Source organism: Roseomonas fluvialis (assembly GCF_022846615.1).
In the GTDB taxonomy this organism is placed as follows: Bacteria; Pseudomonadota; Alphaproteobacteria; order Acetobacterales; family Acetobacteraceae; genus Neoroseomonas; species Neoroseomonas fluvialis.
In genome coordinates this window covers 4,975,674-5,086,278 of record NZ_AP025637.1, presented here as the reverse complement: position 1 = coordinate 5,086,278, position 110,605 = coordinate 4,975,674, and the positions used below count along the sequence as shown (strand labels likewise).

Annotated in this window: 109 protein-coding genes (2 of these 109 only partly in view); 38 read left to right on the top strand and 71 right to left on the bottom strand. The window is 71.2% G+C overall.

What is annotated here, in order from left to right; genetic code table 11:
- The 7 genes from MWM08_RS24400 to MWM08_RS24370 form a co-directional block, all read right to left on the bottom strand.
- Window positions 1-14, bottom strand: the 5' portion of a protein-coding gene (locus tag MWM08_RS24400; protein ID WP_244457060.1) for an exodeoxyribonuclease VII small subunit. 244 nt of this gene lie to the left of the window's left edge; the window shows 14 of its 258 coding nt (coding positions 1-14); it begins with the start codon at window positions 12-14; its stop codon lies beyond the left edge, outside the window.
- Window positions 15-48: 34 nt separating this feature from the next.
- Window positions 49-1,017 (bottom strand): Bug family tripartite tricarboxylate transporter substrate binding protein, encoded by a 969-nt coding sequence (locus MWM08_RS24395; protein ID WP_244457059.1) that lies wholly within the window; start codon window positions 1,015-1,017, stop codon window positions 49-51.
- An 87-nt stretch (window positions 1,018-1,104) separates the two neighbouring features.
- The gene (locus MWM08_RS24390; protein ID WP_244457058.1) at window positions 1,105-1,422 is read right to left on the bottom strand and encodes a hypothetical protein; all 318 of its coding nucleotides are present in this window, start codon (window positions 1,420-1,422) and stop codon (window positions 1,105-1,107) included.
- 29 nt (window positions 1,423-1,451) lie between these two features.
- The gene (locus tag MWM08_RS24385) at window positions 1,452-3,029 is read right to left on the bottom strand and encodes a GMC family oxidoreductase (RefSeq protein ID WP_244457057.1); all 1,578 of its coding nucleotides are present in this window, start codon (window positions 3,027-3,029) and stop codon (window positions 1,452-1,454) included.
- A gap of 4 nt (window positions 3,030-3,033) precedes the next feature.
- The gene (locus MWM08_RS24380) at window positions 3,034-4,599 is read right to left on the bottom strand and encodes an ABC transporter substrate-binding protein (protein WP_244457056.1); all 1,566 of its coding nucleotides are present in this window, start codon (window positions 4,597-4,599) and stop codon (window positions 3,034-3,036) included.
- A gap of 72 nt (window positions 4,600-4,671) precedes the next feature.
- On the bottom strand, window positions 4,672-5,601 hold the full coding sequence (locus MWM08_RS24375) for a histone deacetylase family protein (protein ID WP_244457055.1): 930 nt from the start codon (window positions 5,599-5,601) through the stop codon (window positions 4,672-4,674).
- A complete protein-coding gene (locus MWM08_RS24370) occupies window positions 5,598-5,837 on the bottom strand; it encodes a sulfurtransferase TusA family protein (protein WP_198371637.1) in 240 nt (79 codons plus the stop codon). Before MWM08_RS24370 ends, MWM08_RS24375 begins: the two co-directional genes overlap by 4 nt.
- 186 nt (window positions 5,838-6,023) lie before the next feature.
- On the opposite strand from MWM08_RS24370, the gene MWM08_RS24365 reads away from it, so the two are divergent.
- The 4 genes from MWM08_RS24365 to MWM08_RS24350 all read left to right on the top strand — a co-directional run bounded on the left by MWM08_RS24365 (window position 6,024) and on the right by MWM08_RS24350 (window position 10,043).
- Window positions 6,024-6,914, top strand: coding sequence for an ROK family protein (locus MWM08_RS24365; protein WP_244457054.1), 891 nt, complete (start codon window positions 6,024-6,026; stop codon window positions 6,912-6,914).
- Complete coding sequence (locus tag MWM08_RS24360) at window positions 6,911-7,348, top strand: hypothetical protein (RefSeq protein ID WP_244457053.1); 438 nt, start codon at window positions 6,911-6,913, stop codon at window positions 7,346-7,348. The genes MWM08_RS24365 and MWM08_RS24360 overlap by 4 nt, the downstream gene beginning before the upstream one ends.
- Window positions 7,349-7,486: 138 nt before the next feature.
- Window positions 7,487-8,755, top strand: coding sequence for a DNA polymerase IV (locus tag MWM08_RS24355; RefSeq protein WP_244457052.1), 1,269 nt, complete (start codon window positions 7,487-7,489; stop codon window positions 8,753-8,755).
- A 43-nt stretch (window positions 8,756-8,798) separates the two neighbouring features.
- Window positions 8,799-10,043, top strand: a complete 1,245-nt coding sequence (locus MWM08_RS24350; RefSeq protein ID WP_244457051.1) for an MFS transporter — start codon at window positions 8,799-8,801, stop codon at window positions 10,041-10,043.
- A gap of 183 nt (window positions 10,044-10,226) precedes the next feature.
- Here MWM08_RS24350 and MWM08_RS24345 read toward each other — a convergent pair whose 3' ends face one another.
- From MWM08_RS24345 to MWM08_RS24325, 5 genes are read right to left on the bottom strand one after another with little or no spacing between them, the layout of a single operon-like run.
- Window positions 10,227-11,837, bottom strand: coding sequence for a long-chain-fatty-acid--CoA ligase (locus MWM08_RS24345; RefSeq protein ID WP_423815996.1), 1,611 nt, complete (start codon window positions 11,835-11,837; stop codon window positions 10,227-10,229).
- Window positions 11,834-12,169 (bottom strand): DUF6285 domain-containing protein, encoded by a 336-nt coding sequence (locus MWM08_RS24340; RefSeq protein WP_244457050.1) that lies wholly within the window; start codon window positions 12,167-12,169, stop codon window positions 11,834-11,836. Before MWM08_RS24340 ends, MWM08_RS24345 begins: the two co-directional genes overlap by 4 nt.
- Window positions 12,159-13,136 (bottom strand): phosphotransferase family protein, encoded by a 978-nt coding sequence (locus tag MWM08_RS24335; RefSeq protein WP_244457049.1) that lies wholly within the window; start codon window positions 13,134-13,136, stop codon window positions 12,159-12,161. The genes MWM08_RS24340 and MWM08_RS24335 overlap by 11 nt, the downstream gene beginning before the upstream one ends.
- On the bottom strand, window positions 13,129-14,340 hold the full coding sequence (locus tag MWM08_RS24330; RefSeq protein ID WP_244457048.1) for an acyl-CoA dehydrogenase family protein: 1,212 nt from the start codon (window positions 14,338-14,340) through the stop codon (window positions 13,129-13,131). The genes MWM08_RS24335 and MWM08_RS24330 overlap by 8 nt, the downstream gene beginning before the upstream one ends.
- Window positions 14,341-14,352: 12 nt before the next feature.
- A complete protein-coding gene (locus MWM08_RS24325) occupies window positions 14,353-15,129 on the bottom strand; it encodes an SDR family NAD(P)-dependent oxidoreductase (protein WP_244457047.1) in 777 nt (258 codons plus the stop codon).
- Window positions 15,130-15,208: 79 nt separating this feature from the next.
- Here MWM08_RS24325 and MWM08_RS24320 point away from each other — a divergent pair, with 79 nt between their 5' ends.
- From MWM08_RS24320 to MWM08_RS24305, 4 genes are all read left to right on the top strand, one after another.
- Complete coding sequence (locus tag MWM08_RS24320) at window positions 15,209-15,952, top strand: SDR family NAD(P)-dependent oxidoreductase (RefSeq protein ID WP_244457046.1); 744 nt, start codon at window positions 15,209-15,211, stop codon at window positions 15,950-15,952.
- Between the two features lie 57 nt (window positions 15,953-16,009).
- Window positions 16,010-16,327, top strand: coding sequence for a c-type cytochrome (locus MWM08_RS24315; protein WP_244457045.1), 318 nt, complete (start codon window positions 16,010-16,012; stop codon window positions 16,325-16,327).
- Between the two features lie 67 nt (window positions 16,328-16,394).
- Window positions 16,395-17,456, top strand: a complete 1,062-nt coding sequence (locus tag MWM08_RS24310) for an NAD(P)-dependent oxidoreductase (RefSeq protein WP_244457044.1) — start codon at window positions 16,395-16,397, stop codon at window positions 17,454-17,456.
- 47 nt (window positions 17,457-17,503) lie between these two features.
- Entirely contained in the window at window positions 17,504-18,658 is a 1,155-nt protein-coding gene (locus MWM08_RS24305) for an MFS transporter (RefSeq protein WP_244457043.1), read from the top strand.
- Window positions 18,659-18,859: 201 nt separating this feature from the next.
- Here the strand turns inward: MWM08_RS24305 and MWM08_RS24300 are convergent, their stop codons facing one another.
- The 4 genes from MWM08_RS24300 to MWM08_RS24285 all read right to left on the bottom strand — a co-directional run bounded on the left by MWM08_RS24300 (window position 18,860) and on the right by MWM08_RS24285 (window position 22,941).
- Window positions 18,860-19,528, bottom strand: coding sequence for a M35 family metalloendopeptidase (locus MWM08_RS24300; RefSeq protein ID WP_244457042.1), 669 nt, complete (start codon window positions 19,526-19,528; stop codon window positions 18,860-18,862).
- A 157-nt stretch (window positions 19,529-19,685) separates the two neighbouring features.
- A complete protein-coding gene (locus MWM08_RS24295) occupies window positions 19,686-20,507 on the bottom strand; it encodes a M35 family metallo-endopeptidase (protein ID WP_244457041.1) in 822 nt (273 codons plus the stop codon).
- Window positions 20,504-21,223 (bottom strand): Crp/Fnr family transcriptional regulator, encoded by a 720-nt coding sequence (locus tag MWM08_RS24290; protein WP_244457040.1) that lies wholly within the window; start codon window positions 21,221-21,223, stop codon window positions 20,504-20,506. Before MWM08_RS24290 ends, MWM08_RS24295 begins: the two co-directional genes overlap by 4 nt.
- Window positions 21,220-22,941 (bottom strand): tetratricopeptide repeat-containing protein, encoded by a 1,722-nt coding sequence (locus tag MWM08_RS24285; RefSeq protein ID WP_244457039.1) that lies wholly within the window; start codon window positions 22,939-22,941, stop codon window positions 21,220-21,222. The genes MWM08_RS24290 and MWM08_RS24285 overlap by 4 nt, the downstream gene beginning before the upstream one ends.
- A gap of 196 nt (window positions 22,942-23,137) precedes the next feature.
- Between MWM08_RS24285 and MWM08_RS24280 the strand changes: the two genes are divergently transcribed.
- Genes MWM08_RS24280 through ggt form a run of 3 tightly spaced genes read left to right on the top strand, consistent with a single transcriptional unit; the run spans window position 23,138 to window position 26,386 of the window.
- A complete protein-coding gene (locus MWM08_RS24280; protein WP_244457038.1) occupies window positions 23,138-24,394 on the top strand; it encodes a toll/interleukin-1 receptor domain-containing protein in 1,257 nt (418 codons plus the stop codon).
- A gap of 50 nt (window positions 24,395-24,444) precedes the next feature.
- Window positions 24,445-24,690: a hypothetical protein gene (locus tag MWM08_RS24275; protein WP_244457037.1), complete on the top strand. Its 246-nt coding sequence runs from the start codon at window positions 24,445-24,447 to the stop codon at window positions 24,688-24,690.
- 13 nt (window positions 24,691-24,703) lie between these two features.
- Window positions 24,704-26,386 (top strand): gamma-glutamyltransferase, encoded by a 1,683-nt coding sequence (gene ggt, locus MWM08_RS24270; protein ID WP_244457036.1) that lies wholly within the window; start codon window positions 24,704-24,706, stop codon window positions 26,384-26,386.
- A 42-nt stretch (window positions 26,387-26,428) separates the two neighbouring features.
- Here the strand turns inward: ggt and MWM08_RS24265 are convergent, their stop codons facing one another.
- The 3 genes from MWM08_RS24265 to MWM08_RS24255 form a co-directional block, all read right to left on the bottom strand.
- The gene (locus MWM08_RS24265; RefSeq protein ID WP_244457035.1) at window positions 26,429-27,748 is read right to left on the bottom strand and encodes a carbohydrate porin; all 1,320 of its coding nucleotides are present in this window, start codon (window positions 27,746-27,748) and stop codon (window positions 26,429-26,431) included.
- Between the two features lie 145 nt (window positions 27,749-27,893).
- Window positions 27,894-29,228, bottom strand: coding sequence for a sensor histidine kinase (locus tag MWM08_RS24260; protein ID WP_244457034.1), 1,335 nt, complete (start codon window positions 29,226-29,228; stop codon window positions 27,894-27,896).
- On the bottom strand, window positions 29,221-29,898 hold the full coding sequence (locus MWM08_RS24255) for a winged helix-turn-helix domain-containing protein (RefSeq protein ID WP_244457033.1): 678 nt from the start codon (window positions 29,896-29,898) through the stop codon (window positions 29,221-29,223). Before MWM08_RS24255 ends, MWM08_RS24260 begins: the two co-directional genes overlap by 8 nt.
- Before the next feature lie 184 nt (window positions 29,899-30,082).
- On the opposite strand from MWM08_RS24255, the gene MWM08_RS24250 reads away from it, so the two are divergent.
- Entirely contained in the window at window positions 30,083-31,504 is a 1,422-nt protein-coding gene (locus MWM08_RS24250) for a Do family serine endopeptidase (protein WP_244457032.1), read from the top strand.
- Window positions 31,505-31,954: 450 nt separating this feature from the next.
- On the opposite strand, the gene ilvE is transcribed toward MWM08_RS24250, so the two are convergent.
- Entirely contained in the window at window positions 31,955-32,869 is a 915-nt protein-coding gene (gene ilvE / locus MWM08_RS24245) for a branched-chain-amino-acid transaminase (protein WP_244457031.1), read from the bottom strand.
- Window positions 32,870-33,051: 182 nt separating this feature from the next.
- On the opposite strand from ilvE, the gene MWM08_RS24240 reads away from it, so the two are divergent.
- The 5 genes from MWM08_RS24240 (at window position 33,052) to MWM08_RS24220 (ending at window position 38,866) form a co-directional block, all read left to right on the top strand.
- Window positions 33,052-33,873, top strand: coding sequence for an enoyl-CoA hydratase (locus MWM08_RS24240; protein ID WP_244457030.1), 822 nt, complete (start codon window positions 33,052-33,054; stop codon window positions 33,871-33,873).
- Window positions 33,873-35,501: an acyl-CoA synthetase gene (locus MWM08_RS24235; protein ID WP_244457029.1), complete on the top strand. Its 1,629-nt coding sequence runs from the start codon at window positions 33,873-33,875 to the stop codon at window positions 35,499-35,501. The genes MWM08_RS24240 and MWM08_RS24235 overlap by 1 nt, the downstream gene beginning before the upstream one ends.
- Window positions 35,498-36,883, top strand: coding sequence for a dipeptidase (locus MWM08_RS24230; RefSeq protein WP_244457028.1), 1,386 nt, complete (start codon window positions 35,498-35,500; stop codon window positions 36,881-36,883). Before MWM08_RS24235 ends, MWM08_RS24230 begins: the two co-directional genes overlap by 4 nt.
- Before the next feature lie 238 nt (window positions 36,884-37,121).
- Window positions 37,122-38,306 carry a Bcr/CflA family multidrug efflux MFS transporter gene (locus tag MWM08_RS24225; RefSeq protein WP_244457027.1) on the top strand — a complete coding sequence of 395 codons (1,185 nt, stop codon included), beginning with the start codon at window positions 37,122-37,124 and terminating at the stop codon, window positions 38,304-38,306.
- On the top strand, window positions 38,303-38,866 hold the full coding sequence (locus tag MWM08_RS24220) for a GNAT family N-acetyltransferase (RefSeq protein WP_244457026.1): 564 nt from the start codon (window positions 38,303-38,305) through the stop codon (window positions 38,864-38,866). Before MWM08_RS24225 ends, MWM08_RS24220 begins: the two co-directional genes overlap by 4 nt.
- Before the next feature lie 12 nt (window positions 38,867-38,878).
- Here MWM08_RS24220 and MWM08_RS24215 read toward each other — a convergent pair whose 3' ends face one another.
- Window positions 38,879-40,555 (bottom strand): thiamine pyrophosphate-binding protein, encoded by a 1,677-nt coding sequence (locus MWM08_RS24215; protein ID WP_244457025.1) that lies wholly within the window; start codon window positions 40,553-40,555, stop codon window positions 38,879-38,881.
- 120 nt (window positions 40,556-40,675) lie between these two features.
- Here MWM08_RS24215 and MWM08_RS24210 point away from each other — a divergent pair, with 120 nt between their 5' ends.
- Window positions 40,676-42,334: an AMP-binding protein gene (locus MWM08_RS24210; protein ID WP_244457024.1), complete on the top strand. Its 1,659-nt coding sequence runs from the start codon at window positions 40,676-40,678 to the stop codon at window positions 42,332-42,334.
- On the opposite strand, the gene MWM08_RS24205 is transcribed toward MWM08_RS24210, so the two are convergent.
- Window positions 42,335-44,299, bottom strand: a complete 1,965-nt coding sequence (locus tag MWM08_RS24205) for an elongation factor G (RefSeq protein WP_244457023.1) — start codon at window positions 44,297-44,299, stop codon at window positions 42,335-42,337.
- A 322-nt stretch (window positions 44,300-44,621) separates the two neighbouring features.
- Between MWM08_RS24205 and MWM08_RS24200 the strand changes: the two genes are divergently transcribed.
- Window positions 44,622-45,752, top strand: a complete 1,131-nt coding sequence (locus MWM08_RS24200; RefSeq protein ID WP_244457022.1) for an OmpA family protein — start codon at window positions 44,622-44,624, stop codon at window positions 45,750-45,752.
- Window positions 45,753-45,811: 59 nt separating this feature from the next.
- On the opposite strand, the gene MWM08_RS24195 is transcribed toward MWM08_RS24200, so the two are convergent.
- The 9 genes from MWM08_RS24195 to MWM08_RS24155 form a co-directional block, all read right to left on the bottom strand.
- Window positions 45,812-46,657 (bottom strand): UPF0280 family protein, encoded by an 846-nt coding sequence (locus MWM08_RS24195; protein WP_244457021.1) that lies wholly within the window; start codon window positions 46,655-46,657, stop codon window positions 45,812-45,814.
- 237 nt (window positions 46,658-46,894) lie between these two features.
- Complete coding sequence (locus tag MWM08_RS24190; protein ID WP_244457020.1) at window positions 46,895-48,379, bottom strand: 6-hydroxynicotinate reductase; 1,485 nt, start codon at window positions 48,377-48,379, stop codon at window positions 46,895-46,897.
- Window positions 48,376-51,057, bottom strand: coding sequence for a molybdopterin-dependent oxidoreductase (locus tag MWM08_RS24185; RefSeq protein WP_244457019.1), 2,682 nt, complete (start codon window positions 51,055-51,057; stop codon window positions 48,376-48,378). Before MWM08_RS24185 ends, MWM08_RS24190 begins: the two co-directional genes overlap by 4 nt.
- On the bottom strand, window positions 51,054-51,896 hold the full coding sequence (locus MWM08_RS24180; RefSeq protein WP_244457018.1) for an FAD binding domain-containing protein: 843 nt from the start codon (window positions 51,894-51,896) through the stop codon (window positions 51,054-51,056). Before MWM08_RS24180 ends, MWM08_RS24185 begins: the two co-directional genes overlap by 4 nt.
- The gene (locus MWM08_RS24175; RefSeq protein WP_244457017.1) at window positions 51,893-53,629 is read right to left on the bottom strand and encodes a hydantoinase B/oxoprolinase family protein; all 1,737 of its coding nucleotides are present in this window, start codon (window positions 53,627-53,629) and stop codon (window positions 51,893-51,895) included. Before MWM08_RS24175 ends, MWM08_RS24180 begins: the two co-directional genes overlap by 4 nt.
- Complete coding sequence (locus MWM08_RS24170; protein ID WP_244457016.1) at window positions 53,629-55,653, bottom strand: hydantoinase/oxoprolinase family protein; 2,025 nt, start codon at window positions 55,651-55,653, stop codon at window positions 53,629-53,631. The genes MWM08_RS24175 and MWM08_RS24170 overlap by 1 nt, the downstream gene beginning before the upstream one ends.
- The gene (locus MWM08_RS24165) at window positions 55,638-56,351 is read right to left on the bottom strand and encodes an ABC transporter ATP-binding protein (protein WP_244457015.1); all 714 of its coding nucleotides are present in this window, start codon (window positions 56,349-56,351) and stop codon (window positions 55,638-55,640) included. Before MWM08_RS24165 ends, MWM08_RS24170 begins: the two co-directional genes overlap by 16 nt.
- The gene (locus tag MWM08_RS24160) at window positions 56,344-57,123 is read right to left on the bottom strand and encodes an ABC transporter ATP-binding protein (RefSeq protein ID WP_244457014.1); all 780 of its coding nucleotides are present in this window, start codon (window positions 57,121-57,123) and stop codon (window positions 56,344-56,346) included. Before MWM08_RS24160 ends, MWM08_RS24165 begins: the two co-directional genes overlap by 8 nt.
- Window positions 57,120-58,973 (bottom strand): ABC transporter permease, encoded by a 1,854-nt coding sequence (locus MWM08_RS24155; protein WP_244457013.1) that lies wholly within the window; start codon window positions 58,971-58,973, stop codon window positions 57,120-57,122. The genes MWM08_RS24160 and MWM08_RS24155 overlap by 4 nt, the downstream gene beginning before the upstream one ends.
- Window positions 58,974-59,062: 89 nt before the next feature.
- On the opposite strand from MWM08_RS24155, the gene MWM08_RS24150 reads away from it, so the two are divergent.
- Together MWM08_RS24150 and MWM08_RS24145 are read left to right on the top strand one after the other, a co-directional pair.
- Window positions 59,063-60,625 carry a peroxidase family protein gene (locus MWM08_RS24150; protein WP_244457012.1) on the top strand — a complete coding sequence of 521 codons (1,563 nt, stop codon included), beginning with the start codon at window positions 59,063-59,065 and terminating at the stop codon, window positions 60,623-60,625.
- Window positions 60,622-60,786, top strand: a complete 165-nt coding sequence (locus tag MWM08_RS24145) for a hypothetical protein (protein WP_244457011.1) — start codon at window positions 60,622-60,624, stop codon at window positions 60,784-60,786. Before MWM08_RS24150 ends, MWM08_RS24145 begins: the two co-directional genes overlap by 4 nt.
- 9 nt (window positions 60,787-60,795) lie before the next feature.
- Here MWM08_RS24145 and MWM08_RS24140 read toward each other — a convergent pair whose 3' ends face one another.
- A complete protein-coding gene (locus tag MWM08_RS24140; RefSeq protein ID WP_244457010.1) occupies window positions 60,796-62,010 on the bottom strand; it encodes an ABC transporter substrate-binding protein in 1,215 nt (404 codons plus the stop codon).
- Window positions 62,011-62,124: 114 nt separating this feature from the next.
- On the opposite strand from MWM08_RS24140, the gene MWM08_RS24135 reads away from it, so the two are divergent.
- On the top strand, window positions 62,125-62,664 hold the full coding sequence (locus MWM08_RS24135) for a sigma-70 family RNA polymerase sigma factor (RefSeq protein ID WP_244457009.1): 540 nt from the start codon (window positions 62,125-62,127) through the stop codon (window positions 62,662-62,664).
- Window positions 62,661-63,347 (top strand): anti-sigma factor, encoded by a 687-nt coding sequence (locus MWM08_RS24130; RefSeq protein WP_244457008.1) that lies wholly within the window; start codon window positions 62,661-62,663, stop codon window positions 63,345-63,347. Before MWM08_RS24135 ends, MWM08_RS24130 begins: the two co-directional genes overlap by 4 nt.
- Here MWM08_RS24130 and MWM08_RS24125 read toward each other — a convergent pair.
- Window positions 63,344-64,225 carry an S-methyl-5'-thioadenosine phosphorylase gene (locus MWM08_RS24125; protein WP_244457007.1) on the bottom strand — a complete coding sequence of 294 codons (882 nt, stop codon included), beginning with the start codon at window positions 64,223-64,225 and terminating at the stop codon, window positions 63,344-63,346. The two genes, MWM08_RS24130 and MWM08_RS24125, sit on opposite strands and share 4 nt — an antisense overlap.
- Before the next feature lie 83 nt (window positions 64,226-64,308).
- Between MWM08_RS24125 and MWM08_RS26370 the strand changes: the two genes are divergently transcribed.
- Window positions 64,309-64,440 (top strand): hypothetical protein, encoded by a 132-nt coding sequence (locus tag MWM08_RS26370; protein ID WP_255751374.1) that lies wholly within the window; start codon window positions 64,309-64,311, stop codon window positions 64,438-64,440.
- 40 nt (window positions 64,441-64,480) lie between these two features.
- Here the strand turns inward: MWM08_RS26370 and MWM08_RS24120 are convergent, their stop codons facing one another.
- The 6 genes from MWM08_RS24120 to MWM08_RS24095 form a co-directional block, all read right to left on the bottom strand.
- Window positions 64,481-65,779 (bottom strand): pentapeptide repeat-containing protein, encoded by a 1,299-nt coding sequence (locus MWM08_RS24120; RefSeq protein ID WP_244457006.1) that lies wholly within the window; start codon window positions 65,777-65,779, stop codon window positions 64,481-64,483.
- A 129-nt stretch (window positions 65,780-65,908) separates the two neighbouring features.
- A complete protein-coding gene (locus MWM08_RS24115) occupies window positions 65,909-66,394 on the bottom strand; it encodes an MgtC/SapB family protein (protein ID WP_244457005.1) in 486 nt (161 codons plus the stop codon).
- Window positions 66,391-67,485 (bottom strand): redox-regulated ATPase YchF, encoded by a 1,095-nt coding sequence (gene ychF, locus MWM08_RS24110; protein ID WP_244457004.1) that lies wholly within the window; start codon window positions 67,483-67,485, stop codon window positions 66,391-66,393. The genes MWM08_RS24115 and ychF overlap by 4 nt, the downstream gene beginning before the upstream one ends.
- Window positions 67,475-67,972 carry a hypothetical protein gene (locus MWM08_RS24105; protein WP_244457003.1) on the bottom strand — a complete coding sequence of 166 codons (498 nt, stop codon included), beginning with the start codon at window positions 67,970-67,972 and terminating at the stop codon, window positions 67,475-67,477. The genes ychF and MWM08_RS24105 overlap by 11 nt, the downstream gene beginning before the upstream one ends.
- Entirely contained in the window at window positions 67,972-68,556 is a 585-nt protein-coding gene (gene pth / locus MWM08_RS24100; RefSeq protein ID WP_244457002.1) for an aminoacyl-tRNA hydrolase, read from the bottom strand. The genes MWM08_RS24105 and pth overlap by 1 nt, the downstream gene beginning before the upstream one ends.
- Before the next feature lie 96 nt (window positions 68,557-68,652).
- The gene (locus MWM08_RS24095) at window positions 68,653-69,333 is read right to left on the bottom strand and encodes a 50S ribosomal protein L25/general stress protein Ctc (protein WP_244457001.1); all 681 of its coding nucleotides are present in this window, start codon (window positions 69,331-69,333) and stop codon (window positions 68,653-68,655) included.
- A gap of 166 nt (window positions 69,334-69,499) precedes the next feature.
- Here MWM08_RS24095 and MWM08_RS24090 point away from each other — a divergent pair, with 166 nt between their 5' ends.
- On the top strand, window positions 69,500-72,469 hold the full coding sequence (locus MWM08_RS24090) for a DUF2339 domain-containing protein (RefSeq protein WP_244457000.1): 2,970 nt from the start codon (window positions 69,500-69,502) through the stop codon (window positions 72,467-72,469).
- On the opposite strand, the gene MWM08_RS24085 is transcribed toward MWM08_RS24090, so the two are convergent.
- From MWM08_RS24085 to MWM08_RS24065, 5 genes are read right to left on the bottom strand one after another with little or no spacing between them, the layout of a single operon-like run.
- Window positions 72,435-73,016 (bottom strand): histidine phosphatase family protein, encoded by a 582-nt coding sequence (locus MWM08_RS24085; RefSeq protein ID WP_244456999.1) that lies wholly within the window; start codon window positions 73,014-73,016, stop codon window positions 72,435-72,437. The genes MWM08_RS24090 and MWM08_RS24085 overlap by 35 nt on opposite strands.
- On the bottom strand, window positions 73,013-73,660 hold the full coding sequence (locus MWM08_RS24080; protein ID WP_244456998.1) for a glutathione S-transferase family protein: 648 nt from the start codon (window positions 73,658-73,660) through the stop codon (window positions 73,013-73,015). Before MWM08_RS24080 ends, MWM08_RS24085 begins: the two co-directional genes overlap by 4 nt.
- Window positions 73,657-74,046 carry a RidA family protein gene (locus MWM08_RS24075; RefSeq protein ID WP_244456997.1) on the bottom strand — a complete coding sequence of 130 codons (390 nt, stop codon included), beginning with the start codon at window positions 74,044-74,046 and terminating at the stop codon, window positions 73,657-73,659. The genes MWM08_RS24080 and MWM08_RS24075 overlap by 4 nt, the downstream gene beginning before the upstream one ends.
- A complete protein-coding gene (locus MWM08_RS24070; RefSeq protein WP_244460024.1) occupies window positions 74,043-74,666 on the bottom strand; it encodes a glutathione S-transferase family protein in 624 nt (207 codons plus the stop codon). Before MWM08_RS24070 ends, MWM08_RS24075 begins: the two co-directional genes overlap by 4 nt.
- Entirely contained in the window at window positions 74,666-75,283 is a 618-nt protein-coding gene (locus MWM08_RS24065) for a glutathione S-transferase family protein (RefSeq protein WP_244456996.1), read from the bottom strand. The genes MWM08_RS24070 and MWM08_RS24065 overlap by 1 nt, the downstream gene beginning before the upstream one ends.
- A gap of 157 nt (window positions 75,284-75,440) precedes the next feature.
- Between MWM08_RS24065 and MWM08_RS24060 the strand changes: the two genes are divergently transcribed.
- A complete protein-coding gene (locus MWM08_RS24060; RefSeq protein WP_244456995.1) occupies window positions 75,441-75,626 on the top strand; it encodes a CsbD family protein in 186 nt (61 codons plus the stop codon).
- A 29-nt stretch (window positions 75,627-75,655) separates the two neighbouring features.
- Here the strand turns inward: MWM08_RS24060 and MWM08_RS24055 are convergent, their stop codons facing one another.
- The gene (locus tag MWM08_RS24055; protein WP_244456994.1) at window positions 75,656-76,315 is read right to left on the bottom strand and encodes a class I SAM-dependent DNA methyltransferase; all 660 of its coding nucleotides are present in this window, start codon (window positions 76,313-76,315) and stop codon (window positions 75,656-75,658) included.
- A gap of 112 nt (window positions 76,316-76,427) precedes the next feature.
- Complete coding sequence (locus MWM08_RS24050) at window positions 76,428-77,360, bottom strand: ribose-phosphate pyrophosphokinase (RefSeq protein WP_244456993.1); 933 nt, start codon at window positions 77,358-77,360, stop codon at window positions 76,428-76,430.
- A 159-nt stretch (window positions 77,361-77,519) separates the two neighbouring features.
- On the opposite strand from MWM08_RS24050, the gene MWM08_RS24045 reads away from it, so the two are divergent.
- Window positions 77,520-77,990 carry a hypothetical protein gene (locus MWM08_RS24045; protein WP_244456992.1) on the top strand — a complete coding sequence of 157 codons (471 nt, stop codon included), beginning with the start codon at window positions 77,520-77,522 and terminating at the stop codon, window positions 77,988-77,990.
- A gap of 67 nt (window positions 77,991-78,057) precedes the next feature.
- Here the strand turns inward: MWM08_RS24045 and MWM08_RS24040 are convergent, their stop codons facing one another.
- From MWM08_RS24040 to truB, 6 genes are all read right to left on the bottom strand, one after another.
- Window positions 78,058-78,501 (bottom strand): phasin family protein, encoded by a 444-nt coding sequence (locus MWM08_RS24040; protein ID WP_244456991.1) that lies wholly within the window; start codon window positions 78,499-78,501, stop codon window positions 78,058-78,060.
- The gene (locus MWM08_RS24035; RefSeq protein WP_244456990.1) at window positions 78,494-78,694 is read right to left on the bottom strand and encodes a hypothetical protein; all 201 of its coding nucleotides are present in this window, start codon (window positions 78,692-78,694) and stop codon (window positions 78,494-78,496) included. The genes MWM08_RS24040 and MWM08_RS24035 overlap by 8 nt, the downstream gene beginning before the upstream one ends.
- A gap of 31 nt (window positions 78,695-78,725) precedes the next feature.
- Window positions 78,726-79,337, bottom strand: a complete 612-nt coding sequence (locus tag MWM08_RS24030; RefSeq protein ID WP_244456989.1) for a TetR family transcriptional regulator — start codon at window positions 79,335-79,337, stop codon at window positions 78,726-78,728.
- A gap of 25 nt (window positions 79,338-79,362) precedes the next feature.
- Window positions 79,363-80,175, bottom strand: coding sequence for a pyrroline-5-carboxylate reductase (gene proC / locus MWM08_RS24025; protein WP_244456988.1), 813 nt, complete (start codon window positions 80,173-80,175; stop codon window positions 79,363-79,365).
- Window positions 80,176-80,349: 174 nt separating this feature from the next.
- Window positions 80,350-80,619 (bottom strand): 30S ribosomal protein S15, encoded by a 270-nt coding sequence (rpsO, locus tag MWM08_RS24020; RefSeq protein WP_244456987.1) that lies wholly within the window; start codon window positions 80,617-80,619, stop codon window positions 80,350-80,352.
- A gap of 4 nt (window positions 80,620-80,623) precedes the next feature.
- On the bottom strand, window positions 80,624-81,652 hold the full coding sequence (truB, locus tag MWM08_RS24015; protein WP_244456986.1) for a tRNA pseudouridine(55) synthase TruB: 1,029 nt from the start codon (window positions 81,650-81,652) through the stop codon (window positions 80,624-80,626).
- Window positions 81,653-81,862: 210 nt separating this feature from the next.
- Here truB and MWM08_RS24010 point away from each other — a divergent pair, with 210 nt between their 5' ends.
- Entirely contained in the window at window positions 81,863-82,096 is a 234-nt protein-coding gene (locus tag MWM08_RS24010) for a hypothetical protein (protein ID WP_244456985.1), read from the top strand.
- A 215-nt stretch (window positions 82,097-82,311) separates the two neighbouring features.
- Here the strand turns inward: MWM08_RS24010 and MWM08_RS24005 are convergent, their stop codons facing one another.
- The 6 genes from MWM08_RS24005 to rimP form a co-directional block, all read right to left on the bottom strand.
- Window positions 82,312-82,686, bottom strand: coding sequence for an acyl-CoA thioesterase (locus MWM08_RS24005; RefSeq protein ID WP_244456984.1), 375 nt, complete (start codon window positions 82,684-82,686; stop codon window positions 82,312-82,314).
- Entirely contained in the window at window positions 82,683-83,099 is a 417-nt protein-coding gene (rbfA, locus tag MWM08_RS24000) for a 30S ribosome-binding factor RbfA (protein WP_244456983.1), read from the bottom strand. The genes MWM08_RS24005 and rbfA overlap by 4 nt, the downstream gene beginning before the upstream one ends.
- Before the next feature lie 216 nt (window positions 83,100-83,315).
- Entirely contained in the window at window positions 83,316-86,066 is a 2,751-nt protein-coding gene (gene infB / locus MWM08_RS23995; protein WP_244456982.1) for a translation initiation factor IF-2, read from the bottom strand.
- A 61-nt stretch (window positions 86,067-86,127) separates the two neighbouring features.
- The gene (locus MWM08_RS23990) at window positions 86,128-86,748 is read right to left on the bottom strand and encodes an RNA-binding protein (RefSeq protein ID WP_244456981.1); all 621 of its coding nucleotides are present in this window, start codon (window positions 86,746-86,748) and stop codon (window positions 86,128-86,130) included.
- Between the two features lie 8 nt (window positions 86,749-86,756).
- Window positions 86,757-88,289, bottom strand: a complete 1,533-nt coding sequence (nusA, locus tag MWM08_RS23985; RefSeq protein WP_244456980.1) for a transcription termination factor NusA — start codon at window positions 88,287-88,289, stop codon at window positions 86,757-86,759.
- Between the two features lie 13 nt (window positions 88,290-88,302).
- A complete protein-coding gene (gene rimP / locus MWM08_RS23980; protein ID WP_244456979.1) occupies window positions 88,303-88,830 on the bottom strand; it encodes a ribosome maturation factor RimP in 528 nt (175 codons plus the stop codon).
- A gap of 151 nt (window positions 88,831-88,981) precedes the next feature.
- Between rimP and MWM08_RS23975 the strand changes: the two genes are divergently transcribed.
- The 3 genes from MWM08_RS23975 to MWM08_RS23965 all read left to right on the top strand — a co-directional run bounded on the left by MWM08_RS23975 (window position 88,982) and on the right by MWM08_RS23965 (window position 90,612).
- Window positions 88,982-89,569 (top strand): YceI family protein, encoded by a 588-nt coding sequence (locus MWM08_RS23975; protein ID WP_244456978.1) that lies wholly within the window; start codon window positions 88,982-88,984, stop codon window positions 89,567-89,569.
- A complete protein-coding gene (locus tag MWM08_RS23970; protein WP_244456977.1) occupies window positions 89,550-90,098 on the top strand; it encodes a cytochrome b in 549 nt (182 codons plus the stop codon). Before MWM08_RS23975 ends, MWM08_RS23970 begins: the two co-directional genes overlap by 20 nt.
- 121 nt (window positions 90,099-90,219) lie before the next feature.
- On the top strand, window positions 90,220-90,612 hold the full coding sequence (locus tag MWM08_RS23965; protein WP_244456976.1) for a DUF4087 domain-containing protein: 393 nt from the start codon (window positions 90,220-90,222) through the stop codon (window positions 90,610-90,612).
- A gap of 4 nt (window positions 90,613-90,616) precedes the next feature.
- Here MWM08_RS23965 and MWM08_RS23960 read toward each other — a convergent pair whose 3' ends face one another.
- From MWM08_RS23960 to dapB, 4 genes are all read right to left on the bottom strand, one after another.
- Window positions 90,617-91,375, bottom strand: a complete 759-nt coding sequence (locus MWM08_RS23960) for an SDR family NAD(P)-dependent oxidoreductase (RefSeq protein WP_244456975.1) — start codon at window positions 91,373-91,375, stop codon at window positions 90,617-90,619.
- The gene (gene trmB, locus MWM08_RS23955; protein ID WP_423815995.1) at window positions 91,366-91,992 is read right to left on the bottom strand and encodes a tRNA (guanine(46)-N(7))-methyltransferase TrmB; all 627 of its coding nucleotides are present in this window, start codon (window positions 91,990-91,992) and stop codon (window positions 91,366-91,368) included. The genes MWM08_RS23960 and trmB overlap by 10 nt, the downstream gene beginning before the upstream one ends.
- A gap of 128 nt (window positions 91,993-92,120) precedes the next feature.
- Entirely contained in the window at window positions 92,121-93,308 is a 1,188-nt protein-coding gene (gene metK, locus MWM08_RS23950) for a methionine adenosyltransferase (RefSeq protein ID WP_244456974.1), read from the bottom strand.
- A gap of 192 nt (window positions 93,309-93,500) precedes the next feature.
- Window positions 93,501-94,262 carry a 4-hydroxy-tetrahydrodipicolinate reductase gene (gene dapB / locus MWM08_RS23945; RefSeq protein WP_244460022.1) on the bottom strand — a complete coding sequence of 254 codons (762 nt, stop codon included), beginning with the start codon at window positions 94,260-94,262 and terminating at the stop codon, window positions 93,501-93,503.
- A gap of 129 nt (window positions 94,263-94,391) precedes the next feature.
- Here dapB and MWM08_RS23940 point away from each other — a divergent pair, with 129 nt between their 5' ends.
- Complete coding sequence (locus tag MWM08_RS23940; protein ID WP_244456973.1) at window positions 94,392-94,769, top strand: PRC-barrel domain-containing protein; 378 nt, start codon at window positions 94,392-94,394, stop codon at window positions 94,767-94,769.
- Between the two features lie 135 nt (window positions 94,770-94,904).
- Here the strand turns inward: MWM08_RS23940 and dnaJ are convergent, their stop codons facing one another.
- Window positions 94,905-96,056 (bottom strand): molecular chaperone DnaJ, encoded by a 1,152-nt coding sequence (dnaJ, locus tag MWM08_RS23935; RefSeq protein WP_244456972.1) that lies wholly within the window; start codon window positions 96,054-96,056, stop codon window positions 94,905-94,907.
- Between the two features lie 297 nt (window positions 96,057-96,353).
- Window positions 96,354-98,282: a molecular chaperone DnaK gene (dnaK, locus tag MWM08_RS23930; protein WP_244409025.1), complete on the bottom strand. Its 1,929-nt coding sequence runs from the start codon at window positions 98,280-98,282 to the stop codon at window positions 96,354-96,356.
- A 302-nt stretch (window positions 98,283-98,584) separates the two neighbouring features.
- On the opposite strand from dnaK, the gene MWM08_RS23925 reads away from it, so the two are divergent.
- Window positions 98,585-99,964, top strand: coding sequence for a flavin monoamine oxidase family protein (locus MWM08_RS23925; RefSeq protein WP_244409024.1), 1,380 nt, complete (start codon window positions 98,585-98,587; stop codon window positions 99,962-99,964).
- Window positions 99,965-99,971: 7 nt separating this feature from the next.
- Here MWM08_RS23925 and MWM08_RS23920 read toward each other — a convergent pair whose 3' ends face one another.
- The 3 genes from MWM08_RS23920 to MWM08_RS23910 all read right to left on the bottom strand — a co-directional run bounded on the left by MWM08_RS23920 (window position 99,972) and on the right by MWM08_RS23910 (window position 102,078).
- Complete coding sequence (locus tag MWM08_RS23920; RefSeq protein WP_244409023.1) at window positions 99,972-100,370, bottom strand: hypothetical protein; 399 nt, start codon at window positions 100,368-100,370, stop codon at window positions 99,972-99,974.
- 178 nt (window positions 100,371-100,548) lie between these two features.
- On the bottom strand, window positions 100,549-101,127 hold the full coding sequence (locus MWM08_RS23915) for a nucleotide exchange factor GrpE (protein ID WP_244409022.1): 579 nt from the start codon (window positions 101,125-101,127) through the stop codon (window positions 100,549-100,551).
- A gap of 201 nt (window positions 101,128-101,328) precedes the next feature.
- Window positions 101,329-102,078, bottom strand: a complete 750-nt coding sequence (locus MWM08_RS23910) for an aspartate/glutamate racemase family protein (RefSeq protein ID WP_244409021.1) — start codon at window positions 102,076-102,078, stop codon at window positions 101,329-101,331.
- Between the two features lie 234 nt (window positions 102,079-102,312).
- On the opposite strand from MWM08_RS23910, the gene MWM08_RS23905 reads away from it, so the two are divergent.
- The 3 genes from MWM08_RS23905 to MWM08_RS23895 all read left to right on the top strand — a co-directional run bounded on the left by MWM08_RS23905 (window position 102,313) and on the right by MWM08_RS23895 (window position 106,023).
- The gene (locus MWM08_RS23905; protein ID WP_244409020.1) at window positions 102,313-103,932 is read left to right on the top strand and encodes an ABC transporter substrate-binding protein; all 1,620 of its coding nucleotides are present in this window, start codon (window positions 102,313-102,315) and stop codon (window positions 103,930-103,932) included.
- A gap of 149 nt (window positions 103,933-104,081) precedes the next feature.
- On the top strand, window positions 104,082-105,035 hold the full coding sequence (locus MWM08_RS23900; protein ID WP_244409019.1) for an ABC transporter permease: 954 nt from the start codon (window positions 104,082-104,084) through the stop codon (window positions 105,033-105,035).
- Between the two features lie 76 nt (window positions 105,036-105,111).
- Window positions 105,112-106,023 carry an ABC transporter permease gene (locus MWM08_RS23895; protein ID WP_244409018.1) on the top strand — a complete coding sequence of 304 codons (912 nt, stop codon included), beginning with the start codon at window positions 105,112-105,114 and terminating at the stop codon, window positions 106,021-106,023.
- Between the two features lie 149 nt (window positions 106,024-106,172).
- On the opposite strand, the gene MWM08_RS23890 is transcribed toward MWM08_RS23895, so the two are convergent.
- Both MWM08_RS23890 and MWM08_RS23885 read right to left on the bottom strand, forming a co-directional pair.
- On the bottom strand, window positions 106,173-106,805 hold the full coding sequence (locus MWM08_RS23890) for a glutathione S-transferase family protein (protein WP_244409017.1): 633 nt from the start codon (window positions 106,803-106,805) through the stop codon (window positions 106,173-106,175).
- Window positions 106,806-106,871: 66 nt separating this feature from the next.
- A complete protein-coding gene (locus MWM08_RS23885; protein ID WP_244409016.1) occupies window positions 106,872-107,606 on the bottom strand; it encodes a Crp/Fnr family transcriptional regulator in 735 nt (244 codons plus the stop codon).
- Between the two features lie 76 nt (window positions 107,607-107,682).
- Here MWM08_RS23885 and MWM08_RS23880 point away from each other — a divergent pair, with 76 nt between their 5' ends.
- Complete coding sequence (locus tag MWM08_RS23880; RefSeq protein WP_255751373.1) at window positions 107,683-108,687, top strand: sensor histidine kinase; 1,005 nt, start codon at window positions 107,683-107,685, stop codon at window positions 108,685-108,687.
- A gap of 63 nt (window positions 108,688-108,750) precedes the next feature.
- Here the strand turns inward: MWM08_RS23880 and gshB are convergent, their stop codons facing one another.
- Window positions 108,751-109,698 (bottom strand): glutathione synthase, encoded by a 948-nt coding sequence (gene gshB / locus MWM08_RS23875; RefSeq protein ID WP_244409014.1) that lies wholly within the window; start codon window positions 109,696-109,698, stop codon window positions 108,751-108,753.
- 400 nt (window positions 109,699-110,098) lie between these two features.
- Here gshB and MWM08_RS23870 point away from each other — a divergent pair, with 400 nt between their 5' ends.
- On the top strand, window positions 110,099-110,578 hold the full coding sequence (locus tag MWM08_RS23870; protein ID WP_244409013.1) for a hypothetical protein: 480 nt from the start codon (window positions 110,099-110,101) through the stop codon (window positions 110,576-110,578).
- Here the strand turns inward: MWM08_RS23870 and MWM08_RS23865 are convergent.
- Window positions 110,511-110,605 carry the 3' end of a helix-turn-helix domain-containing protein gene (locus MWM08_RS23865; protein ID WP_244409012.1) on the bottom strand. The gene runs 1,375 nt beyond the window's last position, so only the last 95 of its 1,470 coding nucleotides appear in the window; the start codon falls outside the window, past its right edge — the gene reads right to left on this strand; it ends in the stop codon at window positions 110,511-110,513. The genes MWM08_RS23870 and MWM08_RS23865 overlap by 68 nt on opposite strands.

Below are 110,605 nucleotides of genomic sequence, written 5' to 3'. Positions count from 1 at the left end.
GGGGTCCTGGCCATGTCAGGCGAGGTTAACAGTCTGCCGGGGCGAAGGCTATTGCGGCTCGATCCCGGCCTGGCGGATGGCATTGGTCCACTTGGTGGTCTCGGCGCGGACGAAGGCGGCCGCCTGTTCGGGCGTGGAGCCGCGGATGGTCATGCCGAGAGCCCCGGCCAGGCGCGTGCGCATCTCCTCGGTCGCCAGGGCGGCCTGCACGGCGCGGTTGAGAAGCGCGATCCGGTCGGCGGGCGTGCCGGTGGGGGCGAAGAGGGTGAACCAGGCGATGACCTCGTAGTCGGGCAGGCCCCCGGCCTCGCGCACGGTCGGCACGTCCGGCACGGCGGCCGAGCGTTCGGCCGAGGTGACGGCCAGGATGCGCAGGGACCCGGCCTGGGCCTGCGGCAGGATTACCGCCTGGTCGGCGATGAACATGTCGACGCGCCCGGCGAGCATGTCCTGCACCGCGAGCGGCGAGGACCGGTAAGGCACTGCCAGCATGCGGACATTCGCCATGGCCGCGAGCGAGGCGGCCGCCACTTCCTGCGAGGAGGAGGCGGTGGCGTAGGTGATCGCCTCCGGCCGTGCGCGGGCCGCGGTGATCAGGTCGGCCAGCGTGCGATAGGGGCTGTCGGCTTTCACGGCCACCAGCAGCGGGACGGTGGCGATGGTCGAGATCGGCGCGAAGCCGGCCTCCATGTCGAAGGGCACGTTGCGGAACAGGGCGCGGGCGGCGGCGTTGGTGGAATTCGTGCCGACCAGGAGCGTGTTGCCGTCGGCGGTGGCGCGGGCGACGGCCTCGGCGCCGATCAGGCCATTGGCGCCGGCGCGGTTTTCGACCACGACAGGTTGCCCAAGGCTGGCGCGCATGCCTTCCGCCAGCAGGCGGCCGACCGTATCGGTGGCGGAACCGGGCGCGAAGGGGACGATGGCGCGGATGGGGGCGGTGGGCCAAGCGGCCTGAGCGTGGGCGGCGGCGGGCAGCAGGGCAGCGCCTGGAAGGGCCAGCAGGGTGCGGCGGTTCATCATTTGCGTTCTCCCGGAACGGCGCGCCATTAGAACGCCACCGGGCCGCGAGCAAGGCGGCTCCGCCGCTTTAGGCGCGACTCGACCCTAGGAGATTGAAACGGAGCCTTGCCAGCCGGTCACCGGGTCCTCGACCTCGAGGTTTCCTGTGGGGTGAGGAAGCCCGGCCAAGTCACCCGACGACACCCGGACCTGCACATACAGCCGGGCCGTATCCACCGAGATCTTCGCGGTGAGGGGTTGAAGTCCGGTCGCAGTCCGGATGAGTGCCTCGGCGGCACCGCCGGCGAACAGCGTGGTGCCGGTCTTGGGTCGAACAAGGACGTCACCGTGCTGCGGCATGATCGGTCGCGCCTCCCTATCGCCGTGCCCAGCGATCGGGCGCGGCCGGCGATAGGCGAACAAACTTGAGGGCATTGCGGCTGTGCGACGGATCACACCCCAGGCGAAATGCCCGCCCGCATCCTCCGCGCCGCCATCTCCCCAATCATCACGCAGGTGAAATGCAAGTTCGCCCGGCAGTCGGTCGGCATGATCGACGCATCCGCCACGCGCAGGCCGCTCGCGCCGCGCACGCGCAAATCCGGGTCCACCACGCCGCGCGGGTCTTCATGCGCGGTCATGCGGCAGGTACCGGCGGCGTGCTGAATGTCGGCGGCGTCGCGCAGCATGATCGCGTCCAGCGCGTCGTCGGCCAGGGCGGCGGCCTCGGCCATGGGCAGGCGGGTCTCGCCGAAGGTGACGGCGCCGAGCCGTGCGAGCGGATCAAGCGCCGTCAGCCGCGCCAATCGCCGGACGCCATCACGCATACGTTCGCGGTCGCGCGGGTCGGCGAGCATGTTCTCGTCCACCTCGGGCTGCGCTTCGGGATCGGCGGAGCTCAGCCGTAATTCCCCGCGCGAGAAGGCATCATACAACGCGATGCCGACGGCCCCGCCCGGCGCGGGTGCGCCATCCGCGGATAGGCCGCGGTGGTTGTAGGCGATCATGATCATGTCGCGCTCGCCGCCGCCCGCCAGGTTGCTGCTGTAGGTCAGGCAGCAATTCGTGTGGCGCGCATCGGCCCCCTGCGCGCGATGCGCCGGCGCCAGCGCGATCGACGCACGCAGGATCGGGTGGTCCATCAAATGCTGCCCGACCGCGGGCAGGTCGTGCAGCACGGTGATGCCCAGCGCGCGCAGCGCGGCCGCCGGGCCGATGCCGGAGCGCATCAGGATGCAGGGCGAATGGATCGCGCCGGCACACAGCACGACCTCGCGCGCCGCGATCTCCTCCCACGCCTCGCCGAAGCGCACGCGCACGCCGCGCGCGCGGGTGCCGTCGAACAGCACGCGATCGACCAGCGCGCCGCCACGGATGGTCAGGTTCGCCCGGCCGCGTGCCGGTTCGATGTAGCCGTCATTGGTGGTGATGCGCTTGCCGTCGCGCAGGTTGATCGGGTTGCAGGAAATGCCCTCGCCCTCGGGGGCGTTCAGGTCGCCCTTCCAGCGATAGCCGCCCGCCAGCGCCGCGTCGCGCAGCGCGAGGTCCACCGCGCCCCATTGGTCCAGCGGCATGCGGAAGACCGGCAGCGGGCCGCCGCGCCGCACGCCGGGTACGGTGCCCGTATCGGTATCGTCCTCGATGGCATCGTAGATGGGCAGGACATCGGCCGCCGACCAACCTTCGCAACCGGCCTCGGCCCAGGCGTCGAAGGCCGCCGGCACGCCGCGGATGGCGATCTGCGCATTCACCGCCGACGACCCGCCCATCGCCTTGCCGCGCCAGTAGAAGCGCGGTTCCTGGGCTGCCGTGCGCCGCGTCATCAGCCCCGGCCATTGCCACTCCGCCTGGTGTCGCGGGTCGTGCATGAAGGGGATGATGTTGGCGCTGCGCAGCGCGTGCGGCGCATCGGCCGAACGCCAGTCGCGCCCGGCTTCCAGCAGCAGCACGCGGCGCTGCGGGTCCTCTGACAGCCGGGCCGCCAGAGGTGCGCCGGCGGACCCGGCGCCGACCACGATCACGTCGTACATGGGATCAACGCTTCTCGACGTTCCAGAACAGCGGGATGGCAGACGGGATCAGGTTGTTGAGCTGCACGCGATGCACCGCCGGCTGTGCGAACTGCCCCCACGGCACCGCCATCGCCTGGCCATAGACGATCTGCTGCATCTGCGCCGCGAGCGCCTGGCGCGCTTCCAGCGTGGGCGCGGCGGCGAATTGCGCGAACAGCGGCGTCAGGCCTTCCTGGCAATGGAAGCCGCCGGTCAACGCATTGGTGCAGTTGAAGCCGATCACGGAATTGGTCAGCGGGTTGTGCAGGTCCACGCCCAGCGCATGCACGCCGAACACCGACCAGCCGTCGCGGCGCGTGCGGCGCGCCAGCACCGACGCCCAGTCCATCACCTGCATGTCCACGTTGAAGCCGGCGCGGCGCAGGCGGTCGGCCAGGATCTCGCTCGAGATCTTCGCCGCCTCGAGGTCATTCGCCACCAGCACCACCACGGGTTCACCGGCGTAGCGCGTCTGGCGCAGCGCCTCGCGCGCGGCCTCGATGGACGGGCGCTGCATGGGTTCCGTGCCAACCGCCGATTCATACGGCGACCCGCAGATGAAGAAGGCGTTGCAGGTGCGCGCATAGCGGTCCGACAGGCCGAAGCCGGCCATGACTTCCGCCTGGTCCACCAGGTGCAGCAGCACGCGGCGGATGGCCGGGTCTGCGAAGGGCCCCGACGCCGCATTGGTGCGATAGTGCCCGGTGAACTGATCGAGGCCGGTGAAGGACTGCACCCGCACGCGGCGGTCGCGTTCGAGCTGCCCGAGCAGGTCGAAGGGCGCGTACTGGATATAGTCGATCTCGCCCGCGCGCATCGCGGCCACCGCCGTCGCGCCGTCCGGGATCACACGGATGTCGAGCGCATCGATGCGCGCCACCTTGCCGCCCGCGAGGTAGTCCGAAGGCTCGGCGCGCGGCACGTAGGCGGCGTTGCGGCGCAGCAGCATCCTGTCGCCGGTACGGTGGTCGGCACGGCTGTAGGTGAAGGGACCGGAGCCGATGATCTCCGTGATGCGTTCCGTGCCCGGCGTGCGCGCCAGGCGCTCCGGCATCATGAACGGCACCGGCGATGACGTCGTGCCGAGCGTGTCCAGCACCAGCCCGAAGGGTTCCTTCAGCGTGAGGACGAAGGTCCGCGCATCGCGCGCTTCGATCGACGCCGTCGCCGCCAGCAGCCGGCTGCCGAGCGCGCTGCGCGCACCCCAGCGCCGCAGGGATGCCACGCAATCCGCTGCCGTCACGGGCGTGCCGTCGTGCCAGCGCAACCCCTCGCGCAGGGTGAAGGTCCAGGTCAGCCCGTCTGGGGAACTGGTCCAGTCCTGCACCATCTGCGGGCGCACCTGGCCCTGGCCGTTCATCGCGAACAGCGTGTCGAACACCATGTAGCCGAAGGTGCGGGTGATGTAGGCAGGCGTGAAATGCGGATCGAGCGTGACGATCTCGGCTTCCAGCACCGCGGTGACGGTCTGCGCGCGCGCTGCGGCCGGAAGCACCAGGCCGGCCAGGAGAAGGATGGCCAGTACCTGGCCCGCAAGACGCCGTCGCATCGTCGATCCCCTTCGCGCTGGTTCCTCGCGAAGGCTAGGCAGGGTTGATGCTGCGGCGCAACAGGGCGCGGGTCACGCCCGCATCAGCGCGCGCACATGCGCCGCGGCCGATCGTCCCAGCGCCTCGAGGTCATAGCCACCTTCCAGCAGGGACACGACGCGCCCGCCGCAATGGCGTTCCGCCACGCCGCACAGTGCCTCCGTCACCTGCGCGAAGTCGGCCTCGCGCACGCGCAGCTGCGCCAGCGGGTCGGCGGCATGCGCGTCGAAGCCGGCCGAGATCACCAGCAGGTCGGGCGCGAATTCCTCCAGCGCGGGAATGATCTGATCTGCCCAGGCGGCGCGGAACGCCGCGCCATCGGCGCCGGGCGGCAGCGTTACGTTCAGGATATTGCCGACGCCACGTTCGCTCACGTCGCCGGTGCCGGGATAGAGCGGCCATTGGTGGCTGCTTGCGTAGAACAGCGAGGGATCGGCCTCGAAGCAGGCCTGGGTGCCGTTGCCGTGGTGCACGTCGAAATCCACCACTGCGACGCGCGCCGCGCCGTGCGCCGCCTGCGCATGGCGCGCGGCGATGGCGGCGTTGGCGAACAGGCAGAATCCCATCGGCCGACCGGGTTCGCAATGGTGCCCCGGCGGGCGCGTGGCACAGAAGGCGCGCCGAACCTCGCCCTTCATCACGGCGTCCACCGCGGCCACGGCTGCGCCCGCGGCGCGCAACGCGGCCTCGGCACTGCCCCAGGACATCAGCGTGTCACCATCGAGCGGCACGCGTTCATCCGGTTCCGGGCGGATCCCGAGGATGGCGGAGACGTAGTTTTCCGGATGCACGCGGATCAGTTGTTCGATCGTGGCGAGCGGCGCCTGGTCGCGGATGAGGTCCGCGAATTCCCCCGCATCCAGCGCCTTGAGCACGGATCGCAACCGGTCGGGGCATTCCGGATGGTGCGGCCCCGGGTCGTGGTGCAGGCAGGCGCGGTGGGTCAGCAGCAGGACACTCACGCCGGTGGGTCCTCGCGCTTGCGGATCACGAAACGATACGCGCCGGCCTCCTCGCCGAAGGCGACGAGCGCGTGCCCGGTTTCCTTGCAGAAGGCGCGGAAATCGGCGACCGAGGCGGGGTCGGTCGCGAGGACCGTCAGCCGCGCGCCGGCCGGCAGCCCGCGCAGCGCCTTGTTGGCCTTGAGCACCGGCAGCGGGCAGGTGAGGCCCTTCACGTCGAGCAGCGTCTCACTCATGCACTCGATTGCACCACCGCGGGCCGGGCGCGTCCAGCACAGGGTTCCGCGCGGCAGGCATGTCGGTGCAGACTGTGCGCGGAGGTGCCGAATCATGGGCCATTCGACTCGCGCGCGGGCACCGCTGCCCGGCCAGGTTCCGCTGCCACGGCCAGGCCCGGCGCGGCGGGCCTGGGCCTGACGCGGATGCGCTTCGGCATCGACCTCGGCGGCACCAAGACCGAGATCGTCGCACTCGACCGCGACGGCGCACTGCGGCTGCGTCATCGCCGCCCGACCCCGCCCGACTATCCCGGCATCGTCGAGACGATCGCCGCGCTGGTGGCGCAGGCGGAGCGCGAGACCGGCACGCGCGGCACGGTAGGCATCGGCATCCCCGGCAGCCTCAGCCCCGCCACTGGTCTGGTGCGCAACGCGAATTCCCAGGCGCTGAACGGCCAGAAGCTGGACCGCGACGTGGCCGCCGCGATCGGGCGCGAGGTCCGCGTGACCAACGACGCCAACTGCCTGGCCATGAGCGAGGCGGCGGACGGCGCCGGCGCCGGACACCGCACGGTGTTTGCCGTCATCATCGGCACCGGCTGCGGCGGCGGCATCGTGAGTTCCGGTCGCATCCTGGATGGGCCGAACGGCACCGCTGGCGAATGGGGCCACACGCCGCTGCCCTGGATGACCGCCGCGGAATTTCCTGGCCCGCGCTGCTGGTGCGGGCGCCATGGATGTCTCGAGACCTTCCTGTCGGGTCCGGCGCTGGCGGCGGATTGCGACGGGCCTGGCGCGCGCGATGCGGGGGCGATCCCGGCGCGCGCCGCGGCCGGCGAGGACCGCGCCGCGGCGGCGCTCGCCCGGCACGCGGATCGGCTGGCGCGGGCGCTCGGGCTGATCGCGAATATCCTGGATCCCGACGTGATCGTGCTGGGTGGAGGCCTGTCGAACATGCAACATCTGTACGCGAAGGTGCCGCCGCTGATGGCGCGGCATGTGCTGGGCGACGTGGCGCGCACGCCCATCGTGCAGGCACGGCACGGCGATTCCTCCGGCGTGTTCGGCGCGGCGCGACTGTGGGATTCGGCATGACCGGCGAACCCTCCCGCGCCGATCCCGGGCCGCGCGCGGCGGCCATCACGCCAGGCCTGACCTATGGGGCGCTCGCCTTCGCGGCGGGCGGCGCGCTCGGTCCCGTGCGGGAGTTGCTGCTCGCGCCGACCTTCGGCGCCGTCCCCGCCGCTTTGGCAGAGGCCGTCGCGATGGCGGTGCTGCTCTGGCTGGCAGCGCGATGGGTGGTGGCGCGGCTGGCGGCGCCGACGCCGCGCGCGCGGGCGCTGGTGGCGGGCGTGGCACTCGCCCTGGTGGTTGCGTGCGACGTTGCGCTCGGCCTGCTGCTGGACGCGAGCGGACTGGCCGGCACGCGCGCGCCGCGCGGCCTCGCGACGCAGGTGCTGGGACTGGTGCTGCTCGCGTGGCTGGCGGCCATGCCCTTCGTGGTGCGTCGCCGCGCGGTGCCGGCATAGCGGCGCCTTCCGTTCGCAAGGGCTCACCTGATGCACTCTACCCATTTGTTTTTGCGAGCACCTTTACCCGCTCAAGCGATCCTGTTTGAGCGGGTGGTGCTCTAGCGGCGCCGCCACGGCCAGCGCGGTCCCCGCACCATGCCCGCGCTGTGCCGCGACTGCCTGCATGCCGCCGAGGACGGTTTCGCGCGCTGCCCGTCCTGCGGGTCGCGCCGGGTGGTGACGCATGAGGACCTGTTCGCGCTGTCGGTCGCGCATGTCGATTGCGATGCCTTCTACGCCAGCGTCGAGAAGCGCGACCGGCCCGAATTGCTGACCCGCCCCGTGATCGTGGGGGGCGGGAAGCGCGGCGTGGTGGCGGCCTGCTGCTACATCGCGCGCACCCGCGGCGTGCGCAGTGCGATGCCGATGTTCAAGGCGCTGTCGGCCTGCCCCGATGCCGTTGTGATCAAGCCCGACATGGCGAAATACGTGACCGAGGGTCGGCGCATCCGTGCCATGATGGAGGCGCTCACGCCGCTCGTGCAGCCACTGTCGATCGACGAGGCGGTGCTCGACCTGTCCGGCACGCAGGCGCTGCACGGCGCGCCGCCGGCGCTGGTACTGGCGCGCTTCGCCGCTGCGGTGGAACGCGAGGTGGGGGTGACGGTCTCGATCGGCCTGGCAGCCAATCGGCTGATGGCGAAGCTGGCAGCGGAACGCGACAAGCCGCGCGGCTTCGCGGTGATCGGTGCCGATGAAGCCGCGGCCTGGCTCGCGCCGCAGCCGGTCTCGCTGCTGCCGGGCGTCGGGCCCGCCATGGCGAAGCGGCTGCAGGCGGCGGGGTTCAGCACGCTGGGGCAGCTCGGCACGCTGTCCCCGCGCGACGCGGCGGCGCGCTTCGGCGAGGACGGGCCTGCGTTGGCCGCGCGCGCGCGCGGCGAGGACAGCCGCCGTGTCGACCCGTCGCGCGAGACGAAATCGGTCAGCGCCGAGACCACCTTCGAGACCGACATGACGACGCAGGCCGCGCTCGAGGCTCCGCTGTGGCGGTTGTGCGAGAAGCTCGCGCGCCGCCTGAAGGACAAGGACCTGGCCGCCGCCGGCGTCACGCTGAAGCTCAAGACCGCCGCCTTCGCCATTCGCACCCGCGCCGCCCGTCTGGCGCAGCCGACCACCCTGCCCGACGTGCTGTTTGCCGCCGCGCGCCCGCTGCTGGCGCGCGAGGCGGACGGCACCGCCTTCCGCCTGATCGGCATCGGCGCGCAGCCTCTCGCGCCGGCGGACCAGGCCGATCGCGGCGACCTCGCCGACCCCGAGGCACCCAAGCGTGCCGCGCGCTGGGCGGCGGTGGAATCGCTGCGGGCGCGCTTCGGCGAGGGCGCGGTGGTACGCGGGCGCGGCCTGCCCAAGCCCCCGCGCGGATAATGCCGCGCTTGCGCCCGCCGCGCGTTTCCGGCACGCCGGGCAGATGAACCGCAAGGCGATCGCCTGGGCCACCTTCGACTGGGCGAACAGCGCCTTTCCGACGGTCGTATCGACCTTCGTGATCGCCGCCTATTTCTCCCAGGGCATCGCGCCCGACCCGGCCACCGGCCAGGCGCAATGGGGCTGGATGCAGACCGTCGCGGCGGTCTGCATCGCGCTTCTGTCACCCGTGCTCGGCGCGCTGGCGGACAATGGCGGGCGGCGGATGATGCTGGCGGCCTGCACGCTGGTCACCGCGGCCTGCACGGCGCTGGTCTGGTTCGCGCTGCCCGACCCGTCCTGGACGCTGTACGTGCTGGTCTGCGTCGGTCTTGCGACCATCGCCTTCGAGATCGGCACGGTCTTCTACAACGCCATGCTGCCGGAGGTGACGACGCCGGAGCACCTGGGACGCGTGTCGGGCCTGGCCTGGGGGCTGGGCTATGCGGGCGGACTGGTATGCCTGGGTGTTGCGCTGGTGTTGCTGATCCAGCCCAACCCCGCGCTGTTCGGCCTGGATCGCGCCGAGAGCGAGCATGTGCGCGCCACCGCGCTGCTGGTCGGCGCCTGGACGCTGGTGTTCGCCTGGCCGGTGCTGATGTTCGTGCCGGACAGGCCGGGCGCGCGCCTGCCGCCGGGGCAGGCGGTGGCGGCGTGCCTGGCGGATACGAAGCGGCTGATCCAGGGCCTGCCGCAGCGGCCGGACATGCTGCGATTCCTGGTGGCGCGGCTGTTCTACACCGATGGGCTGAACACGCTGTTCGCCTTTGGCGCCATTTATGCCGCCGGCGTGCATGGCATGGGGATGGAGGATATCCTGCTGTTCGGCATCGCGCTGAACGTCACGGCCGGGTTGGGCGCGGCGGGATTCGGCCTGATCGATGACCGGATCGGTGCGAAGCGCGTCGTGATGATCGCGCTGGTATGCATGGTCGTCCTGGGGGCGGCGCTGCTGCTGACCGCCAGTGTGACCTGGTTCTGGGCGCTCGCGATGGCCCTGGGCATCTTCATGGGGCCGGCGCAGGCGGCGTCGCGCACGCTGATGGCGCAGATGGCGCCGGACGGGCAATGCGCATCGCATTTCGGACTGTTCGCGCTGTCGGGGCGGATCACCGGCTTCCTGGGGCCGGCGGTATTGGCGGCGGTCACGGCCGCCACCGGCAGCCAAGCGCTCGGGATGTCGACGGTCCTGGTGTTCCTGGCGCTGGGGGCGGTGATCCTGGCGACGGTGCGGCCGGTCCGGGGGTAGCGGGCGGGCCGCAGGCATTCCCCCCGGCCAGCCATGGCGTCGCCGGCCGCATCCTGCCACACGCAGCAGCGCCCGAATGGGCGCCGCGCAGCGTCGCGCGAAGCCGCGCAAGTCGGATCTCTTCGCCCAACCTTGTGGGGCGGAACAGCCGATGCCAGCGGTCGACGACATCGGCCGTTGGCGTCAGCCTGTCAGCGCGCGGCGCAGTTCGAATTTCTGGATCTTGCCGGTCGCGGTCTTGGGCAGCGGGCCGAAAGTGACGTGCCGCGGCGCCTTGAAATGCGCGAGATGCGCGCGGCAATGCGCGATGATGTCGGCGGTCGTCGCGCTGGCACCGGGCTTGAGCGTAACGAAGGCGTGCGGCACCTCGCCCCATTTCGGGTCGGGGTGGGCGACGACGGCGGCCTCCATGACATCGGGGTGCTTGTAGAGGGCTTCCTCGACCTCGAGGCTACTGATGTTCTCGCCGCCGGAGATCACGATATCCTTGGCGCGGTCCTTCACCTCGATGTAGCCGTCGGGGTGCAGCACGCCGAGGTCCCCGGTGCGAAACCAGCCGCCGGCGAAGGCGGCTTCATTGGCGCGCGGATTGCGCAGGTAGCCCTTCATCACCGTGTTGCCGCGCAGCACGATCTCGCCGAGCGTCGCGCCATCGGCGGGCACGCGCGCGCCGGTCTGGGCGTCGATCACCGTCGCGTCTTCCAGTGTTGGCAGCGGCACGCCCTGGCGCGCCATGAAGGCCGCCTTGTCCGGCAAGGCCAGGTTCGCGAGTTCCGGCTGCCAGGCACACAGCAGCGAGGGTCCGTAGCATTCGGTCAGACCGTACAGGTGCGTGACGTCGAACCCCATGCGCTCCATCGCCGCAATCACCGGGGAGGGCGGCGCGGCGCCGCCGGTGGCGATGCCGATGCGATTTGCGAAGGCGCGCTGCTGGTCAGCCGGCGCATGGATCAGCATGGTCAGCACGACGGGCGCGGCGCACAGGTGCGTCACGCCATGTTCGGCGATCAGCGCAAAGATGCGCGCCGGATCGACGCGGCGCAGGCAGATATGCACACCGCCCTGCAACGTCACGGCCCAGGTATAGGTCCAGCCATTGCAGTGGAACATCGGCAGCGTCCAGAGATAGACGCTGGTCGGGTTCAGCCCGAAGGCCAGCGCATTGCCGCAGGCATTCAGGTAGGCGCCGCGGTGATGCACCACCACGCCCTTCGGGTCCCCCGTGGTGCCGGACGTGTAGGAGAGCGAGATCGCCGCCCATTCGTCGGTCGGCGGCACAACCGGAAAGGCGGCGTCGCCGGTGGCGAGGAAATCCTCGTAGGGCGTGGCGTCGATCGCGCTGCCGCCGGGACCTTCCGGGTCGTCCACGACGACGACGCGCGGCGGGGCTTCCGCGCCATCCAGCGCGGCGGCCGCCAGCGCGGCGAATTCGCGGTCGACCAGCAGCAGCTTCGCGCCGGAGTGACCCAGGATGAACCGCACGGTCGGCGCATCAAGCCGCGTATTGACCGGACACAGCACCGCGCCGGCCATCGGCACGCCCATATGCGCTTCGAGCATTTCGGGGATGTTGGGCAGGAGCGCCGCCACCACGTCCCCCGCTGCGACGCCGGCCTGGCGCAGCGCGGAGGCCAGACGCCGGCTGCGATCCAGGTACTGCGCGTAGGTCACGCGCCGCGCGCCATGGATGATGGCGGTGCGTCCCGGCCAGATGCGCGCCGCCCGCGCGAGGAACGACACCGGCGAGAGCGGCACGTGGTTCGCCGCGTTGGGCGGCAGGTCGTCGGCCATCATCGCGCGATCACCTTGGGCGCGCTGACGGCGCAGCGCGCGCGCGTCACGTCGTCGAGCAGGGTCGCGACCTCGGTATGGCGCGGCGTGCCGGGATCATGTGCGCCGGCGCGGATGGCGGCGGCGAAGGTGCGTACGTCGCCGCCCATGTGCGCCAGCGCGGCACCTTGCCAGGCGTCATCCTGCGCGGCCTCGCGCGCCGCGATGGCCATGGCATTGGCCACCATGCGCGCGGCGAAGGCCTTCTCCGCCGGCAGGGCGGGTAGCAATTCGTTCAGCAATACGTCGCGCGCGGTGGCGAGCAGGTCGGTGGCATCCGGCGGTTCACGCAGCATCACGGGCCTCCACGATGCGCAGGATTTCCCATTCCAGGCCGGGCACCATGTGGCCGGTCAGTGCCAGTTCCAGGCTGCGCTCGACGCCGGAGATGTGACGTTCCGCCTGGTCCACCGCGATCGACGCCCAGCGGATGTGCGCGGCGAGTTCCCACCAGCGCACGCGGGCATCGTCCACCGCGCCGTAGCCTTCGTAAAGCGCGGCGCGCGGGCCGATGCCGCCGGCTTCATTCGCGTCATTGCCGAAGCGCCAGCACTTGGCGCAGAGCCAGCCGAGGTCAGCGTGAGGGTCAGACCACAACGCGAATTCCCAGTCGAGCACGGCGGTGACGCCGGCCTCGTCGAGCATGATGTTGCCGGTGCGGAAGTCGTTGTGGACGAGCACAGGCGCGACCGGCGGCGGGGCCGTACGCTCGAGGTGCCGCAGGCCCCATTCCAGTACCGGGCGTGGATGGCGCTGGCGGTCGAGCGCTGCGCGCTGGTCGGCGATGAAGGCCCGGCAGGGATCGTCCGGCGGCGGGCCGAGGAACGCCAGGTCCGCGCGTGGTGGCGTGATGGAATGGATGCGCGCCAACTCGCGGCCCAGCGCGCGCACGCAGGCTTCGCGCCCGCCGCCCAGCGTATCGCTGCGCACCACGCGATGCGCCGCTGCGGTGCCGGCGACACGCGCCATGACGAAGAAGGGCGCGCCGATCACCGCGCCGTCCTCGCACAGGAAGAGCGGTTCGGGGACCGTCACGCCGGCGGCGAAGGCGGCGCGCAACAGGCAAAATTCCTGGGCGCGGCCGTGGCTGACGGCGAGCGTGGCGGCATTGTCCGTGCGCAGCACCCAGGACCGCCCGCCGCTGACGTCGATCGCCCAGTTCTGTTGGATGGCGCCGCCCGATAGCAGCGACGCGCGTTCAATGGCCAGCGAAGCGTCGCCGGTCGTCGCGCGAAGCCACGCTGTCAGCCGCGCCTCATCCATGCCCGGCCTGGCCCCAGCGGAAGAAGCCGTCGCCCTCGGCGCGCAGGATGTTCGCCAGCACCATGCGGTGCACTTCGGACGCGCCATCAACCAGCCGCGCCTGGCGGGCGTAGCGGTAGATCCATTCGATCACCGTGTCCTTGGAATAGCCGCGCGCGCCGAGCAGCTGCAGCGCGGTATCCACGGATTTATGCAAGGCGTCGGCGACAACGATCTTCGCCATCGACACCTCCTTGCGCGCGAAGGAACCCTGGTCGAGCGCCCAGGCGGCGCGCATGGTCAGCAGGCGGCCGATCTCGATCTCCATCGCGGCTTGCCCCACCAGGCCCTGCACGCTTTCACGGTCGACCAGCTTCTGGCCGAAGGAATCGCGCTGCTTGATGCGCTCCATCGCGATCTCGAGGCAGCGCCGCGCGAGGCCCGTCCAGCGCATGCAGTGCGTCAGGCGCGCGATGCCCAGGCGCATCTGCGTGAGCTTCAGCCCGTCGCCGACGCCCATCAGGCGCTGGCTGTCCGGGATTTCCAGCCCGTCGAAGACAAGTTCGCAATGCCCGCCATGTTCCTCCGGCCCCATGATCGGGATGCGGCGGACGATGTTCCAGCCGGGCGTGTCCGCCTTGAACAGGAAGGCCGACAGGCCCTTGCGCTCGTCGTCCGACGTGCGCGCGATGATGATGAAGATCCGCGCATTGCCCGCGCCGGTGATGAACCACTTGCGCCCGGTGATGCGCCAGCGGTCGTTCCCGACGCGCTCCGCCTTCGTGTAGGTCAGGCCGGGGTCGGAGCCGCAGCCATCCGGTTCGGTCATCGCGAAGGCCGACTGCACCTGGCCGTCCACGATCGGTTGCAGCCATTCGGGCTTCATCGCCTCGGGCAGCACGCGGTCGAGGATCATCATGTTGCCGTCGTCGGGTGCCGCGGAATTGAACACCACGGGGCCGAAGATGGAGCGGTTCATTTCCTCGTAGCAGGCGGCCATGCCGATGCGCGGGAGTTCCAGGCCACCCAGGCGCTTGGGCATCTGTAGTGCCCAGAGACCTTCCGCCTTCGCCGCGGCACGCATCTGCACCAGCACGTGCGGTCCGATGTTCTCGTGCTCGTCATAGTTGGCACGATCGGATTCGAGCGGGATGAGCCGCTCATCCACGAAACGGCGGATGCGGATGCGGATGTCCTCGATCTCGGGCGGCAGCACGAAGTCCATGGCGGGGCGTTCCTACAATGCGTTGACCGAATGCCCGCCATCCACCGTGACCGTCGCACCCGTCATGTGCGCGCCGGCGGCGGAGGCCAGCAGCAGCAGCGGGCCCGTGAGGTCGTCGGGCGACCCCAGCCGGCGCTGCGGAATGCGCTTGACCATCGCCTGGCCGGGTTCGGAGGCGAAGTAGTCACGGTTGATGTCGGTCGCGACGTATCCGGGCGCGATCGCGTTCACGCGGATGCCGTAGCGCGCGAGTTCCACGGCCATCTGGCGCGTGAGGTGCAGCAGCCCGGCCTTCGCCGCGGTGTAGCCTGCCACGCCGGGGATGATGCGCTCGCCCAGCACGGACGCGATGTTGATGATCGACCCCGGCAGCTTCGCCGCGGCCAGGCGCTTCGCGACTTCCTGCCCCACCAGGAAGCAGCCGCGCAGGTTCACGGCCATGACGCCGTCCCAATCCTCGATGTCCTGCTGCAGCAGCGGCTTCGTCACCGCGATGCCGGCATTGTTCACCAGGATGTCGCAGGGTCCGCCGAGCGCGGCCTCGGCCGCATCGAAGGCGGCGGGGATGGTCGCGGCGTCGGTCACGTCCAGCGGCACGGAGGCGGCGCGCGGGCCGAGTTCAGCGGCCAGCGCGCGCGTCGCGTCCACGCGCCGCGCGGCCAGCGCCACCTGCGCCCCCGCGTCATGCAGCACACGTGCGAAATGCGCCCCCAGCACGCCGGAGGCTCCGGTCACGAGCGCGCGGCGGCCTTCCAGCGAGAACAGCCCGGCGATGTCCATGCGTTCCATGCTCCCGTCCGCCTGCCTGCCACCCGTTGCGCTGCCCCGCAAGCCCCGCGATGCTGCGGTGCGAAACAGGAGAGACCGCATGACCGTCAGGACCGCGCTGGTGACCGGCGCGCAGCAGGGAATCGGCGCCGCCGCGGCGCGCGCGCTGGCGGCGGCGGGGCACGACATCGCGATCAACTGGCTGGACGACCAGGCCGCCGCCGAGGCTGTCGCGGCCGAGATCCGCGCCGCCGGGCGCCGCGCGGTGCTGCTGCAGGGTAGCGTCGGCACCGCCAACGAATGCGCCGCGCTGGTGCAGGGCGCGATCGATGCGCTGGGGCGAATCGACGTGCTGGTGAACAATGCCGGCATCTTCCCGCGCGTCGAATTCCTGCAGATGACCGAGGGCGAGTGGGACCGTGTGCTGGACGTGAACCTGAAGGGCAGCGCCTTCTGCGCGCAGGCGGCGGCGCGGCACATGGTCGCGCACGGCATCAGGGGCGTGATCCTGAACCTCTCCTCCTCCTCGGTGCGCGGGGCGGTGCTGGGCGTGCACTACTCGGCGACCAAGACCGGGATCATCGGCATCACGCGGTCGATGGCGCTGGCGCTGGCGCCGCATGGCATCCGCGTGAACGCCATCGCACCGGGCCTGACCGACACGGCGCAGCCGCGCTACGGCAACACCGATGCGGAGCTGGCGGAGATGGCGAAGGCCCTGCCGCTCGGCCGCATGGGCCGGCCGGAGGAGATCGCGGGGCTGATGGCCTACCTGGCGTCGGACGCTGCGGAATGGATCACCGGCCAAGTCTATCACATCAACGGCGGGGTCTATTTGGCCTGACGCAAGGCGCGCCTCCGCCCGGCACGGGAGACTGCCCCCCTGTCGATGGAGGTGCCCATGCGTTCCCTTGCCGTTTTCGCCGCGCTGGCGGCCCTGGCCGCGCCGGCGCTCGCGCAGCCCGAACCGGGCGATGTCCGTGCCGGACGCGGCCTGGCCGCCAACTGGTGCGCCAACTGCCACCGCATCGCGCCCGGCGGCCCGGGGCCGGCGACCGATGTGGCCGCGCCCTTCGCGTCCATCGCCGCGATGCCCTCCAGCACCTCGATGTCGCTGCGGGTCTTCCTGCAGACCCCGCATGCCGGCATGCCGGACTACCACCTGACGCGCGAACAGCTCGACGACCTGGTGGCATACCTGCTGTCCCTGCGGCGCTGAGCCCCCCCGCTGGCGCCGCCGCGAATCCCGCGCTACCCAAAGCGGAACATCCTTGGGGGAAACGCGCGTGTCCAATGAACGCTTCCGCATCGGCTACCTGATCAAGGTGCCGCACCAGTCCTTCCTGGAAACCGCTGCGAAGGACCCGGCGCTCGAACTCGTGCGCCTCACGCTCGACGAGGGCGAGAACGCCGCGCTGGCGCAGCTTGCCACCTGCCAGGGTTACTATGTGCGTGCGTCGCGCGACGAGTTGCCCAAGCCCTTCCATGTCAACGACACGCTGCTGGCGCGGCTGCCGAACCTGCTGATGGCGGCCTCCCAGGGCGCCGGCTACGACACCATCGAACCCGCCGCCTGCACCCGTGCGGGCGTGCTGCTGGTCAACCAGGCCGGTGGCAATGCGGAGGCGGTCGCGGAACACGCCGTCGGCATGATGCTCGCGCTGCTGAAGCGCTTTCCCGAATGCCACGCCGCGATGCGCGAGGGCCGTGCCCAGCGGCGCGAGGAGTTCATGGGCCGCAACCTGCTCGGCAAGACCGTCGGGCTGATCGGCATCGGCAATGTCGGCACGCGGACTGCCGCCATCCTGCATGCCGCCTTCCAGTGCCGCGTTCTGGCCTATGACCCTTATGTCGATGCCGCGACAGTTGCCGACCGTGGCGCGGAGAAATGCGACGACCTGGCGGCGATGCTGGCGCAATGCGACATCGTGTCCATCCATTGCCCGCTGACCCCCGAATCGCGCGCGATGATGGCAGCCGACGGCTTCGCCGCGATGAAGCCCGGATCGGTGCTGGTGACGACCGCGCGAGGGTCGATCCATGACGAGGGCGCGCTGCTGGCCGCGCTGCAATCCGGCCACATCGCCGCGGCGGGCCTCGATGTCTGGGAACAGGAACCGCCGCCGGCCGACCACCCGCTGCTGTCGCACCCCGCCGTCATCTGCACGCAGCACACCGCCGGCGTCACGCATGAGAGCCGCGCCATGATCACGCGCATCGCGGCCGAGGCCTTCTCCGCCTTTGCCGCGGGCCGCTTCCCGCCGCGCATCATCAACCCGGAGGTCAAGGCGCGCGTGGCGGAACGCTATCGCGCGGCGCTCGGGCGCGACATCACGGACCACGCGTGACCTGATCCGGCTTGGCGCGGCGGCGCGCGCGCGGGAGGATGGCGGCCATGGCCACCTCCCGCCCGCTGACCGTCTCCGTGCTGGGCACGACGCAGACCCTCTCCTGGGCGTCGTCCTACTATATCCCGGCCATCCTGGCGGCGCCGATCGCGGCAGAATTCGGTGTCTCCCGCGCCACCATCTTCGGCGTCTTCTCCGGGGCGCTGCTGCTGACCGCCTTCCTCGGACCGATGGCGGGGCGCGCGATCGACCGGCGTGGCGGGCGGGACGTGCTGGCGGTGTCCAACATCGTCTTCGCCGTCGGGCTGCTGATGATGGGGCTGTCACCCGGGCCCGTCGTGTTCGGGCTGGCCTGGGCCGTGATGGGCGTGGCGATGGCGATGGGCTTGTATGACGCCGCCTTCGCGACGCTCGCCGGGCTCTATGGCAAGGAAGCGCGCAACAGCATCACGGGCATCACGCTGATCGCCGGCTTCGCCAGCACGGTGGGCTGGCCGGCCACGGCGCTGATGGAGGCGGAATGGGGCTGGCGCGGGGCCTGCCTCGGGTGGGCAGCGCTGCATGTCGTGCTGGGGTTGCCATTGAACCGCCTGCTGGTGCCGCGCGCGCCGCCGCCGGAGCGTGCCTCCGCCGCGGCGGGCGATGCCGGGCCGCCGCCGCGCATGCGCGACATGGCGCTGATCGCCTTCGTGCTCGCGACGGCGGGCTTCAGCGCGGCCGCACTGGGTGCGCATCTGCCCGGACTGCTTCAGGCGGCGGGGGCCACGGCGGTGGCGGCGGTGGCGGCTGGCGCGCTGCTCGGCCCGGCGCAGGTGGCGGCGCGCATCCTGGAATTCACCTTCCTGCGCAAGGTCTCGCCACTGGTCTCGGCACGCATCGCGGCGTCGTTGCACCCCATCGCGGTGGTGGTGCTGCTGGCGGGCGGCGCGCCGATGGCGGCGGTCTTCGTGCTGATCCATGGCGCGGGGAACGGGATGCTGACCATCACGCGCGGCACGCTGCCGCTCGCGGTGTTCGGACCGGTCGGCTATGGGCAGCGGCAGGGCTTCATCACCGCACCGGCGCGCGCGGCGCAGGCGCTGGCCCCCTTCGGCTTCGGGCTGCTGGTGGATGCGGTGGGGGCACAGGCGCTGTGGCTGACGGCGGGGCTGGGCGCGGTGGCGGTGGCGGCGCTGTTCGCGCTGCGCATGCCAGCACGCTGAGCGTCGACGGTGGATTCCGCCACCGGCCCGCGCCTGCTTTCTGTCGTCATGCATCCCGCGACGGCGCGCCTGCTGCCATCCCGCCACGGCGCGCCTGCGGCTACCAAGCGAGGGCGCGCCTGCGGCCGCCACGCGAGGGCGCGCCTGCGGCGCGACGGTAGCCGGGTGGGTCGCGGTCCGATGCAGGCGGGCAGGCAGGCGCTACCGGGGCAGTGTCTCGACGAAATACTCGTAGTTGTCGGCGTTCTCGGCGGCGCGCGCCGGGCTTTCCTTCGCCAGGGTCAGCGCGCCGGTCGGGCGATAGGCGTGGTCGCGCGTATTCGCCGCCAGGTGCGATGCCTCGTGGATCAGGATGCCCCAGCGGCTGTCGGTGCCTTCCATCCGCGCGCGAAAGAAGGGCGGGCACAGGCCCATCACCATGCTGCGTTCATTGGCATAGGCGAAACGCCCGCCGGGGCAGCCGGGCGGGTCGTTGCAGCGGATCTCGACCCCCGTCATGTCCTGCAGCCGCGCCGCGGTCAGTTCGAGCGTGATGCGGATGGTCTTGCGCGGCGCATCGCCGAACCAGCGGCGGACATGCGGGTGGTCGGGTTCGTCGCGCACCAGGCGGATGGCGTCCTGGATGCGGGTGCGTGCGGTGGCCAGGGCCTCTTCGATCAGCGGCTGGTGGTGCTGGGCGTCGCAGGCCGGGCCGGCGATGTCGGCGGGGCCGCGCTCCAGCGGCGGCGGCTTGTCGCGCGGCGCCTCGACGACCAGGACCTGGCGGTTGGGTTCGAGCGCGGGGGGCTTGTCGGTTGGCAGCGTGACGGTGGGCGGCGGCGCGTCCGGCAGTGGTGCCTGGGCCGCAGCCGGCAGGACGAACAAGGCCACCGCCGCGGCAAGAAGCCAAGCGTGGGGGCGCGGAGCCGGCTGGGTCAGGCGCATGGTGTCGCACCGAAGCACGCCGTGGCCCGCACCGCCACGAAGCCCTTCATGGTCGCGCGCCGCACCGCGGCGCATCGGGCCGGCCGGCGTGCCCCGCCTGTCCTCACCGCCGCGGCAACGTCTCGATGAACAGCATGTAGTTGTCGGCATTCTCCAGCGCGCGCGCCGGGTCGGTCCGCGCCAGCGCCAGCGCGGCCGCGCGGCCATAGACGTGGTCCTTCGTCGCAGCGGCGAAATGCGTCGCCTCGTGCACCAGGATGCCCCAGCGCGTGCCGGTCCCCTCCATGCCGGCGCGGAAGAAGGCGGGGCACACGCCCAGCACCTGCCCTTCGTCGAGCCGATAGGACGCGGCGGGGCGCCCCTGCGCATCGACCAGCGTGCGCGTCAGGTACTGGGCATAGGCGGTGACCGCGCCGACGCAGCGCGACGTGTCGTTGCAGTGCAGCTCAACGCCGGCGGTGCTCGACAGCCGCGTGCCGGTGCGCTGGAGCACGTTCATCACCATGGTGCGCGACGCCGTGCCGAACCACATCCGGACATGCGGATGGTCCGGCTCCTCGGCGAGCATGCGGACGCCGGCCGTGATCCTGCTGCGCGCCTGCACCAGGGCGGCGGTGATGGCCGCCACCTGCTGGGGGGTGCACGCGGTGCCCGCCGCGTTCGGCTGCGCCGCGCGGGGTGCCGCCGCCGGCTGCGGTGGCGCGGTGTCCGGCGCGCCGCCGCCCGGGGGCGCCATGTCCATGGGGGTGATGACCCGCGGCAGCCCGCGCCCCTGAGGCGCCGGGTCGAGCGGCGAGAGCACCTGCGGCATGCGCGGCTGCGGCGTTGACTTGTCCGGCCCCGGCTGCGCCAGCGCCGGCGGCGCCATGACCAGCAGCGCCGCCAAAAACGCCAGCCGCCGCGCGGATGCCGGCGCGCGCGTCACGTCCCGTCCCGCGGCCCCGCCGCCACCGCGGCCAGCCCGGCCTCGTCCAGCACGAACAGGAAGGCTTTCTCGGTGTCGTAGGCGACCAGGTTCGCTGCCCGCCAGGCATTCAGGATCGAGATGATGCTTCGCGTGGTCGCCCCCAGCAGGTCCGCGAGGTCGCCCTGCCGGAACCGTGCCGCGAGCCGCGTGCCCTTCTCGGTCTTCACACTGTCGGCCTTGAGCAGATACATCACCTGCCGCGCGAGCCGCACTTCCAGCGGTGCGAAGGTGGCGTCCTGCAGCAGGCCGAAGGTGCGCCGCAGCCGCACCGAAAGCAGCCGCGCCAGCGCCAGGCCCAGTGCCGGTTCCGTCTCCGCGGTCTCCAGGAAGACGGGGGCGGCGATGCGCACGAGCTTCACCTCCCCGATCACCACCGCATCGGCGCTGCGGGTCGCGCCATCCAGCACGCCGATCTCGCCGAACACATCGCCGGCGCGGAATACCTCGACCATCAGGCGCTTGGCCGCGTTGTCGGGGGCGCCCACGCGCACGCGCCCGCGGCCTTCGAGCACGGCATACACCGCATCGGGCGGGTCGCCCTGGGAGAACAGCGGCGCGCCATCGGGCGGGGCGACGCGGCGCGCGCCGTCGGCCAGGCGCGCCAGCGCGGGTGCGGGCAGGTCCTTCAACAGCGCGATGCGGCCGAGTTCCTCGGCCAGGCGCGTATCGCTCATGCCAGTTCCTCCTCGGCGCCGGACCGGCGCAGCGCGTACAGGGGCAGGGACCCGAACCCCTTCGCGGTCGGGATTCGTCCGGCATAGTCGCAAGCGAGGCCCGCGCCATGCGGCAGCAACGCGACCTCGCAGGCAAAGGCCTCGGTGGCGAAGATCCGCCCGGGGGGGGTGACGGGCTCGATGCGCGCGGCGCGCGTCATGGCACGGCCGGAGAACTTGTCGGCGCGCTGCACCGCATCGTGCACCGGCAGCAGCGGCCCGAAGTCGATCGCGAAGCGGGGGTGGATCGGCGGGTCCTGTGCCGCCAGCGCGGTGCGCATGTCGAAGGCGCAGGCGGCGGCGGCGGCGACGTCGTCGAAGGTGATCTGCACCGCATCGCCCCAGGCGTTGCGATAGGTGGCGGGATGCCGGTCGAGCGCCGCGCCCATCGCCGCCAGCGGGCCTTCGTAGAAGGTGGCGAGCCCGGCATCGTCCAGCGCGCTGAAGCGCGGCAGGTCCCCGAACAGCACCGCCATGGCGCGGCGGCGCGCCGCCGGCAGGCCGTTTCCGCTGCCATTGCGCGGCCAGGGCCAGGGGATGTGCAGCGACCGCCCGCCGGCCGCGGTCCAGGATCCAACATCCGCACCGGTGCCCGCCGCGCCGCGTGCCGGCTGGCCGTCCCAGGACGCGACCTGCACAGCCGGCCCGTCGCGATGGCGCGCGTGCAGGCGCGCCAGGCCCATGGCGCGGCGCCCGGCCAGGGCCAGGTGCAGGTCGTCGTCGGGGAAGGGGCGTTCGTCGAGCTGAATGACGCGCACCCGCGGCAGCAGGGCGCGGAAGCGCGCCACCCAGCGTTCGCCGGCGGGGGCGACGGAATCGGCCTCGTAGGTCTCGGGATCGCAGGGCAGCACGGCGGTGGGGCTGATGCCCGCGCGCAGCAGCGCCTCCGCCGCCAGGATATCGAAGCCGGCGGCGAGCCCGCCGAAGGCCGCGCCGACATTCTCCTCGGCGATGCGGGCGTCCAGCATGGCGGCGATGGACGCCTCGAGCCCCGGGTCGTCCTGGCCGGGCTTCGGCATGTGGCCGGTGTAGTGCAGCACGGCCGGCACCCGCAGCGCATCGACGAAGCCAGGGGCGAGGCCGAGGGCGGCGGCCTCGCGCCGCATCTGGCGCCGGGTGGTGGCGCGGGCCGAGATGTCGGCGCCGGCGCGCGATTCCGCTTCCTCGAGGGCGCGGCGGGATTCGAGCACGCGGCCGGCCAGCAGCAGCGCCTCGGCCTGGGTTGCGGCCGACCAATAGTCACCGGCGTCGCGGTGGCTCTCGAGCACCTGGCGGGCGACCTCGGCCGCGCCCGGCGCGTCGCCGCCCAGCAGGCGCAACGCGGCGGCGTTCACGCCGTGCCAGCCGGCGCCGTGGATGCGCCATAGGGCGGCATAGCGCTGCGCGGCCTCGGCCAGCAGCGGGCCGCGCACCGCGGCGGGCTGTTCGAAGGCGCGGTCCTTGATGAGGCGGGCGCCGAGGGTTGCGATCTCGGGGTCCGGCTCGGCGTCCAGGCGCAGCCGGTGGAACAGGTCGAGCGCCATGGCCGTGGCCCCGGCGCGCGCAATGGTCAGCGTGGCGCGATAGCGCAGCGCGGCATCGTCGGGATGCTCGGCCAGCGCTGCCATGGCCCTGTCATGGGCGGAAAACAGGAGGCCCTCGGCCTCCAGCGCCAGGACCTCCGCGAGCGGGTCGGACATCGGGCCTCGGCGCGGAATTGGAATGGCATCCTAGGGGGGACGTCACCGCGCGGCAACGTGGCGCGTCGGTGGGCGGCCGGCGTGGTTTCCCTGCCAGTGGGGATGGCTGACCGGCACCCGACCCCTCCGTTGCGTGCGCTGACGCATGGCGCACCCGCCCGGCCTGTGCGAGAACGCAACCGTCCCGGACGACGCCATGCCTCACGATGTCTTCCTCAGCTACGCGTCAGCCGACCGCGCCGCCGCGGATGCGGTCTGCGCGGCGCTGGAAGCGCGCGGCATTCGCTGCTGGATCGCCCCGCGCGACGTGCCGGCTGGCGCCGACTGGGGCGAGGCGATCCTGACCGCGATCGGCCGGGCGCATGCCATGGTGCTGGTGCTGTCGCGGCACACCGCGGGCTCCGTGCATGTCAGGAACGAGGTGGTGACGGCGGTCTCGCAGTCCCTCGCGCTGGTGCCGGTGCGGATCGAGGATTGCCAGCCGGGCGGTGCGCTGCGGCTGCACCTCGCGGGGTCGCACTGGCTGAACGTGTTCCCCCCGCCGATCGACCAGCACGCCGATGTGCTGGCGGCCGGCGTGCGGATCGCTCTTGCGGCCGATGCCACGATCGAGATTCCGCGCGCCCAGGCAGCTGCCATGGTGGCCGCGGCCCGCGCGGCCGCCCCGCGGCAGGATGGCGCGCCGCCGCGGCCCGATTCCGCCGCACCGGCCAGGCCCGCCGCACCGCGTCCGCCCGCGGGCGCCGCCCAGGCGCCCCGCGCCGACGGGGCGAAGGCCGCGCCCGCGCCGCATCTGCCGGCGCCGCGCCGTGGCCTGGGTATTGCGGTGGTGGCGGGGGTGGTGGCTGTGCTGGGCGCGGCGGTGGCCGCCGCCTGGTACTTCGAGCCGCAGATCAAGGCGCTGTTCGGGTCGGATGCGCGCGGCGCGACCGGTGCCGTGGCGGCAGCGGTCGTTGCCGCGGAGCCCACGCGGCCCGCCAGCCCGGCGCCACAGGCCGCCGTTGCCGCCGCGCCGCCACCGCCGGCTGGCGGGTTGGCCGGCACGGCGGGGCCGCTCGCGGGGCTGGCGCCCGTGCCCTTGCCGCTGCCCCCGGCCCCGGCACCCTTCGCCGGCGTGGAACCGCCCTCGGCGCCGCGCAGCATGACGCAGGCGCCGCCGCCCCGGCCGCAGCCGGCCGCGCGCGTGCTGAACGTCGCGAGCGAGACCATCACCCAGGTCTTCGTCGCCCGCCTGGACGAGGGCGTGGGGCGGGAGGACTGGCTCGGCCAGGCGCAACTCACGCCGGGCAACGCCGTGCTGTTGCGCGCTCCGGCCGGGCAGGGTTGTCTGTTCAACATTCGCGTCGTCTATGTTGGCGGCAGGACCGAGGATCGTCCGGGGGTTGACCTGTGCGCCGCACCCGATTTGCGTTTCGAGGGAAGCAAAGGCGCCGCTGGGTCGCCGTCGCGCTAGGCCTGCTGGCGGCGCCTGCAGTTGCGCAGGACCCGCGGCCACGCCCCTTCATGCTGATGAATGGCGGCGCAGCACCGGTGGTGGCGCTGGAACTCTCGCCGAGCGGGCAGGCGCGCTTCGGGACATCGCTGCTCGGGCGCGTGGAACTGCCGCCGGGCAGCGCGCTGCATCTCACACCGCCGGCCGGTACGCCCTGCCTGAACGACCTGCGCATCCGCTGGGCCGATGGGCGCGTCGAGGATCGCGCGCGCGAGGATTTGTGCCAGGCGCAGCGCATGATCCGCCTGACACCGTGAAGGACACGCCCCGATGACGACCGACTGGACCACCCGTGCGGGTACGCGCTTCACCACCGCGAAGCGCCCGGCCATGGGCACGCGCGGGATGGTCGTGACGAATCATCCGCTGGCCTCTGCCGCGGGGGCGGAGATGCTGGCGGAAGGCGGCAACGCCTTCGACGGCGCGATCGCCGCGCTGTTCGCGCTGAGTGTGGTCGAACCCATGATGGTCGGGCTGCTGGGGGGCGGGACGGCGCATCTGCGCCTGGCCGACGGCACGCACACCATCATCGATGGGATGGCGCGCTGCGCCGCCGCGGCGCGGCCAGACATGTTCACCCCCGCGCAGCCGGGCAACCCGCGCAACCTGGAAGCGGTGGGGCGAGTGAACGCGGTGGGTGGGCTTTCGGTGGCGACACCGGGCAACCTCAAGGCGTGGTGCGAGATCCTGGCGCGGTTCGGGTCCCTGCCGCTGGCCGATGTGATGGCGCCGGCGATCCGCCATGCCGAGCGCGGTTACCGCGCCACGCCGTATCTGGCGGAATGCGCGGCGGAGGCGGCGCCGGACATGGCGCGGGACCCGGCGATCGCGGCGATCTACCTGCCCGGCGGCGTGCCGCTGAAGGCCGGGCATCGCGTCGTGCAGGGGGATTACGCGCAGACGTTGAAGCTGGTGGCGCGCGAGGGTGCCGCGGCGATCGACGGCGCGCTGGGCGATGCGGTGGCGGCGGGCATCGCGCGCGCAGGCGGCATCGTGACAGCGGCTGACCTGCGCGACTACGCCACCATCGAACGCGCGCCGCTGCGCGGGCCGTATCGCGATGTCGAGGTGGTGCTGCCGCCGCCACCGGCGTCCTCCGGCGTGCATGTGCTGCAGATGCTGAACATCCTGTCGGGGTGGGACCTGCGCGCGCTGGGCTTCGGGTCGGCCGATTCGCTTCACCTGCTGGCGGAGGCGCTGAAGATGGCCTTCGCGGACCGGGCGGTGGCCTCGGGCGATCCGGCCTTCGTGGATGTGCCGGTGGAGCGGCTGATCTCGGCAGCGTATGGCGCCGAGCGGCGGGCGCTGATCGACATGGCGCGGGCGCAGGACTGGTCGGCGGGGATCGCCGGTGCCGAGAGCCCGAACACCACGCACATCACGGTCGCGGATGGCGAGGGGCGGATCGCCTGCATGACGCAGACGATCAATTCCACCTTCGGCGCGCGCTTCATCGTGCATGGCACGGGGATGATCCCGAACAACTACCTGGCGACTTTCGACCCGCGCCCGGGCCGTGCGCTGTCGATCGCGCCCGGCAAGCGGGTGACGACCTCGATGGCGCCGATGATCGTGCTGCGCGGTGGGAAGCCGGCCTATGCGCTGGGCATGCCTGGCGGCCTGAGGATTTTCGGGTGCGTCATGCAGGGCATGCTGAACCTGGTGGACCACGGCATGTCGCTGCAGGAGGCAGTGGAGGCGCCGCGCCTGTGGACGCAGGGCGATGCCGTGGAGGTCGAGCCCGCCTTCGGCGAGGATGTCCGCGCCGCACTGGAATCGCGCGGTCATGTGTTGGCGCGGATGCCGCACATTGGCGGCGGCATGTGTGCCATTCGCTTCGACGATGACGGTGCGATGGAGGGTGCCGCCTGCTGGCGTGCCGACGGCACCGCGGTCGGCGTCGGCGGCGGCCTTGCCCGCGCCGGCGTCCGCTTTTGGCCCGACGCGCGCTGAGGTTTCGGCGGTCCAGGGGGCACTGCCCCCTGGCGGGGGGGATCAGAACTTCGCCACGACCCTGAGCCCGACCAGCGTCGCATTCGGCAATGGTTCGGTGGCGCTGCGCCGTTCATCCGGCTGCCGCGCCGCGGGGTTGACCAGGACCTGCACCAGCGGGCGGAGGTAGAGCCTGTCCTCGATCACCGCCGCGTCGTAGTTGAGCTCGATCATCGTCTCGTAGCGGCGTGTCGGCGTGGGTGAGCCGAAGGCGCCGAGGTCGCGGTCGTAGCCGCGGGCCGAGGCGCCGACCTGCGCGCGCGAGATGCCGAGCACCGCCGTGTCGTTCGCGCGCCCGAGCGGCCCGCGCCAGACCATCCCGCCATCGACCTGCCAGGCCACGGCGTTGCGGTCCTGCGGCTGCGCGAAGCCGCGCGCGAACAGCGCAAGGCTTTGCGTCTCCGCGCGCCAGAGAACCGCCTCGGCCGCCGCGTAGGCGCCGTGGTTGTTGCCGTAGCGCCGCGGTACGCCTGAGGAGGCAGGGTCGGCGAGGGGAAGTCCGGTGGTGTCGTAGCGTTGCGAATCGAAGCTGGCATTGTGGTACCAGGCACCGAGCTTCACGACCCAGGGGCGCGGCGCGTCCGCTTCGGGCGGTGCGGCGCCGACCACGCCCTCGGCGATCATGAAGGCGCCGCCGCTGAAGCTGAAGGTGGTGCCGTAGCGGTTGTGGCGCTGCGGATCGGTATCCGCGCCGTAGCGCCCCCCCGGATTGCCGGAATACAGGCCGAGGCGCAGGCCGTGATGCGTGTCCGGCTCGCCCAGCGTGAGGCGGATGCCGGGTGTGGCGAGCGGATAGGCCGGCCCGCCCGCGGGCAAGGTGCTGGCGAGGGCCACCGGCCAGCCGAAGGTCCCGGAGACCAGCGTGCGCGCGCCATCGAGCGTGGCGAATTCCATGTCGGCCGCGAGCTGGCCGACGCGCAGCGACCCCCACGCCCCGAGTGAGCGTTCGAGCCAGAATTCGAACAGGCGGATGGTGGAGAGCGCCTCGATATTGCTGGCTGGCGCAAGGCCGCCGGTCAGGGTCGCGGTGGCTTGGCGGCCATAGATGGCGATGACCGAGGCGCGGCCGCGCCAGCCCTCGAGACCGGCCAGGCGTTCGAAATCTGCATCGAGGTCGGACCAGACCTGGCCGATGGCCGCGACTCCGCTGCGCACGCCGCCGCGCAGGTTGGCGATGGAATCGAGCGTGGCCTCGGTGGAGAGGCACAGGCCGGGGGCGAGGGCGACGCCCTCGGCGCAGGCGGGTGCGTCCTCGGCCGAGGCGGGATGCAGGGCGAGGGCGAGCAGCAGAGCGATGGCTGCTCCGGGCAGGCTGGGGCGCATGGGGCAGCATATCCCAGGATGGCTTGAGGGCACGCTAACCGGAGAAGCCCCGGCATCAGATCGCACCATGTTCAATGAAATGTAGCTGATACTCCTAAACTGACGGGGACCGGGCCGCCCTGCGCGACCGCTGCCACGTGCCCTTCTATCGCACGCCCGGCAGTGCGATGCGCACGCGCAGCCCCGGCGCCGCGTCCTCCAGCGTGATGGTCATGCCATGCAACTCAGCGACCGCACGCACCAACGCCAGGCCGAGCCCGCTGCCCGGCGTGGAGCGTGCCGCGTCCAGCCGGCCGAAGCGGCGGAAGGCGCGTTCGTGCTGGTCGGCCGGGATGCCCGGGCCGTCGTCGGTGATGGTGAGTCCCGCCGCGCCGACCGCGAGCAGGATGTGCCCGCCGTTGCGGCCATGGCGCACCGCGTTCTCCGCCAGGTTCGCCAGCATTTGGGTCAGCAGTGCAGGGTCGCCGGTCATGGTGATGCCAGGCGCGATATCGGTGGCAAAGATCTGGCCGCGATCCTCCGCGGCAGGGGCAAAGACCTCGGCGACCGAGGTGGCGATCGCGGAGAGATCCACGCGGGTGAAGCCCGCCCGCTGCGTGCCGGATTCGACCTGCGCGATGCGCAACAGCGCGGCGAAGATGTCGAGCAGCGCATCGGCTTCCTGCTGCGCCGCGGCGATGGCCTCGCCGGTGGGCGCGACGGCGGCGGCATCGAGGCGCGTGCGGAGTCGCGTCAACGGCGTGCGCAGGTCGTGCGCGATATCATCCGTCACGCCACGTAGCGCCGTCATCAGCGATTGCAGGCGGTCGAGCGTGGCGTTGATGCGCGCGGCCAGGCGGTCGAATTCGTCGCCGCCGCGCCCGACCGCCAGGCGCCGGTCGAGGTCGCCGCCCTGCACGGCGGCGAGTGCCGCATCCATCGCCGCGGCGCGGCGCGCGACGGACCGCCCGATCAGCAAGCCACCGCCCAGGCCGAGCAGCAGCATCGCAGCGCCGACCCAGCCTGCGACCGAGACCAGGCGCTGTTCCAGCGCGCGCACCGAGGAAAGGTCGCGCCCCACCACCAGCGCGCCGCCGCCGGGCAGCGGCGCGGCCAGCATCAGCACCGGCGCCTCGGCGCCTTGTGGCAGGCGGATGGTGCCCTCGCGCCAGCCGGGGTCGCGCGGCACGCCCGAGAGATTGCCCGCGATGCGCTGCCCGTCCGGCCCCGCCAGCAGATAGAATTCCGCGCCGGTGCGGTCGGCGGCCATGCGGGCTTCGATCGACAGGGCGATGCCGCGCGGCCCGGACAGCGCGCCGGACTGCAGCAGCACGCCCATGCCGCGCTCGATCTCCTGCGCCGCCTGGCGGGCGCCGAAGCCGACCGTGGCCCACCAGGCGCCGCCGCCGACCAGGAGGGTGCCGGCGATGGTCAGCAGCAGGTGCAGCAGCGTGACGCGGAACGCGGTGGTGCGCGCGAAGGCCCAGCGTGGTTCAGCCATCGGCACGCACGACGTAGCCGGCGCCGCGGATGGTATGGATCAGATCGCGGTCGAAGCCGCGGTCCACCTTGGCGCGCAGCCGGCTGATGTGGGTTTCCACCACGCTGGTCTTGGGGTCGAAGTGGAAGTCCCACACGCCTTCCAGCAGCATGGTCCGCGTCACCACTTGGCCCTCGCGGCGCATCAGGTATTCGAGCAGGCGGAACTCGCGCGGCTGCAGGTCGATGCGCTTCCCGGCGCGGGTGACGATGCGACGGATCAGGTCCATCTCGAGGTCGCCCACGCGCAGCACCGTCAGTTCCTGCTGCAAGGGCGGGCGGCGCGCCAGGGCATTGATGCGCGCCAGCAGCTCGGCGAAGGCGAAGGGCTTGGCCAGGTAGTCGTCGCCGCCGGCCTCCAGCCCTTCCACGCGATCACCCACGCCGGCACGCGCCGTCAGGAAGATGGCCGGTGTGGCGATGCCCGCCGCGCGCACCGCGCGCACCATCGACAGGCCATCGAGCTTGGGGAGCATGCGGTCCACCACCATCACGTCGTGCCCGCCGCCGGTGGCGTGGAACAGCCCGTCCTGGCCGTCAGCCGCGCGGTCGACGACATGGCCGGCTTCCTCGAGCCCGCGCACGATATAGGCGGCGGTCTCGGCATCATCCTCCACGACCAGGATTCGCAAGCGGGCCTCCAGGGCGACAGTCCGGTGCAGGGGGCCTGCGCCTTCTGGCGCAGTCCGCAACGGCGCTCAGCATACGGATCGGTAAGCGCGGCGACAGGGGGCCGGGAAGGGCAAAGGCGCTTCCTGCGATGCACGCCCCGCCAAGCCGGCGGAGCCCCCTCATCCTGACTGGGAGACACCTGCTATGCCGTCCTTCTTCAACCGTCGCCGTCCCGCGATCATGGCCGGCGTGCTGGCCCTCGCACTCGGCACCACCGCCTTGACCGCGCTGCCGGGCACCGCGCAGCCGACCCCGCCGGTGGCGGGCGTGGCGCTGGCGCGCGCCGCCGGGCCTGACTTCGCCGACATGGCCGCCCGCGTCGGGCCGTCCGTCGTGCGCGTGATGACCAGCGAGCGCGCGACCCCGGCGCGCGAGCGTGCCTCCCCGCAGGAGGAGATGATGCGCCGCTTCGGCCGGCCCGCGCCGCAGCCCGAGCAGGGCCAGCGCCGCGCCGGCCAGGGTTCCGGCTTCGTCATCCATGCCGACGGCTTCATCGTGACCAATGCGCATGTGGTCGGCGACAACACCGAGGTGAAGGTCGAGCTGGCCGATGGCCGCGAGCTGCCGGCCCGCGTGGTCGGCCGCGACACCGCGACCGACATCGCGCTTCTGAAGGTCGAGGCCGGCGCGCCGCTGGCGGCGCTGTCCTTCGGCGACAGCGACCGCACCCGTGTCGGTGAGTGGGTCATGGCCATGGGCAACCCCTTCGGCCTGGGCGGCACCGTGACCGCGGGCATCGTCTCGGCGCGCGGCCGGCAGATCGGCGCGGGGCCCTATGACGACTTCATCCAGACGGATGCGTCGATCAACCCCGGCAATTCCGGCGGCCCGCTGTTCAACGCCGCCGGCGAGGTGGTCGGCGTGAACACCGCGATCTTCTCGCCGTCGGGCGGAAACATCGGCATCGGCTTCGCGGTGCCGTCGAAGATGGTGCAGTCGGTGGTGGCGCAGCTGCGTGACCACGGCGCGGTGCAGCGCGGCTGGCTGGGTGTCAGCATGCAGCCGCTCGACCGCGACCTGGCGACGGCGCTGCGTGTCGGCGATGCCAAGGGCGTGGTGGTGAACAGCGTCGAGCCCAACAGCCCGGCCGCGACGGCGGGGCTGCGCGCCGGCGACGTCATCACCGGCATCGATGGCCGCCGCGTGGAAAGCCCGCGGGATCTCGCGACCGGCGTGGCGGAAGTCGCGCCTGGCCGCAGCGCGACCCTGGCGGTGCTGCGCGACGGTGCGGCGATGGAGCAGCGCGTCGAGATCGGCACCAACCCGGCGATCGCCGCGGCGGGCAAGCCGGGCCAGCCGGCGCAGCCCTCGCTGGGGCTCGGCCTGGCGCCGCGGCCGCAGGGCGGCGTGGCGGTGACCCGCGTCGAACCCGGCAGCGTGGCCGCGGAGCGCGGGCTGCGCGAGGGCGACGTGGTGCTGCGCGCCGATGGCCGTGACGCCACCCAGCCGCGCGACGTGGTGGATGCAGTGAGCGCGGCGCGCGATGCCGGGCGCCCGTCGATCGCGCTGCAGGTGGAACGCGATGGCGCGCGCCGCTTCGTGGCGATCCCGCTGCGCGCGGCGTAACCGGACAGTCCCCCGGAAGCGAACGATCCCCCTCGCGTCCGGGCGACCTTGAAGGGCGGGACTTCGCCGCCCGTGCCCTCTGGCGGCGCGCCCTTCAACCTGGCGCAGGTCGGCATCCCCCGCCGGCCTGCGCCTCTTTTGTTGTGCCCTCAGGCGCCGGGCGCCCGCCTTCGCGGGCTTGGCTTTCGCGCCGCGCGCTGGCGCGCCGGGCGCGGCTGGTGGGCTGGGCGCGGTCGCGCTGTGCGCTCCCGGATCGCGGCAGGGCCGCGCTCCGCCATTATCTCGGCCCTCAGGTGCTGGGCGCCCGCATGCGCGGGCTTGGCTTTCGCGCCGTGCGCTGGCGTGCCGGGCGCGGCTGGCGGGCTGGGCGCGGTCGCGCTGTGCGCTCCCGGATCGCGCTGAGCGCGATCCGATTGGTGTCGTGCCCTCGGGCGCCAGGTCGAATCCCTGTTAGGCGACCGGCGTGCGCCAGGCAGCGTGGGCGTCGGTGGTGCCGCGCACGACCGACTCGTAGGCGGCCTGCAAGCGCAGCGTGATGACACCCGGCTTGCCGTCACCGACCGCCAGGCGGTCGATGCTGGTGACCGGCAGCAATTCCTGGCCGGTGCCGCAGACGAAGACCTCGTCCGCCACATAGAGTTCGGTGCGATCGGCGCGGCGTTCCTGCGTGGTGAAGCCGTTCTCGCGCGCCAGTTCCAGCACTGTGTCGCGGGTCACGGATTCCAGGATGTCGCTGTCGCGCGCGGGGGTGATGACGACGCCGTCGCGCACCATGAACAGGCAGGCGCCGGCGGTCTCGCTGACCTTGCCCTCGCGGGTAAGAAGGATGGGCGTGTCGTAGCCATCGGCCTTGGCCTGCTGGGTGGCAATGCGACCGGCGTGGTAGTTGGCAGTCGCCTTGATGCGCGCGGGCATGGTGTTGTCGGAGATGCGCACCCAGGAGGAGACGCCGGCGGCCAGACCGGATTCGCGCTTGGTGGAACGTTCGCGCGGGATGGCGGCGCAGACCCAGCCGACCGTCCCGGTGGTGGCCATGGAGCCACGGCTTTCGATGTGGACTTGCAGGCGGATGTAACAATCGTCGTCCGGCGCATTGGCCATGATCGCGTCCATCACGCCCTGGCGCAGCACGTCGCGCGAGGGCGGGTCGTCGAAGCGCATGAACTTGATGCCCTGGTCGAGGCGGATCAGGTGTTCCTCGAGCCGAAACACCGAGAGCCTGCCGGTGGCCGGGTTGATGTAGGCGCGGATGCCCTCGAACACCGCCGCGCCATAGGCGAGCCCGACGGACAGCGGATGGATGCGCGCGTCCTCGAAGGGGATTGCACGGCCGTTCTGGATGATGGTGTGCGCGGTCCAGGCCATGGTGTCGATCCTTCGGATGGGGCGTTTGCCGGTGGGCGGGACGTGACGCGCGTCCCGTGACGTTTCCGGCGCGCAGGCTAGCGGTGCGCAGCGCGACGGCAAGGGGGGCGTTCCGCATGGCCGGGTTTCGCGGCGCCGTGGCGGCGCGCTATGGTCCGCCCCCGGCGCAGGAGGAAGGCGGCATGAGCGCAGCGAAAAACACCGAGGGCGCGGCGCCGTTGCTGCTGCGCGAGGACGGCGCCGATGGCGTGAGCGTAGTGACGCTGAACCGCCCGGCAGCGCGCAACAGCCTGTCGCTGCGGATGCTCGAGACCCTGGAGGAGGCGCTTGCGCAGATCGGGCGGGATGTACGCGTGCGCTGCGTGGTGCTGGCGGCGGCGGGGCCGGTGTTCTGCGCGGGGCATGACCTGAAGGAGATCACCGCGCATCGCGCGGATGCCGATGGCGGGCGCGGCTTCTACGATCAGGCGATGTCGACCTGTGCGCGGGTGATGCAGGCGATCGTGGCATTGCCGCAGCCGATGATCGCCGCCGTGCAGGGCGTGGCCACGGCGGCCGGCTGCCAGCTCGTCGCGACCTGCGACCTGGCCGTGGCATCGGACCATGCGCGCTTCGCGACGCCGGGGGTGGATATCGGGCTGTTCTGTTCGACGCCCGCTGTGGCGCTGGCACGCGCGGTGCCGCGTAAGGCGGCGATGGAGATGCTGCTGACCGGCGAGATGATCGACGCGGCCGAGGCGCATCGGATCGGCTTGGTGAACCGCGTGGTGACGGCGGACCAGGTGATGGCGACAGCGCTGGGGCTGGCGCGCGGCATCGCGGCACGCTCGGCGCTCACGGTGCGCCTGGGCAAGCGCGCCTTCTACGCGCAGGTGGAACGGCCGCTGGCGGATGCGTATCGCGAGGCGGCCTGCGTGATGACCGACAACCTGATGGCGCGCGACGCGGCGGAAGGCATCGGCGCCTTCGTGGGCAAGCGCAAGCCGGTGTGGGAAGACCGCTGATGGCCGACTACGAGACGGGGCTCGCGCAGGTCGCGGCCAATCACCAGCCGCTGACGCCGCTGCTGTTCCTCGAACGTGCCGCGCAGGTATTTCCGGACCAGTTGGCGGTGGTGCATGGCGCGGTGCGCCGACCCTATCGCGCGCTGCGCGACCGTTGCGTGCAACTGGCGCATGCGCTGGTGCAACGCGGCGTCGGGCGCGGCGATACGGTGGCGGCGCTGCTGCCCAATATTCCGGAAATGCTGGAATGCCACTACGGCGTGCCGATGGCCGGCGCGGTGCTGAACACCATCAACACGCGGCTCGATGCGGCGACGATCGCGTACATCCTCGACCATGGCGAGGCGAAGGTCGTGGTGGTGGACCGCGAGTTCATGCCGGTGCTGCGCCTGGCGCTGACGCAGTGCAAGGCGACGCCGCTGGTGATCGAGGTGGCGGACCCGCTGGCGCCCGCGGCGGTGCAGAACGAGACGCTGGGCGGCGTCGCCTATGAAACGCTGTTGGCCGAGGGCGATGCGGGTTTCGCCTGGCCGATGCCGCGCGACGAATGGGATGCGATCACGCTGAACTACACATCCGGCACCACCGGCAAGCCGAAGGGGGTGGTATACCACCATCGCGGCGCGCATCTGCTGGCGGTGGGCAATGTGCTGAGCGCGGGGATGGGCCGGCATCCGGTCTATCTCTGGACGCTGCCGATGTTCCATTGCAACGGCTGGTGCTTCCCCTGGACCGTGACCGCGCAGGCGGGCGTGCATGTCTGCCTGCGCGCGGTGCGCGGGCCCGACATGTGGCGGCTGATGGGCGACGAGGGCGTGACCCACATGTGCGGCGCGCCGATCGTGATGGCGACGCTGCTGGCGACGCCCGAGGCCGAGAAACGCGCGCTGCCCGGGCAGGTGCAGTTCGTGGTGGCCGGCGCGCCGCCGCCCGAGGCGGTGCTGGCCGCGATGAAGGATGCAGGCTTCGCGGTCTGCCACGTCTATGGCCTGACCGAAGTGTATGGCCCGGCTGTGGTGAATGAGTGGCATCTGGACTGGAATGCGAGGCCCGCGCCGGAGCAGGCCGCGCTGATGGCGCGCCAGGGCGTGCGGTATCTCGCGCTGGAAGGCCTCGATGTGATGGACCCCGCTACGATGCAGCCGGTGCCGGCCGACGGCACGACGATGGGCGAGGTGATGATGCGCGGCAATGTCGTGATGAAGGGCTACCTGAAGGACGCGAAGGCGACTGATGCGGCTTTCGCCGGCGGCTGGTTCCACACCGGCGACCTCGCGGTGAAGCACCCCGATGGCTACGTGCAGTTGAAGGACCGGTCGAAGGACATCATCATCTCGGGCGGCGAGAACATCAGTTCGATCGAGGTCGAGGACGCGCTCTACAAGCACCCGGCCGTCGCGGTGGTGGCGGTGGTGGCGCGGCCGGACGAGAAGTGGGGCGAGACGCCCTGCGCCTTCGTCGAGTTGAAGCCGGGCGCATCCGCCACGGCGGAGGAGCTGATCACCTTCGCTAAGCAACGGCTCGCGGGGTTCAAGGTGCCGCGCCATGTGGTGTTCGCCGAATTGCCGAAGACATCGACGGGCAAGATCCAGAAACACGTGCTGCGCAGCCAGGCGAGGGACGAATGACTGACGTGAACACGGTGCTGGCACTGGCTGCGGCGCAGCGCGAGGCGAGCCGCGCGCGGTGGTTCGACCTGCTGCGCATCCCGAGCGTGAGCGCGCAGCCGCCGCATGCGGGCGATTGCCGCCGCGCCGCCGACTGGGTGCGCGCGCAGCTCGCGCAGATCGGGTTCACCGCGACTGTCCGCGAGACGGCCGGCCATCCGGTGGTGGTCGCGCATCATCCCGGGCCGACCGGGACCGGGCCGCATCTGCTGTTCTACGGGCATTACGACGTGCAGCCGCCCGAACCGCTCGAACTGTGGACCAGCCCGCCCTTCGAACCCGTACTGGTCGATGGTCGTGTGGTCGCTCGAGGTGCGGTGGACGACAAGGGCCAGACCATGACCTGGCTCGAGGCGCTGCGCTTCTGGCACGAGGCTGCCGGCGGCCCGCCCTGCCGTGTCTCGGTGCTGGTGGAAGGCGAGGAGGAGATCGGGTCGCGCAACCTGCCCGAATTCCTGGAGGCCAATGCCGAGGAGCTGCGCGCCGATATCGCGGTGGTCAGCGACACGAACATGTGGGATGCGGATACGCCCGCCATCAGCACGCGCCTGCGCGGGATGCTCTACACCCAGATCGACATCACCGCGGCGAACAAGGACCTGCATTCGGGGCTGTTCGGCGGGTCGGCGCTCAACCCGATCAACCTGCTCACACGCATCCTGGGCGACCTGAAGGATGAGGGCGGGGAGATCCTGATCCCGGGCTTCTACGACGAGGTGCCGGACCTGCCCGCTGCGTTGCGCGCGCAATGGGATGCGCTGCAGTTCAACGAGGCGGCTTTTCTGGGCGGCGTGGGCTTGTCGGTGCCGGCGGGCGAGGTCGGCCGGTCGGCGCTGGAACGGCTCTGGGCGCGCCCAACCGCGGACGTGAACGGCATCTGGGGCGGCTATACGGGCGAGGGTTCCAAGACCGTCATCCCGTCGCAGGCGCATGCCAAGGTCAGCTTCCGCCTGGTGCCGGGACAGTCGCCCACCAAGGTGCTGGCGGGGTTGCGCGACTTCATCGTCGCGCGCCTGCCCGATGACGCGCAGGTGAAGATCCAGGTGTTCTCCATGAGCGAGGGGATCGAGGTGCACTCCGACAGCCCGTGGATCACCGCCGCCGTGCCGGCGCTGGAAGCGGTATTCGGCCGCGCGCCGGTGCTGATGGGCTGCGGCGGGTCGATCCCGGTGGTGTCCAGCATGAAGACCATCCTTGGCCTCGATAGCCTGCTGGTCGGCTTCGGGCTCGATGACGACCAGGTGCACAGCCCGAACGAGAAGTTCGATGTCGCCTGCTTCGAACGCGGCATCGACAGCCATATCCGCATGCTGGACGCGCTGTCGAAGGTCCAGGCGCGATAGGCGGATGGCGGCGGTGGCGAACAGGCCGCGTTTCGTCTGATTTCGCCGGGAACCGGGCGGTCGGGCGGGCGTTCTGGCGAGAGGGCTTTGCCCCCTCGCGCTCCCCCACCAAGGGGCAACCGCCCCTTGGAACCGGGGCCATGATTCGCGGTCCAGGGGGCCGTTGCCCCCTGGCGGGAGGGGTCCGGGGAGGGCAGCGCCCTCCCCGTGTCGCGCCTGCTCCTGCTAGCCTGACGCCATGAATCCTTCCGCCGCGCCGAGCCACCGTACCCTTGCGCTCATCCTTGGTGCGCTTGCCGGCATGGGGCCATTTTCGGTCGACATGTACCTGCCGGCCTTCCCCGCGCTTGGGGCGTCGCTCGGGGCTACGCCCGGTGCGGTCCAGGCCACGCTGGCGGTGTATTTCCTCGGCATGGCGGTGGGCCAGGTCTTCTACGGGCCGGTGGCGGACCGCTTCGGGCGGCGCGGGCCCTTGTTCGTGGGGCTCGGGCTGTTCACCGCGGCGTCGCTGCTGTGCGCGCTGGCGCCGGACATAGCGTGGCTGACGGGCGCACGGCTGGCGCAGGCGCTGGGCGGCTGCGCCGGCATGGTGATCGCGCGCGCGGTGGTGCGCGACGTGACCGACGAACGCGGCGCGGTGCGGCTGATGGCGTCCCTGATGCTGGTGATGGGGGTGGCGCCGGTGATCGCGCCGGTGGTGGGCGGTGCGCTACTGCCGGTGTTCGGCTGGCGTGGCATCTTCGTGCTGCTGGCGGCCTATGGCGCGGCGATGGTCGTGCTGATCCTGCTGTTCCTGCCGGAGACGCTGCCGGTGGAGCGCCGCCGTCGCGATGGGGTGTTCGCGACGCTGCGCATCTGGGGCGGGCTGCTGCGCGATGCGCGCTTCATGGGTTTCGCGCTGGCGGGCGGCTTCATCATCGGCGGCATGTTCGCCTACATCATGGGATCGCCCTTCGTGTTCATGGAACTGCACGGCGTGCCGCCGGGGCAGTACGGCTTCTATTTCGGCGCGAATGCCATCGGCATCATGGTGGTGGGCCAGGTGGCGTCGCGCCTGGCGCAGAAGATCGAACCCGTGCGGCTGCTGCCGGTGGTGCTGACCATATCGGCCGCGTCCGGTTTGGCGCTGCTTGTCGTCGCAGCCACCGGCCTGTTCGGCTTCGCGGGCATCGTAGCGACGCTGTTCTGCTACGTGGCGATGATCGGCGCGGTGATGCCGCTGACGGTCGCACTCGGCATGGGGCCGCATGGGAAGATGGCGGGCAATGCCTCCGCGCTGATGGGCACGCTGCAGTTTGGCATCGGCGCGGCGGTGGGTGCCGTGCTGGGCGTGCTGCAGGACGGCACGGCGCTGCCGATGGCGAGCGTGATTGCCGCGTGCGGCGTGGCGGGGTGGACGGCGCGGCGGGTGCTGGTGCGGTGAGCGCGACCACGCTCCTGCGCCCGGCGCCGCACGCACTCGATGCCTATCGCGACGCGATGCTCAGCGGCTGGTCACCGTACAATGTCGCTGGTGATGCGGCGATCCGCGCTCATCTCGGCGCCATCGCGCGCGATCCGGACGCTTTCCTCGACAGCCTGCACGATCCAGAGGCGCGCGGCGCCCCGATCACGCTGCCGGACGGATCGACCGTGCCGCGCCTGCCCGGCTTCACCTGCTGGATCTCGGATGGGTCGTTCTGCGGCGCCATTCACCTGCGCTGGCAGAACGGGACCGAGGACCTGCCGACGCATGTGCTCGGCCATGTCGGCTACACCGTGGTGCCCTGGAAGCGTGGGCAGGGGCATGCGACGCGGGCGCTCGGGCTGTTGCTGCCGAAGGCGCGCGCGGTCGGGCTGCGGCATGTCGACCTGACGACCGAAGCGGAAAACCTCGCGTCAAGGAAGGTGATCCTGGCGAATGGCGGCATGCCCGTGGGCCGGTTCAGGAAGGACGCGGCCTTCGGGGGTGAGGAAGGGATGCTGTTCCGCATCCCCCTGTAGAACGCCGCGGGGCTATTGCCGCGCGCGTTCAGCGTGCTTGCCCATGGTCGCATAGGGCGCATAGGGCGGCACGGCGCCGATCGCGCGCATGTCGACCTCGACCAGTGCTGGCCCCTTCACCGCCAGCGCCTGCGCCACCACCGTGCCGATGCTCTCGGCGCTGCTGACTTTGAAGAACGGCAGCCCCGCGAGCGCAGCCAGCGCGCCAAAATCCGGCGTCAACAGGTCGTGCCCGAACTGACGGCCGTCGGCCACCGCATCCTGGATGTGGCGGATCACGCCGTAGCCGCCGTCGTTCATCACCATGGTGACCAGGTCGGGCTTCTCCTGCGCCACCGTCCACAGCTCGCACATCCCCAGCGAGAAGCCGCCATCGCCGCACATGGCGATGGTCTTGCGGCCCTCGGCGGCGATGGACGCGCCGATGCCCAGCGCCAGGCCCGGCCCGATCGCCGCACCCACCGGATGCACGGCGGTCTGCGCGTCGTAGATCGGGAAGACGCGGTTGCCCCAGGTGGAGTTGGCAATGGTGACATCGCGCACCCAGACGCCGTCGCGCGGCAGCGCGGCGCGGATGGCATCGGGGAAGCCGGCATAGGGGCCGAGCGTCGCCAGGTATTCCTCCCGCGCGCGCTCCTTCAGCGCTGCGAAGTCGGCGGCGAAGCCCGGATCGACCGAACCGCGCCCGGCCAGCCGGTCGGCGATGCCCTCCATCACCAACGCCGCGTCGCCATGCACGAACAGGCTGTTGGCATAGGTGCGGCCATTCGCCGTCGCGTCGCAATCGGCGTGGATCAGCGTGCGCGGCAGTTTCAGCGAGAAGTCGCCCGTCTCGTGCCCGCGCAGCCGAGACCCCACAACCAGCATGGCATCCACGCTGCCGTAGAACTCCTGCACGCGCGGGGATCCATTGCCGTGCATCCCGCCCAGCGTCATCGGGTGATCTTCCGGGATGATGCCGCGCCCGTTCCAGGATGACACGGCACCGAAGCCCAGCGCCATCAGCCGCGCCGCCGCCGTGCCCGCCTGCTTCGCGCCATTGCCGAGCCACAGCATCGGCCGCGTCGCTGACGCCAGGATCTCCGCCGCCGCATCCAGTTCCCCGGCACTCGGCGGCAGCGGCGCCGCGATCGGTAGTTCCAGCGAATCGAGCCCCGCCGGCCGCGCGATGACCGCGCGCTGCAGGTCGATCGGGATCTCCACGCTGACCGGCCCGCGCGGGGCGGACAGCGCCTCGGCCGCCGCGCGCACCAGCACGCCGAAGGCCTCGTTCGCCGTGCGGACGCGGTAGGCCGCCTTGCAGGCCGCGGCGAGCATCGCCGTCTGCCCCGGCACGTCGTGCACCGTGCCGGCGTCGCGGTCGATGTGCTTCGTCGCGGTCTGGCCGGTGATGTGCAGCACCGGGCTGCCCGCGAAGCGCGCCTCGACCAGGCCCGGGATCGCATTCGCCATGCCTGGACCGGTCGAGGTGAACAGCACGCCCAGGTGCCCGGTCACGCGCGCATAGGCATCGGCCATGTGCGCGCCGCCCATCTCGCCGCGCGCCATCACGTAGCGCAGCGCATTGCGCTGGCCGATCGCATCCAGCATCGGGATGTTGTGGACCGAGACGATGCCGAAGACCGTCCGCACGCCGACCTGCGGCAGGAAGTCGGCGACCAGGTCGGCGACGGTGTACGGCGTGTCCATGCGGGGCGTTCCTCGGTTGTTGCGGCGAGTGTGGCACGCCCCGCGAATCTGCAAAGCCTGTCGCCATTGTTCCCTCCACGCGCCGCATCGGCGATCATGCATGTGACGGAGAAGCTGCCGATGCATGATGCAGGCAACGATGTGCCCGACCACACTCGCGCCATGCAGGCCGCGCTGGCGCGCGCGCCGCTGCGCGATGGCTGGATCGAGACGCCCGAGCTCATGGAAGACTACCGCGGCCCGCGCGACGTGCCCTACCGCCGCTTCGGCGCGGAGGGCCGGGATACGCCCGCGCTGGACAGCCTGGCGTGCGTGGTCGCCGCCATGCCGGACGCGCCGGCCTGCGAGGATGCCGACCGCCTGCTCGACTTCCGTGCGTTGTGGGCCGCGGTCGGGCGGCTCGCCACGGCCATCCGCGGCAGCGGCACGAACGGGCCGGTCGGGCTGCTGCTGTCCAATGCGGTCGGCTATCCGGTCGCGGTGCTGGCCTGCATCGCTGCGGGGCGCATGGGCCTGCTGCTCGAGGCTGCGGCCCCGTCCGCCTGGAACGAGGCCATCCTGCGCCACGCCGGCGCCGGCCTGCTGGTCGCGGGCAGCGCGCAGGATGGCGAGCCCTTCGGCCTGCCCTGCATCGGTGTCGATGTGGCGTTCGCACCGGGGGATGCGGCCTTCCCGCCGCGCGACGCCTGGCTGGGCCAGGATGATCCGGCCTTCATCATCTGCACCTCCGGCAGTACGGGGCAGCCCAAGGCGCTGGTGCACAGCCAGCGCACGGTGCTGCACCAGGTCGCGGGGCTGATCGACGAATTCCACCTCTCGCCGCGCGACCGCTTCCTGATCGCGACCTCGGCGGCGACCACGGCGGGGCTGTTCACGCTGCTGACGGTGGTCTGCGGGTCGGCGCTGCACCTGGTCGCGCTCGATCGCGGCGGCGTGCAGGCGCTGAGCGATGCGCTGCGCACGCGCCCGGTCACGGTGCTGCGCGCGGGACCGTCGCTGATGCGCATCGTCGCGCGCCTGCCCGACGCGAAGGCGATGCTGTCCGGCCTGCGCATCCTGCGCAGCACCGGCGAGCCGCTACTGGTCGCGGATGTCGAGGCGATCCGCCCCGCTTTGCCCGCCGACTGCTTCATCAACAACGCCTATGGCGCGACGGAGCTTTCCGGCACCGGATGGTTCGTGCATCCCGGCGATGCGCAGGATCCGGTGCGCGTCGCTGCCGGCATCCTCGACCCCGGCACCGAGGCGAAGATCGTCGATGAGCACGGCGCACCCTGCCCGCCCGGCGAGGTCGGCGAATTGTGGATGCGCAGCCGTTACGCAGCACTCGGTGAATGGCAGGCGGGCCGGCTGGTGGATGGGCGCATCGAACGCGATCCGTCCGACCCGGGCCTGCGCATCTACCGCACCGGTGATCTCGCGCGGATCACGCCGGATGGCGCCTTCGTGGTGCTCGGGCGCATGGACCGGATGGTGAAGGTGAACGGCATGCGCGTGGAACTGGCCGAGGTGGAAGCCGCGCTGCGCCGCAGCCCCGAGGTCGCGCAGGCCGCCGTGGTGGCGCGCCAGGCTGGCGGGCGTGTGCTGCTGGCGGGCTTCGTGGTGCCAGCCGCCGCCGCGGCGCCGGACGGGATCGAAGCACGGCTGCGCAACGCGATGGCCCAGGCGCTGCCCGCGCATATGCGCCCAGCGCGCATCGTGGCCCTGCCCGCCATGCCGCTGCTGCCCGGCGGCAAGCGGGACGAGAGCGCGCTGCTGCGGATGCTCGGCCCCGGCTGACTACCGCGCCCGCGCCTCCGCGAGGTGGTCGAAGCGGCGCGTATAGGTGCCCAGGCCCATCGTCAGTGATCGCAATTCGATGATCAGGTCGTGCAGCTCGGCTTCCGGCACCAGCGCCTGCACCTCGTCCCAGCCGGGCCAGTCCTCCTTCTCGGCATAGCCGAGGATCTGGCCGCGCCGCGCGCTGAGCAGGCGCTGCGCCGCCGCCGTGCCGTCCTGCGGCACCAGGATGATGACGTGGTCGACCGGTTCCAGCACCACCGGTTCGGCCTTGGCCAGCGCTTCCTGCATGGCCATGCGCGTGGCGGTGGCGAAGGCCATGTCCGAGGAATCGACCGAGTGGAAGGCGCCGTCATGCAGCGTGACCGTGATGTCCACCACCGGGTTGCCGAGCGGGCCGCGCCGCGTCGCGTCCTCGGCCGCCTCGCCGACCGCGGGGATGAACTTGCGCGGCACGGCGCCGCCGACGATGCGGTCCTCGAAGGCGAAGCCCTCGCCGCGGGCGCGGGGCGTGACTTCGAGCGTGACGTCGGCGAATTGCCCGTGCCCGCCGGTCTGGCGGCGGTGGCGCGCATGGTGGCGCGCGGCATGGCGGATGGTCTCACGGAAGGCGATGCGCGGGCGTGTGGTGGTCACGCGCAGCCCGTGCGCCTCCGCCAGGCGCGCCACGGCGTGGCCGAGGTGAATATCGCCCTGGCCGGTCAGCAGGATCTGCCCCGCCTCGGCATCCTGCACGACCGACAGCGAGGGGTCTTCCTCGGCCAGGCGCGCCAGGGCGGCGGTCAGGCGGACGTCGTCCTTGCGGTCTTCCGTGGCGACGGCGAGGGCATAGACCGGCGGCGGCGGCGCCGGGAAGGGCAGGCCCTGCGCCGCACCGGAGGGCGACAGCGTGGCTCCCGTGCCCACCGCATCGAGCCGTCCGAGGGCCACGATCTCCCCGGCCGCCGCCTCGGTCGCGCGGGATGCTTCGCCGGCGGGCCAGCGCGTGATGCCGCCGATGCGCGCGCCGTCCATCATGGCGCCGTCCTTCACGGCGCCGCGCCAGATCCGCACGCAGGAGAGCTTGCCGCCATGTCCGGCATGGATGGTGCGGAACACCTGCGCGACCGGCTCGCCTTCGGGCGCGATGCCGCGCCGCGCAGCCGTCGCCTCCGGCCCCGGTACGTCGTGGCGCAGCGCCTTCCACAGGCGCAACACGCCGTGCTGCTTCTCCGCCGCGCCGAGCAGCACGGCATCGAGCGCGCCGGCGGCGATGTCGGCATGCAGGGGGCGATAGAGGTCGTCGGGCGTGGGGATGGCGTCCTCCACGACCTTCTCAAGCAGCGCGTCGTCGTGGTCGGCCAGGGCCTCGGCCAGGGCGGCGCGGGCCTCGGCTTCCCTCGCGGCGACGTCGCCGGGCATGCGGATCAGTTCGGAGGGCTCGCCGCGGCGCCAGCGGTAGGCACGCTCGCTCACCAGGTCGACATAGCCGGTGACCTGGCCGGCCTCGCGGATGGGCACCTGGCGCAGCACCAGCGGGCGGCGCGAATGGGCCTGCAATGCGGCCAGGGTGTCGCGAATGTGCTGGTCGCCCAGCGCGTCGACCTTGTTGACGAAGACCATGGCGGGCAGGTCGGCACGCTCGATGGCGCGGAACACCGGCGCCAGGGCGGCGGCCCGCGACGGCGTGGCTTCGCAGACCACCAGGGCGAGGTCGGCAACGGCCAGCGCGGCGGCGGTCTCGGCCGCGAATTCGACCGACCCGGGGCAGTCGATCAGTGCCCAGGGATCGCCCAGGAAACTGCAATGGCCGATGCGCAGCGCGGTGCCCATGGCGCGGGTGCGGGCGTCGCGGCGGGGCGGGGCGCTGCCGGCGGCGGCCAGCAGGGCATCGAACAGGGTGGACTTGCCGCTGGCTTGCGGCCCGATCAGGGCGATGGCGCGGGGCGCTGCCCCGCCGGCGTGTCTCGACGCGGATTCGGTCATGGTGGCGGACCCTCCCAGGTCTTCCGGCCGTGGACCGGCCGTGTGCGACGGCCCCCCCGGCGGTGGGGCCGCCGGGGGGGAGACTAGCGCCGCGGTGTGCGCTTGGCGCAAGAAACCGACGCGGCATGGCGGAGTCCGGCCCGCGCGGCGAGGTCACAGAGGTGTGGCGCGACCGCCACAGTGCTCCGCCGATGTTCGGAAAGCGCCACCGGAGGCTGGGTCAGCCGTCAGCGAATGTGGTTAAACTCCGCGCCGAGCCCCTCTCGGGGGGAGCCATCTGCACCGGCGCGGTCGGTGCGTCAGTTGGACGCGAGGAATGACGATGAACTTCAAGAAGACGCTTCTTGCCGCGACTCTGCTGTCGCTGCCGATGGCGGCGACCGCCCAGGCGCAGAGCTGGGATCCGCGGGTGCAGGGCATCTACGTGGGTGCCGGCGCCGGCTTCAACTACCTGATGGGCAGCTCGGACACGATCAGTGGGCGCCTCGAGAATGGCAACGCCTTCTCCCGCAGCCTGGATGTCGGGTTCGAGTGGGGCTTCGCTGGCGTGGTCAGCGTCGGCTACGGCTTCGGCAACGGCCTGCGCCTCGAACTCGAGGGCAGCTACCGCCAGAACGACGTCGACAACATCAAGGCCTCGGGCATCGGCGCTCTGCCGCGTGCGAGCGGCACGGCCGCGACCTACGGCATCATGTTCAACGCGCTGTATGACTTCCGCCTCGGGCCGGTGATGCCCTACGTGGGCGCCGGCGTCGGCATGGCCTTCGCGGACTGGAATGATGTCGGCTTCGGTCAGCGCGCGGCGAACGGCAACGCGGCGAACGTGACCTTCGGCGGCGACTCCTCGACCTTCGCCTACCAGGCGATCCTGGGCCTCGCCCTGCCGATCGACAGCGTCCCCGGCCTGGCGCTGACCGCCGAGTACCGCTTCCTGGGCACGGCGCAAGTTGAACTCCGTGGCCGCGCGAACGGCGTGGTGCAGGCTGGCGGCGACCGCATCGCCGACCGCCAGGCCTTCCAGTACAACGCCGACAACTACAACCACTCCATCATGTTCGGCGTGCGCTACAACTTCGGCCGCACGGCCGCGCCGGTGGCCCCTGCCGCGGTGGCGCCGGCGCCGGCGCGCACCTTCCTGGTGTTCTTCGACTGGAACCGCGCCGACCTGACCGCGCGCGCGCGCCAGATCATCGCGGAAGCGGCGCAGGCCGCGCGCACGCAGCGCGTGACGCGCATCGAAGTGACGGGTCACACCGACACCTCGGGCTCGCCGGTCTACAACCAGGGCCTGTCGGTCCGCCGCGCCAACGCGGTGGCTGCCGAGCTGGTCCGCCTGGGCATCCCGCGCAACGAGATCACCGCGCGCGGCGTCGGCGAGAGCCAGCTGCTGGTCCCGACCCCGGACAACACCCGCGAGCCGCAGAACCGCCGCGTGGAGATCGTGCTCCGCTAATCGCGGGACACCACGCGACAGAACATGGAAAGGGGCGCCTCAGGGCGCCCCTTTCTGCGTCAGGGGGATGGCAAGGCGGGCAGGCCTGTGGTGCGCAGCGTGCCGCCCAGGCGCAGGGCCGCACCGATGATGTGGCCGGCGGCACGGAACGCCTCGGCACGCGCCAGACCGGACGCCAGCGCCGCCTGGATCTCCGCGACCGACAGGCTGCCCACGGCGACCGTGACCAGCCGCGCGCCAAGGTCGCTGTCCGGGTCGAGGCTCTCCGCCGGTGCGCGCGCGATGGCGGCGCTGTCGAGATCGACCGCATTGGCGATGAGCGTCGCGGCGGCGTCGGCCGTCGCGGCGTCGCGCGCGAGCACCGTCACCGCATCCGCGATGCCGAGCGAAAAGGACCGGCCATGCCGGCCCGATGTCGCGACCCCGCCGATGCCGCTGCCCGCCGTCACCCGCAGCGCGCCATCCAGCGCAAGCCGTGCCGGATCCGCCGCCAGGCCGATGGCGAGCGTTTCCCCCGGCGCGACATGCAGCGCGATGTCGCCGCCATCATTCACATAGGCGCGGGCGAGCGGTGCGGCGCGCAGCATCTCGGCCAGCAGCGCATCCGCCACGGCGCCGGCCACCGCGGCCATCGGGGTGATGAAGTGCGGCGCGAAGGGCGCGCAGGCCGCCACCATCCGGCGCGCGACCGGGTGCGACACCGGCGCTGATTCGGCGATCGGCCGGCGCAGCGCGGGCAGCTCGGCGGCTAGCGACGGCAGGATGTCGGGGAAGGCAGAGACCGCTGCTGCCTCGGCTGCATGAACGGCCTGCGTGTCGCCCCAGGCGCGCAGCACCACGTCGATCGGACCGTGCGACAGGTGCAGCCGGTCGCCCCCAAGGCGCTGGACGACCGGGGCGTGCATGGTGTCAGCGCGACCTGGCGAGGGCGCGGGGGTGGCGCTGCCGAAGGACAGCCGCCGGGACCTCGGCGGCATGGCGCCGGCTGCGGGCGGTCCGTGGCGACCATCGGCAGGGGCCGTGGCGGCACGATCGCGCCACCGGGGCAGGTTTGGCAGAGCGCCCTGGGACCGCGCGGCGGCGCTTTCCGTTGCCGGCCCGGCTGCACCCGCCTGGACGGTCCGCCGGCATCCGCGGCCCGCCTACCGCGCGACAGGCCAGGGATTGCCGGGGTGCCATGTCTCGACCCGCAGGTCGTCGCCCAGGCTGCGCAGCACCTCGGCCAGCGGCTGCACCTGGTCCATGTGGCCGCCAAGCGTTTCGTAGAGCGCGCGCGGCAGGGTGAATTCGATGGGTGCGACAAGGGCCGGCGTGGGTACGTGCCCGAAGGCCCGCGGTGGCATGCGCAGGACATCGGCCATGATGGTGATGCCCCCGCCGGGCCAGAGATACACGGGTGCGCCGCCCATCGTGACGCGCGTTTCACCGCGCGCGACGGAGCGCGTGAGCAGCACCGGATTGCCGGTGACGCCCGCGCGCAGCGACCCGCCCGCGCCCGCGATGAACAGCACGGAACACAGGGAGGGTTCGCAATTCTCGCCGATTCGGTCGACCACCGCGCGCACGGCGGAAGGCATCTCGGCGGGCTGCGGCGTCAGCGTGTCATCCAGCACGCAGTACAGCGCGTGGTCGCCGGTCGTGCTGGTGAACAGCAGGCGCAGGCCGGGCCAGGCGAGCTTCGGGTCGATGCGCTCGATGACCGAGAGCGGGTCGGTGATGTCGGTGCCGCCCCAGCCCAGCCCGGGCTGTGCGACCTGGAAGTAGCGACCTGGCGTGGAACGCCGGCCGCGGACGCGGATGCCGGCCGGGCGCATGTCCAGCACGCGGCCGGCCTGGTGTTCGCTCAACACACCGGTGATGTGGTCGTCCACCACGATCACCTCGTCCACATGCCCAAGCCACTGCTGCGCAAAGATGCCTACGGCCGCGCTGCCGCAGCCGACGCGCATGCGCGTTTCCGGCGTGCCATCCACGATGGGCGCCGCACCCGCCTGTACGACCACGGCATGACCGCCGTCGATGGTGAACGCGACCGGTTCGGCACCACACAGCTTCAGCAGCGTATCGCAGGTGACGACGCCTTCCTTCTTCGACCCGCCCGTGAGGTGCCGTACGCCGCCGATGGACAGCATCTGCGATCCGTATTCGGCGCTGGTGACGTGGCCGACCTGTTCGCCGTTCACGCGCACCGCCGCGGTTTCCGGGCCCAGGTGGCGGTCGGTGTCGATCTTCACCTTCACGCCGCAATAGCTGAACATGCCCTCGGTCACGACGGTGACGGTGTCGACGCCGTCATGGGTGCTGCCGACAATGAAGGGCGCTGGCTTGTAGTCCGGGTATGTGGTGCCGGAGCCCACGCCGGTGAGGAAGACCCGCGACGGGTCCATCAGCGCGCCATCCCAGTGGCGTTCCGCGAAGGCCACGACGGGCGCGTTGCTGTCCACTGCATGCGCCAGTGCCAGAACCGGGTCGGTCCGCACCAGCACGCCGTCGGCATTGGCATAGCGCGCGCAGGCTCCGGCACGGCCGGGGCGGATGCGGCACAGCACTGGGCAGGCATCGCAGCGGATGATGCCGTCGGCTTCCGCCGCGCCGAACTGCGCGCTGCGGGCGGCGCGGCTGGTCATGCGCGCATCGCCGCGTGCAGGCGGTGCGGCAGCACGGGCACCTGCGTGATGCGCACGCCGGTGGCGTGGCGGATGGCCGAGAGGATTGCGGGCGCGGTCGGCACCAGCGCGGGTTCGCCCACGCCCTTCGCGCCGAAGGGGCCTTCGGGTTCGGGGTCTTCGATGAGGTGGATGCGAATGCGTGGCATGTCGCCGGCGGTGGGGATCAGGTAGTCGTGCAGGTTCTCGGTGCGGCCTGGGATGAATTCCTCCATCAGAGCGAGGCCGAGGCCCTGCGCGATGCCGCCATGGATCTGCCCCGTGATCAGCAGCGGGTTCACCGCGCGGCCGACATCCTGCGCCACCACGATCTCCTCCACCTTCACCGTCGCGAGCTGCAAGTCCACGCGCACCAGCGCGACCTGTGCCGCGAAGCCGTAGGTCGCGTAGGGCACACCCTGGCCATCGGCGTCGAGCGGCACGGTGGGTGGATCGTAGCGCGCCTCGGCCGTGATGTCGGCCTCCAGCGCAGCGAGGTCGATGACGCGCCTGGTGTGCGCATCGCGCACCGTCAGGCGCGCACCCTCCAGAGCCAGCGTCGCGCCATCGCCGGCATTGGCCAGGGCCAGCAGCCGCGCGCGCAGCGCCTTCGCGGCGTCGGCCGCCGCACGGCCACTGACGAATGTCTGTCGCGACGCCGAGGTCTTGCCGGCATCCGGCGTGAGCGCCGTGTCGCCCACCACCTGCCGGAGCGTGGCGAGCGGCAGGCCGAGCGCTTCCGCCGCAATCTGCCCGATGACCGTTGTGCTGCCCTGGCCGATATCCACCGCGCCGTTGAACAGCGTGAGCGAACCATCGCGCGCCAGCGTGATGCGCATGGTGGACGGGTTGGACATCGCGGTATTGCCGCAGCCGTACCACATGCAGGCGATGCCGGCGCCGAGGCGCTGCCGCGGCGCCGACGCGTTGTGCGCCGCGACGCGCGCCAGCGCCGCATCCCAGTCGGGCTTCAGCGCATCGAGGCACTCCGGCAATCCCGCCGAGGCATGCAGCACCTGGCCGGAGGGCGTCGTATCGCCCCTGCCGATCGCGTTGCGGCGCCTGATCTCCCAGCGGTCGATACGCAGCGCCTCTGCCAGGTCGTCGACCAACGCCTCGGTCGCGATCGCCGCTTGCGGTACGCCGAAGCCGCGGAAAGCGCCGGAGGGCGGCGCGTTGGTATGCACGGCGCGCGTGCGCGCCAGTACGCTCGGCACGCGATAGGGGCCGGAGGCATGCACCGGCACGCGGTTCGCCACCGTCGGCCCCCAGGAGGCGTAGGAGCCGGTGTCGAAATCGCCATCGAGCATGAAGGCGGTGAAGCGGCCATCGGCATCCGCGCCCATGCGCGCCTGCAGCCGTGCAGGGTGGCGCTTGGTGGAGGAGGCCATGCTCTCGGTGCGCGAATAGGTGATCCGCACGGGGCGGCTGGTGACACGCGCCGCGACCGCGAGCAGCGGCTGCACCGACGCATCGAGCTTGCCGCCAAAGCCGCCGCCGCAGCCGGTCGGGATGATGCGCACGTCGTGTTCCGCGACGCCCAGGACGCGGGCGGTCTCCTCGCGGTCCATCACCGGCGCCTGGGTGCAGGCGGCGATGGTGAGGCCGCCGGCCTCCGCGTAGCCCGCTTCGGGTTCGATGTAGGCGTGCTCGACGAAGGCGGTGGCGAAGCGACCCTCGGCGCGCGCGGCGCTGGTGGCGAGCGCGGCTTCGGCATCGCCGCAGCGCAGATGGCCACGGACCAGCACATTGCCGGGCGCGTGGTCGTGCAGCCGTGGTGCTGCGGGGGCCAGCGCGCCATCGACCCCCGTCAGCGGCGGCAACGGATCCCAGGCGATGGGCAGGTCGGCATCGCGCACCGCGGCCACCGCTGCGCGCGTGCCGACCAGGCCGAGCACTGCCTCGCCCCGATGGCGCACCAGCCCATCGGCGAAGACCGGCTGGTCCTTGAGGGTGGGCATGATGCCGAAGGCGTTGGTGCCCGGCACATCGCGGGCCGACAGCACGGCAACCAGGCCATGCGCGGCGCGCGCGGCCTCGAGATCGCCGAGGGTGAAGCGCGCGCTTGCATGGGGGGACCGCACCACGCGCAACCACAGCGCATCCGCCGGCGCGTCGTCGGCGCCGTAGCGCTCCGTGCCGGCGACCTTGCCCAGGCCATCGAGGCGCGGGACCGCCGCCCCGACCGCGCCGCTGGCCGGTGCTGCGGCGATGCTGCCGCGTGCAGCGTCCAGCACTGCGTCGACGATCTGCTGGTAGCCGGTGCAACGACACAACACGCCGCCCAGCGCGTCCTCCACCGCCGCGCGATCGGGCGTCGGGTCACGGCGCAGCAGGTCGAGCGCCGCCATCAGCATGCCCGGCGTGCAGATGCCGCATTGCGCCGCGCCACGCGCGAGGAAGGCCGCGCGCAGCGTGCCGAGCAGCGGGTCGGTGGCCTCGACCGTGGTGACGGCCGCACCTTCCGCCTGCGCGGTCGAGACCAGGCAGGCGCAGACCTGCGCGCCATCCATCAGCACCGTGCAGGCGCCGCAATCGCCGGCGTTGCAACCCTCCTTCGTGCCGGTCAGGCCGAGGACCTCGCGCAGCGTGTCGGACAGTGGCGCGAAGGGATCGGCCGCGACATCATGGCGCGTGCCGTTGACCGTCAGCGCGATCATGGCGCGAAGCCCGCGAGGAGGTCGCGCACCAGTGTGAGTGCCGCGTCTTGCCGATACGGGGCGGAGGCACGGATGTCGGCGATGGGCGCGAGCAGCTCGAGATGCGCAGCACTCGGGACCGCGGCGGCATCTGCGATGTCCACGCCGCGCAAGGCATCCTCGAGCGCAGGAAGGCGTTGCGCGACCGGCGAGCAGGCGCCGATTGCCACGCGCGCCTGCGCGATGCGCGTGCCTTCGCAGCGTACCACCGCCGCCACCATGGCGATCGAGATGACCAGGTAGCGCCGCGCGCCAAGCTTCACGAAGCGGCCGCGCGCACCATCAAGCCGCGGGATATGGATGGCGGCGACCAGTTCGCCCGCGGCAAGCGCCGTGGCGCGGTAGCCGGTGACGAAATCGCTGACCGGCAATCGGCGGCCACCGGCGTCGGAGACGAGTTCCACCGCGGCATCCAGGGCCAGCAGGTTCGGGATGCCGTCGCCGGCAGGCGATGCGGTGACCAGGTTGCCGGCGATGGTGCCGCGATTCTGCACCTGGCGGCCTCCGACGTCGCGCGCCGCCGCGCGCAGGCCATCGAAGATCGTCGGCAGGGGTGATTCGGCGATCGCGGTCCAGGTGGTGCTTGCGCCGATGCGCCAGCCATCCTCGGTCTCGGTGATGCCAGCGAGGCCCGGCACGGCCGAAAGATCCAGCACTGGCGTCGTCCAGGGTTCGCCCCAGGCGGCGCGCGCGGTGCGCAGGGGATGGATGTCGGTGCCGCCGGCCAGCGGCATCGCGCCTGTCGCCGCGCGGATCGCCAGCGCATCGCGCAGCGTGCGCGGGCGGTGATAGGCGGTCATGCCGCGCGGCCCCGGCGCAGCGCGTCGGTGGCGGTGGCGTCGACGTTGCCCTCTCGGAGCGCAACCCCCCAAAGCGCGGCCGCCTGTGCGGCATCGTAGTAGCCGCGCTTCACGTCGCGCGCGACCAGCGCGGGCTCGCGCGCGAAGGGATCGCCATATCCGCCGCCCCCGGGCGTGCGGACCTCCACCCGGTCGCCGGGCATCAGCGCAATGCCCTGGTCCTTCGACAGGTGCAGCGGCGTGGTGGTGGTGCCGTTGCGATGGATGCGGACCTCGTTCGGCGCGCCGTCGCCACCCCCCAGCACGCCGGGCGGGCCGAAGCGGCCATGGTCCATCACGAAGGAGGCGCGCGCCTCACCGCGCAGCAGTTCCACTTCGTAGTGCACGCCGAAGCCGCCGCGATGCAGCCCGGCCCCGCCGGAGCCATCGCGCAGCGCGAAGCGCGTGAAGCGGATGGGGTAGTACTGCTCCATCACCTCGACCGGCGCGGTCTTGCTGATGCCGATGGTGGAGCAGCCATTGGTCAGCCCGTCATGGTCGGCACTGCCGCCGTAGCCGCCACCGGTGATCTGGTACATCACATAGGACGCGCCACGCGCGGGATCGCTGCCGCCGAGCGCGAAGTTGCCCGAGGTTCCCGCCGGCGCGGCGGTGACCTCGTCGGGCAGCGCTTGCACCAGGCAGAGAAATACGGCTTCCGCGATGCGCTGGCTGACCTCCGCCGCGCAACCGCTGACCGGTCGCGGGTAGCGGGCATCGAGGAAGGTGCCTTCCGGCCGGATGATGTGCAGGGGTTCGAAGGTGCCAGCATTGATCGGTACATCGGGAAAGATGTGCTTCACGCCGAGGCATACGGCGGAGAAGGTGGTGGACCAGACGGAGTTCATCGGCCCCGCGCAGGGCTTGGACGACCCGGTGAAGTCGAAGGTCAGTGTATCGCCCGTGCGCGTGACGGCCAGCGCGATGCGCAACGGTTCGTCCACCACGCCGTCGGAATCGACGAAGGCCTCGGCACGCCAGGTGGCTTCGGGCATGCGGCGGATCTCGACGCGCATGCGTTGGGCGGCGCGGTCACGGATCAGCGCGATCGCGTCGCGCAGCGTGGCGGCACCGTAGCGCGCGACGATGTCGTTGAGCCGCCGTTCGCCCACCATCAGCGCGGCCGCCTGCGCCTTGATGTCGCCGATGCGCTGGTCGGCCACGCGGATGTTGGACTGGATGATGGACAGGATCTCGCGATCGATCTCGCCGCGCTTGAACAGTTTCACAGGTGGCAGGCGCAGGCCTTCCTGCTCGACCTCGGTGGCGTGTGCGGAAAAGCCACCGGGCACCATGCCCCCGGTGTCGGGCCAGTGGCCGGTGTTCTGCAGCCAGCAGAACAGCGTACCGTCGACGAAGAAGGGGCGCGCGAAGCGCACATCCATCAGATGCGTGCCGCCCAGGTAGGGGTCATTGACGATGTAGACGTCGCCCGGTTCGGGCGCGGCGACGGCGCCCTCGTGGATGAGACGGATGATATGCCCGGCGCTGTGCTGCATGGCGCCGACGAAGACCGGCAGCCCGCCCTCCCCCTGCGCGATCAGCGCGCCGTCCTCGGCGGCGTAGATGCCGTCCGATCGGTCGTCCGCTTCGGCGATGACGGGCGAGAAGGCGGCGCGGGAGAAGGCCAGGTCCATCTCGTTGCAAACCTGCGTGAGGCCGGCCTGGATGACGGCGAGGGTGAGCGCATCCATCACGCGGTGATCCTGAGGTTGCCCAGCGCATCGACCACTGCCGCGCTTCCGGGTTCGAGGATGATGGTCGCATCGACCTGTTGCAGGATGGCCGGGCCCTCGACGCGCGCACCCTCGGCCAGGGCCTCGCGCTGCCAGACCGCGGCATCGTGCCAGGTGCCGTCCGCATGGAGGCGCCGCATGCCGAGCCGTGGCTCGCCCCCACCACCGGACAGCGCGCGCAGGTCGAAGGCCGGGCGGCGGCCGACCACGCTGGTGGCCAGGTTCACCAGCACCGCGCGGATCTCGGGCAGGCGCACTTCGAAGCGCGCGAAGTATGCGGCTTCAAAGGCGGCCTGCACCTCGGCGCGCGACGGCGTGGCCGAGGCGAGCGGCACGCGGATCAGGTGTGTTTGGCCGCGGAACTGCATCTCGGCGACGTGGCGCGTCTCGATGCGTTCGACCTCGGCGCCGCCGGCGCGCACGGCGGCCGTGGCGCGGTCCGTCTGCGCCGCGAGCACCGCGGCGAGTTCCGATTCCGCGATGTCGTCCAGCCCGCGGTTCAGCGTATTCACCACGTCCTGCCGCAGATCCGCGACCAGGCAGCCGAGCGCATTGGTCAGGCCCGGGCGGTAGGGAACCAGCACCTGCGGAATGCCGATCTCGCGCGCCAGCGCCACCGCATGCAGCGGCCCCGCGCCTCCGAACGCGAACAGCGAAAAGTCGCGCGGATCATGCCCGCGCGAGAGCGACACCATCCGGATCGCGCCGGCCATCAGCACGTTGGCGAGGTGGATCACGGCCGATGCCGCCTGCTCCGCCGCCATTCCGAGTGGCGCACCGAGTTGCGCGAAGGCGTCGCGCACCTCATCGACGCCCACGCGCCGCCCGGTCGCGAGCAATGCATCCGGGTCGAGCCGCCCGAGCAGCAGGTTTGCGTCCGTCACGGTCGGGCGCATGCCGCCGCGCCCATAGCAGATCGGCCCTGGCGACGAACCAGCGCTTTCCGGCCCCACGCGGAGCATGCCGCCGCGGTCGATCCAGGCGATCGACCCGCCACCGGCGCCGACCGTGCGCACATCCACCATCGGCAGGTGGATCGGCAGCCCATACGCGATGGAGAGTTCCGCCGACACCTCCGGCACGCCGCCGGCGATCAGCGCAACATCGGTGGAGGTGCCGCCCATGTCGCAGGTGATGGCGTTCACCACGCCGGACTGCGCGAGCGTGGCCGCCGCCGCCATGACGCCGGACGCGGGGCCGGACATCACCGTCTTGGCAGCCTCGGCCGCCACGGCGCGCGCCGGCACCGTGCCGCCATTGCCGTTCATCACCAGCAGGTCGCGCGCATGCCCCGCTTCCGCGAGGCGGTCCTGAAGATGGCGGATGTAGCGGTCGAGCACCGGCTGCACCGCGGCGTTCACGGACGCTGTGGTGCCACGTTCGTATTCGCGGAATTCCGACAGCAGCGCATGGCCGAGCGTGACGTATCCGTTCGGCCAGATGGCGCGCGCGATCTCGCCCGCGCGCACCTCGTGCGCCGGGTTGGCATAGGCGTGCAGGAAGTGGATGACCAGCGCCTCGCAGCCTTCGGCCAGCAGCGCGCGTACCTCGCGCTCCACCGCGGCCTCGTCCAGAGGCGTCACGACCGCGCCGCGCGCATCCATGCGCTCCGCGACCTCCCGCCGCCATTCACGTGGCACCAGCGGTTCGAAGGACCCGGTCATGCCATAGGCGCGCGGACGGGTGCGACGGCCGAGTTCCAGCACATCGCGGAAGCCGGCCGTGGTCACCAGGCCGACCTTCGCCAGCTTGCGTTCCAGCACGGCGTTCGTCGTCGCCGTCGTGCCGTGCACGATCAGGTCGAGCGCGGCCGGCGTCGTGCCGGCGGCCGCGATCCCCGCCAGCACGCCGCCGGCCTGGTTCGCGGCCGTGGTCGGCACCTTGGCGATGCGGATGGACCCATCGGCATCCTGCATCACCAGGTCGGTGAAGGTGCCACCTACATCGATGCCGGCGACGCGGCGCATCAAACGGTCAGCCATGCGCGGCGCAGGTCCTCGTCCGCCTCGAGCGCCGCCAGACTGCCCTGCCAGCGCACCGAACCCTTCTCCAGGATCACGGCGCGGTCGGCGACGGCCGCGGCGAAGTCGAGGTTCTGTTCGCTGACCAGCACGGCGATCCCCTCCGCCTTCATGCGCAACACCGCCTCCGCCATCTGTTCCACGATCACCGGTGCGAGGCCTTCCGAGGGTTCGTCGAGCAGCACCGCCTCCGGGTTGCCCATCAGCGTGCGCGCGATGGTGAGCATCTGCTGCTCGCCGCCCGACATCGCCGAGGCGCGACGGTGCCGCATCTCGGCGAGGTTCGGGAACACCTCGAACAGCCGCTCGGGTGTCCAGGCGTTGCGCCCGCGCGGCGCCGCGCGGCGCCCGACATCGAGGTTCTCCATCACGCTGAGGTCGGTGAAGATGCGCCGGTCTTCCGGCACGTAGCCCAGGCCCATCCGCGCAATGCGGAACGGTGCCTCGCCGGCGATCTCGCGTCCCGCCAAGCGCACGGATCCGCCGCGAGGCGGCAGCAGGCCCATGATGGCCTTCAGCGTGGTGGACTTGCCCGCGCCGTTGCGACCCATCAGCGCCGCGACCTCGCCGCGCGCCAGGTGCAATTCGACACCGAACAGCACCTCGGCCGGGCCGTAGCCGGCGCGCAGGCCCGACACGTCCAGCACGCGCTCAGCCATGGGCGCGTTGCGCGCGGGCCGCGGCGCGCGTCCCGGAATGGCCGAGATAGACGCGTTGCACCTCCGGGTCCGCGCGCACTTCAGCCGGCGTGCCGCGCGCGATGATCTCGCCGCGCACCAGCACCAGGATGCGGTCGGCATGGGCGAAGACCGCGTCCATGTCGTGTTCCGTGAACAGCACGCCGATGCGCTCGGTCCGCGCGATGCCGGCGACCAGCGCCATGAGCGCGGTGCGTTCGGCCGGCGCCATGCCGGCGGTTGGTTCGTCCATCAGCAGCAGGCGAGGCGCGGCCGCCAGGGCGATCGCCAGTTCCACCCGCTTCACGTCGCCATAAGCCAGTTCGCCGATCGGGCGCGCCGCCTGCGCGGCCATGCCGACACGATCGAGCAATGCCAGCGCATCGTCACGATGCAGCGCCGCGGCATCGGCCAGCAGGCGTCGCGTCTGCCCGTGATGCGCGATGAGCGCCATCTGGACATTGCCCAGGACGGAGAACGAGAGAAACGTCTGCGCCACCTGGAAGGTGCGCCCGACACCCAGGCGGCACACCGCGCGCGGCGGAACGCCGGTGATGTCGGCCCCGGCCAGCGTCACGCGCCCGGCATCCGGCTTCAGCTGGCCGCCCACCATGTTGAAGGTGGTGGATTTGCCCGCGCCGTTCGGGCCGATGATGGCGAGCATCTCGCCGGGATCGAGCGCAAACGTCACGTCCTTCGCGGCGAGCACGCCACCGAAGCGCTTCACCAGGCCCTCGGCTGCCAGCAGGGTCATGCCGCGCGCCTCCGCAATGACGCCCAGGCGCCCGCGAGACCGCGCGGGAAGACCAGCACCATGGCGATGATCGACAGGCCGAGGAACAACCGCCAGTGATCGGTCAGCGGCATGAAGAAGTCCTTCACCGCATGGAAGGCGGCCGCCCCCGCGACAGGGCCAAGCACCGACTGGATCCCGCCCAGCAGCAACATCGACAGGAAATCGACGCTCATGGGAATGCCGAGCAGTGTCGGGTCGATCGACCCCTTCGAGAATGCGTAGAGCCCCCCAGCCAGGCCGGCTGCCGCGCCCGCCAGGATGAAGCCCAGCCAGCGATGCGTCCGCACGTCCACGCCGATGGCGTCTGCGCGCTGCGCCGAGTCCCGCGCCGCGCGCAGGGTCGCGCCGAACGGCGCATGGATCACGCGACGCAGGAAGACGATGGCGGCGATCGTCACGACGGCGACGATGTAGTGGTAGACCTCCCGCGACGCCGCCCAGGCGGACGGCCAAACGCCGACCAGGCCATTATCGCCGCCGGTCACCTCGACCCATTGGAACACGACGGCATAGGCGATCTGCGCGAAGGCCAGCGTCAGCATCGCCAGGTAGATCCCCGACAGCCGCACCACAAAGAAGCCGAACAGCGCGGCCGCCGCGCCACCGGCGATGGGTGCGAACACCAGCGCCGGTTCCATCGGCACGCCCGCCTTCACCACGAGTAACCCCGCGCCATAGGCGCCGAGCCCGAAATAGGCCGCATGGCCGAAGGAGACGATGCCGCCATTCCCCACCAGGAAATTCAGCGAAAACGCCGCGAGTGCGAGGACCAGCACCTCGGTCCCCACCTTCACTGCATAAGCGTCGAGCAACGGCAGCGCCAGAACGGCGACCACCGCGACCACCACCAGCGCGCGCGTCATGCCATCGAGCCGCCCGGGGTCCAGGATGCCCTCCGGCAGCACGGCGCGGCCTGCCGCTGCCTCGGGGCGGCCCAGCAGCCCCCAGGGCTTCACCACCAGCACTGCCGCCATCAGCAGGAAGACCAGCACCAGCGTGATCTTCGGGAACACCAGCACGCCAAAGGCCTGCAGTAGCCCGATCATGACCGCCGCGATGAAGGCGCCCGGCACCGATCCCATGCCGCCGATGACGGTGACGACGAAGGCCTCGGTGATGATCGACAGGTCCATCTGCGGGTTGGCGCTGACGCGCGGGATCTGCAGCGCCCCACCCAGCCCCGCCAGCGCCGCACCCAGGAACAGCGTGCCGGTGAACAGCATCGCCTGGTTGACGCCGAGCGCGCCGACCATCTCGCGGTCCTGCGTGGCGGCGCGGATCAGTACGCCGAAGCGCGTGCGATGCATCAGCAGCCACAGAAGGCCGAGCACGGCCGGCCCGACGAGGATCAGGAACAGCTCGTAGGCGGGGAAGCGTTGCCCGAGGATCTCGACGCCATGCCGCAGCCCCGGTGCCCGCGGCCCGGGAATGTCCACCGGCCCCCAGACCAGCAGCACCAGGTCCTGCACGATCAGCACGACGCCGAAGGTCGCGAGCAGCTGGAACAGTTCCGGCACGCGGTAGATGCGCCGCAGCAGCAGCACCTCCATCACCACGCCCATCGCGCCGACCGCGAGTGCCGAGGCCAGCACGCCCGCGAAGAACAGCCAGGGCGAGCGTTCGAACTCCAGCAGCCACGGCACGATGGTCACCGCGACATAGGCGCCCAGCATATAGAAGGACCCGTGCGCGAAGTTCACGATGCGCGTGACGCCGAAGACGATCGTCAGCCCCGAGGCGATGACGAACAACGACGACGCACTCGCCAGCCCCGATAGCGCCTGGACCAGCAGGAACTCCCATTCCATCAGGGGCACCCTGTGCTGTGCGCTGGCGCACAGATGCGTCGGGCCGCACGGCGCAACCCTGCCGTGCAACCACCATCTGGGGACGCTCCATGGGCGACTGGCTTCGCGACGGCCTGTTCGAGGCCGCGGGCAACGTGATCGACGGCTGGGCCTGGCTGTCGGGCAAGGCCAGCGCGGCAGTGGTCAACCGTGCCGTCTGCACCACGCGCAATCGCCCGCATCCCTGGAGCAGCCTGTCCGACTACACCAGCTGGCAGGGCCTGACCGACCGCAGCTACCTCGCGCGACATCTGCCGGCGGTCGACGTGCCGGTGCAGCCCCCGCCCGAGAAGGTGCGCGAGATCTTCGCGCGGCAGGATGGGCATGCGCTGCTCTCGCCCAAATCCACCTGCCTGTTCCCGGCTTTCGCGCAGTACCTGACCGACGGCTTCCTGCGCACATCGCCGAAAGACGTGGCGAGGACCACGAGCAACCACGAGATCGACCTGTGCACGCTGTACGGCCGCACGCCGGACCAGACGCGCGCGCTGCGGCTGCTGTCCTCCGACAAGGGCCGTCGCGGGCGCCTCAAGTCCCGCATGGTGGGCGGCGAGGAATTCTCGCCCTTTCTCTACAAGCCCGGCACGAAGGAGCTGACCGACCCGGCCTTCGCGGCGCTCGACCCGCCGCTGGTGGACGAGAACCTGCCGCCCGAGCAGCGCGACACGCTGTTCGCCGTGGGCGGGGACCGGGTGAACTCCACGCCCTTCACCTCCATGATGAACACGCTGTTCCTGCGCGAGCACAACCGCATCGCCGCCGAGCTGGAGGCGCGCAACGACGGCTGGGACGACGAGCGCATCTTCCAGGTGGCGCGCAATATCGTCATCCCGATCTTCATCAAGATCGTGGTGGAGCATTACATCAACCACATCACGCCGCTGCCCTTCGCGCTGCGCGCCGACCCATCGGTGGCCTGGAACGCGCCGTGGAACCGGCCCAACTGGATGACGGTGGAATTCAGCCTGCTGTACCGCTGGCATTCCCTGATGCCCGACGCCATCGACTGGCCGGCCGGCCCGCTCGCCCCAGCACGGCAGATCGGCATCGGCGCCTTCCTGCAGAACAACCGGCCGTTGATCGAGGTCGGGCTGGATGCCGCCTTCTCCGGCGCGTCGTCGCAGGCGGCGGGTGAGCTCGGCGCGCTCAATACCGCGCTGCCGCTGCTGCACATCGAGGACCGCGCGGTGGTGCAGGCGCGCAAGAACCGCCTTGCGACCTACAACGCCTACCGCGTCGCCTTCGGCATGGACCGCGCCATGTCCTTCAACGACATCACGACCAACGACGCGCTGGCCGCGATGCTCGAGGACCTGTACGGCGAACCCGACCATGTCGAATTCTACCCCGGCCTGATGGCCGAGGACCGCGTCGAGGACAGCCCCCTGCCCGGCCTGCTGCTGCGCATGGTCGCGGTCGATGCCTTCAGCCAGGCGCTGACCAACCCGCTGCTGTCCGAGCATGTCTGGAACGAGCGCACCTTCACGCCCTGGGGCTTCGACCTGATCGCGCGCACCAGCAAGCTCGGCGACATCCTCGCGCGCAACGTGCAGCAGCGCGGGCCGACGCCAATCGAGATGACGCGCCCCGGCTGGAGCTACAAGGACCAATGAACGACGCGGCGCGCATCGCGGATTCAGCGCCTGACAAGCGGATCCTGCGCATGCAGGATCCGGGAGCGCACAGCGCGACCGCGCCCAAACCATCAGCCGCCGCCAGCGCGACAGTGCACGGCGCGAAAGCCAAGCCCGCGTATGCGGGCGCCGGCGCTTGAGGCCACGCGTCAGGCCGACCGCCGCGCGGCGCGCACCTCCTCCGGTGGGAACATGAAGTCCGCGCCATCGGCATAGCGGCTGTTGCGCATCGCGCCCTGCCGGCCGCGCAGCGTCGTCTCGCCAACCCAGGTGCCGAGCGTGCCCTGGTGGTCGATGCCGCGCATCACCACCGGGCCCACGATGCTGTCGGTGCGCAGGTCGGCCAGCGCATCGACCAGCGCCTCGTTGTCCAGCGTGCCGGCCTTGTTCAGCAGCGTGGCGATGATCTGCACCGTCACGTAGCCGAGCAGCGACCCCTTGCGCGGCGTATCGTTGAAGCGCGCACGGTATCCTTCGACGAAGGCCTGGTGCGCCGGCATGCCGGTCACCTGGTCCCAGGGGTAGCCGGTGACGATCCAGCCCTCCGGCGTCTCCTCGCCGAGCGGGATCAGGTATTCCGGTTCGCCGGTCAGCAGCGAGACGACGGTACGGCGTTCGAACAGGCCGCGGGTATTGCCCTCGCGCACGAAGGCGGTCAGGTCGGCACCGAACAGCACGTTGAAGATGCCATCGGGCCGCGCCTGGCCGAGAGCGCCGACCGTGGCCCCAGCATCGACGCGGCCGAGCGCGGGAAACTGCTCCGCCACCACCTCCGCCCCTGGAATCGCGGCGGGCAGCAGGCGCTTGAAGTTGGCCGCCGCCGACTGCCCGTATTCGTAGTTGGGTGCGACGATCGCCCAGCGGCGTACGTTGCGGCCGCGGATCGCCTCCACCAGCATGCGCGTCTGCATGTAGGTGTTGGGCCGCACGCGCCAGGTGTAGCGATTGCCCTGCGCCATGGTCAGCGCGTCGGTCAGCGGTTCGGTCGCCAGGAACAGGCGCTTGCGCTGGTTCGCGAAATCCGCGACCGCGAGCCCCACATTCGACAGGAAGGTACCGGCGAGGAAGGAGACGTTCTCGCGCGTCAGCAGTTCCTCGGCCACGCGCACCGCGTCGCCGGGCGTCGAGCCATCGTCGCGAAACACGAATTCCAGACGCCGCCCGCCCATCACGCCGCCGGCGGCGTTGATCGAGTCCTGCGCCTGCTGCATGGCGTTGCGGTATGGCACGGCGAAGGCCGCCATGCGCGCGTAGGAGTTCAGTTCGCCGATGCGGATCGGTGCCGGCTGCGCGAAGGCTGGCGCCGCGAGCGGTGCGACCGCGGCGGCGCCGAGCGCGCGGCGGGACAGGGTGAAGCGCTGCATCCGAAAGCCTCCTGCGTCCGTAGTATGGGTGATGATCACGAAGCCGCGCCGGTCCTGCAATGCCTCCTTTCGCTTGACCGGCGATTGCGGGGTGTGCGTTTTGCGGAACCGACGATGACGACCGACGACGACCTGGGCAGGCTGTTGGCCGCGGTGGCGCAAGGCGACCGCAGCGCGCTGCGTGCCGTGTATGAATGGCAGTCAGTTCGCCTGTTTGGTGTGGCGAACGCGATCCTGCGTGACCGCGACGTGGCCGCCGACGCGGTGCAGGACGCCTTCGTCAAGGTCAGCCGACGGGCCGCGCAGTTCGACCCGTCGCGCGGCAGCGCCGCGGCGTGGCTCGCCGGCATCGTTCGTCATGCCGCGCTCGACATCATCCGCGCGCGGGGACGCGAGACGCCGACCGACGACCCGAACCTGGGCGACGAGGCAGTGGCACCCGAGGCGGAGGCACGGCTTGCCGCGACCGTCGAGGGCCAGCGCCTGCGCGACTGCCTGGCCGCGCTCGAGCCCAAGAACCGCGAGGGCATCATCCTGGCCTTCGTGCACGGGCTGTCGCATCCGCAGGTGGCCGCACGGCTCGACCTGCCGCTCGGCACCGTGAAGTCGTGGATCCGGCGCGGGCTGCTTGCGTTGCGGGAGTGCCTGGCATGATCCCGACAGATCCCGCCGGACGCGAGGCGATGGCTGGCGAATACGTGCTCGGCACTCTCGACGCGCACGAGGCGCACGCGGTGGAGCGTGCCATGGAGGCCGACCCCGCCTTCCGCGCGTTGGTCGAGGCGTGGCAGGCGCGCCTCGCACCGCTGGTGGCCCTCGCCACGCCGGAATCGCCGCCGCCCGGCCTGTGGGAGCGGATCGAGGCGGTGCTGGACGGGGCGCGGCCGCCTGTCGCGGCGCCTATGGCGAAGCCATCCGGCTTCTGGCGTTTCTGGGCCTTCGGTGCCTCGGCCGTGGCGGCGGGGTTGGCGCTGTTCCTGGTGGTTCGCCCCGTGCCGCAGCCGCCGCTGATGACCGTGCTGCTGACGCAGCAGGATCAGCCGGCCTGGCTGGTGGAGGCGGATGGCGGTGCGCTGCGCCTGGCAGCGCTGAACCCCCAGCCGGTGCCGCCCGATCGCGTCATGCAGTTGTGGGCGCTGCCGCAGGGGGCGAGCGCACCGACTTCACTCGGGCTGATCCCGGTGGCGGGGCGGCTGACCGTCACACCATCGACGATCCGGCCGGAGCCGGGGATGCTGATCGAGATCACGCTCGAGCCGCCGGGTGGGTCACCGACAGGACGGCCGACCGGGCCGATCCTGTTCATCGGGCGGCTGTTGCCAGCGCGGGGAACCTAGGCCAGGACGCGCCCCGCCACGACATCCAGCTTCGCCAGCAGGTCCGGGTCGCGCTTCTCCGGCGCCGTGACCAGTGCATGGTCCAGCGCACGGTCGCAGCCGGCGGGGCAGGGGCCGCGATCCGCGCCCAGCATCGGCACCACCGCCTTGACCAGCGCGCGGGCGCGGTCGGCATTGCCGAACAGCACCTTCACCACCTGTTCGACGGTGACGGCGTCGTGATCGGGGTGCCAGCAGTCGAAGTCGGTGACCATGGCCATGGTCGCGTAGCAAAGCTCCGCCTCCCGGGCGAGTTTCGCCTCGGGCATGTTGGTCATGCCGATCACGGCGCAGCCCCATTGGCGGTACAGCAGGCTCTCGGCCTTCGTGCTGAACTGCGGGCCTTCCATGACCAGGTAGGTGCCGCCGCGGGTGTGCGGGATGCCGACCTGCTGTGCCGCCGCTTCCAGCGCATCGCCGAGCCGCGGGCAGACCGGGTGGGCCACCGAGACATGCGCCACGCAGCCCGTGCCGAAGAAGGACTTTTCGCGCGCGAAGGTGCGGTCGATGAACTGGTCGACGATGACGAAGTGGCCGGGCGGCAGGTCCTCGCGCAGCGAACCGACGGCCGAGAGCGAGATGAGTTCCGTGCAGCCGATCCGCTTCATGGCGTCGATATTGGCGCGGTAGTTCAGCGCGGAGGGCGGCGTGGGGTGGCCGCGGCCGTGCCGCGGCAGGAAGGCCACGCGCACGCCGTGCAGGCGGCCGATAAGGATCTCGTCCGACGGGTCGCCCCAGGGGGTGCGGACCTTGACCCAGGCGCGGTCTTCCAAGCCATCGAGGTCATAGACGCCGGAACCGCCGATGAAGCCGATCATGGGTGTGATGGTGTCGGGCATGGTGTCTCCGGGGGTCGCGCGTACGGTGCGGGTGTAGCGCGGGGCGCGGCGCGTGCTAAGCCAGGGGGATGACGCGCGCTGCGATGATGCTGCCCCTGCTGGTGATCCTGGCCCTTGCCGCCTGCGGCGACCGGCGGGACGAACGCGGCGGGTTGGGGCCGCGGGGGACGGCGCTGCCGCCGCCGGATCTGGCGGCGGGGGCGCCGCAACGCTGACCGCTGGTACGCCAGTCCTGGCGCTTTTTGTCGCGCGGTCCTACTCGATTCGGACGTTCGTCAGTCGTGCACCGCGAAGGTCATCCAGGGTCAGGGGTGCTCGATCCATGTTACGGGTGTCCATCCGATACACCAGGGCGTCCGTGAACGTGACGTCCTGGAACTCGGTACTTTCGAAACGCGGGTTCACGATGAAGGCGTATGTGATGCGCAGCGAAATCAGATGCGCACCCGCCAGGCGGCTACCGTCAATGAACGGCGCGACAAGCCTGCTTTCCAGAATGGTTGCCCCTTCGAGGTTCGCGTCACCAAGGCTCTGACGCGGCGGAAAGCCGACCCGTTCCATGCGTGCGCGCCGCAGATCGGCTCCACGGATCTCCGGGAACCCGATCGAGGCCATGAAGATGGAGTCCTGAAGGTCCGCACGCTCCATGTACGCGCCGGCGAAGCGCGTTCGGTCGAAGCGCGCGCCACGAAGATCGCTGCCGTTGAAGCGCACGCGGGTCAGGAACGCTCCGCTGAAGTTGGCTTCGCGCAGATCGCGTCCGGCGAAGTCGACATCGGTCAGGTCCGCATCGCGGAAATCGACAGTTGCAAGGTCGGCCAGGTCGCCGGCATTGATGCGTGCAATTCGGGCCACTGCCATGAGTTCCGGCCTGTCCCCGAGGCGCGCACGCGCCTCTTCGATAACCGCCGCGCCCTCCGCGCCCCGGCCTTGCGCGGCCAGGACGCGTGCCATGCCGGCATACGGCTCGGCCAGGTCGGGCGTGCGCGTGGTGACATCGCGATAGGCCGCCAGCGCACGGTCGTGAAGGCGCCAGTATCGTAGAAGCCGCGCGCGCGTCAGTAGCGGCGCGAGGGCGCCGGGCGCGGCCTGGATGGCCGCATCCGCGGCCTCCAGGTCTCGCGAAAAGCCTGCAAGCATGGGCGCGACGCTACGCCCGTCATACAGGCTACAGATGTTTGTCGAGAGCCGCCCCGTCGGGTCCGGGTGCAGCAGGAACACATGCACCTCACCCGTACGAAGCGGAACGCCGCAAAGACCGTTCGGCCCCCCAGCGTGGATCGCGACCTGACCTGATGCATCGCCCTTCCAGGTCTCGATGACATCCACGGTCGCCAATTGGCGCGGCTCAGCCCGCTGTTCGAGGTTCTCCACGGAGGCGACGCGGCCACGGAACGCAACGGGCGCGCGATAGAATGCGAATTCCGCCGCGCCGGCCGGCGCACACGAACACGCCCATGCGCCGGGCGACCACGACGCAAACACGATGACGGTCAAGGCAATTAGCACGCTCAGTGTTGGCCGTCTGGTTGCGAAGCGCACGTCGTCCCACACGTGGCATACTCCTTCCGCAACCCGGCCAGATCGCCGGTCCGCATGCGCTATCCTGACGATGCCGGAACACGCTCTCAAGCATCGCGTGGCTGCGGTACCGGAGTGCTCTAGGGATCGTCCTCCGAACCTTCACCCATCCAGCACATCATCCTCCGGCTTCCGCCGCGCCCTGTGACGGTCGATCCACCCGGCCACCGGCCGCAGCAGCAGGTTCACCGTCAGCACCAGCACCGTCACGACGGCCGCCGCGGCGAATTCGCGCACCCCGATCAGCACGCCCAGGATTGCCACGCACCAGATCGTCGCCGCGTCACCGAGCCCCGTGACGCTGCGCCCCGCCTTGATGATCGCCCCGGCGCCGAGGAACCCCACCCCCGTCGCCACCGCGCCAAAGGCATGGCCCCAGGCGGCATCCGGCAGGCGCGCCACCACCATGGAGGCGAAGCCGGCCGAGGCCAGCGCCACCAGCGTGCAGGTGCGTATGCCGACCGCGCTGGTGCTGATGCCGCGCTCGATGCCGATGGCTGCGCCGACGACGAAGGCGGTGAACAGCACGATGGCCGTGCCGATCTCCGGCCCCAGCCCGTTCAGCCAGGCATCGACCGCCGCGTTCACACGTTGAAGCGGAACAGCAGCACGTCGCCATCCTTCACGACGTACTCCTTGCCTTCCACCCGCATCTTGCCGGCTTCCTTGGCGCCCTGCTCGCCATTCAGCGCGATGTAGTCATCATAGGCGATGGTCTCGGACGCGATGAACCCGCGTTCGAAATCCCCGTGGATCACGCCGGCGGCCTGCGGTGCCTTCATCCCCTTCAGGATGGTCCAGGCCCGCGTCTCCTTCGGGCCCACCGTGAAATAGGTGATCAGCCCGAGCAGCGCGTAGCCGGCGCGGATGATCCGGTCCAAACCGGAATCCTCAAGGCCTAGCGAGCCCAGGAATTCCGCCCGGTCGCCTTCCGGCATCTGGCTGATCTCGGCCTCGATGGCAGCGGAGACCACCACCGCCAGCGCGCCCTCTGCCTTCGCCTTCTCGAACACGCGCGCCGAGAACGCATTGCCGGTGGCGGCGGACGCCTCCTCGACATTCGCGACATACAGCACGGGCTTGGTCGTCATCAGCTGCAGCCGCGCCGCCGCCGCTTCCTCGCCCTTGGGTACCGCCGTGCGGGCGGGTCGGCCTGCTTCCAGCGCCGCCTTGATCGGGTCGATCAGCGCCATCTGCGCGATCGCTTCCTTGTCCCCGCCGCGCGCGCGCTTCACCAGCCCTTGGGCGCGCTTCTCCAGACTGTCGAGGTCGGCCAGCATCAGCTCCGTCTCGACCGTCTCGGCATCGCGCACCGGGTCCACGCTGCCCTCGACATGCGTGATGTCGCCATCCTCGAAGCAGCGCAGGACGTGGACGATGGCGTCCACCTCGCGGATGTTCGCCAGGAACTGGTTACCCAAGCCCTCGCCCTTCGACGCGCCGCGCACCAGCCCCGCGATGTCCACGAATTCCAGGCTGGTCGGGATGATCTTCTGGCTCTTGCCGATCCGCGCCAGCGCCTCGAGCCGCGGGTCCGGCACCGCCACGCGCCCGACATTGGGTTCGATCGTGCAGAAGGGATAATTCGCCGCCTGCGCCGCCGCGGTCTGCGTCAGCGCATTGAACAGCGTGGACTTGCCGACATTCGGCAGCCCGACGATCCCGCAATTAAAGCCCATTGTTCGTCCCCTTGACCGCGGGCGGCGTCGCCTTGCGCCAGGCCGCGTCGAATTCCTCGGCGAAGGTCTCGGCAATGGTGGCGGCCGCAATGCGCGCGGCGCCGTCATCCGTCACCGGCGCCAGCGCCGCCGCACGCAGATGGCCCACCACCTCGCCCACCGACAGCGACCCGCGCGGCAGGCGCCCCACCGTCTCATGCGCCGCGCGCGCCGGGTCGCCGGTGAAGCGCAGCAATTGCCGCGCGGCCAGCAGCAGCGCACCGGCCAGCGCCGCGCCCTCGCGCGTGCCCTCGCGCATCACGCGGCGGTCCTCTGCCTCGGGCGAGAAGCCGTCGATCGTGAACAGGTCGAGCGTCGCGCGCAGCCCTGCCGCCGCGCAGGCCAGGCTCTCGGCCTCCCGCACCAACGCCGAGGCCAGGATCGCCGTGCCATGCGCGAAATCCTGCGCGCTCGGGCCGGTGAAGGTGAAGATCTCTTCCTCCTCCATCACCCCTCCTGCGTCAGCAGCGCCAGGCGCGTCATGAAGTCCTCCGGCTTGCCCTCGGCCAGCAGCGGCGCGCAATCGGCCACGGCATCGACCAGCCGCGGCAGCCACGCCTGGTCCTGCTTGGCAAAATTGCCGAGCACATGGCCGGTGACCGCATCCTTGTGGCCGGGATGGCCGATACCCAGGCGCACGCGCCAGAACTCGGCGCTGGCGAAGGCGCGGCGCATGTCGCGCAGGCCGTTGTGGCCGGCCACGCCGCCGCCCTTCTTCACCCGGACCTTGCCCGGCGCCAGGTCCAACTCGTCATGGAAGGCCGTGATACCTTCCACGGGAATCTTGAGGAACGCCGCGGCCGGCTGCACGGCATCGCCGCTCGCATTCATGTAGGTCATCGGCTTGAGCGCCAGCACGCGCCGCCCGCCGACCACGCCCTCCGCCACCTCGCCCTTGAAGCGCTTGCGCCAGGGTGAAAAGCGATGGCGCCGGGCGATCTCGTCCAGCGCCATGAAGCCGATGTTGTGACGTTGGCGGGCGTGTTCAGGCCCGGGATTGCCGAGGCCGACCCACAGCAGGGGTCCATCCATCAGAACAACAAGGCCGGGGGAGCGAACTCCCCCGGACCCCCTCCTTTTTCTGGCACCTGGGAACTGACAGCCATGGGCCGCTCCCAGCCGGCCAGATTACTTCTTCTTCTTGGCGTCCTTGGCCGGCGCTGCGGCGCCGGCGGCAGGGGCCTTCTGCTTGGTCGCCTCGACCGGACCGGCGGCGGCCACCGGCGCGGCCTCATCGACCACCGTCGGCGCGGCGATCGACGCCACCATGAAGTCACGGCCCACGATGACCGGCTTCGCGCCGAACTGGTCCTTCACGGCGGACCAGCGCAGGCCATCGCCGATCGCGGCCTCGGCCAGGTCGATCTCGAATTTCTCGGGCACGTTCTCGGGGTCGGCCATGACCTCGACCTCGCGGCGCACGACGTTCAGCACGCCGCCGGCCTTGATGCCCGGGCAGGTGTCCTCGTGCAGGAATGCCACCGGCACCTTCACGCGGATGCGCGACCCGGCGGCGAGCCGCTGGAAGTCGACATGGATCGGGCGGTCGGTGACCGGGTGGAACTGCACGTCGCGCATCAGGCAGCGCTCGGCCGCACCGCCGGTCACGGCAACCTCGTACAGGTGCGACTGCCAGCCGCCCTTGTGCAGTTCCTTCATCACGTCGCGCGGGTCGAGGGCGACCAGCGTCGCGTCCTTCTTCGCGCCGTAGATGACAGCGGGGACAAGCCCCTGACGCCGGGTTGCGCGGGCTGCCCCCTTACCTGCCTGCTCGCGCGCCGCGGCCTCGATCCGGATGGTCTGGACCATGGTCGTTGCTCCTTCAGGTGAATGCTGTCGCCGTGCCGGGCTACCCCGAAACGACAAGCGCCGGCCTCCAGGGGTGCCGGCGCGAGCGGGTTCTAGGTGAAGCGCTTCAGCGGCGCAAGCGCGGCGGCCTTGACGGGCGGGGTCGCGGCCGCGAAGCGTTGCGGCAATGGAAGGCCTTCTGCTCCTCCTCGCGCTGCTGTTCTTCGGTGGCTGGATCTTCGGCGTCGCCGGCTTCGCGCGCGCCGGCGCGGCGCGGCGCGAAGCCCGCGCGCTGCAGGCCGAGATCGCCGCCCTGCGCGGCGAGGTCGCAGGCATGGCCGGCGCCCTGGTCGCCGCCGGCTTCCGCCCCCCGGAAGCCGCACCTGCACCGCAGCCATCCGCCGCACCGCCCTGGGCCGGCGCCACGCCGCCGGCCGCCGAGGCGCAGGACCCCGCGCCCGCCCAAACCGCGCCTGGCGACGAGACACCCCCGCCCTGGGCAGGCCGGGCGCCTGCCCAGGCCACGGGCCTGGCCCGCGATGACGATCCGTCCGTCGGGCCAGCCCCGGCGGCACCCTGGGGCGGCGCGCCGACCGACCGGCCGCGTCAGAGCCTCGAGGAATTGATCACCCAGCGCTGGGGCGTCTGGCTCGGCGCCGGGGCGCTGATGCTGGCGGCGGTCTTCCTGGTGCGGCTGGCGGTCGAGGAAGGCTGGCTCGGCCCGGGGCTGCGCAGCGCGGCCGCAGGCTTGCTGGGCGTGGCATTGGTGCTGGCCGGCGAATGGCTGGCGCGCCGTCCGGCGAAGGGCGCGGGCCTGCCGGACCTTGCGCCCGCGGCGCTCGCGGCCGGCGGCGTGGCGGCGCTGTTCGGCGCTGCTTATGCCGCCACGGTCCTCTATGGGCTGCTGCCGCCGCTGGTCGGCTTCGTGCTGATGGCGGCCGCGGGCGTCTTCGGGCTGCTGCTGTCGTTGCGGCGGGGGCCGCTGGTGGCCGCCGTGGGGCTGGCGGGTGCCTTCCTCACGCCGGCGCTGGTGGCCTCCGAGGATCCGTCGCTGGTCGGGCTGTTCGCCTACCTCGCGGTGGTCACGGCGGCGGCCATGGTGGTGGTGCGTGTTACCGCCTGGGGCTGGCTCGGCTGGTGCGCGGCGGTGGCGGGGGCGCTGTGGGTGCTGGTCGGCACCGTGGTGGCCGAACACGGCGAGCTCTGGGCGCCGGCTGCCTTCGTGCCGGTGGCCGCGGCGACCTTCCTGCTGGCCCTGCCGCGCGAGGCGCTCGGCACCGCGCTTGGCCGCGCGCTGGCGCATCTGCCGCCGGTCGCACTCGGCCTGGCGCTGCTGCCGGTGACTTTCGGCGACACGGATATCGCGCCGCCGCTCGGCGTGCTGATGCTCTCGCCGGTGGCGATCCTGGCGGCGCGGCGCAAAGCCTTGCTGGGGCGCCTGCCCTTCATCGCGGCGGGGCTCGGCCTGGTGGCGCTGCTGGTCTGGGTGGTGCCGGCCTGGACCCCCACCGGGGAGCGCGTGACGATCGAGGGCGCCGTCCAGGCGATCATCCCCGGCGCCTGGGTGCCGGAGGCGCTGGTTCGCTTCCTGGCCCTGTCCGCGGGGTTCGCGTTGCTGCACCTGCTGGCGGGGCTGGCGCTGGAAACGCGCCGGCGCGTCGCGCCGCAGGCAGGCGAAACCCTGGCCTGGGCCGGCCTGGCCGCCACCGTGCCGGTGCTGACGCTGCTGGTGGCCTATGCGCGGGTCCGCGGGCTCGCCACCGACCCGACCTGGGCGCTGGTCGCGTGCGGGCTGGCGGCGGTGCATGTGGGTGCGACGGCCCGCGGGCTGCGCGCGGGCGATCCCGGGCGCGCGGGCGCGCATGCGGCGGGGGCCACGGCGGCGCTGGCGCTGGGTGTCGCGATGGTGCTGCGCGACCAGTGGCTGACCCTGGCGGTGGCGATCTTCCTGCCGCCGCTGGCGATGATCGCGCTGCGGTTCGGGCTCGATCCACTGCGGCGCGTGGCGGCGGCGGTGGCGGCGGTGGTGCTGGTGCGGCTGGCGGCGAACCATTTCGTGCTGGGCTACGACTGGGGCGGCTGGCCGGTGCTGAACGGGCTGTTGCTGGCCTATGGCGTGCCGGCGGCGTGCTTCTGGTGGGCCGCGCGGATCTTCCTCGCACGCAGCGATGGCCGCGTGGTGCGGTTGCTGGAATGCGGCGCGGCGCTGTTCGCGACGCTGCTGGTGCTGCTTGAGATTCGGCACGCTCTGCAGGACGGCGTGATCGGCGCGCAACGCTGGGGCTTCGTCGAGGCCGCCTGGCAGGCCACCGCCTTGTTCGCCTGCGCCTGGGTGGCCCTGCTGCTGCACCGGCGCGGCGGGCGCGTGGCGCTGCTGTGGGCGGCGCGGGTGGCGGGTGCGGCAGGGATGGTGCTGGGCGCGGTGCTCCTGGCGAACAACCCCTGGACGACGAACCAGGATATCGCTGGACCGCTGCTGCTGAACGCGCTGCTGCCGGCCTATGCGCTGCCGGCGCTGCTGGTGGCGCTGGCGGTGGCGCGCGCGCGGGAAGTGCGCGTGCCGCAGGGGCTCGAGAAACTCCTCGCGGTCTATGCGCTGGCATCGGGATTCGCCTGGGTGACGCTCGAGGTGCGGCGCGCCTTCCACCCGACCGACATCGGCTGGGCGCGTATCACCGAGGCCGAGATGTACGCCTATTCCGGCGCCTGGCTGGTGCTGGGGGCGCTGCTGCTGGCGGTCGGCATCCGCAGCGGACGAAAGGAGATCAGGCTGGCGGCGCTGGGCGTGATTGCGCTGGTCACCCTCAAGGTCTTCCTGGTGGATATGGACGCGCTGGTCGGGCTGTGGCGCGTGCTGTCCTTCCTGGGGCTGGGCCTCGCGCTGATCGCGCTCGGTGCGATCTACCGGCGGTTCGTCGTGCCGGCAGGCACGCCAGGCAACAACGTGCCGGCAGGCACGCCAGGCAACAACGTGCCGGCAGGCACGCCAGGGAACAGCGGGCCGGCGGGCACGCCAGGCAATGACGGGGCGTCAGTCGCGCCTGGGCAGGCAAGGGCGCCAACCGCGCCGCCGGCCGCGTCGGAGGATGGCGCGCCGCCCCCTGCGCCGGGCGATGACGCGCCTAGGCCGGGAGGTGGGGCAGCGCCGCCGGCGTGACCTCCCACATCCGCCCGCTGGCGGGGGGCGCGCACCAGATCGGCAGCGCGTTGGGCGTGCGGACGTTGGGTTCGTGGCCGAGTGCGAGGCGCAGCGCGCGGAACAGCGCGCCATGCGCCACCACCACCACCGGGCCGGGCTGGGCGGTGGCGCGGTTGATCGCCGCCACGGCGCGGTCGTGCAGGGCCTGGAAGGTCTCCGCACCCTCGGGCGTGAAGGTCCCGGCGATCCAATCGTCGTACCAGTCGCCCATCGGCTGGCCTTCCTCGACGCCGAAGCCCACTTCCATCAGGCCCGGGTCGGTGGCGACCGGCAGGTTGAGCGCCTCGGCCACGATCTCCGCCGTGCGCAACGCGCGCGACAGCGGCGAGGCGACGATGGTGACGATGCCGCGGTCCACCATGGCCATCGCGGCGCGCCGCGCCTGCGTGATGCCGACCGTGTTCAGCGGAATGTCGGTACGGCCCTGGCTGCGGCCCTCGGCGTTCCAGTCGGTCTCGCCGTGGCGCAGGAACCAGAAGGGGACGGGGGTGAGAGCGGGGGTCATCCGATCTCCTTCTCGCGGGCCATGGCGGCGGCGACGGCAGGATGGGCGGCGACCTTGGCGGCGAGTGCCGACAGATGCACCAGGTCGTCGGTCGCGAAGTCCAGGAAGCTGGCGAAGCCGGTCAGCGCGACCAGGAAGATGTCGGGCGCCGTGATGCCCGGCGTGCCCAGCAGCGTCCCGTGCGGTATGCGGCCGAGTGCGGCGTCGGCGAATTCCAGCACCTTGCGCGCGCGGGCCTTGCTGGTGGCGCGCAGCGCGGCCGCCATCGCCTCGTCACCATCGGCCAGCATCTTCGCCTGGAAGGTGATGAAGAAGACATTCGCCATGCGGAAATGGCACCAGCAGAGCCATTCCATGCCCTTCGCCCGCCCGACCGCGTCGCGCGGCAGCAGGCCGGAATCAGGCGCCGCCTCCGCCAGCCACAGCGCCATGGCCGGGATCTCGGTGATTGTCACACCGGCATCGGGCAGTTGCAGCGCCGCGACTTCGCCCTTCGGGTTGATGGCGAGGTAGTCGGGCGTCTTGTGCTCGCCGTTCCGCAGGCTGATGAAGCGGATGTCGATGTCGAGGCCCGAGAGCGCCGCCATCTGATGCACGATGGACCCGCTGGTGCGGGTCGAGGTCCAGAGGATCGGTCGGGTCATGCGCTGTCTCCCGCCAGGGCGATGCAGGCGAAGGCGACCTTCGCTTCCGTCGGCACGCCGAAGCGCGCGGTGTGGCGCGCCGGCAGTCCGCCCGGGAAGTGCTTCACGTATTCCGCGTTGCATGCGGCGTAGTCGGCCGGGTCGGTGATCAGCATCGTGACCTGCACCGCACGGTCGAGGCTGCTGCCGGCCTCGCGCAGGATGCTGTCGACCATGGCCAGCGCCTCGCGCGTCTGGTCCGCCGCGGTGGTGCCGCGCTGGATGCCGCGGGCCGGGTCGTGCGGCGCCGAATGGCCGGACACGAAGACCAGCCCGCCGGCGCGCGTCGCGCGGCTGAACGGCCGCGCCTCGCCTGGCGCGGGGTGGCCGATGATGTCGAAGCTCACGTTGGCAGGCCTTCGAGCTCCAGCGTGCGCTTCACCGCGGGGCGCGCCAGCATGGCCGCGAAATGCGTGGCGAGGCGCGGCGGGAGTGGAATGTTGAAGCGCCGCGCCGCCCAATGCTCGATGAAGAACAGTGCGCTGTCGGCGATGGAGTAGCCACCGGGCAGAACCCAGGTGTCACCGCGCCAGCCGGAGTCGATCACGTTCATGTACTTCACCGCCAGCTCGCGCCCCTGAGCGACGACGGCGGGTTCGTCCTCCGCGCGCAGGGCGAAGCGGTTCGGGCGCGACTGCCGCGTGAAGCCCTGCGGGTGCACCGTGCCGCAGACGTAGTCGAGGAACTCGGCGCAGCGCGTCTCGCCCTCCAGGTCCACCGGCACCAGCCCGGCCTGCGGGTTGGTCTTGGCCAGCCACATCGCGATCACCGGGTATTCGGTCAGCAGCGTGCCGTCGTCGCGCAGCAGCGCCGGGACCTTGGACTTCGGGTTGATGGCGACGTAGCCCGGTTCGTATTGCGCGTTGTTCTTGAAGTCGAGCGGCGCGGGATCGTAGGGGCGCCCGATCTCCTCCAGGATCACATGGATGCCGATGGAGCACGCGTTGGGCGCGTAGAAGAAGCGCATCACGCCAGGCCTTCGGCCGCCATCACGCGCTGCACGGCGCCGCGCGCCTTCATGCGCGCGTAGTGGCCGGCGACGTTGGGCGGCAGATCCTTGCCCAGCCGCGCGTTCCACCAGAACGACACATAGAACAGCGCGGAATCGGCGAAGGAATAGGTGCCGACCAGCCAGTCCTGGCCCTCCAGCGCCTTGTCCATCAGCGCCAGGCCCTTGCTGAAGATCTCGGCGCCGCGTGCCTTCACCGCCTCGTGGTCGGCCTCGCTCGGCGCGAAGTTGGCCGGGCGGAACATGCGCGAGAAGCCCTGCATGTGCATGGTCGCGACGATGTAGTCGGTGCATTCCAGCGCGCGCGCCTGCGCCTCGAGGCCCATGGGCATCAGCCCGGCGGTGGGGAAGCGCGCGGCCAGCCAGAAGGCGATGGCCGGGTATTCGGTCAGTACCGATCCATCCGCGCGTTCGAGGGTCGGCACCTTCGACTTCGGGTTCACGCCGGTGAATTCCGGCTTGAACTGCGCGCCTTCGCGCAGGTTGACCAGCACCGCCTCATAGGGCGCGCCGATCTCCTCGATCAGGACATGGATGCCGACGGAACAGGCGCCGGGGGCGTAGTAGAGCTTCATCGGAAATGTCCTTTCGCGGGCGGGCGCCGGAGGATCGTGCGGGCGGGCGGGAATGGCAAGCGGGTGCGACCAGACCCAGGCAACCGCGGCGGACGCGCGGCGTTGACAGGGGCAGGCGCACCGATGACGGGCGTCGCGTGAAGAAAGGGACACAACGATGGACAAGGACAGGATCGCCGGCGCCGCCAAGCAGGCCAAGGGCGCCGTGAAGGACGCCGTGGGCAAGGTCACGGGCGACGCGAAGCTGCAGGCCGAGGGCAAGGCCGACAAGGCCGAGGGCAAGGTGCAGAACGCCGTCGGCGGGCTGAAGGACGCGGCGCGCGACACGCTGCGCGACAAGTAGGCCGCAAGGCGCCGGGGCCGGGCTGCGCGTCAGCCCGGCCCCGTTTCGCCCGAGTGCCGCGCGAGCCAGACGCTTCGGCCGCCGCAGCCCGCGTCATTCGCCGTATGTGCCAGGACTTCGAAGCCCGCGTCGGCGAGCAGCGCGCGGTATTCCTCGGGATCGAGGCTCGCATGGAACAGGGGTTCGCCGCGCAGGCAGCCAATCGCCTCGCCATGCGCCGGGCCGCTGGTGAAGATCAGCGGCGCGGAGAGCTGCGCGTGCGCGGAGAACCGCGCGAACATCGTGCGCTGGTCGTGCTGCGCCAGGTGAAAGAAGCTGTCCCAGGCGATCAACCCGTCGAAGCGGCGGCCCAGAGCCAGCTCCCTCATATCGGCCTCGATCCAGGTGGCCGCGGGGAGTCGTGCGCGCGCGAGGGCGAGCAGCGGCGCGCTGGTGTCGATGCCCGTCACCGCGAAGCCCGCCGCGGTCAACATGACGCCGATCGGCGCCCCCGCGCCGCAGCCGATGTCGAGCACGCTACCGCCCGGCCGCAGCAGCGCGACGAAACGCGCTAGCCACGCGGCCTCGACGAACGGCCCGGCTGCCCGATCCGCCGCCCAGGCCAGACCGTGCCGCCGATACAACCCGATGATCGCATCCGCCGGACCGCCCACACCCCACCTCCCGCACACCGGCCCGATGCCGCGCATCGGGCCGCGAGCGCAAAGTCCGACCGCGCCCAGACCACAAGCCGCCGCCAGCACACCAGCGCAGGGCGCGAAGGCAAGCCGGCCGGACGGCCGGCGCCCGCCGTTTGAGGGCCTAGTTGAAGAGCGAGGAGACGGAGCTTTCCTCGCTGATGCGCTTCATCGCCTCCGCCAGCAGCGGCGCGATGGTGAGCTGGCGCAGGTTGCGCGAGACCCGCACGGCCTCGGTGGCCTGGATGGAATCGGTCACGGTCATCATCTCGATGGGTGCCGCGCCGATGCGCGCCACCGCCCCGCCCGAGAAGACGCCATGCGTGACATACACGCCGACCGACTGCGCGCCATTCTTGAGTAGCGCCTCGGCCGCGTTGCACAACGTGCCGCCGGAATCGACGATGTCGTCCACCAGCAGGCAATGGCGGCCTTCGACCTCGCCGATCACGTTCATCACCTCGCTGACACCCGCGCGCGGGCGCCGCTTGTCGATGATGGCGAGGTCCACGTTCAGCCGCGCCGCAATGGCGCGCGCACGCACCACGCCGCCGACATCGGGGCTGACCACCATCAGTTCCCGCCCCGCCAGGCGGTCCTGGATGTCGCGGGAGAACAACGGCGCGGCGAACAGGTTGTCCACCGGGATGTCGAAGAAGCCCTGGATCTGCGCGGCGTGCAGATCCATCGTCAGCACGCGGTCCGCACCGGCCTCGGTGATCAGGTTCGCCACCAGCTTGGCGCTGATCGGCGTGCGGCTGCCCGACTTCCGGTCCTGCCGCGCATAGCCGAAATACGGGATCACCGCCGTGATCCGCCGCGCGCTCGCCCGCCGCAGCGCATCGAGCGTGATCAGCAGTTCCATCAGGTTGTCGTTGGCGGGATAGGAGGTGGACTGCACCACGAAGACATCCTCGCCGCGGACATTCTCGTGGATCTCGACGAACACCTCGAGATCGGCGAAGCGCCGGACCGATGCGTTGGTCAGCGGGAGGCCGCAGGCGGCGGCGACAGCCTCGGCCAGGGGGCGGTTGCTGTTGCAGGCGACGATCTTCATGGCCGGGGGCTCCGGGCGCCACAGGCGCGGGCGGGTCGGGGGGCGCGGGTTCGTAGCAACGTGACGATGATGTGTAAATCGCGCTGCCCTATACTCGCCCGCAAGCGCCGTCAGGTTGCGTCCGTGTCACACGGGGTAGGGTTCATGCGGATCAGCGGGATGCGATGGGAGCGCCGGGTGCATCCGGGCCGTATCGGCCTTGCGGGTGTGGTCGCGGCCGGTGTGCTGGTGCTGGCTGCCGCGCCGGCTTTCGCGCAGAAGACCGGGCACGAATACGACGCCGCCGGCCGTTCGGTGGGTCGTATCGAAGCCGGGCCGGACAGGCAGCGACAGTATGACGCGCAGGGACGCCTCGTCGGGCGGTCGGAACAGCGCGGCGATACCACGCGCCACTATGACGCCAGCGGCCGCACGGTCGGCCGCACGGAACAGCGCGGCGACACGCTGCGCCACTACGATTCCTCGGGTCGCGCCCAGGGCCGCACCGAATGGCGCGGCGACACGGCGCGGATCTTCGATTCCTCCGGCCGTAGCGAAGGCCGGATCGAACGCAGCGGCGACACCTGGCGCCGCTACGATGCCCAGGGCCGGTTGACCGGCCGCGGGATGGGGCCGGCGCCGACCCGCTAACGGACCATCGGCCGGCCGGTGCCGCGCGCCAGGATGCGCCGAGCGGCGCATCCTCGCATCACGCGCATCAGCCGTGCTTGGCGACGATGCCCTTCACTTCGTCCATCGCCTCGGCGAAGCGCTTGTTGAGCAGCGAGATCGCCTCGCTGTTCGACCGCTGGATCAGGTCTGCCAGCTCCTGGAGGTTCGCGACCGCCTTCTCGTAGGTGGACTTGGCGAGTTCGGCCTGCTTCGCGGCCTTGTCCTGCGGCGCCTCGGCCGAGGCGAAGGACTTCATCGCCTCGGTCATTTCAGCGACCGAGGCCTGCAGGATCTCCATGTGGCGGCGTGCGACCGCCTGGGCGCCTTCGAGCGCCACGCGATTGGCGGCGGAGAAGGCCTCGATGTTGCGGCGCTGTGCGGCGGCCAGCGCTTCCATGTCCGGCATGACGTTGGGCATGGACGGCATCTTGAAGTCGGAGAACATCTTGAAGACGTCCATGTCGGGCTTGAAGCCGAAACGGTCAGACATCACGCACATCCCCTTTGGTCTTGCTGATCGGCGAGACTAGCGCAGAAACCGCGGTGCGGGGATATCGCTGGGGCGCGAAATTCGCGCCTGTGTGATGCATGGCCTCGTATGGCGCATTGGCGGCATCGCCGAAGCGGTCGAGCAGCCGCGCCGTCACGTCGTCCGGCACTCGGCGCATGCGCACGAACGCCACGCGGGCGGTGGCGCCAGGCCCAGGCGATCGCCTACGCCGCGGAGGCGTCGTCGGCCGCGGCCTCGGGCGCGGCGGCCGGCAGCAGGCGCAAGGTGCGCGCGATCTGTTCGGCGCGATCGAGCGCACGGTCGAGCGCGGCCATGGTGCTGCCCAGATCCTCGCTCTCGTCCTCGGCCCAGGCGCGCACGGTGGCGAGCCAGACGCCGACCAGGCCGAGCGCGATGATGCGGCGCTGCCCGCCATTGCCCTCGATCTCGGCGGCATCGAGCATCCAGCGCATCGACAGCGACAATTGCGGGCCCAGCAGCGCGGCCAGCGACGGGTCGCGCCGCATGTCGCGCAGGAAGCGCAGGATGCCCGCGCGATGCGGCTGCATGGCATCGAGCCGGCGCATCAGCACGTCGAACAGCCGGTCGCGCGCCGCCCCGCCCTGGCCCGGCACGGTCCCCGCCAGCACCGCGTGGTCCATGCGGCGGCCATGCAGGATCATCGGGTCGAGCCTGCTGGGGAAGCGGTCGCGCAACGTGGCCAGTGGCACGCCGGATTCGGCCGCCAAGCGCCCCATGGTCAGGCCTGGCCAGCCATGGGTTGCGATCACCCGCCAAAGGGCGGCCACCAGCGCGTCTTCGTCGATCTCGGTCATGATGGCAGGATATGGGGCGTGGGGGTCAGCCTGCCAGTTCCCGCGCGCGATCGGTGGCAGCCTGGATCGCCTTCGACATGGACGCTGGCCAGGCATCGGGGTCCATCAGCACCGCCAAGGCCCGTTCGGTGGTGCCCTTGGGGCTGGTGACGGCGCGGCGCAGGTCCGCGGCATCCTGCGTGCTGGCGGCGAGCAGCGCGCCGGACCCCGCCACCGTGGCGCGGGCCATGCGGCGCGCGAGGTCGGGCGGCAGGCCCTGTTCGATGGCAGCCTTTTCCATCACCTCCGCCAGCAGGAAGACATAGGCGGGGCCGCCGCCGGAGACGGCGGTGACCGGGTTGATCTGGTCCTCGTCATCGACCCAGGCGACCTCGCCCACCGCCTGCAGCAGCGTGTCGGCCAGCGCGGCCTGCGCCGTGGTCACGCCGGGCGCCGCATAGGCGGCGGTGAAGCCCTGGCGGACGGCGGCCGGGGTGTTCGGCATGGCACGCACCACCGCCGCGCCGCCACCCAGGGCGGCACGCATCGACGCCACGGACCGGCCCGCCATGATCGAGACGAACAGCGCGCCACCCTCGGTGAAGCGCGCATAGGCCGGCAGTGTCGCCGGCGCCTCTTGCGGCTTGATCGCGAAGACCACCGCGCCGGGTGCGAAGCCGGCCGGGATGGCGGTGGCATCGGGGATGATGGTCGCGCGGTGCGCGAAGGCTTCGGCGGCCGGGGCGTAGGGTTCGACCACCACGGCGCGCGACAGGCCGCGTTCCAGCCACCCGGACAGCATGGCGCCGCCCATCTTGCCGCAGCCGATGAGAAGGAGGTCGGGGAGGGTCTCGGTCATGGCGCAACGTGGCGCCGTCAGAGGCTGGCCGCAAGGCCGGCGCGGCCTCGCCGCGCGCGCCCCCTTGGGGAGCAAGGCCAGGCCGAGCCACGACCTGGTGTCGTGCCGCGGTCCCTGTGTCAGGCCGCGGCACCACCGGGGGCTCCGGGGGAAGCGTGCCTCCCCCGGATGCGATCAGCGGCGCAGGCTCAGCCGGCCGATCAGGGTCTCGTAGCGCTTCTGGTCCTTGCGCTTCAGGTAGTCGAGCAGGCCACGGCGCTGGCCGACCAGCACGAGCAGGCCACGGCGCGAATGGAAGTCCTTCGCGTGGGTCTTGAGGTGCTCGGTCAGGTTCGAGATGCGCTCGGACAGGATGGCGACCTGGACCTCGGGGCTGCCCGTGTCGTTGGGGCCGGTCGCATAGTCCTTGATGACCGCCTGGCGGCGTTCGGCAGTGATCGACATCGGGTTATCCTTCGTGTTGGCCGGGGTTGTCCCCTTCGGCGATGATGTCGGCCGGCGCGGCGCCGCGGGGGCGCCGTTGGGCCTCGGAACCGCCCTGGTCCAGCCACCGCTCCGGCTTCAGCAAGCCTTCGTCGAAGCGGGCGAGACCCATCAGGCGCCCCCCCGCCATCGCTCTGGCCAGGCCCCCATCGGGGTTGGCCTCGCGCGGAACCCGGCCCATCAATTCGACCAGCGGTATGGGCTGGCCGAAGGACAGTCGGGCGGCTTCGGCTTCAGTGAGGGCCAGCGCCGGGATGTCGGCCAGCGCGGTCGTCACCGGAAGCAGAAGGTCCGGGGAAGGGGGCGGGGTATCGCCGGAAACGGCGATCCTGTCCAGGGCGACGGCGTCCTTCTCGTGGAAGGGGCCCACGCGCATCCGGCGCAGGGCGGCGATATGCCCCAGCGTGCCGCAGGCCTTCGCGACGTCGCGCGCGAGCGAGCGCATGTACACGCCCTTGCCGGATTCCACGAAGAATACCGCGGTGTCGCCGTCCGGGCGGTCGATCAGTTCGAAGCGGTCGACGCGCGCCGGCCGCGGGGCCAGTTCCACGGCTTCACCTGCGCGGGCCAGGTCGTAGGCGCGTTCGCCTGCGATCTTGATGGCGGAATAGATCGGCGGGACCTGTAGGATGTCGCCGATGAAGGCGGGCAGGGCGGCGCGCAGCTGGTCGTCGGTCGGCCGCGCATCGCTGGTTCCGATGACATTGCCGTCGGCATCGTCGGAATCCCGGGCCTCGCCCAGCTTCAGCGTGAAGCGGTACTGCTTCGTCCCGTCCATGACATAGGGCACGGTCTTGGTGGCGGCGCCGAAAGCGATCGGCAGCACGCCGGTGGCCAGCGGATCCAGCGTACCGCCATGGCCGCATTTCTGCGCCTGGAACGCGCGCTTGCAGATCGCGACGACATCGGTGCTGCCGATCGCGGTCGGCTTGTCGATGATCAGCCAGCCATCGAGCGGACGGCCTTTAGGCTTGCGGTGACGATGATGGGCCATCTTGTTCTTCGCAGTTCGGTTCGAATTCGTGGTGGGACCGGCCAGGCACGCGGTGTCCGGCCCGCGGAATCAGGGTCTGCCGCGAGCCCCTAGAGCACATCCCGGTCGGATGGAATCATCCGATCGGCCGGCGATGCTCGCGACACCACAGGCCCGGAGGCGTTGCCGCGAGCCGTGCCGAACGGCGGCGGCGCGAGCGGAGGCAAGGCAATGGAGACAGTCCGCGAAGCGCCGCGGCGGCGCATGCCGATCTGGGCACGGTTGCTGCTGAGCCTGGTCATGACCGCGATCGACGCGGCGATCGGCGGCCTGGTCGCGGCAACCTGGTCGGGCGCCTTGATCGGGATCGGCGTAGCGCTGCCGGTGATCGTGCTGGGCATGCTGATGCCGGGCGTGCTGGCGGCGGTGCTGTTCGTGCTGCAGGCGGTCAGCTGCGCCTCCTGATGCGGCCGGAACGCCACCGCGTGTCGGGGTGTCGTGGCGGCTGCGCGCGAGTCCAAAGGCGTGGCGGCTGCGCGCGAGTCCAAAGGCGTGGCGGCTGCGCGCGAGTCGAAAGGCGTGGCGGCGGTGGTGCGTGTATGCCGCGCCGCCGCCGCAGGCATGAGGGAGCGCCCGGCTGCGCGGGTGCGCGTGGCTTTGGCCATGGCGAGGTCGCGCGTCTAGGCCGGCACGGGGCGCGGCCGGCCGGCCTCGTCGAGCGCCACGAAGGTGAAGGTTGCCTCGGTCACGCGCGCGGCGTCCTCCGCGGTGCGGTCGCGGCGCCAGGCTTCGACATGCACGCGGATGGATGTGCGCCCGACGCCGAGCAGCCGGCCATAGAGGCTGACCTCGTCGCCGACCCGCACCGGCAGGTGAAAGGTCATCGCCTCCACCGCGACGGTCGCCACGCGGCCGCGCGCGCGTCGCAGCGCGACCGATGCGCCGGCCTGGTCCATATGCGCCATCAGCCAGCCGCCGAAGATGTCACCGGCCGGGTTCGCATCGGCCGGCATGGCGATGACGCGGACCTGCGGCGGTTCCTCCGGCGCGTTCATTCGTCGCCATCCTTGCGGGGCGCCAGGTCGCGCCGCACCTCGGGGCGGTGCATCACCTCGTTGATGTGCATCGCGTAGTCGAGCGCGGTGTCCGGCTGGAAATGCAGGTCGGGCGCGTAGCGCAGCCGGACGGACTTCGCGATCTCGCGGCGCAGGAAGGACGACACGCGCTTGAGCGCGGCCAGCTGGTCCTTGTTCAACTCCTTGCCCAGCGCGGAGACGAAGGCGGTCATGTGCTTGAGGTCGGGCGAGGCGCGCACTTCCGTCACCGTCACGCGCAGGTCGTGCAGCTCGGGGTCGCGAAACTCCTCCCGCGCGAAGATGCCCGAGAGCGCGTGGCGGATCTCCTCGGCCACGCGCAATTGGCGCTGCGAGGGACCTTCGGGATTGCCGTGGTGACTTGGCTTGCTCATGGAACCTACCTCAACGCCCGGACCCTGCGGCGCACCGCAACTGCGCCGGGAGCGCAAAGCGCGATCGCGCCCAGACCATCAACTGCGCCGGGCGCACCAGTGCGGGGCGCGAAAGCCTGGGCCGCGGACGGGCCCCATGCGTGTCGCTGCGCAACGTGCATGGGCACCCGGATGCGTCCGCCCGGCGCCGGAGGGCGAAAAAAGTTCCGTGGCGGCTTACGCGGCCGCCACGGTTTCCACCTCGAAGCACTCGATCTGGTCGCCCACGCGGATGTCGTCGTAATTCGCGAAGGACATGCCGCATTCGAGGCCATTGCCGACCTCGCGCACGTCGTCCTTGAAGCGCTTCAGCGTGGACAGCTCGCCCTGGTGGATGACCACGCCGTCGCGCAGCAGGCGCACGCCCGAGCCGCGCTTGACCACGCCTTCGGTGATGCGGCAGCCGGCAACCTTGCCGATCTTCTTGACCTCGAAGACCTGCAGGATCTGCGCGTAGCCCAGGAACTTCTCGCGCTGCACCGGCGCGAGCTTGCCCTTGTAGAGCTTCTCGATGTCGTCCGCGACCTCGTAGATGATCGAGTAGTAGCGGATGTCCACGCCTTCGCGGCTCGCCAGGTCGCGCGCCTGCGACGTTGCGCGTACGTTGAACGCGACGATGACGGCATCCGACGCCTTGGCGAGCTGGATGTCCGATTCCGTGATCTGCCCCACCGCGGAGTGCAGCACGCGGACCTTCACCTCGTCGTTGCCGAGCTTGCCGAGCGTCACGCCGATCGCCTCGGCGGAGCCCTGCACGTCGGCCTTGACCACAACGGCCACTTCCTTCTGCTCGCCCGCCTGGATGCGCGCCAGCATGTCCGTGAGGTTGCCGCGGCCCGCGCCGATCGCGGCGGTCGCCTTCTCGCGCAGCTTGCGCTGGCGGAATTCGCTGACCTCGCGGGCACGCGCCTCGTTCTCGACCGCGATGAAGTTCTCACCGGCCGAAGGCACGCCCGACAGGCCCAGGATCTCGACCGGCAGGGACGGGCCGGCTTCCTTCACCTGGCGCGCCTTGTCGTCGAGCATGGCGCGCACGCGGCCCCATTCGGCGCCGGCCACCACGATGTCGCCCTGCTTCAGCGTACCCTTCTGCACCAGCACCGTCGCGACCGGCCCGCGGCCGCGATCGAGCTTGGATTCGATGACCGTGCCTTCGGCAGCACGCTCGGGGTTCGCCTTCAGGTCCAGCACCTCGGCCTGCAGCGAAATGGCTTCCAGCAGCTTGTCGAGGTTGATCTTCTGCGTCGCCGAGACCTCGATCTCCTGCGTCTCGCCGCCGAGGCTTTCCACCACGATCTCGTGCTGCAGCAGTTCCTGCTTCACGCGCTCGGGCTTCACGCCGGCCTTGTCGATCTTGTTGACCGCCACGATGATCGGCACCTGGGCCGCACGCGCATGGCGGATCGCCTCGATGGTCTGGGGCATCACGCCGTCATCGGCGGCCACCACCAGCACCACCATGTCGGTCACCGATGCACCGCGGGCGCGCATGGCCGTGAAGGCCTCGTGGCCCGGGGTGTCGATGAAGGTCACGCGCGTGCCGTCCGGCACCGTGATCTGGTAGGCGCCGATATGCTGCGTGATGCCGCCTGCTTCGTGCGCCACCACGTCGGTCTTGCGCAGCGCATCGAGCAGCGACGTCTTGCCGTGGTCGACGTGGCCCATGATGGTCACGACCGGCGGGCGCGCCTGCAGGTCGGTGTCGGTGTCCTGCGCACCTTCGAGGCCAACCTCGACGTCGCTTTCGCTCACGCGCTTGATGCGGTGACCGAATTCCTGGACCACCAGTTCGGCCGTGTCGGCGTCGATCGACTGGGTCAGCGTCGCCATCACGCCCATGCGGAACAGCGCCTTCACCACCTCACCGCCACGCGCGGCCATGCGGTTCGCCAGTTCCTGCACCGTGATCGCTTCCGGCACCACCACGTCGCGCACCACGCGTTCCGTGCCCGACCGCAGTCGCTGCAGCTCCTGCTGCCGGCGCTCGCGGTCACGCGCACGCCGCAGGGAGGCGATCGAACGGCTGCGCTCGTCCTCGCCCTCGATCGCGGCCTGCACGTCGATGCGGCTGTCGCGGCGGCGGTCGGTGGTCGGCGCAGCCTTCTTGACCGGCACCGGCATGGGGCGGCGGCCAGGCGCGCCCGGCGGGCCACCGGCGCGGCGCAGCGGGGCGCGGCGGCCTTCGTCCTCGTCCTCGGCTGCGTTGCGCGGCTTCAGCGTCAGCCGCGCAGCCGGGGTGTCCTCGGTCTTGCGGGCGGCGGGTGCGGCGGCCGCGGTCGGGCGGCCGGTCTGCTTCGCGGCGGCAGCCACCGCGACAGATGCGGTCTCGGCTGCCGTGCGCGCATCCTGCTCGACCGCGGTGCGGGTCGATGCCTCTGCCGCGTTGCGTGCTTCCTGTTCGGCGCGCGAGGCGGCTTCCTCGGCGGCGCGACGGTCTTCCTCGGCGCGGCGGGCAGCTTCCTCGGCGGCGGAGCGCACCATGAGCGCCTGGCGCTCGCGTTCCTCGCGCTGGCGCTGCGCCTCGATGCGGCGGTTTTCCTCGAGCACGCGCTGGCGCACCGCGATCTCGGCCTGGGTCAGGGGGCGGCCGGCGGCGGGCGCGCGCGTGCCGGCGCTCTGCGTCTGGCCGGTCGTGCGTGGCAGGGCCGTGCTTGCGGCGGACGCCACAGGGGCGGGCGGCGGCGGCGTCGATGCCGCGGGCGCCGCAGCCGGCGCAGGCGTGCGTGCCGCGGGCGCGGCCACGGCCGGCTTGGGCGGCGGGGCGACGGCGCGCTTCTTTACCACCTCGACCTGGACGGTCTTGCTCCGGCCATGGCTGAAGGATTGCCGGACACTCCCGGCATCAACGGTCTTGCCGAGTTCAAGACGCCCGCCGGGCCGAAGGCTCAGCCTGCTCTTGCCCGCGTCCTGCTCGTTCTGGTCGCTCATCAGCCGATCCGAACCCGATCCAAAAATGCAATACCCGAGGGGCGCACCTGGTGTGCGACCCTCACGAAACCTGCGGCACGGCCGGGGTGAAACCCGCCAGTCGCTCCGCTTCCTGCCGGATGGCATCCGCCAGCCGACCGGGGGCGACAACAACATGCACGGCATGGTCCCGCCCGAACACCACGCCCAGTTCCGCCGCGGTGAGCGGCGCAACCGCCGGTAGATTTCGTCCGCCGAAGCGCGCACGCTCCGCCAGGCTCCCATCCACCGCCTGCACCAGCAGCCCTGCGCGTCCGGCCTGCAGCCATTCCCGCCCGGCCTGCCAGCCGGAAACCGCCTGCCCCGCCCGCCGGGCCAGGCCCAGCAGGTCACGGATGCGGGCGCGAAGACCGTCCTCGATCCGCGCACGAAGGTCGGAGGGAAGCGTCACAGGCCCGCGCGCGGCCCGCATGAAGGCCCCGCGGCTCAGTGCGCCTTCTAGCACATCGCCCCGCGCGCTCAACCACATTCCCCGGCCCGGCAGCTTGTTCGCCAGGTCCGGCACGATCTCGCGCGACGGACCCAGCACGAAGCGCAGCATGCGTTCCTTCGGCAGGGTTTCGCGCGTGGCAATGCAGCGGCGGATCGGCCCGCTTTCCGGCGGGTCCTCCTCATCCGTCGCATCGGCCAGCGCGGTGGTCATGGCGTGGGTCAGGCCTCCGTGGCCTCGTCGCCGAGCCAGCCGGCGCGGCGGCGCGCTTCCATGACGATGGCGTTGGCCGTCTCCTCGTCCACCACCTCGGCGCCCAGGATCTCGATGAGCTCGTCGCCGGCCAAGTCGGCCAGGTCCTCGAGGCCCTTCACGCCCTTTTCGCCAAGCGTGACCATCATGGCCGGGGAGAAGCCGCCGATCTCGGCCAGCACGTCGTCCACGCCCAGCTCGCGGCGCTTCTCGTCCAGTTCGCCGTCGCGCTTCTCGATGAAGGTGGCGGCGCGGCGCTTCAGCTCGGCGGCCACCGATTCGTCGAAGCCCTCGATGCCGGCGAGTTCCTCGTCCTCGACGGTCACGATGTCCTCGATGGTGCCGAAGCCTTCCTGCACCAACAGGCCGGCGATGACGTCGTCGACGTCCAGCGCTTCCACGAACAGGCCGGTGCGCTTGCGGAATTCCTCCTGCCGGCGCTCGGATTCCTCGGCCTCGGTCAGGATGTCGATGTCGTAGCGCGTGAGCTGGGAGGCCAGGCGCACGTTCTGGCCGCGGCGGCCGATGGCCAGGCTGAGCTGGTCGTCGGGCACCACGACCTCGCAGCGCTTGCCGTCCTCATCGAGCACGACCTTGCTGACTTCGGCGGGGGCGAGCGCGTTCACGATGAAGGTCGCGAAATCGGGCGACCAGGGGATGATGTCGATCTTCTCGCCCTGGAGTTCCGCCACCACCGCCTGCACGCGGGAGCCGCGCATACCGACGCAGGCGCCAACCGGGTCGATGGAGCTGTCGCGCGAGATGACCGCCATCTTGGCGCGCGAACCGGGGTCGCGCGCGACCGCCTTGATCTCGATGATGCCGTCGTAGATTTCCGGCACTTCCTGCGCGAACAGCTTCGCCAGGAACCCCGGATGCGTGCGGCTCAGGAAGATCTGCGGACCGCGCGGTTCCTCGCGCACATCGTAGATATAGGCCCGGACGCGGTCGCCGTTGCGGAAGGCCTCACGCGGGATGGTCTCGTCGCGGCGCAGCAGCGCCTCGGCGCGACCCAAATCCACCATCAGGTTGCCGTACTCGGTGCGCTTGACGATGCCGTTGATGATCTCGCCGACGCGGTCCTTGTATTCCTGGAACTGCTTGCCTCGCTCGACCTCGCGCACCCGCTGCACGATCACCTGCTTGGCGGTCTGCGCGGCGATGCGGCCGAAATCGATCGGCGGCAGCGGGTCGATGATGAATTCGCCGATGCCGATGCCCGGCTTGATCTTCTGCGCGATGCGGTGCGGGATCTGCGTGGCTTCGTTCTCGACCGGCTCGGCCTCGACCACCTCGGTCCATCGGGAGAGCTTCACCTCGCCGTTGCGGCGGTCGATGACGGCGCGGATGTCCTTCTCGTGGCCGTACTTGGCGCGGCCGGCCTTCTGGATGGCCTGCTCCATCGCCTCGAGCACCTCGTCGCGCTCGATCATCTTCTCGCGCGCGACGGCGTCGGCAACCTGCAGCAGTTCGGGGCGGGCGATGGCGATCTCGGCGGCCATGAAGCCTGTCTCCTCAGTTCGTGGTGGGCGGCGCCGCGGTGGCGGCGATCAGTTCGTCGGTCAGGACCAGTTGCGCCTTGCGGATGTTGCTCCGCGCGAAGGCCATCTCGGTCCCGTCATCCAGGCGCATCCGTGCGAATTCGGCATCCGCGCCGAGTGCGGTGCCGCGAAATCGCTTGCGCCCATCCTGCGGCATCGCGAGCTCGACCTTCGCGACATGGCCGGCGAAGCGGTTCCAGTCCTTCGCGCGCGTCAGCGGCCGGTCGATCCCGGCGGAGGAGACTTCGAGCTCCCATTCGCCCTTGATCGGGTCGGCCACGTCCAGGACAGCGCCGACGGCATGGCTGATCGCCTCGCAATCCTCGACGCGGAACAGCGTGCCATCGGCACGGTCGGCCATGATCTGCACGGTCGGGCGTTCCTTGCCCGATACCTGCACGCGCACCAGCTCATAGCCGAGATGCGTGAGCGTCGGCAGGATGGCGTCGGCGATGCGGGCTTCGAGCCCTTCATGCCGCGGAATGTCGTCGATGGCGTCCAAGCAACAAAAAAGGCGGCCCCTTTCAAGGCCACCCCCCGTCAAAATCGGCTGGTGATGTCGGGCACTCTTATGGCGCTTCGCGGCGTGCGATGCAAGCCGGGGTTGCGCCCGTGCCCCGGCGCGCGACATGAGGGGCGAGGAGGTGTCCACGATGGCGCGACAGACGATCGGCCGGCGCGCGGTGGTGGCCGGGCTTGGCGGGGCGGTGGCATTCGGTCGCCCGGCATTGGCGCGCACGCGCTATGTCTTCGACCATTCCGGCGGGCGCCTGGAATTCGTCGCCCGGCATCTCGGCGTGCTGTCCTCGACCGGGCGCTTCGAGGATTTCGCGGCAGAGCTGCTGATCGACCCGGACCGGCCGCTGACGACCGACGTGCAGGTCACGGTACGCACCGGGGCGGTGGCGCTGGCCTATCCCGGGGCGGTGGACCTGCTGCGATCACCCGCCTTCTTCGACGTGGAACGCTTTCCCGAGGCGCGATTCAACGGCCGGGCCACCGGCGAGGGCACGCTGGCGCGGTTTCCCCTGATCGGCGACCTCACCATCCGTGGCATCACCCGACCGCACCGCATGGAAGCGCGCCTGGTGGACCGCAAGCGCGACCCCGCGCTGGGGCGCGACGTGGCCGAATTCTCCGGCGGCGGCACCATGAAGCGCTCGGAATTCGGCATGACGGCCGAGCCCGCCGCCATCTCTGACGAGATCCGCCTGGTGGTGCGTGTCCGCATCATCATCTGACGGCTGGAGCCCGGCGCAGCGGCGGCTGCACTGGGCGGTCGCGGCCCTTGTGCTGGCCGCCTTCGCCATCGGCCTGATCATGGTGGCGCTGCCGCTGACGCAGCTGCTGGCCAAGATCATCGCCTATCAGGTGCACAAGACCATCGGGCTGCTGGTACCGCCGCTGGTGGTGTGGCGGCTATGGCTGCGCGCGCGCCGCGGCCGGCCGGTCGACGACCCCGCCCTGCCCGGCTGGCAGCGCCGCGCCGCGACAGCGGCACATGCGGCCCTGTATGCGCTGCTGATCGTCGTGCCGGTGCTGGGCTACCTTAGTGCCAGCACCGCGCCGGGGCAGATCGAGACGGTGATGTTCCTGCTGGTCCCCATTCCCCACATCCTAGAACCCGACGAGGCCACCTACGAATCCCTGCGCGCGCTGCACCAGGTGCTGGCCTGGTCGCTGGTCCTGCTCGCGGCCGGGCATGCCGGAATGGCGGTGGCGCATCACGCACGCGGCCACCGAGTGCTGACGCGGATGCTGGGGCGGTGAAGGGGCGCGGCGGCCAGCAGGTCCGGCTTGAGCCACGCATGTGCGTCAAGCCGTGTCGTGAAGCGTTCCGCAAGGCGGCATGAAAGGCGTCAGGGTGCGGCGCATGTGCGGTCGATGGTCCGTGGCGACGGTCCTGCGCGCGTGCGATGCTGAGCACATGACGATACGCGGTGCTGTCCTTGTGCTTATTGCGGTGCTCGCCGCGTGCCCCGCGCTGGCGCAGGAGCGCCGCTGCGGCTGGATCCATAATCCGACGCCCGCAAACTGGTGGCTGGTCGACCGCGACGGGCGCTGGGACATCATGTCGCAGGGTGGCCCGAGGCCGGCGGGCATGGACAACATCCCGGACCTGACCGAGCGGCACTGGGTGCGCACCAATGGCTACTACGGGTACGGCTGTGCCTGCATGAGCGTGGTGACGGATGCGCGCACGCAGAGCATCCGGCGGATCGGATCGGTCCAGCAACTACCTCTCGAGCGCTGCAGCGCGGATCGCGCGCTGCCGCCGCCTTAGGCGCTCAGGGCGGCAGCCGCAGCGCCGAATCCAGCCGTAGCGTTGTCCCGTTCAGCAGCGGATTGGCGCAGATGGCCAGAACCATCGCCGCGAATTCCTCGGGCCGGCCGAGCCGCGCGGGGAAGGGCGGCAGGGCGCGGATGGCAGCCTGCGCGGCCTCGGGCAATCCGGCCAGCATCGGCGTCTCGAACAGGCCGGGCGCGATCGTGACCACGCGGATTCCCGTGCGGGCCAGTTCTCGCGCAGCCGGCAGCGTCAGGCCGATCACGCCGGCCTTGGACGCGGCATAGGCGCATTGGCCGACCTGCCCATCCTCGGCGGCGATCGAGGCGGTGTTGACGATCACGCCGCGTTCGCCGTCGGGAGGCGTGGCCTCCAGCGCCTGCATCCGCGCCGCCGCGAGGCGCAGCACGTTGAAGGTGCCGAGCAGGTTCACCCGCAGCGTGCGTTCGAACAGCGCCAGGTCATGCGCGCCATTCCGCCCCACCACGCGCGCGGCCGGTGCGATCCCGGCGCAGTTCACGACAAGCCGCAGCGGGCCAAGCGCCGATGCGGCATCGAGCGCGGCGGTGACATCGGCTTCGTTCGCGACGTCGCCTGTCGCGGGCGTGGCGCCGCAGCGCGCCGTGACCGCGGCGAGGCCATCGGCATTCAGGTCCATCGCCACCACCCGCGCACCGGCGCGCGACAGCGTCTCCGCGGTCGCGGCGCCGAGGCCGGAGCCGGCGCCGGTCACGAGCGTGGCGGCGCCGTTCAGCTGCACGGCACGTCGCTCCGCGCAAAGATCCAGTAGCGGGGCGTGCGGCCCTCGCGGATCGCCTTCGCCTCATAGCGCGTCGGGTGCCAGTCGGCCGGGCGCTGCACCGTATCGAGGCGCGGCATGAACAGCGACTGGTCGGCGAACACCTCCTCGACCCAGGCCTGGTAGGTCGGGTCGTCGGACGCGATCCGCCATTCCGCGCCGGGGCGCAGCACGCGCGCCACCACCGGCAGCATGGCGCGGTTGACGAAGCGCCGCTTGGCGTGCCGCGCCTTTGGCCAGGGGTCGGGGAACATCAGATACAGCCGCCCCAGCGCCGCATCGGGCAGCAGGGCGACCAGGTGGCGCGCATCCTCGGGCCACAGGCGCAGGCGTGGCGGGGGTGGGGCGGTTGCCTCTGCCCCGTCGGGCACCACGCGCGTCAGCAGGGAACACAGGCCGTTCTCGAAGACCTCGGAGGCGATCAGCGCCACCGACGGGTGCGCCGCGGCCAGCGCCAGCGCGTGTTCGCCACCGCCGAAGCCGACTTCCAGCCACAGCGCCTCGGCATCCGGGAACAGCACATGCGCCTGCGCGGCTTCCGCCGCGGTCAGGCGGAAGCGCGGCAGCGCCAGTTGCATCAGGCGGTCCTGCCGCGGGCGCAAGGGATGCCCGCGGCGGCGGCCATAGAGCCGGTCGGGGATACCGTCGGGCGTCAATGCGGGGGCGCGATGCGGGGCATCCCCGCGCCGCGCGTCGCCGCCGTCGATCACCTGCCGAAGGCCCGCTTCAGCTCGGGAACCAGGTCGGTGCGTTCCCAGGTGAAGGTGCCCGTCTCGTCGTCCGGCGTGCGGCCGAAATGGCCATAGGCGCTGGTCGGGACGTAGATCGGGCGGTTCAGGTGCAGGTGCTCGCGGATGCCGCGCGGGCTCAGGTTCACCAGGCCGTCGATCACCTTGGCCAGCTTCACCTCGTCCACGTCGCGGCCGGTGCCGTGCAGGTCGAAATACACCGACAGCGGCTTCGCCACGCCGATCGCGTAGGAAACCTGGATGGTGCACTTGTCCGCCAGGCCGGCGGCGACGACGTTCTTCGCAACATAGCGCGCGGCATAGGCAGCCGAGCGGTCCACCTTGGTCGGGTCCTTGCCCGAGAACGCGCCGCCGCCATGCGGGGCCGCGCCGCCGTAGGTGTCGACGATGATCTTGCGCCCGGTCAGGCCGCAATCGCCGTCCGGCCCGCCGATCACGAACTGGCCGGTCGGGTTCACGTACAGTTCGGCATCGGGGCACATCCAGCCATCCGGCAGGGCGGCGGCGATCAGCGGCTTCACCATCGCCTTGATCTGCGCCTGCTCCATGCCCTCGACATGCTGGGTCGAGAGCACGATCGACGTCGCGCCGACCGGCTTGCCGTCCACGTACTTCAGCGTGACCTGCGACTTGGCGTCGGGCAGCAGGCCCTCGACCGAGGGGTTCTTGATGCGGCGCAGCTCGTTGATGCGGCGCAGGATCAGGTGCGCGTAGTACAGCGGCGCGGGCATCAGTTCCGGCGTCTCGGTGCAGGCGTAGCCGAACATGATGCCCTGGTCGCCGGCACCTTCATCCTTGTTGCCGGCGGCGTCCACGCCCTGCGCGATGTGCGCGGACTGGGCGTGCAAGTGGCATTCGACGCTGGCGTTCTGCCAGTGGAAGCCGTCCTGCTCGTAGCCGATGTCGTGGATGGCCAGGCGCGCCAGGTGCTTCAGGTAGTCGGGGGTGACCGACCCGGGGCCGCGCACTTCACCGGCGATGACCACGCGGTTGGTGGTGACCAGCGTCTCGCAGGCGACGCGGGAATAGGGATCGGCCGACAGGAACGCATCGAGCACGGTGTCCGAGATGCGGTCCGCGACCTTGTCGGGATGGCCCTCGGAAACGGATTCGGAGGTGAAAAGATACTCGCCGGTATCGCGCATGGCTTGGTTCGGCCTCTTGTCGCGTGGATTTCGCCGGCGGGACGCCCCGGCGGGCTGGGCCCGGGGAATCCGGGACGGGGGCGTATCGCAAGGGGGTGTGGCGGGGTCAAGGCGGCGGGTGTACGCGCGACTGATCCGGCGCGCGGGCGGCAACCGCCGCTACTGGCGGCTGCGCTGATGCACCGCCCGACCTCACATCCCCAGCACGTCCCGCATCCCGTACAGCCCGGGGGCGCGCCCGCGCACCCACAGCGCCGCCCGCACCGCGCCCGTCGCGTAGACCCGCCGATCGAAGGACTGGTGCGTCAGGCTGATCTGCTCGGACGCCGCGGCGAAGACCAGCGTGTGGTCGCCCACCACCTGGCCGCCGCGCAGCGCGGCGAAGCCGATGGTGCCGGTGCCGCGCGGTCCGCAATGCCCGTCGCGCCCCGACTCGCGCCCAGCCTCCTCCAGCGTGGTCCCGCGCCCGGCCGCCACGGCGCGGCCCAGCGCGACCGCCGTGCCGGATGGCGCGTCCACCTTCTGGCGGTGGTGCATCTCGACGATCTCGGCATCGTATTGTGCGCCGGGCAGCGCGGCGGCCATGCGTTCGGCGATCGCCAGGAACAGGTTCACGCCCGGCGCGAAGTTGGCGGCATAGACGATCGGGATGCGCCCCGCCGCCGCCGACACCGCCGCTTCATCGGCGGCCGACAGGCCCGAGGAACCCAGGATGAAGGCCGTGCCCGCCGCCGCGGCGGCCTGCGCATGCGCGGCGGCGGCATGGGCGTGGGTGAAGTCGATCACGACATCGGCGGCGGCGCACAGCGCGGCGAAGTCCGGCAGCACGGCGGCGCCGGCGGGGGCCGCGCCCGACCGTGTCGTGCCGCCGGCCAGCAGCGCCCCGGCGGCGGCGACTTCCTCGGCCAGCAGGCGGCCCATGCGGCCGGAGATGCCGGCGATGCCGATGCGGATGGTCATGATGCGGCCTCCTGGTGGTCCGGCAGCCTGTGCGGCGGGCGCCGGCACCGGTCAAGCCTGGCGCAACCCAGGGCTGCGCACCGCGTTGATCCGGCAGACACCGACGACAAAAGGAGAAACGCCATGGATCCTCGCCAGGATGCCCGCCCCACCACCGCCGACCTCACCGCGCCTACGGCCGGCCACCTGATCGCCGGCGGCAAGGTTGCCGGCACCTCCGTGTATGACCTGCACGGGGAGAACGTCGGCAGCATCGAGGACGTGATGCTCGACAAGGGCACCGGCCGCGTCGCCTATGCCGTGCTGTCCTTCGGCGGCTTTCTCGGCATCGGGTCGAAGCACTACCCGCTGCCGTGGGAGATGCTGAAGTACGACACGCGGCTGGAAGGCTATGTCGTGAAGCTCGATCGCGACCGGCTGGAGAAGGCGCCGACCATCGAGGAAGGCTGGCACGACCGGCGCCGCCAGGTGGACGAGTACTGGGCGATGCCGATGGTCTGACCATCCCCGCCGTACCGGCAGGCCACGCGCCCCGCCGGTGCAGCACCGACCTGGCCGGGCCACGCTGCCCGGCCGGCGTCACGCGTGGCGGCCCCGCATGGCGGTGCTGTCCCGCCGGTCGCGCGGCCGCGGACGCTACCGCCCGAGCCCGTCCCAGAATTCCTTCACCTTGGCGAAGAAGCCCTCGTTCTCGGGGCTCGAACGGCCGCCCTTGGCGGCCTCTTCCTCGAACTGCTCGAGCAGTTCGCGCTGCTTCGGCGTCAGGTTCTGCGGCGTCTCGACGCTGACCTGCACATACATGTCGCCCCGCGCGGCCGACCGCAGCACCGAGAAGCCCTTGCCGCGCAGCCGGAACTGGTCGCCGGTCTGGCTGCCGGCCGGGATGGTGACGCGGGTGCGCCCGCCATCAATGGATGGTACCTCGACATGCCCGCCGAGTGCCGCCTGCGACATGCGAAGGGGCACGCGAATGAAGATGTTCGCCCCCTCCCGCTGGAAGATCGGGTGCGGCTTCAGGGCGATGTCCACATACAGGTCGCCGGCGGGGGCGCCGCGCAGCCCGGCCTCGCCTTCGCCGGCCAGGCGAATGCGCGTTCCGTCCTCGACACCCGGCGGGATGGTCACGTTCAGCGTGCGTTCGCGCTGCACGCGGCCCGCGCCCTGGCAGACCTTGCAAGGGTTCTTGATGATACGGCCCGACCCGCCGCAGGTGGGGCAGGTGCGTTCGATCAGGAAAAAGCCCTGCTGCGCGCGGATCTTCCCGGAACCCTGGCAGCCCGGGCAGGTCTGCGCGCCAGCCGCGCTCGCACCTTCCGCGCCGGTGCCCTTGCAGGCCTCGCAGCTGACGGATGTCGAGATGCGGATATTGGTCTTGGTGCCGGCGAAGGCTTCTTCCAGGCTGATCTCGACCTGGGTGCGCAGGTCGGCGCCGCGGCCGGTGGCGCCGCCGCGCGCGCCCCCACGCCCGCCGCCGAAGCGGCCGAACATTTCCTCGAAGATGTCTTCAAAGGCGCCGCCGAAGGGGCTGCCGCCACCGCCGAAGCCGCCGGGGCCGCCGCCCTGTTCGAAGGCGGCGTGGCCGTAGCGGTCATAGGCGGCGCGCTTCTCGGCATCCTTCAGGACGTCGTAGGCCTCGTTCAGCTCCTTGAACTTGGCCTCGGCTTCCTTGTCGCCCTGGTTGCGGTCGGGGTGCCACTTCATCGCGAGCTTGCGGTAGGCCTTCTTCAGGTCCTCCTCGCCCGCGTCGCGGGCAACGCCCAGCACTTCGTAATAGTCACGCTTTGCCATTTGCTTGGCCCTCAGACGGCGGGCGCCGGCCAGCTGGCCGGCTTGCCTTCGCGCCATGCGCTGTTGCGCTGGCGGCGCAGGGCGGGTTGGGCGCGGTCGCGCTGTACGCTCCCGGATCGCGGCAGGGCCGCGATCCGATCGGGGCGGACATGGGTGGGAGGCCGCCGGCCTGCGCCGGCGGCCTCAGGCCATGATGTCGCCCTGGTCGCGCTGGTCATCGTGCATCCCGCATGGAAACGCCGCCCGGTCCTGTGAAGGGCCGGGCGGCGGATAGCATGGCGCAGGCCCGCCTGTCCGTCAGGTGGGCTTGCGCTTGTTCGGGTCCACTTCCTCGAACTCGGCGTCGACCACCTTGTCGCCGCCGGGCGCCGAGCCGCCACCCGGGGCGCCGCCGGCCGGGCCGGCCTCGGGCTTCTGCTCGGCACTCGCCTTGTAGATCGCCTCGCCCATCTTCATCGCGGCCTGGCCCAGGCGTTCGCTGGCCGCGTTGATGGCCTCGACCTCCTGCTTCTCGATCGCGGCGCGGGCGGCGCTGAGTGCCTCCTCGACCTCGGTCTTTTCCCCGGGCGGGACCTTGTCGGCGCTTTCCTTCAGCGTGCGCTCGGTCTGGTGCACCAGGGCTTCGAGCTGGTTGCGCGCCTCGACGCTCTCGCGGCGCTTCTTGTCCGCGTCGGCATTCGCCTCGGCGTCCTTCACCATCCGCTCGATGTCGGCGTCCGACAGGCCGGACTTGGCCTGGATGCGGATCTGCTGCTCCTTGCCGGTGGCCTTGTCCTTCGCGCTGACGCTCACGATGCCGTTCGCGTCGATGTCGAAGGTCACTTCCACCTGCGGCACGCCGCGCGGCGCGGGCGGGATGCCCGTGAGGTCGAATGTGCCGAGCTGCTTGTTGTCGGCCGCCATCTCCCGCTCACCCTGGTAGACCTTGATGGTCACCGCGGTCTGGTTGTCGTCGGCCGTGGAGAAGACCTGCGACTTCTTGGTCGGGATGGTGGTGTTGCGGTCGATCAGGCGCGTGAACACGCCGCCCAGCGTCTCGATGCCAAGCGACAGCGGCGTCACGTCGAGCAGCAGGACGTCCTTCACGTCGCCCTTCAGCACGCCGCCCTGGATGGCCGCGCCGATGGCCACGACCTCGTCCGGGTTGACGTTGCGCGCGGGCTCCTTGCCGAAGAAGGATTTCACGACCTCGATGACCTTCGGCATGCGGGTCATGCCGCCGACCAGGATCACCTCGTCGATCTCGCCGGCGCTCAGGCCGGCATCCTTCAGCGCCTGCTTGCAGGGTTCGAGCGTGCGCTGGATCAGGTCGTCCACCAGGGCTTCCAGCTTCGCGCGCGTCAGCTTCATCACCAGGTGCTTCGGCCCGGAGGCGTCGGCGGTGATGAAGGGCAGGTTGACCTCGGTCTCCTTGGCGGAGGACAGCTCGATCTTGGCCTTCTCGGCGGCTTCCTTCAGGCGCTGCAGCGCCAGCTTGTCGCCGCGCAGGTCGATGCCCTGCTCCTTGCGGAACTCGTCCGCCAGGTAGTCGATGATGCGCTGGTCGAAATCCTCGCCGCCCAGGAAGGTGTCGCCGTTGGTGGACTTCACCTCGAAGACGCCGTCGCCGATCTCGAGCACGGACACGTCGAAGGTGCCACCGCCGAGGTCGTAGACCGCGATGGTGCCGCCCTTCTTCTGGTCCATGCCATAGGCGAGTGCTGCCGCCGTCGGCTCGTTGATGATGCGCAGCACTTCGAGGCCGGCGATCGCGCCGGCTTCCTTGGTGGCCTGGCGCTGCGCGTCGTTGAAATACGCCGGGACGGTGATGACGGCCTGGGACACGGACTCACCGAGGAAAGCCTCGGCGGTCTCCTTCATCTTCGTCAGCACCATCGCGCTGACCTGCTGCGGCGCGTAGGACTGGCCGTCCACTTCGACCCAGGCGTCGCCATTGGCGGCCTTGGTGATCTTGAAGGGCGCGAGGCCGATGTCCTTCTGCACCATCGGGTCGTCGAAGCGGCGGCCGATCAGGCGCTTCACCGCATAGAGCGTGCCCATGGGGTTGGTGACCGCCTGGCGCTTGGCGGACTGGCCGACCAGGCGCTCGCCATTCTTGGCAAAGGCGACCATCGAGGGGGTGGTGCGCGCACCCTCCGCGTTCTCGATGACCCTGACGTCCTTGCCTTCCATGATGGCGACGCAGGAATTGGTGGTGCCGAGGTCGATGCCGATGACCTTGCTCATCCGAGTACTCTCCTTCTTCGGCAGGCGGGGATGGCCCGGATTTGGCGCCATGCCCGCCCCCTGTGCTGACCGGCGGCGCGGGCCGCGGCGGATGGGTGGCTGGGGGTCCCCGCACGAAAGCGGGGCAAGTGACGCAACGGATGTATTGATCCCGCGCGTCGCGGACAAGGGTCGCGACGGGGTCGACTGTGCAAATCGGCCACGGTGCGGCGCGCCGGCCGCAGATGGCGCAGCCGCCGGTTGCGTGGGGCGGTGCAACTTCCCTAGCATTTCCGGAACGAACCGGCGGGAGCACGCAGCGCATGGCCGCATCGCCTGGACTGAGCCGCCGCGCTGTCTGGCGCCTGCTGGCTGCCGCGGCGACGGCGCCCGTGCTGCCAGCGGCCGCGCGCGGCCAGCCGGCGCGAACGCTGAATGTGCTGGTCATCGGCGCCGGCCTGTCGGGCCTCGGCGCCGCCCGCGCCCTGCACGATGCCGGCCACCGCGTCACCGTGCTGGAAGCCCGCACCCGCACCGGCGGCCGCCTGCACACCATCGACTTCCGCGGCCAGCGCCTCGACATGGGCGGCGCCTGGATCCACGGGCCGGAGGGCAATCCCCTCACCCCACTGGCCGACCAGGCCGGCATCCGCCGCATGCCGACCTATGATTCCCGCACCATCATGTTCGACGCCGATGGCCGCCAACTGACCGAGGCCGAGACCACCGCCATCTTCGACACCGTCGGCCGCCTGATCGCCCATGACAGCCCCTACGCATACCGCGGCGCACGCGACGTCTCGCTGGCCGAGGCGGTGCCGCTGCTCGACCCCACCACCCGCGCCACGCCCTACGACCAGCGCGTCGCCGCCTGGCTGTCCTCCTATGTGGCCGGCTATGCCGGGGGCGATGCGGCGGAAGTCTCGGCCCAGGGCTGGTTCGGCGGGGAGGGCGAGATTCCGGAGGAGAACCACCTCCTCGCCCAGGGCTACAACGCCATCACCGACCTGCTGGCGCGCGGGCTCGACATCAAGCTGCGCCAGGTCGTGCGCGCCGTGCGCCTGGCGGGCGATGGCGTGGTGGTCGCCACCGCCGACCAGGCCTATTTCGCCGACCGCGTGGTGGTGACGCTGCCGCTCGGTGTGCTCAAGCGCGGCGACGTGGCCTTCGACCCGCCGCTGCCCGCCGCACACCAGGGCGCCATCGCACGCATCGGCAACGGCCTGCTGAACAAGATCGTGCTGGCCTTCCCGCGCCCCTTCTGGCCGGTCGAGACGCAATACCTGCGATCCCTGTCATCCACGCCCGACAACGTGGCGCCCGAGATCATCAGCCTGCAGCCGCATCTCAACGTGCCGGTGCTGGTCGCACTGGTCGGCGGGTCGGCCGCACAGCGGATCGAGATGCTGCCCGATGCCGCGCAGGTCGACCTGGTGATGGGCGCGCTGCGGCGGATGTTCGGCAACGGCATCCCGCGCCCGGTGGACAGCCGCGTCACCCGCTGGTCGCGCGACATCTACGCGCGCGGGGCCTATTCCTTCCTGCCGGTCGGTGCGTCGATCGAGGATCATCGCGCCCTGGCGCGGCCGGTCGCGGGCCGGATCTTTCTGGCCGGCGAGGCGGCGACCGCGGAAGCGCCGTCCTACGCGCACGGCGCGCTGCTGGGCGGGCGGCGCGCGGCGCGGGAGATCATGGCAGGCTGAACGCGGGTCAGCGCCCGGCGCGCGCCGCCGCCTCCGCGTCGCGCAGCGCAGGCAGGGCGCGCTGGCATTCGGGCGCGCCGGGGCGCCGGGCCTGGCGCGCCATCACGGCCTCGGCCTCGGCCCAGATCTCCTCGCCGCGGCGGCGATCCTGACCGCTGATCTGGCTGGTGCGCGTCAGCACCGCATCGCGCGTGCGCGTCGCCTGGCGCTGGATGGCGGGGTCCTCGCATTGCTGGGTGATCATGGCGATGCCCAGGTCGAGGCCGAGCCGGTCGACCTCGGGGTCCGCGGGTGCGGGCGCCGACGGCGCGGCGGTGGCCGGGCGCGCGCCGGTCGGCGCGGCAGGCGGCGCTTCACAGGCCGCGAGGGCGAGAAGCAGCGCCGCGGCCGCCGGGAAACTGCGCATCGCCAGTCCTTCATGGTTCCGCCGCGTCGCGCGCGGCCGCAGGGCCAAGAGCAGATCCCGGTCGGATGGACTCATCCGATCCGATGATCATGCTCGCGAAAACAAGTGCCCGGAGGCGTTGCCGCGACCCAGGGCGCGCGGAGACGCGTCCAGGGCAGTGCCGGGGCCGGCAGGGACGTTACTTCCCCGCCACCACCACCATGGCCGGCTTCAGCAGCCGGCCATTCAGCGTCCAGGCCGGGGTCCAGCAGGCCACGACCGAACCGGGCGCGACACCTTCGGGCGCGGGCTGTTCGGCCATCGCCTGGTGCAGTTCGGGGTCGAAGGGCTTGCCGGTCGGGTCCTCGCGCTTCACGCCGTTGCGCTCAAGGATGCCGATGAAGGAGCGTTCCACCCCTTCGATCCCGTCGCGGATCTTCGTGATGACTTCGGACTCGTCGGCCGCCTTGCCGGGCATGGCATCGAGGCCGCGGCGCAGGTTCTCGGCCGCCTCGACCACGTCGCGGGCGAATTTCTGAGTGGCATAGGCGCGGGCTTCCTGGACGTCCCGCGTGGTGCGGGTGCGCAGGTTCTGCATCTCGGCCTCGGCGCGCAGCCAGCGGTCCTTGAAGGCGGCGACCTCGGCCTCGAGAGCGGCGATGCGCTCCTCCGGCGTGGGGTCGGCCGGCGGGGCCTCGGCCTCGGGCGCCTGGGTTTCGGTTGCCTCGGCCGTGTCCGGGGCGTGCGGGTCGATCGGCTTGTCCTGGGTGTCGGTCATCTCGGGGGCGCGTCTCATGGTCGCGGGCGTGGCCGGGTGGCTGCGCGGTTGTGCATCACCTAGGCGCCCGACGGGCGCGGGGCAAGCGGGGCGGGCGTACGGCGCGCAGGCCGGCGGTCGCGATGCGCCATGCGTGCCAGGGTGGCGCCTGCGCCGGTCGTCCGGGGCCTTGGCGCGCAGCCGCCGCGATCGCCGGCGGGATCAGCGTGCGGCGGCAGCCAGAAGGCGGTCCAGCGACGGCGCCAGGCCGGCCTGCGGCGCCTGGACCGCGCGCGGTGGCGCCATGGCGGTGGCCGCCAGGGCCTCGGCAAGCCCGCAATCCAGGCTGTCGAGCACCGGGACGCGCACCATGGGTGCCAGTCGTTGCGCGAGCCCCGCCAGGCCGGCGCCACCCAGCACCACCACGCCCGCGCCGTCGGCCGCGGCATCGTTCGCGGCCGCGGCCAGGATCGCCAGGGCCCCATCCGGGTCACGGGCGATCATGTCGCCGGTCGGCGCCACGCCGCGCACCAGCACGCGGTCCGGGCCATGGCCGCGCACCAGGGCGAAGTCCTGCAGCATCGGAACCCAGGCGGCGCCGCCGGTCAGCAGCGCGATGCGCGGGGCGATGTGGAGCGCAGCCGTGATCGAGGCCTCGGCCAGGCCGTGCACCGGGATGGGCAGCACTTCGCGCGCCGCCTCGATGCCCGGTTCGCCGAAGCAGGCGATCAGCGCCGCATCGAAGCCGCGCGGATTGGCCGGGCCGACATGCTCGGCCAGCGCGGCCAGCACCGCATGGCCGGCGATCGCCACCGCCGCGCGCGTGGCGATGTAGCGGGCGCCGAAGGGGGCAGTGGCGGGGATGATCTCGGCCGGCGGCAGGCCGAGCCTGGGCAGCGCTTCGGCCGCGCGGGCGGCCAGCAGGTCGGTGATGGCCGGGTCGGTGTTGCCGTTCAGCAGGAGCAGTCGCATGCGCCGGGATCAGCATGGCGGTGGCGGGGGCGCAAGGGCCGCCCGTTCCGGGGCAGGCTGCCATTGTTGTGGGCAGCGTCCGGCAGGCCGGTGCAGGATGCCGCGGGGTGGCCGATGGCATGGGCCTTGCTGCCCCCCTGTGCTCCGCCAGGCCGCCATCCTGACGGAACCAGGGGGCGGGCCTGCGTGGCCACCCCCCGGGAGAGAACGACAAACACAAAGGGACATGGCCCGATGCGACTGCGACGCTTCCTGCTCACCGCCTGCCTGGCCGCGCTGCCGGCCCTGGCCACCGCCCCCGCCGCCCAGGCGCAGGGCACCATCCGCATCGGCATGACCGCGGCCGACATCCCGCTGACCAACGGCCAGCCGGACCAGGGATTCGAGGGCAACCGCTTCACGGGCATCCCGCTGTTCGACAGCCTGACCATGTGGGACCTGTCCTCGGCCGATCGGCCCTCGACCGTGATCCCGGGCCTGGCGACCGAATGGCGCGTCGACCCGAACGACCGCACGCGCTGGATCTTCACGCTGCGCCGCGGCGTGCGCTTCCATGACGGCAGCGAGTTCAACGCCGATGCCGTGGTGTGGAACGTGCGCAAGGTGCTGGACCGCGAGGCGCCGCATTTCGATCCGCGCCAGGTCGGCGTGACGGCCACGCGCATGCCGACGCTGCGCCGCGCCGAGAAGATCGACGACTACACGGTCGCGCTGTTCACCAGCGAACCCGACAGCCTTCTGCCGATCAACCTGACCAACCTGTTCATGGCATCCCCCGCGCAATGGGACCGCCACCGCGCCGCCAGCCCGAATGCCGAGGCCGCCTGGGGTGCCTTCGCGCGCGAACCGTCCGGCACCGGCCCGTTCCGCGTGACGCGCTTCGTGCCGCGCGAACGGCTCGAGATGGCGCGCTTCGACGGGTACTGGGGCGAGAAGGCGCGCGCCGAGCGCATCGTGCTGCTGCCCATTCCGGAAGCCAATGCGCGCACCGCGGCGCTGCTGTCGAACCAGGTGGACTGGATCGAGGCGCCGTCGCCGGATGCCATTCCGCAGTTGCGGTCGCGTGGCATGACCATCACGTCCAACGCGCAGCCGCATGTCTGGCCGTGGCAGCCCTGCTTCGCCGAGAATTCCCCGCTGCGTGACGTGCGGGTGCGGCGCGCCATCAACCTGGCGATCGACCGCGAGGGGCTGCGCACGCTGCTGGGCGGCATGATGGCCGTGCCGGTCGGCACCGTGCCGCGCGGGCATCCGTGGTTCGGCAACCCGTCCTTCAATATCCGCACCGACAAGGCCGAAGCGCGGCGCCTGCTGGCCGAGGCGGGCTACACGCCGCAGCGGCCGCTGACGCTGCGCGTGCAGATCAGCGCGTCGGGGTCGGGTCAGATGCAGCCGCTGTCGATGAACGAGTTCCTCCAACAGGACCTCAAGGAAGTCGGCGTGAATGTCGAGTTCGACGTGATCGAGTGGAACGCGCTGTTCACCAACTGGCGCAATGGGTGCCAGCACGCCAGCGCGCGCGGGGCGCATGCCACCAACGTCTCCTTCGCCGCGATGGACCCCTTCTTCGCCATGGTGCGCTTCTGGGACTCCAAGATGGCGCCGCCGGTCTCGAACAACTGGGGCCATTTCAACGACCCGCGCTTCGACGCCATGATCGCCGAGGCGCGCAACGCCTTCGACCCGGCCGAGCGTGACGCCGCGCTCGCGCGGCTGCATGCGGCCGGCGTGGACGAGGCGCTGTTCATCTGGATCGCGCATGACGTCGCACCGCGGGCGATGTCGCCGCGCATCCGCGGCTATGTCCAGCCGCAGTCGTGGTTCGTCGATCTCCGCCTGCCGTACATCCAGTGACCCCCACGACAGTTTGGCGTTGCTCCGCTCGCGCGTCGCACCACCAAACCGTCGCGGGGACCCCGGATTGGTGATGATCCTGGGGGCGTCGTTCCTCCCGCCGCGGCAAAGCCGCGGCGGGGCTTCAACGGAGTTCAGAGGGTGACCCGATGTTCTTCTACCTGATCAGGCGCATCCTCTACGCCATCCCGATCGCGCTCGCGGTCGGGTTCGTCTGCTTCATGCTGGTGCAGATCGCGCCGGGCGATCCGATCAACGCGATCGTCCCCGCCGACGCGCCGGGCGATGTGGTGGAACAGGTCCGGCGTGACTACGGCCTCGACAAACCGCTGCCGGTGCAGTTCGGCATCTGGCTGCTGAAGGTGGTGCAGGGGGATCTCGGGCGGTCGCTCGCGACCGGGCGCAGCGTGTGGTCGGACCTGTCCAGCGCGATCGGCAATACGTTGATGCTGGCACTGGTGGCTTCTGCCATAGGCTTCATCCTCGGCTGCACCCTGGGCGGGCTGGCGGGCACGTTCCGCGGGTCATTCATCGACCGCGCGGCGGTGGGCATCGCCGTGGCCGGCGTGTCGGTGCCGCACTACTGGCTCGGCATGGTGTTGGTCATCATCTTCTCGGTTCAGCTGAACTGGCTGCCGGCCATGGGGGCCGGGCCCGGCGGGTCAGCCGACTGGGCCTGGAACTGGGAACACATGCAGCACCTGGTGCTGCCGGCGGTCACACTCGCGGTCATCCCGATGGGCATCGTGACGCGGACGGTGCGCGGCATCATCGCCGAGATCATGAACCAGGAATTCGTCACCGCGCTGCGCGGCAAGGGCCTGACGCGCATCGGGATCTTCATCCATGTCGTGAAGAACGCCGCGCCGAACGCGCTGGCGGTGATCGGCCTGCAGCTCGGCTACCTGATGGGCGGGTCGATCCTGGTGGAGACGGTGTTCTCCTGGCCGGGGACGGGGCTGCTGCTGAACAACGCGATCTTCCAGCGCGACCTGCCGGTGCTGCAGGGCACGATCCTGGTGCTGGCGATGTTCTTCGTGGCGCTGAACCTGGTGGTGGACCTGATGCAGACGGCACTCGATCCCAGGATCAAGCGCGCATGAACGAACGCGTGACGCATCATGCGCGCTGCACCGGCAGGCGCGGCATGCACCTGGCAGGCGTGAAGGGGACAGGGCGATGAACAGCGCGACAACCCCGACGGCGGCGGAGGCGGAGCTTGCCATCCAGGCGCGGCAGGCGGTGGCGAAGGGCCAGGGCTACTGGGGCGGCGTGTGGAAGCGCCTGCGGCGCGACCCGCTGACCATTGCCTGCGCCGTCGTGCTTCTGGTGATGCTGCTCGCGATCGTCTTCGCCGGCGTGATAGCGCCGCACGACCCCTATCAGGGGTCGATGATCCGCAGGTTGCGTCCGATCGGCACGCCGAACTACCCGCTGGGCACGGACGAACTGGGCCGCGACATGCTGACGCGGCTGCTGCATGGCGGGCGACTGTCCTGGTTCATGGGCATCACGCCGGTGGCGCTGGCCTTCGTGATCGGCACGGCGCTTGGCGTGCTGGCGGGCTTCGCGGGCGGCAAGGTGAACATGGCGATCATGCGCACCACGGACGTGTTCTACGCCTTTCCGTCGGTGCTGCTGGCGGTGGCGATCTCGGGCGCGCTGGGGGCGGGTATCTTCAACGCCATCCTGGCGCTGACGCTGGTCTTCGTGCCGCCGATCATCCGCGTGGCGGAAAGCGTCACGACGGGCGTGCGCAACCTCGATTTCGTGGATGCCGCGCGCGCGTCCGGCGCTTCGGCCTTCACCATCGTGCGGGTGCATGTCCTGGGCAACGTGCTGGGGCCGATCTTCGTCTACGCGACCTCGCTGATCAGCGTGTGCCTGATCCTGGCGTCCGGCCTGTCCTTCCTGGGGCTGGGCACCAAGCCGCCGGAACCCGAATGGGGGCTGATGCTGAACACGCTGCGCACCGCGATCTATGTGCAGCCCTGGGTGGCGGTGCTGCCGGGCGTATGCATCTTCGTCACGTCGATCTGCTTCAACCTGCTGAGCGACGGGCTGCGCCAGGCGATGGATGTGAAGGGCTAACGCCCTTCACTTCCATCGCGTCGCGTTTGTCGGGCACGCCTTGCGGCGTGACGGCTGCGAAGGGCTGATCGCGCGTCGCCCGCCCACTGACCGAAGGTCCAGGAGACTAAGTTTCCTGGCGGGGGTCGAGGGGGCAGCGCCCCCTCGCCTTATGTCATCGGCACCGCCACCCAGCGCTGGAATCCCGGCCGCGCGCCGACCGCCCCATACCAGGCGCTGAGCGCCGGCAGCACCGGCATGCCCGCCACCCGCACCTCATCACCGAACCACCGCCGCGCGTAGCAGCCGAGCACGATGTCCGCGATCGTCATCGCGCTGCCATCGACGAACGGCCCGCCATGCCGCGCGATATGCGCATCGAGCATGGTCCAGCATTCGCCCGCCGCCTTCGCCGCGGCCACCACGGCGTTCATGTCGCGCTTCTCCGCGGGCGTGCGCACCAGGCCCCAGAACAGGTTGCGCTCCGCCGGCCCCAGCGTTGAGAGCTGCCAGTCCATCCAGCGATCCGCCGATGCGCGCGCCGCAGGGTCGGTTGGGACCAGCGGGCTGCCGTGCTTCATCCCCAGGTAGCGCAGGATCGAATTCGATTCGTACAGCACGAAGCCGCCATCCTCGATGGTCGGCACGCGGCCGTTCGGGTTCATGGCGCGGTACTCTGGCGTGTTCACCACGCCGTGCTCCATGCCGGCATCGGCCCGCTCGTACGGGATGCCGAGTTCATCGAGCATCCACAGTACCTTCTTGACGTTGACCGAATTCACCCGGCCCCAGAGCTTCAGCATCCGTGCCCTCCCCGCTGGCGGGCGCAGGCTATCCGGATTCAGGCGCGCGCGGAAACCGCGCCCGGCCTACAGCAGCGGGCGGCGCGGCGCCGGTTCTTCCCAGTACCGGCCCACCCTGCGCATGGCGCGCAGGTCCCCGATCGCCAGGCGTTGCCCGTCCAGGCGGATGAACCCGCCCTTGCGCAGCCGTTGCAGCACGCGGTTGGTGTGCACGACCGACAGGCCGAGCGCGTCGGCGATGTGCAACTGCGTCAGCGGGAAGCCGATGCTGCCATCCTCGACCAGCCCGGCGGAGGCCGCGCGCTTGTACAGGTGCACCAGCAGCGCCGCGACGCGCTCCATCGCGGTCCGCCGCCCGACCGTCAACACCGCATCATCGACGAGCCGTTCCTCGTGCGCGGCAAGCCAGGTGATGTCGAGCGCGATGTCCGGGTTGTCCCGGAAGAAGCCCGGAATGGCATCGGTCGCGAAGGCGCAGAGATTGACGGCGGTCAGCGCCTCGACCCCATGCGGCAGGTTCGCGAGCAATTCGCCCTGCAGGCCGAGCAGGTCGCCGGGCAGCAGGAAGTTCAGGATCTGCCGCCGCCCATCCTCCAGCGTCTTGAAGCGGAAGGCCCAGCCCGACAGCAGCACATAGACGCGGGTGGTCGCCTGGTCCTCCGCCAGGATGGTCGCGCCGGACGTGCACAGCCGCTGCCCGACCTTGGCGCCGGAAATCGCGGCCAGCGCGGTCGGTCCGACCGGCTTGAAGGCCGCGAGCGGACGTAACGGACAGTCCGAACAGGGGATCGGCGGTTCCATCACAGACGTTATCCCAGGTTAATGACTGGGCCGCGAGATGGTTGCAGAGTGATCCTGCAATAGGAGAGCGAACGGCTTGGCCGTATGGGGTGCGCCCGGCGGCAGGCCGTGGATCGGATGGACTATCGGGGCGGCGTCCTTCGCCGTGGCGTTCCTGGCCCGCTACCACTTCGCCGAGGCGATGGCGGGGCTGCCCTTCGTTACCTTTTTCCTGGCGGTGCTGCTGACGTCTTTCCTCGGTGGCTGGCGGCCTGCCACCGCGGTCGCCGCGGCGTCGCTGCTGGCGGCCGCCTACTGGTTCCTGCCGCCCTACGGGCAGTGGAAATTCGCCTGGCCGCAGGATGCGGTGGCGCTCGGCTTCTTCGTGCTGGTGGCCGGCAGCCAGATCATGCTGGTGCACCGCCTGACGGGGGCGCTCGCGCGGCTGGAATGGAAGCGGACGCAGATGGAGGCTCTGCGCGCGTCCGAGCGGCTCATGTTCAGCGAATTGCAGCATCGCGTCGCAAACGGCATCCAACTCGTCGCCAGCCTTCTCTCGCTCGAGGCGAGCCGCGTCGAAACGGCCGAGGATGCCCGCGTGGTGCTCGACGATGCCGTGTCGCGCCTGTCGATCGTCGCCACCGTCCATCGCCGCCTGCACGACCCCGATCTGGGCGAGGCCGGCTTCGAGAAGGCGCTGGAGAGCCTAGCGCGCGATATCCTCTGCGCCGCGGGGCGGCAGGATGTCGAACTCGTCGTGCGGGCGCCGCGCCTCGCCATCACGCCGGCCGACGCGACCTCGCTATCCATGATCGTCGCCGAGGGGGTGACGAATGCGATCAAGCATGCCTTCGCCGATCGTACGACTGGACGCATCGATATTCGCTTCGGAGCCGATGCGGTGGGCGAGCGGCGGCTGACGCTGCGCGATGACGGCCCTGGCTTCGCCCGCCTGCCGGACGAGGATGGCGAGAGCCTCGGCGTGCTGGTGATGAGCAGCATGGCCCGGCGCCTCGGCGGATGGCTCGTGCTGGGCAATGCGCCGGAGGGCGGGGCGCTGGTGACGGTGGTGATGCCCGAGCCAGGTGCCGCCGCGGCATGACGGGCCGCGGCGGTCGGTGCCGGATTCACCGACGCGCCGTGTGGCGACCGTTCAGAAAGGCAGTCAGCGCTTCGCCTCGATCGCGTCCCAGATCGCGCGCTCCAGGTGCACGCCGTCGAAGCGCGCGATCTCCTGCAGGCCGGTGGGCGAGGTGACGTTGATCTCGGTGAGGAAGCCGCCGATCACATCGATGCCCACGAAGATCATGCCGCGCTTCTGCAGTTCAGGGCCGATCGCGGCGCAGATTTCGCGCTCGCGGTCGGTCAGTTGCGTGGGCTCCGGGCGGCCGCCGACATGCATGTTGGACCGTGCCTCGCCGGCCGCGGGCACGCGGTTGATCGCCCCCATGGCCACGCCATCGACCAGGATGATGCGCTTGTCGCCCTCGCGCACCGCCGGGACGTATTTCTGGATCACCAGGGGCTCGCGGGAGCGCTCGGTGAACATCTCGACCAGCGCGTTCATGTTGGGGTCTTCGGGGCGCAGGTGGAACACGCCCGCGCCGCCATTGCCGAACAGCGGCTTGATGATGATGTCGCCGTGCTCGCGACGGAAGTCGGCGATGCGGCGGCGGTCGGCGGTCACCATCGTGACCGGCATCAGATCGGGGAAATGGGTGACGAACAGTTTCTCGGGCGCGTTGCGCACCGCAGCCGGGTCGTTCACCACCAGCGTCTTCGGATGAATGTGTTCGAGGATATGCGTCGCGGTGATGTAGCCCATGTCGAAGGGCGGGTCCTGGCGCATCAGCACCACGTCGGCACCGGTGCCGAGGTCCAGCTCCTCCTCCGCGCCGAAGGTGAAGTGGTTGCCGACTTCGCGGCGGACCTGCACCGGCTTCGCCCAGGCGGTGACGCGCCCGCCGCGCAATGCCAGGTCCCGCACGTGGTAGTGCCACAGCGCATGGCCGCGCGCCTGGCCCTCGAGCATCAGGGCGAAGGTGGAATCGGCGTCGATGTTGATGGTCTCGATCGGGTCCATCTGGACCGCGACGCGAAGGCTGCGGGGCATGGGCGCATTCCTGAACCTCGTCCGGGACGGACGGTGTGACGACGGGTCCGGGGCGGACCGCTTACGCCCGTGGTGCCACCACGCGCGGCATTGCGAAAGGGGGCGGTGCCGCTTCGGGTTGCGCCGCGTGGCGCGCGCCTGCCATCCGGTGACCGGCCCCGCCAGCCGCGCCGGTGACAGGACGGACGGCGCAGCCGAGGGCGCGGGTCGGTGCCGAAATTCTCGTACAAAAACCGTATGCTACGCTCTGTTCACGCAACTCACAGTTGTTTTAGGTTAAGTCGATACGATTTCGGGTTATCTTTTGAACTGAGCGTGGCATAGATTTCCGCATCGTTAAGGCCCCGCGGGGCCGGTAATGCGGCAGGACGCCGCGCCCCCTGATGTTCCGGGACGCGCCATGTCCATCGCCCTGTTGTTCGACCCGCTGCTGCTGCTGCTCGACGATCCCGCGCTGCTTGACGCCCTGCTGGCCGGCGAGGACCCGGATCTCGCGGCCGCTGTGCCAGGCGCCCCGTCGCCTCAGCCGCCGGCGTCCTTCCCCGACGCCCTGCTGCCCGGCGAGGGCCCGGATCTCGCGGCCGCGGTGCCAGGCGCCACATCGCCTCAGCCGCCGGCGTCCGTCCTGCCCGAGGACCCCGTGACGACGATCGAGGAACTCGAGGCGCTGCTCGCCGACCTCGAGGCCGCGGCGCGCGACGCGCTGACGGATGCCTTCGGCGTCGACCCCGACCCGATGGGCGATATCGATGCCTTCATCACGGCCTTCGCCGGCCTCGAACCGTCGCCCGAGGGCGAGGCGCCTGCAGCGGTCAGCGGCGAGGGGTCGTCGGACTCGTTCGCGGCGGAGACGGTGCGGGAGGATTGGGCGCTGGGCTGACCGGCGCCCGCGCCACGGTTTCGAACC

Coding starts and splice junctions, on each gene's coding strand:
- MWM08_RS24395 (WP_244457059.1), bottom strand. CDS start 1,017: ATGAACCGCCGCACCCTGCTGGCCCTTCCAGGCGCTGCCCTGCTGCCC.
- MWM08_RS24385 (WP_244457057.1), bottom strand. CDS start 3,029: ATGTACGACGTGATCGTGGTCGGCGCCGGGTCCGCCGGCGCACCTCTG.
- MWM08_RS24380 (WP_244457056.1), bottom strand. CDS start 4,599: ATGCGACGGCGTCTTGCGGGCCAGGTACTGGCCATCCTTCTCCTGGCC.
- MWM08_RS24370 (WP_198371637.1), bottom strand. CDS start 5,837: ATGAGTGAGACGCTGCTCGACGTGAAGGGCCTCACCTGCCCGCTGCCG.
- MWM08_RS24365 (WP_244457054.1), top strand. CDS start 6,024: ATGCGCTTCGGCATCGACCTCGGCGGCACCAAGACCGAGATCGTCGCA.
- MWM08_RS24360 (WP_244457053.1), top strand. CDS start 6,911: ATGACCGGCGAACCCTCCCGCGCCGATCCCGGGCCGCGCGCGGCGGCC.
- MWM08_RS24355 (WP_244457052.1), top strand. CDS start 7,487: ATGCCCGCGCTGTGCCGCGACTGCCTGCATGCCGCCGAGGACGGTTTC.
- MWM08_RS24350 (WP_244457051.1), top strand. CDS start 8,799: ATGAACCGCAAGGCGATCGCCTGGGCCACCTTCGACTGGGCGAACAGC.
- MWM08_RS24345 (WP_423815996.1), bottom strand. CDS start 11,837: ATGATGGCCGACGACCTGCCGCCCAACGCGGCGAACCACGTGCCGCTC.
- MWM08_RS24340 (WP_244457050.1), bottom strand. CDS start 12,169: ATGCTGCGTGAACCGCCGGATGCCACCGACCTGCTCGCCACCGCGCGC.
- MWM08_RS24335 (WP_244457049.1), bottom strand. CDS start 13,136: ATGGATGAGGCGCGGCTGACAGCGTGGCTTCGCGCGACGACCGGCGAC.
- MWM08_RS24330 (WP_244457048.1), bottom strand. CDS start 14,340: ATGGACTTCGTGCTGCCGCCCGAGATCGAGGACATCCGCATCCGCATC.
- MWM08_RS24325 (WP_244457047.1), bottom strand. CDS start 15,129: ATGGAACGCATGGACATCGCCGGGCTGTTCTCGCTGGAAGGCCGCCGC.
- MWM08_RS24320 (WP_244457046.1), top strand. CDS start 15,209: ATGACCGTCAGGACCGCGCTGGTGACCGGCGCGCAGCAGGGAATCGGC.
- MWM08_RS24315 (WP_244457045.1), top strand. CDS start 16,010: ATGCGTTCCCTTGCCGTTTTCGCCGCGCTGGCGGCCCTGGCCGCGCCG.
- MWM08_RS24305 (WP_244457043.1), top strand. CDS start 17,504: ATGGCCACCTCCCGCCCGCTGACCGTCTCCGTGCTGGGCACGACGCAG.
- MWM08_RS24290 (WP_244457040.1), bottom strand. CDS start 21,223: ATGAGCGATACGCGCCTGGCCGAGGAACTCGGCCGCATCGCGCTGTTG.
- MWM08_RS24285 (WP_244457039.1), bottom strand. CDS start 22,941: ATGTCCGACCCGCTCGCGGAGGTCCTGGCGCTGGAGGCCGAGGGCCTC.
- MWM08_RS24280 (WP_244457038.1), top strand. CDS start 23,138: ATGCCTCACGATGTCTTCCTCAGCTACGCGTCAGCCGACCGCGCCGCC.
- MWM08_RS24275 (WP_244457037.1), top strand. CDS start 24,445: ATGCTGATGAATGGCGGCGCAGCACCGGTGGTGGCGCTGGAACTCTCG.
- ggt (WP_244457036.1), top strand. CDS start 24,704: ATGACGACCGACTGGACCACCCGTGCGGGTACGCGCTTCACCACCGCG.
- MWM08_RS24265 (WP_244457035.1), bottom strand. CDS start 27,748: ATGCGCCCCAGCCTGCCCGGAGCAGCCATCGCTCTGCTGCTCGCCCTC.
- MWM08_RS24260 (WP_244457034.1), bottom strand. CDS start 29,228: ATGGCTGAACCACGCTGGGCCTTCGCGCGCACCACCGCGTTCCGCGTC.
- MWM08_RS24250 (WP_244457032.1), top strand. CDS start 30,083: ATGCCGTCCTTCTTCAACCGTCGCCGTCCCGCGATCATGGCCGGCGTG.
- ilvE (WP_244457031.1), bottom strand. CDS start 32,869: ATGGCCTGGACCGCGCACACCATCATCCAGAACGGCCGTGCAATCCCC.
- MWM08_RS24240 (WP_244457030.1), top strand. CDS start 33,052: ATGAGCGCAGCGAAAAACACCGAGGGCGCGGCGCCGTTGCTGCTGCGC.
- MWM08_RS24235 (WP_244457029.1), top strand. CDS start 33,873: ATGGCCGACTACGAGACGGGGCTCGCGCAGGTCGCGGCCAATCACCAG.
- MWM08_RS24230 (WP_244457028.1), top strand. CDS start 35,498: ATGACTGACGTGAACACGGTGCTGGCACTGGCTGCGGCGCAGCGCGAG.
- MWM08_RS24225 (WP_244457027.1), top strand. CDS start 37,122: ATGAATCCTTCCGCCGCGCCGAGCCACCGTACCCTTGCGCTCATCCTT.
- MWM08_RS24215 (WP_244457025.1), bottom strand. CDS start 40,555: ATGGACACGCCGTACACCGTCGCCGACCTGGTCGCCGACTTCCTGCCG.
- MWM08_RS24210 (WP_244457024.1), top strand. CDS start 40,676: ATGCATGATGCAGGCAACGATGTGCCCGACCACACTCGCGCCATGCAG.
- MWM08_RS24205 (WP_244457023.1), bottom strand. CDS start 44,299: ATGACCGAATCCGCGTCGAGACACGCCGGCGGGGCAGCGCCCCGCGCC.
- MWM08_RS24200 (WP_244457022.1), top strand. CDS start 44,622: ATGAACTTCAAGAAGACGCTTCTTGCCGCGACTCTGCTGTCGCTGCCG.
- MWM08_RS24195 (WP_244457021.1), bottom strand. CDS start 46,657: ATGCACGCCCCGGTCGTCCAGCGCCTTGGGGGCGACCGGCTGCACCTG.
- MWM08_RS24190 (WP_244457020.1), bottom strand. CDS start 48,379: ATGACCAGCCGCGCCGCCCGCAGCGCGCAGTTCGGCGCGGCGGAAGCC.
- MWM08_RS24185 (WP_244457019.1), bottom strand. CDS start 51,057: ATGATCGCGCTGACGGTCAACGGCACGCGCCATGATGTCGCGGCCGAT.
- MWM08_RS24180 (WP_244457018.1), bottom strand. CDS start 51,896: ATGACCGCCTATCACCGCCCGCGCACGCTGCGCGATGCGCTGGCGATC.
- MWM08_RS24175 (WP_244457017.1), bottom strand. CDS start 53,629: ATGGATGCGCTCACCCTCGCCGTCATCCAGGCCGGCCTCACGCAGGTT.
- MWM08_RS24170 (WP_244457016.1), bottom strand. CDS start 55,653: ATGGCTGACCGTTTGATGCGCCGCGTCGCCGGCATCGATGTAGGTGGC.
- MWM08_RS24165 (WP_244457015.1), bottom strand. CDS start 56,351: ATGGCTGAGCGCGTGCTGGACGTGTCGGGCCTGCGCGCCGGCTACGGC.
- MWM08_RS24160 (WP_244457014.1), bottom strand. CDS start 57,123: ATGACCCTGCTGGCAGCCGAGGGCCTGGTGAAGCGCTTCGGTGGCGTG.
- MWM08_RS24155 (WP_244457013.1), bottom strand. CDS start 58,973: ATGGAATGGGAGTTCCTGCTGGTCCAGGCGCTATCGGGGCTGGCGAGT.
- MWM08_RS24150 (WP_244457012.1), top strand. CDS start 59,063: ATGGGCGACTGGCTTCGCGACGGCCTGTTCGAGGCCGCGGGCAACGTG.
- MWM08_RS24145 (WP_244457011.1), top strand. CDS start 60,622: ATGAACGACGCGGCGCGCATCGCGGATTCAGCGCCTGACAAGCGGATC.
- MWM08_RS24140 (WP_244457010.1), bottom strand. CDS start 62,010: ATGCAGCGCTTCACCCTGTCCCGCCGCGCGCTCGGCGCCGCCGCGGTC.
- MWM08_RS24135 (WP_244457009.1), top strand. CDS start 62,125: ATGACGACCGACGACGACCTGGGCAGGCTGTTGGCCGCGGTGGCGCAA.
- MWM08_RS24130 (WP_244457008.1), top strand. CDS start 62,661: ATGATCCCGACAGATCCCGCCGGACGCGAGGCGATGGCTGGCGAATAC.
- MWM08_RS24125 (WP_244457007.1), bottom strand. CDS start 64,225: ATGCCCGACACCATCACACCCATGATCGGCTTCATCGGCGGTTCCGGC.
- MWM08_RS26370 (WP_255751374.1), top strand. CDS start 64,309: ATGATGCTGCCCCTGCTGGTGATCCTGGCCCTTGCCGCCTGCGGCGAC.
- ychF (WP_244457004.1), bottom strand. CDS start 67,485: ATGGGCTTTAATTGCGGGATCGTCGGGCTGCCGAATGTCGGCAAGTCC.
- MWM08_RS24105 (WP_244457003.1), bottom strand. CDS start 67,972: ATGGAGGAGGAAGAGATCTTCACCTTCACCGGCCCGAGCGCGCAGGAT.
- pth (WP_244457002.1), bottom strand. CDS start 68,556: ATGGATGGACCCCTGCTGTGGGTCGGCCTCGGCAATCCCGGGCCTGAA.
- MWM08_RS24095 (WP_244457001.1), bottom strand. CDS start 69,333: ATGGTCCAGACCATCCGGATCGAGGCCGCGGCGCGCGAGCAGGCAGGT.
- MWM08_RS24090 (WP_244457000.1), top strand. CDS start 69,500: ATGGAAGGCCTTCTGCTCCTCCTCGCGCTGCTGTTCTTCGGTGGCTGG.
- MWM08_RS24085 (WP_244456999.1), bottom strand. CDS start 73,016: ATGACCCCCGCTCTCACCCCCGTCCCCTTCTGGTTCCTGCGCCACGGC.
- MWM08_RS24080 (WP_244456998.1), bottom strand. CDS start 73,660: ATGACCCGACCGATCCTCTGGACCTCGACCCGCACCAGCGGGTCCATC.
- MWM08_RS24070 (WP_244460024.1), bottom strand. CDS start 74,666: ATGCGCTTCTTCTACGCGCCCAACGCGTGCTCCATCGGCATCCATGTG.
- MWM08_RS24065 (WP_244456996.1), bottom strand. CDS start 75,283: ATGAAGCTCTACTACGCCCCCGGCGCCTGTTCCGTCGGCATCCATGTC.
- MWM08_RS24060 (WP_244456995.1), top strand. CDS start 75,441: ATGGACAAGGACAGGATCGCCGGCGCCGCCAAGCAGGCCAAGGGCGCC.
- MWM08_RS24055 (WP_244456994.1), bottom strand. CDS start 76,315: ATGCGCGGCATCGGGCCGGTGTGCGGGAGGTGGGGTGTGGGCGGTCCG.
- MWM08_RS24050 (WP_244456993.1), bottom strand. CDS start 77,360: ATGAAGATCGTCGCCTGCAACAGCAACCGCCCCCTGGCCGAGGCTGTC.
- MWM08_RS24045 (WP_244456992.1), top strand. CDS start 77,520: ATGCGATGGGAGCGCCGGGTGCATCCGGGCCGTATCGGCCTTGCGGGT.
- MWM08_RS24040 (WP_244456991.1), bottom strand. CDS start 78,501: ATGTCTGACCGTTTCGGCTTCAAGCCCGACATGGACGTCTTCAAGATG.
- MWM08_RS24030 (WP_244456989.1), bottom strand. CDS start 79,337: ATGACCGAGATCGACGAAGACGCGCTGGTGGCCGCCCTTTGGCGGGTG.
- proC (WP_244456988.1), bottom strand. CDS start 80,175: ATGACCGAGACCCTCCCCGACCTCCTTCTCATCGGCTGCGGCAAGATG.
- rpsO (WP_244456987.1), bottom strand. CDS start 80,619: ATGTCGATCACTGCCGAACGCCGCCAGGCGGTCATCAAGGACTATGCG.
- truB (WP_244456986.1), bottom strand. CDS start 81,652: ATGGCCCATCATCGTCACCGCAAGCCTAAAGGCCGTCCGCTCGATGGC.
- MWM08_RS24010 (WP_244456985.1), top strand. CDS start 81,863: ATGGAGACAGTCCGCGAAGCGCCGCGGCGGCGCATGCCGATCTGGGCA.
- MWM08_RS24005 (WP_244456984.1), bottom strand. CDS start 82,686: ATGAACGCGCCGGAGGAACCGCCGCAGGTCCGCGTCATCGCCATGCCG.
- rbfA (WP_244456983.1), bottom strand. CDS start 83,099: ATGAGCAAGCCAAGTCACCACGGCAATCCCGAAGGTCCCTCGCAGCGC.
- infB (WP_244456982.1), bottom strand. CDS start 86,066: ATGAGCGACCAGAACGAGCAGGACGCGGGCAAGAGCAGGCTGAGCCTT.
- MWM08_RS23990 (WP_244456981.1), bottom strand. CDS start 86,748: ATGACCACCGCGCTGGCCGATGCGACGGATGAGGAGGACCCGCCGGAA.
- nusA (WP_244456980.1), bottom strand. CDS start 88,289: ATGGCCGCCGAGATCGCCATCGCCCGCCCCGAACTGCTGCAGGTTGCC.
- MWM08_RS23975 (WP_244456978.1), top strand. CDS start 88,982: ATGGCGCGACAGACGATCGGCCGGCGCGCGGTGGTGGCCGGGCTTGGC.
- trmB (WP_423815995.1), bottom strand. CDS start 91,992: ATGCAACTGGCGCTGCCGCGCTTCCGCCTGACCGCGGCGGAAGCCGCG.
- metK (WP_244456974.1), bottom strand. CDS start 93,308: ATGCGCGATACCGGCGAGTATCTTTTCACCTCCGAATCCGTTTCCGAG.
- MWM08_RS23940 (WP_244456973.1), top strand. CDS start 94,392: ATGGATCCTCGCCAGGATGCCCGCCCCACCACCGCCGACCTCACCGCG.
- dnaJ (WP_244456972.1), bottom strand. CDS start 96,056: ATGGCAAAGCGTGACTATTACGAAGTGCTGGGCGTTGCCCGCGACGCG.
- dnaK (WP_244409025.1), bottom strand. CDS start 98,282: ATGAGCAAGGTCATCGGCATCGACCTCGGCACCACCAATTCCTGCGTC.
- MWM08_RS23925 (WP_244409024.1), top strand. CDS start 98,585: ATGGCCGCATCGCCTGGACTGAGCCGCCGCGCTGTCTGGCGCCTGCTG.
- MWM08_RS23920 (WP_244409023.1), bottom strand. CDS start 100,370: ATGCGCAGTTTCCCGGCGGCCGCGGCGCTGCTTCTCGCCCTCGCGGCC.
- MWM08_RS23915 (WP_244409022.1), bottom strand. CDS start 101,127: ATGACCGACACCCAGGACAAGCCGATCGACCCGCACGCCCCGGACACG.
- MWM08_RS23910 (WP_244409021.1), bottom strand. CDS start 102,078: ATGCGACTGCTCCTGCTGAACGGCAACACCGACCCGGCCATCACCGAC.
- MWM08_RS23905 (WP_244409020.1), top strand. CDS start 102,313: ATGCGACTGCGACGCTTCCTGCTCACCGCCTGCCTGGCCGCGCTGCCG.
- MWM08_RS23900 (WP_244409019.1), top strand. CDS start 104,082: ATGTTCTTCTACCTGATCAGGCGCATCCTCTACGCCATCCCGATCGCG.
- MWM08_RS23895 (WP_244409018.1), top strand. CDS start 105,112: ATGAACAGCGCGACAACCCCGACGGCGGCGGAGGCGGAGCTTGCCATC.
- MWM08_RS23890 (WP_244409017.1), bottom strand. CDS start 106,805: ATGCTGAAGCTCTGGGGCCGGGTGAATTCGGTCAACGTCAAGAAGGTA.
- MWM08_RS23885 (WP_244409016.1), bottom strand. CDS start 107,606: ATGGAACCGCCGATCCCCTGTTCGGACTGTCCGTTACGTCCGCTCGCG.
- gshB (WP_244409014.1), bottom strand. CDS start 109,698: ATGCCCCGCAGCCTTCGCGTCGCGGTCCAGATGGACCCGATCGAGACC.
- MWM08_RS23870 (WP_244409013.1), top strand. CDS start 110,099: ATGTCCATCGCCCTGTTGTTCGACCCGCTGCTGCTGCTGCTCGACGAT.